This window comes from Denitrificimonas caeni (assembly GCF_905120345.1).
In the GTDB taxonomy this organism is placed as follows: Bacteria; Pseudomonadota; Gammaproteobacteria; order Pseudomonadales; family Pseudomonadaceae; genus Denitrificimonas; species Denitrificimonas caeni_A.
This window is the reverse complement of record NZ_CAJHOA010000001.1, coordinates 689,448-778,581: the sequence shown is the minus strand read 5'-3', so window position 1 is coordinate 778,581 and position 89,134 is coordinate 689,448. Positions and strand designations below refer to the sequence as shown.

84 protein-coding genes, 1 tRNA gene and 1 rRNA gene (1 of these 86 running past the window's edge) are annotated in these 89,134 nt (G+C 46.9%); 54 read left to right on the top strand and 32 right to left on the bottom strand.

The annotated features are described in order from the left end of the window. Window positions 1-177: 177 nt before the first annotated feature. From rrf to lipA, 20 genes are all read left to right on the top strand, one after another. Window positions 178-293, top strand: a 5S ribosomal RNA gene (gene rrf / locus JYJ62_RS03605). Between the two features lie 880 nt (window positions 294-1,173). Continuing rightward, window positions 1,174-3,537, top strand: a complete 2,364-nt coding sequence (locus JYJ62_RS03600; protein ID WP_205340797.1) for a BapA/Bap/LapF family prefix-like domain-containing protein — start codon at window positions 1,174-1,176, stop codon at window positions 3,535-3,537. Between the two features lie 162 nt (window positions 3,538-3,699). Then, window positions 3,700-5,103: a TolC family outer membrane protein gene (locus JYJ62_RS03595; RefSeq protein ID WP_205340796.1), complete on the top strand. Its 1,404-nt coding sequence runs from the start codon at window positions 3,700-3,702 to the stop codon at window positions 5,101-5,103. Between the two features lie 2 nt (window positions 5,104-5,105). Next, window positions 5,106-7,286, top strand: coding sequence for a type I secretion system permease/ATPase (locus JYJ62_RS03590; RefSeq protein WP_205340795.1), 2,181 nt, complete (start codon window positions 5,106-5,108; stop codon window positions 7,284-7,286). Between the two features lie 28 nt (window positions 7,287-7,314). Then, the gene (locus JYJ62_RS03585; protein WP_205340794.1) at window positions 7,315-8,535 is read left to right on the top strand and encodes an HlyD family type I secretion periplasmic adaptor subunit; all 1,221 of its coding nucleotides are present in this window, start codon (window positions 7,315-7,317) and stop codon (window positions 8,533-8,535) included. Window positions 8,536-8,550: 15 nt separating this feature from the next. Continuing rightward, complete coding sequence (locus JYJ62_RS03580; protein WP_205340793.1) at window positions 8,551-10,194, top strand: poly(glycerol-phosphate) alpha-glucosyltransferase; 1,644 nt, start codon at window positions 8,551-8,553, stop codon at window positions 10,192-10,194. A gap of 15 nt (window positions 10,195-10,209) precedes the next feature. Continuing rightward, a complete protein-coding gene (locus JYJ62_RS03575) occupies window positions 10,210-11,865 on the top strand; it encodes a poly(glycerol-phosphate) alpha-glucosyltransferase (RefSeq protein ID WP_205340792.1) in 1,656 nt (551 codons plus the stop codon). A 28-nt stretch (window positions 11,866-11,893) separates the two neighbouring features. Beyond that, window positions 11,894-13,288, top strand: a complete 1,395-nt coding sequence (locus tag JYJ62_RS03570) for a UDP-N-acetylmuramoyl-tripeptide--D-alanyl-D-alanine ligase (RefSeq protein ID WP_205340791.1) — start codon at window positions 11,894-11,896, stop codon at window positions 13,286-13,288. Between the two features lie 366 nt (window positions 13,289-13,654). Continuing rightward, window positions 13,655-14,920 (top strand): glutamate-5-semialdehyde dehydrogenase, encoded by a 1,266-nt coding sequence (locus tag JYJ62_RS03565; RefSeq protein ID WP_205340790.1) that lies wholly within the window; start codon window positions 13,655-13,657, stop codon window positions 14,918-14,920. Window positions 14,921-14,930: 10 nt separating this feature from the next. Next, window positions 14,931-15,551, top strand: a complete 621-nt coding sequence (gene nadD, locus JYJ62_RS03560; RefSeq protein WP_232365710.1) for a nicotinate-nucleotide adenylyltransferase — start codon at window positions 14,931-14,933, stop codon at window positions 15,549-15,551. A 25-nt stretch (window positions 15,552-15,576) separates the two neighbouring features. Further along, window positions 15,577-15,939 (top strand): ribosome silencing factor, encoded by a 363-nt coding sequence (gene rsfS, locus JYJ62_RS03555; RefSeq protein WP_205340788.1) that lies wholly within the window; start codon window positions 15,577-15,579, stop codon window positions 15,937-15,939. After that, window positions 15,940-16,407, top strand: coding sequence for a 23S rRNA (pseudouridine(1915)-N(3))-methyltransferase RlmH (gene rlmH, locus JYJ62_RS03550; RefSeq protein ID WP_205340787.1), 468 nt, complete (start codon window positions 15,940-15,942; stop codon window positions 16,405-16,407). 9 nt (window positions 16,408-16,416) lie between these two features. Continuing rightward, window positions 16,417-18,312 carry a penicillin-binding protein 2 gene (gene mrdA / locus JYJ62_RS03545; protein ID WP_205340786.1) on the top strand — a complete coding sequence of 632 codons (1,896 nt, stop codon included), beginning with the start codon at window positions 16,417-16,419 and terminating at the stop codon, window positions 18,310-18,312. Continuing rightward, window positions 18,309-19,454 carry a rod shape-determining protein RodA gene (gene rodA / locus JYJ62_RS03540; protein WP_232365703.1) on the top strand — a complete coding sequence of 382 codons (1,146 nt, stop codon included), beginning with the start codon at window positions 18,309-18,311 and terminating at the stop codon, window positions 19,452-19,454. The genes mrdA and rodA overlap by 4 nt, the downstream gene beginning before the upstream one ends. 9 nt (window positions 19,455-19,463) lie before the next feature. Further along, window positions 19,464-20,471 carry a lytic murein transglycosylase B gene (gene mltB, locus JYJ62_RS03535; protein ID WP_232365702.1) on the top strand — a complete coding sequence of 336 codons (1,008 nt, stop codon included), beginning with the start codon at window positions 19,464-19,466 and terminating at the stop codon, window positions 20,469-20,471. Window positions 20,472-20,473: 2 nt separating this feature from the next. After that, window positions 20,474-21,484, top strand: a complete 1,011-nt coding sequence (locus tag JYJ62_RS03530; RefSeq protein ID WP_232365701.1) for a septal ring lytic transglycosylase RlpA family protein — start codon at window positions 20,474-20,476, stop codon at window positions 21,482-21,484. A 95-nt stretch (window positions 21,485-21,579) separates the two neighbouring features. Further along, on the top strand, window positions 21,580-22,785 hold the full coding sequence (locus tag JYJ62_RS03525) for a D-alanyl-D-alanine carboxypeptidase family protein (protein ID WP_420042816.1): 1,206 nt from the start codon (window positions 21,580-21,582) through the stop codon (window positions 22,783-22,785). Window positions 22,786-22,918: 133 nt separating this feature from the next. After that, window positions 22,919-23,200 (top strand): DUF493 domain-containing protein, encoded by a 282-nt coding sequence (locus JYJ62_RS03520; protein WP_205340785.1) that lies wholly within the window; start codon window positions 22,919-22,921, stop codon window positions 23,198-23,200. Then, window positions 23,200-23,859 carry a lipoyl(octanoyl) transferase LipB gene (lipB, locus tag JYJ62_RS03515; protein WP_205340784.1) on the top strand — a complete coding sequence of 220 codons (660 nt, stop codon included), beginning with the start codon at window positions 23,200-23,202 and terminating at the stop codon, window positions 23,857-23,859. The genes JYJ62_RS03520 and lipB overlap by 1 nt, the downstream gene beginning before the upstream one ends. Then, window positions 23,852-24,829, top strand: coding sequence for a lipoyl synthase (gene lipA / locus JYJ62_RS03510; protein WP_205340783.1), 978 nt, complete (start codon window positions 23,852-23,854; stop codon window positions 24,827-24,829). The genes lipB and lipA overlap by 8 nt, the downstream gene beginning before the upstream one ends. Window positions 24,830-24,944: 115 nt before the next feature. On the opposite strand, the gene fdxA is transcribed toward lipA, so the two are convergent. Both fdxA and mutS read right to left on the bottom strand, forming a co-directional pair. Beyond that, on the bottom strand, window positions 24,945-25,268 hold the full coding sequence (gene fdxA / locus JYJ62_RS03505; RefSeq protein ID WP_205340782.1) for a ferredoxin FdxA: 324 nt from the start codon (window positions 25,266-25,268) through the stop codon (window positions 24,945-24,947). Window positions 25,269-25,404: 136 nt separating this feature from the next. Beyond that, complete coding sequence (gene mutS / locus JYJ62_RS03500; RefSeq protein WP_205340781.1) at window positions 25,405-27,978, bottom strand: DNA mismatch repair protein MutS; 2,574 nt, start codon at window positions 27,976-27,978, stop codon at window positions 25,405-25,407. 164 nt (window positions 27,979-28,142) lie between these two features. On the opposite strand from mutS, the gene JYJ62_RS03495 reads away from it, so the two are divergent. Further along, window positions 28,143-28,352 carry a hypothetical protein gene (locus JYJ62_RS03495; protein WP_205340780.1) on the top strand — a complete coding sequence of 70 codons (210 nt, stop codon included), beginning with the start codon at window positions 28,143-28,145 and terminating at the stop codon, window positions 28,350-28,352. A 187-nt stretch (window positions 28,353-28,539) separates the two neighbouring features. Here the strand turns inward: JYJ62_RS03495 and JYJ62_RS03490 are convergent, their stop codons facing one another. The 5 genes from JYJ62_RS03490 to JYJ62_RS03470 form a co-directional block, all read right to left on the bottom strand. Further along, window positions 28,540-28,770, bottom strand: coding sequence for a thioredoxin family protein (locus JYJ62_RS03490; RefSeq protein ID WP_205340779.1), 231 nt, complete (start codon window positions 28,768-28,770; stop codon window positions 28,540-28,542). 38 nt (window positions 28,771-28,808) lie between these two features. Further along, the gene (locus JYJ62_RS03485; RefSeq protein WP_205340778.1) at window positions 28,809-30,128 is read right to left on the bottom strand and encodes a permease; all 1,320 of its coding nucleotides are present in this window, start codon (window positions 30,126-30,128) and stop codon (window positions 28,809-28,811) included. Between the two features lie 86 nt (window positions 30,129-30,214). Beyond that, window positions 30,215-30,748 (bottom strand): sigma-70 family RNA polymerase sigma factor, encoded by a 534-nt coding sequence (locus JYJ62_RS03480; RefSeq protein ID WP_232365699.1) that lies wholly within the window; start codon window positions 30,746-30,748, stop codon window positions 30,215-30,217. An 85-nt stretch (window positions 30,749-30,833) separates the two neighbouring features. Further along, window positions 30,834-31,391 carry a ubiquitin family protein gene (locus tag JYJ62_RS03475; RefSeq protein WP_205340848.1) on the bottom strand — a complete coding sequence of 186 codons (558 nt, stop codon included), beginning with the start codon at window positions 31,389-31,391 and terminating at the stop codon, window positions 30,834-30,836. A gap of 239 nt (window positions 31,392-31,630) precedes the next feature. Continuing rightward, a tRNA-Leu gene (locus JYJ62_RS03470) sits at window positions 31,631-31,717 on the bottom strand. A gap of 108 nt (window positions 31,718-31,825) precedes the next feature. Here JYJ62_RS03470 and queA point away from each other — a divergent pair. The 6 genes from queA (at window position 31,826) to JYJ62_RS03440 (ending at window position 37,930) form a co-directional block, all read left to right on the top strand. Continuing rightward, window positions 31,826-32,872: a tRNA preQ1(34) S-adenosylmethionine ribosyltransferase-isomerase QueA gene (gene queA, locus JYJ62_RS03465; protein ID WP_205340777.1), complete on the top strand. Its 1,047-nt coding sequence runs from the start codon at window positions 31,826-31,828 to the stop codon at window positions 32,870-32,872. Between the two features lie 12 nt (window positions 32,873-32,884). Beyond that, window positions 32,885-34,000 (top strand): tRNA guanosine(34) transglycosylase Tgt, encoded by a 1,116-nt coding sequence (tgt, locus tag JYJ62_RS03460; RefSeq protein ID WP_205340847.1) that lies wholly within the window; start codon window positions 32,885-32,887, stop codon window positions 33,998-34,000. Window positions 34,001-34,038: 38 nt separating this feature from the next. Continuing rightward, window positions 34,039-34,371 (top strand): preprotein translocase subunit YajC, encoded by a 333-nt coding sequence (gene yajC / locus JYJ62_RS03455; RefSeq protein ID WP_205340776.1) that lies wholly within the window; start codon window positions 34,039-34,041, stop codon window positions 34,369-34,371. A gap of 130 nt (window positions 34,372-34,501) precedes the next feature. Then, on the top strand, window positions 34,502-36,364 hold the full coding sequence (gene secD / locus JYJ62_RS03450; RefSeq protein WP_205340775.1) for a protein translocase subunit SecD: 1,863 nt from the start codon (window positions 34,502-34,504) through the stop codon (window positions 36,362-36,364). A gap of 13 nt (window positions 36,365-36,377) precedes the next feature. Next, complete coding sequence (gene secF, locus JYJ62_RS03445) at window positions 36,378-37,286, top strand: protein translocase subunit SecF (RefSeq protein WP_205340774.1); 909 nt, start codon at window positions 36,378-36,380, stop codon at window positions 37,284-37,286. Between the two features lie 104 nt (window positions 37,287-37,390). Continuing rightward, a complete protein-coding gene (locus tag JYJ62_RS03440; RefSeq protein ID WP_205340773.1) occupies window positions 37,391-37,930 on the top strand; it encodes a glycine zipper 2TM domain-containing protein in 540 nt (179 codons plus the stop codon). 82 nt (window positions 37,931-38,012) lie between these two features. Here JYJ62_RS03440 and JYJ62_RS03435 read toward each other — a convergent pair whose 3' ends face one another. Further along, a complete protein-coding gene (locus JYJ62_RS03435; protein WP_205340772.1) occupies window positions 38,013-38,825 on the bottom strand; it encodes an inositol monophosphatase family protein in 813 nt (270 codons plus the stop codon). A 165-nt stretch (window positions 38,826-38,990) separates the two neighbouring features. On the opposite strand from JYJ62_RS03435, the gene trmJ reads away from it, so the two are divergent. The 24 genes from trmJ (at window position 38,991) to JYJ62_RS03315 (ending at window position 61,457) form a co-directional block, all read left to right on the top strand. Beyond that, window positions 38,991-39,776: a tRNA (cytosine(32)/uridine(32)-2'-O)-methyltransferase TrmJ gene (gene trmJ, locus JYJ62_RS03430; protein WP_205340771.1), complete on the top strand. Its 786-nt coding sequence runs from the start codon at window positions 38,991-38,993 to the stop codon at window positions 39,774-39,776. Then, window positions 39,769-40,569, top strand: coding sequence for a serine O-acetyltransferase (gene cysE / locus JYJ62_RS03425; protein WP_205340770.1), 801 nt, complete (start codon window positions 39,769-39,771; stop codon window positions 40,567-40,569). The genes trmJ and cysE overlap by 8 nt, the downstream gene beginning before the upstream one ends. A 147-nt stretch (window positions 40,570-40,716) precedes the next feature. Beyond that, complete coding sequence (iscR, locus tag JYJ62_RS03420; RefSeq protein WP_205340769.1) at window positions 40,717-41,193, top strand: Fe-S cluster assembly transcriptional regulator IscR; 477 nt, start codon at window positions 40,717-40,719, stop codon at window positions 41,191-41,193. Between the two features lie 29 nt (window positions 41,194-41,222). Then, window positions 41,223-42,437 carry an IscS subfamily cysteine desulfurase gene (locus tag JYJ62_RS03415; RefSeq protein ID WP_205340768.1) on the top strand — a complete coding sequence of 405 codons (1,215 nt, stop codon included), beginning with the start codon at window positions 41,223-41,225 and terminating at the stop codon, window positions 42,435-42,437. A 29-nt stretch (window positions 42,438-42,466) separates the two neighbouring features. After that, window positions 42,467-42,853 carry a Fe-S cluster assembly scaffold IscU gene (iscU, locus tag JYJ62_RS03410; protein WP_205340767.1) on the top strand — a complete coding sequence of 129 codons (387 nt, stop codon included), beginning with the start codon at window positions 42,467-42,469 and terminating at the stop codon, window positions 42,851-42,853. 10 nt (window positions 42,854-42,863) lie between these two features. Next, window positions 42,864-43,187, top strand: a complete 324-nt coding sequence (iscA, locus tag JYJ62_RS03405; RefSeq protein WP_205340766.1) for an iron-sulfur cluster assembly protein IscA — start codon at window positions 42,864-42,866, stop codon at window positions 43,185-43,187. Window position 43,188: 1 nt separating this feature from the next. Further along, window positions 43,189-43,716, top strand: a complete 528-nt coding sequence (gene hscB / locus JYJ62_RS03400; RefSeq protein WP_205340765.1) for a co-chaperone HscB — start codon at window positions 43,189-43,191, stop codon at window positions 43,714-43,716. 41 nt (window positions 43,717-43,757) lie between these two features. Continuing rightward, complete coding sequence (hscA, locus tag JYJ62_RS03395) at window positions 43,758-45,620, top strand: Fe-S protein assembly chaperone HscA (RefSeq protein ID WP_205340764.1); 1,863 nt, start codon at window positions 43,758-43,760, stop codon at window positions 45,618-45,620. Window positions 45,621-45,625: 5 nt separating this feature from the next. Continuing rightward, entirely contained in the window at window positions 45,626-45,964 is a 339-nt protein-coding gene (gene fdx / locus JYJ62_RS03390; protein WP_205340763.1) for an ISC system 2Fe-2S type ferredoxin, read from the top strand. 16 nt (window positions 45,965-45,980) lie between these two features. Further along, on the top strand, window positions 45,981-46,181 hold the full coding sequence (gene iscX / locus JYJ62_RS03385) for a Fe-S cluster assembly protein IscX (protein ID WP_205340762.1): 201 nt from the start codon (window positions 45,981-45,983) through the stop codon (window positions 46,179-46,181). A 143-nt stretch (window positions 46,182-46,324) separates the two neighbouring features. Next, complete coding sequence (gene ndk, locus JYJ62_RS03380) at window positions 46,325-46,756, top strand: nucleoside-diphosphate kinase (protein WP_205340761.1); 432 nt, start codon at window positions 46,325-46,327, stop codon at window positions 46,754-46,756. Between the two features lie 28 nt (window positions 46,757-46,784). Continuing rightward, window positions 46,785-47,897: a 23S rRNA (adenine(2503)-C(2))-methyltransferase RlmN gene (rlmN, locus tag JYJ62_RS03375; protein ID WP_205340760.1), complete on the top strand. Its 1,113-nt coding sequence runs from the start codon at window positions 46,785-46,787 to the stop codon at window positions 47,895-47,897. Between the two features lie 49 nt (window positions 47,898-47,946). Continuing rightward, complete coding sequence (pilW, locus tag JYJ62_RS03370; protein WP_205340846.1) at window positions 47,947-48,699, top strand: type IV pilus biogenesis/stability protein PilW; 753 nt, start codon at window positions 47,947-47,949, stop codon at window positions 48,697-48,699. Continuing rightward, window positions 48,699-49,679 (top strand): RodZ domain-containing protein, encoded by a 981-nt coding sequence (locus tag JYJ62_RS03365; RefSeq protein WP_205340759.1) that lies wholly within the window; start codon window positions 48,699-48,701, stop codon window positions 49,677-49,679. Before pilW ends, JYJ62_RS03365 begins: the two co-directional genes overlap by 1 nt. A 2-nt stretch (window positions 49,680-49,681) precedes the next feature. Then, window positions 49,682-50,791 carry a flavodoxin-dependent (E)-4-hydroxy-3-methylbut-2-enyl-diphosphate synthase gene (gene ispG / locus JYJ62_RS03360; RefSeq protein WP_232365698.1) on the top strand — a complete coding sequence of 370 codons (1,110 nt, stop codon included), beginning with the start codon at window positions 49,682-49,684 and terminating at the stop codon, window positions 50,789-50,791. A gap of 16 nt (window positions 50,792-50,807) precedes the next feature. Then, window positions 50,808-52,112: a histidine--tRNA ligase gene (gene hisS, locus JYJ62_RS03355; RefSeq protein ID WP_205340758.1), complete on the top strand. Its 1,305-nt coding sequence runs from the start codon at window positions 50,808-50,810 to the stop codon at window positions 52,110-52,112. A 10-nt stretch (window positions 52,113-52,122) separates the two neighbouring features. Continuing rightward, window positions 52,123-52,767, top strand: a complete 645-nt coding sequence (locus tag JYJ62_RS03350) for a YfgM family protein (protein WP_205340757.1) — start codon at window positions 52,123-52,125, stop codon at window positions 52,765-52,767. Beyond that, window positions 52,760-53,911 carry an outer membrane protein assembly factor BamB gene (bamB, locus tag JYJ62_RS03345; RefSeq protein WP_205340756.1) on the top strand — a complete coding sequence of 384 codons (1,152 nt, stop codon included), beginning with the start codon at window positions 52,760-52,762 and terminating at the stop codon, window positions 53,909-53,911. Before JYJ62_RS03350 ends, bamB begins: the two co-directional genes overlap by 8 nt. Window positions 53,912-54,009: 98 nt before the next feature. After that, the gene (der, locus tag JYJ62_RS03340) at window positions 54,010-55,473 is read left to right on the top strand and encodes a ribosome biogenesis GTPase Der (RefSeq protein WP_205340755.1); all 1,464 of its coding nucleotides are present in this window, start codon (window positions 54,010-54,012) and stop codon (window positions 55,471-55,473) included. 67 nt (window positions 55,474-55,540) lie between these two features. Further along, window positions 55,541-56,692: a pyridoxal phosphate-dependent aminotransferase gene (locus tag JYJ62_RS03335; protein WP_205340754.1), complete on the top strand. Its 1,152-nt coding sequence runs from the start codon at window positions 55,541-55,543 to the stop codon at window positions 56,690-56,692. Next, on the top strand, window positions 56,680-57,471 hold the full coding sequence (locus JYJ62_RS03330; RefSeq protein ID WP_205340753.1) for an amidohydrolase: 792 nt from the start codon (window positions 56,680-56,682) through the stop codon (window positions 57,469-57,471). The genes JYJ62_RS03335 and JYJ62_RS03330 overlap by 13 nt, the downstream gene beginning before the upstream one ends. 356 nt (window positions 57,472-57,827) lie before the next feature. Further along, on the top strand, window positions 57,828-58,622 hold the full coding sequence (gene zipA / locus JYJ62_RS03325; RefSeq protein ID WP_205340752.1) for a cell division protein ZipA: 795 nt from the start codon (window positions 57,828-57,830) through the stop codon (window positions 58,620-58,622). 66 nt (window positions 58,623-58,688) lie between these two features. Next, complete coding sequence (gene ligA, locus JYJ62_RS03320; RefSeq protein WP_205340751.1) at window positions 58,689-61,058, top strand: NAD-dependent DNA ligase LigA; 2,370 nt, start codon at window positions 58,689-58,691, stop codon at window positions 61,056-61,058. Window positions 61,059-61,190: 132 nt separating this feature from the next. Then, complete coding sequence (locus tag JYJ62_RS03315; protein WP_205340750.1) at window positions 61,191-61,457, top strand: GNAT family N-acetyltransferase; 267 nt, start codon at window positions 61,191-61,193, stop codon at window positions 61,455-61,457. A gap of 55 nt (window positions 61,458-61,512) precedes the next feature. Here JYJ62_RS03315 and JYJ62_RS03310 read toward each other — a convergent pair whose 3' ends face one another. The 11 genes from JYJ62_RS03310 to minC form a co-directional block, all read right to left on the bottom strand. Then, the gene (locus tag JYJ62_RS03310; protein ID WP_205340749.1) at window positions 61,513-62,589 is read right to left on the bottom strand and encodes a 3-deoxy-7-phosphoheptulonate synthase; all 1,077 of its coding nucleotides are present in this window, start codon (window positions 62,587-62,589) and stop codon (window positions 61,513-61,515) included. Between the two features lie 164 nt (window positions 62,590-62,753). Further along, window positions 62,754-64,403 carry a BatD family protein gene (locus tag JYJ62_RS03305; protein ID WP_232365697.1) on the bottom strand — a complete coding sequence of 550 codons (1,650 nt, stop codon included), beginning with the start codon at window positions 64,401-64,403 and terminating at the stop codon, window positions 62,754-62,756. After that, window positions 64,400-66,133 carry a VWA domain-containing protein gene (locus tag JYJ62_RS03300; RefSeq protein WP_205340748.1) on the bottom strand — a complete coding sequence of 578 codons (1,734 nt, stop codon included), beginning with the start codon at window positions 66,131-66,133 and terminating at the stop codon, window positions 64,400-64,402. Before JYJ62_RS03300 ends, JYJ62_RS03305 begins: the two co-directional genes overlap by 4 nt. Next, complete coding sequence (locus tag JYJ62_RS03295) at window positions 66,133-67,140, bottom strand: VWA domain-containing protein (protein ID WP_205340747.1); 1,008 nt, start codon at window positions 67,138-67,140, stop codon at window positions 66,133-66,135. Before JYJ62_RS03295 ends, JYJ62_RS03300 begins: the two co-directional genes overlap by 1 nt. Further along, the gene (locus JYJ62_RS03290) at window positions 67,133-67,615 is read right to left on the bottom strand and encodes a DUF4381 domain-containing protein (protein ID WP_205340746.1); all 483 of its coding nucleotides are present in this window, start codon (window positions 67,613-67,615) and stop codon (window positions 67,133-67,135) included. The genes JYJ62_RS03295 and JYJ62_RS03290 overlap by 8 nt, the downstream gene beginning before the upstream one ends. Next, a complete protein-coding gene (locus JYJ62_RS03285) occupies window positions 67,612-68,553 on the bottom strand; it encodes a DUF58 domain-containing protein (protein WP_205340745.1) in 942 nt (313 codons plus the stop codon). Before JYJ62_RS03285 ends, JYJ62_RS03290 begins: the two co-directional genes overlap by 4 nt. Next, the gene (locus JYJ62_RS03280) at window positions 68,553-69,512 is read right to left on the bottom strand and encodes an AAA family ATPase (RefSeq protein WP_205340744.1); all 960 of its coding nucleotides are present in this window, start codon (window positions 69,510-69,512) and stop codon (window positions 68,553-68,555) included. Before JYJ62_RS03280 ends, JYJ62_RS03285 begins: the two co-directional genes overlap by 1 nt. Window positions 69,513-69,595: 83 nt before the next feature. Beyond that, window positions 69,596-70,231: an RluA family pseudouridine synthase gene (locus JYJ62_RS03275; protein ID WP_205340743.1), complete on the bottom strand. Its 636-nt coding sequence runs from the start codon at window positions 70,229-70,231 to the stop codon at window positions 69,596-69,598. A 68-nt stretch (window positions 70,232-70,299) separates the two neighbouring features. Beyond that, a complete protein-coding gene (gene minE / locus JYJ62_RS03270) occupies window positions 70,300-70,554 on the bottom strand; it encodes a cell division topological specificity factor MinE (RefSeq protein ID WP_205340742.1) in 255 nt (84 codons plus the stop codon). Then, the gene (minD, locus tag JYJ62_RS03265; RefSeq protein ID WP_205340741.1) at window positions 70,551-71,366 is read right to left on the bottom strand and encodes a septum site-determining protein MinD; all 816 of its coding nucleotides are present in this window, start codon (window positions 71,364-71,366) and stop codon (window positions 70,551-70,553) included. The genes minE and minD overlap by 4 nt, the downstream gene beginning before the upstream one ends. 76 nt (window positions 71,367-71,442) lie before the next feature. Continuing rightward, window positions 71,443-72,165, bottom strand: coding sequence for a septum site-determining protein MinC (gene minC / locus JYJ62_RS03260; RefSeq protein WP_205340740.1), 723 nt, complete (start codon window positions 72,163-72,165; stop codon window positions 71,443-71,445). Between the two features lie 114 nt (window positions 72,166-72,279). Here minC and JYJ62_RS03255 point away from each other — a divergent pair, with 114 nt between their 5' ends. Together JYJ62_RS03255 and JYJ62_RS03250 are read left to right on the top strand one after the other, a co-directional pair. Further along, window positions 72,280-73,200: a lipid A biosynthesis lauroyl acyltransferase gene (locus tag JYJ62_RS03255; RefSeq protein WP_205340739.1), complete on the top strand. Its 921-nt coding sequence runs from the start codon at window positions 72,280-72,282 to the stop codon at window positions 73,198-73,200. Window positions 73,201-73,235: 35 nt separating this feature from the next. Further along, a complete protein-coding gene (locus tag JYJ62_RS03250) occupies window positions 73,236-74,387 on the top strand; it encodes a patatin-like phospholipase family protein (protein ID WP_205340843.1) in 1,152 nt (383 codons plus the stop codon). Window positions 74,388-74,394: 7 nt separating this feature from the next. Here JYJ62_RS03250 and JYJ62_RS03245 read toward each other — a convergent pair whose 3' ends face one another. Beyond that, window positions 74,395-75,114, bottom strand: a complete 720-nt coding sequence (locus JYJ62_RS03245) for a murein L,D-transpeptidase catalytic domain family protein (protein ID WP_205340738.1) — start codon at window positions 75,112-75,114, stop codon at window positions 74,395-74,397. Window positions 75,115-75,293: 179 nt separating this feature from the next. Between JYJ62_RS03245 and JYJ62_RS03240 the strand changes: the two genes are divergently transcribed. Beyond that, complete coding sequence (locus JYJ62_RS03240; RefSeq protein WP_205340737.1) at window positions 75,294-76,952, top strand: L,D-transpeptidase family protein; 1,659 nt, start codon at window positions 75,294-75,296, stop codon at window positions 76,950-76,952. A gap of 105 nt (window positions 76,953-77,057) precedes the next feature. Here JYJ62_RS03240 and cydX read toward each other — a convergent pair whose 3' ends face one another. The 12 genes from cydX to ccoP form a co-directional block, all read right to left on the bottom strand. Beyond that, complete coding sequence (gene cydX / locus JYJ62_RS03235; RefSeq protein ID WP_205340736.1) at window positions 77,058-77,177, bottom strand: cytochrome bd-I oxidase subunit CydX; 120 nt, start codon at window positions 77,175-77,177, stop codon at window positions 77,058-77,060. A 113-nt stretch (window positions 77,178-77,290) separates the two neighbouring features. Beyond that, on the bottom strand, window positions 77,291-78,430 hold the full coding sequence (cydB, locus tag JYJ62_RS03230) for a cytochrome d ubiquinol oxidase subunit II (protein ID WP_205340735.1): 1,140 nt from the start codon (window positions 78,428-78,430) through the stop codon (window positions 77,291-77,293). Window positions 78,431-78,441: 11 nt separating this feature from the next. Further along, window positions 78,442-80,007 (bottom strand): cytochrome ubiquinol oxidase subunit I, encoded by a 1,566-nt coding sequence (locus JYJ62_RS03225; RefSeq protein ID WP_205340734.1) that lies wholly within the window; start codon window positions 80,005-80,007, stop codon window positions 78,442-78,444. A 324-nt stretch (window positions 80,008-80,331) separates the two neighbouring features. Further along, complete coding sequence (locus JYJ62_RS03220; RefSeq protein ID WP_205340733.1) at window positions 80,332-80,880, bottom strand: adenine phosphoribosyltransferase; 549 nt, start codon at window positions 80,878-80,880, stop codon at window positions 80,332-80,334. A gap of 23 nt (window positions 80,881-80,903) precedes the next feature. Beyond that, complete coding sequence (gene fnr / locus JYJ62_RS03215) at window positions 80,904-81,638, bottom strand: fumarate/nitrate reduction transcriptional regulator Fnr (protein WP_205340732.1); 735 nt, start codon at window positions 81,636-81,638, stop codon at window positions 80,904-80,906. A 129-nt stretch (window positions 81,639-81,767) separates the two neighbouring features. Further along, entirely contained in the window at window positions 81,768-83,153 is a 1,386-nt protein-coding gene (gene hemN / locus JYJ62_RS03210; RefSeq protein WP_205340731.1) for an oxygen-independent coproporphyrinogen III oxidase, read from the bottom strand. A gap of 102 nt (window positions 83,154-83,255) precedes the next feature. After that, window positions 83,256-83,939 (bottom strand): sulfite exporter TauE/SafE family protein, encoded by a 684-nt coding sequence (locus JYJ62_RS03205; protein ID WP_205340730.1) that lies wholly within the window; start codon window positions 83,937-83,939, stop codon window positions 83,256-83,258. Continuing rightward, entirely contained in the window at window positions 83,932-84,144 is a 213-nt protein-coding gene (gene ccoS / locus JYJ62_RS03200) for a cbb3-type cytochrome oxidase assembly protein CcoS (protein ID WP_205340729.1), read from the bottom strand. The genes JYJ62_RS03205 and ccoS overlap by 8 nt, the downstream gene beginning before the upstream one ends. A gap of 28 nt (window positions 84,145-84,172) precedes the next feature. Continuing rightward, window positions 84,173-86,578 (bottom strand): heavy metal translocating P-type ATPase, encoded by a 2,406-nt coding sequence (locus tag JYJ62_RS03195; RefSeq protein ID WP_205340728.1) that lies wholly within the window; start codon window positions 86,576-86,578, stop codon window positions 84,173-84,175. A gap of 69 nt (window positions 86,579-86,647) precedes the next feature. Beyond that, the gene (locus JYJ62_RS03190; RefSeq protein ID WP_205340727.1) at window positions 86,648-87,148 is read right to left on the bottom strand and encodes a FixH family protein; all 501 of its coding nucleotides are present in this window, start codon (window positions 87,146-87,148) and stop codon (window positions 86,648-86,650) included. A gap of 14 nt (window positions 87,149-87,162) precedes the next feature. Continuing rightward, complete coding sequence (gene ccoG, locus JYJ62_RS03185) at window positions 87,163-88,566, bottom strand: cytochrome c oxidase accessory protein CcoG (protein ID WP_205340726.1); 1,404 nt, start codon at window positions 88,564-88,566, stop codon at window positions 87,163-87,165. Between the two features lie 129 nt (window positions 88,567-88,695). Next, on the bottom strand, window positions 88,696-89,134 hold the 3' portion of the coding sequence (gene ccoP, locus JYJ62_RS03180; protein WP_205340725.1) for a cytochrome-c oxidase, cbb3-type subunit III. It continues 476 nt past the right edge of the window; the window shows 439 of its 915 coding nt (coding positions 477-915); its start codon lies off the right edge, out of view; the stop codon is at window positions 88,696-88,698.

The following is an 89,134-nucleotide window of genomic DNA, read 5'->3' as shown; positions in this document are numbered from 1 at the left end:
CATTGAGCTAACCAATACTAATTGCCCGTGAGGCTTGACCATATAACACCCAAACAATTTGGGAAGACGAATTGTGAGCCGAAAGTTCGCGAAACGCACAAATTATGCGACTATCACAGACCTAATTAGAGAAGACGATGACTGCGCAAGCAGGAAACGGCTCCTCAAAAAGAATTGCTTGACGACCATAGAGCGTTGGAACCACCTGATCCCTTCCCGAACTCAGTAGTGAAACGATGCATCGCCGATGGTAGTGTGGGGTTTCCCCATGTGAGAGTAGGTCATCGTCAAGCGCCAAATAAGAAAGGCTACCCTAACGGGTAGCCTTTTTTTTGGCTTATCCAAAATGAACTTCAGTCACTGTATAACGGGCGCGAAGCCCCATGTGACAAGCGCGTCGGGAACGTGTTTGGACAGCCGTAGGCTGCCCGAAGGGTGAGTGCCTGGATGGCACGAATCCGAGTAGGTCATCGTCAAGTTTGAACAGTAAAACCCCAGATCAGCAATGATCTGGGGTTTTTTTATGCCTCGAAGAACATAAAACCCGCGCCCGTGCATGAGCAACAGTCTGTGTGTCGTGAGTTTAAATAGATGTCGTCATGCGTCTAGGTAGTTCCATTAGACACAATTAACTCTGGAAGAGATGCCTAGAAATTGATCGGGCTTTGATAGTTTTCGTTACGCAGGTGCTTGTAATCTGAGCTTTTATAAAACTATTAATTTTATAATTTGCTTGCCGTATGAGATTAATTAAATTTTATTAGTATTGCTTATTAATTATTGCTTATTAATTATTAATTAATGCTTTTTTATTAATGCTTATTAATTATTGTGATGGTTGTATTTGATAGGCCTAATAGGTCTCCATACCATATGTTTTATTTTTTGATAAGGTGTTTTTGTTTTAGTAGGCTACTCGATCACAGAAATAGTATTTTCCTTATTGGTAATCATATCTTGCGATAGAAAATAGTTTAAATTTGCTAAAATATCTATTACTTATAAAAGGTTCAGAAGTTACCAGTGAAAAGTAATGTGAGAGTTTTTACTTGTTTAATTTTAAAGGGAATTAAATATTAAATAAAATAGTTAAATTATAAGTGGATATAAGAATGTTTAGTTTTTCACAGGTTGTGAGAATTTTTTACTACGTCGCAGGGGAGTAAGAATACTATGAATGGCAAATCGATTGGAGTAGTAGAAAAAGAGAGTGGTCAAGCTACTACTTTAGAGTGGAGTAATATAGTTAATTTAGAATCAGTCAGTGTAGTAAAAATGCCATTTGGGCCTGAAGCCGTGGAGTCTTATCACGCTGATGGTGCGCATTTAATTATCAATCTTAAATCTGGTGATTTTGTTGTTATAAATGATTTTTTCACAAAGTTTATTGACGAAGAACAGAGCGAGCTTGTCCTTGAGGATGATGATGGTGGACTGTGGCTAGGTCAGTTTGATCCAGCACTATCGGAGTTTACTTTTACAGAAGTAGCAAGCCTTGATGTCGCCGCCGGTGCAGCTGTCGGTTCAGCAGATGCTATTCCTGATTGGGTTAAGTTTGGATTAGCACTATTAGCCGTTGGTGGAATAATTGCTCAGCAAGGACATGGCAAGCCTTCACACAGAAATAGCAAGCCTATAGACGATACTGACGCCGATGCTGACGCCGACGCCGACGCTGATGCCGATGCCGATGCCGATGCCGATGCTGATGCCGATGCTGACGCCGACGCCGACGCCGACGCTGATGCCGATGCCGATGCCGACGCTGATGCCGACGCTGATGCCGATGCCGACGCCGATGCTGATGCCGACGCTGATGCTGATGCTGATGCCGATGCCGATGCCGACGCCGACGCTGATGCCGACGCCGATGCCGATGCTGACGCCGATGCTGATGCTGACGCCGATGCTGACGCTGATGCCGATGCCGATGCCGATGCCGACGCCGATGCTGATGCCGACGCCGACGCCGATGCTGATGCTGATGCCGACGCTGATGCTGATGCCGACGCCGACGCCGACGCTGATGCTGATGCCGATGCCGATGCCGATGCCGATGCTGATGCCGATGCCGATGCCGATGCCGATGCTGACGCCGATGCCGATGCTGATGCTGACGCCGATGCTGATGCCGATGCCGATGCCGATGCCGATGCCGATGCCGATGCTGATGCTGACGCCGACGCTGATGCCGATGCCGATGCCGACGCTGATGCTGATGCCGATGCCGACGCTGATGCTGACGCCGATGCCGATGCCGATGCCGATGCTGACGCCGATGCTGATGCCGATGCTGACGCTGATGCTGATGCTGATGCTGATGCGGACGCCGATGCTGATGCTGACGCCGATGCGGATGCTGATGCTGACGCCGATGCGGATGCTGACGCCGATGCTGATGCTGATGCTGATGCTGATGCTGATGCTGACGCTGACGCTGACGCTGACGCTGATGCCGACGCCGATGCTGATGCTGATTTCCAGCTCGATGATGTTCAGGGCACTGCAGGGATAACTGTTACTACTGAAATTGAGAGTGCGGTGCTCGGGACTGACACGGGCATACTGCCGATTACTTTATTAGGTATCCCTATTTTGGGTGATCCTCCTGTTGTTGGATTCTCATTGACAGAGGACAACGCCGGGGCAACCTTTACATTCGCCTCTGATACCGTACTTGAGTTGGGTGTGCTGGGGAAACTGGCAGTTAAGCTTGAAGTCAAAGATGAGAGTGGTAACTGGCAGCCAGCAGGTCAAGCTGGCGGCGGTGGTTTACTAGACTTAACATTACTTGGCACTAGTACTAATACGGCGACGGCAAGTATTCCAGACGGGTTGCCTGCGGGTGAGTACCGAGCCACTGTGGTAAATACAGCACTTCTGAGTGTCAACTTGGGAACGGTCTCGTTAACTGTTGAGGGTCTGACAGCAGTTGAAGTAGTGACTAGCACGCAAGATGAAGGCAACTTCATTAACTTATCAGCAGTAGACGGAGATGATGTTGCTGGACGAGAAGTAACCTCAGTAAGCTTTGATGGAAACAACCAGGCTATTATTGGTGGTACTGCTAGTGTTATAGGGGATCATGGTACGTTGGATATTAACTCCGATGGTACTTATGTCTATATTCCAAATGCTGTGTCTGGCAACGTAGGTACTGATGCCTTTATTGTCACGGTAAAAGATGCCAGTGGTGAAGAGGAAAGTGCCAGCTTAAATATTAGCGTATTGCAGAATTCAGGCTTTGGCTTTATGAGTGCCTTTAGCTTTGATCAATCAGATGATGTTGATTTAGCTGGAGTTGAGGACTTGCAAGAAGTACCTGAGGAGGCAATGGTTGGTTTTAGTCTAAGTCTCGAAGATGTTCTTTCAGTTGAACACGGCGAAGAATCTGTTCCTTTACCTGCGGTAGAAGAAGAGTCTTCTTTCTTATCGGCTTTCCCAGAAAGCTTTGCCATTGATACGGCTGGGTTCGATGTACAGCCTGTTATTGATCCCTTAGATGATTTGCTGGATGACACTAGCTCATACATTTAAAATCTTGTTGATAAAGCACCGAGTCGAGAGGTTCGGTGCTTTATTTTTAACTAGCAACCGCTAGTTATAGATCTAGTTGTTTTAACAGCATAAGTTGCTAGATCTATAACTGACTTTTATAAAACATGCTTGTTAAAATATATTCGTTGAGGATACATTGCGATGAAATCCATAACATACTTGACTTACCCCTCTTTACCTTTCGTTAAGAGCAAGTTTTCTCTTTTTTTAGCTATTACTGTCTTGTTACCGTTATCGATAAGTGCTGCACCGAGTGATGCATTACTACCGGATATGAATGCAACTACCAGCTTGAAAGCACCGATGCAGCTGCGCAATTTAGATATGAACGCAGCTGTAAAGCGAGCAATTGAGTGGCATCCAATGGTTACAGGTGCGCGCGAACGAACGAATCAGCAGGGTGAAGAAGTTAACTTTGCTAAATCGGCCTATCTTCCGCAAATTCGCGCTGGTATTAGTACTAATTATCGAGACTCGACAGGTCGCAGTGAAGAAGCCTTTACTGTCTCAGGCTCTCAGTTGGTCTATGACTTTGGTAAAGTGGCGAGCAATGTGGAAGCCGAAGAATATGGTGTTGAGAGAAGTGAAGCAGATACGCTGCGTGTTATTGATCAGCTCATACGTGAAACTGCTTTTGCCGTTTTAGAAGTACAGCGCTATCAGTTTCTAGTGAGAATTGCAGGCGAGCAAGTTGTTGGTGTGAGCGATTTGCTGGATTTATCTAAAAAGCGTTCAGCAATGGGAGCCAGTACGCGAGCTGATGAAATGCAGGCGCAGTCTCGTCGTGAAGCGGCTTTGGCATATGAGCTACAGATGAGGGCACAGCTTGATAAGTGGAAGCATACACTGCAAAACTTAGTCGGTTCTACGGTGCCGCCAGCAGTATTATCTGGTGCTCCGGCAGCATTAGATTATGGATGCTTTGTAGACATTAATAGTTTAAGTCATGTACCTGATATTTTGATTGCTGAAGCACAGCGCTCGGAAGCTATGGCTAAAATCAAATCCAGTAAAGCAGATTTTTATCCGACTATTACCGCTGATGCTGAAGCAGAGCATTATTTAAAAGAACGTGACCGCGATTTAGAGTTTGGTAGACGCAGAGACCGCAATGATTACACTGTCGGCTTAAACTTGAATGTTGACTTGTACCAAGGTGGGGCGACTACAGCACGTAAACGAGGTGCCGAGTACGCCTTAGGTGCTGCAAATGCAGCTAAAGATGAAGCGTTATTAAATATTTCACGAAGTTTGCAAGAAGCTAAAGCCCAGGCTGGAACCTACCAGCAACGCTTGTCTATTCTAGATAGTCGAATCAATAGCATTGTTGAGACGCAAGATGTTTATCGGCAACAATATATTTCATTAGGCACGCGAACATTATTGGACTTGCTCAACACGGAGCAGGAAATTCATCAAGCGCGCATGGAAAAAAGTAATACGCAACAAGACTTACAACGTTTACAGATAGATTGTTTATATAGTGCGGCTAACTTACGTGGTGCTTTTGCTCTCAATAATGATGCACCGACGGATAGTTATTAAAAATGAATGACCAAGAACATTTAGGACAGTCTAGTCCTGAACCGCCTGTCATTGAGCCCCAGGCCGATTACTCGGCATGGATAGACGCTATTTTATCGGTGGCTAAACACTACCGTTTAGAGTGCTCTAAAGAAAACATCTCTTTAACCAGTCATTGGTTAAAGGGCAGTGCCATGAGTGATGTGTTACGCGGTATAGCACGTCAAGCAGGGCTAGCATTCAACGTGATCAAGCTTGATAAGAATGCGCTCACAGCTTGGCGCTTACCTTTGGTTGTGCAGTTTAAACAAGGGCAAATAGCTGTTCTTGATACCATGGATCAAAAGGGTCAAGTTGGCATTACTTACATTGGCGATGGGAGTGTTAAAAGCAGCATTACAGAGCAAGAGTTGCTGGATAATATTACCTTAGCCGTGGTGTTGCGTCCGACACATACGGTACCTGATGCACGTATTGACGACTATATAAAACCGCACGATAAACATTGGTTTAAAAAAATTGTACTGCGAGATTGGCGACCGTATAGCCATGTGTTTATAGCTTCTTTTGTAGCTAATGTGCTTGGTTTAGCTGGAATTCTATTTACTCGCCAAGTGTACGATAGAGTTATTCCTGCAGAGTCCTATTCCACACTTTATGTGCTATTTAGTGGCGTGATGCTCGCTATTGTTTTTGGTTACATCATGCGAAAAATGCGTTCACGAGTGATAGACCTCTTAGGCAAGCGTGCCGACCTGAGAATCTCTGACCGTGTATTTGGTCATGCGTTACGTATTAAAAATGCGTATCGCCCCCGCTCAACCGGTACCTTTATTTCACAAATCCGTGAGTTAGATAATGTCAGGGAATTACTCACCTCTACCACGGTAATTGCATTTGCAGATATGCCGTTTTTCTTATTATTTTGTGCTGTTTTTTGGTATTTAGCCGGATCGCTAGTATGGGTGCCAATTGTTGCTGTGATCCTGATGGTTTTACCGGGTTTACTGGTACAAGGAAAGTTACGCAGCTATGCCAATGAAGCGATGCGTGAGAGCTCATTACGCAATGCCATGCTGGTAGAGGCGGTACAAGGTAATGAAGATATTAAAACGTTACAAGCTGAACAGCGCTTCCAATCGCAGTGGAATAACTATAATGCTGTAGCAGCAGATGTGAATTTACGTCTACGCTCGTTAGTCAGTGGCTTGACGACTTGGACGCAAAGTCTCCAGACCTCCACTTTTGCGGTCATTGTTCTATTTGGGGCGCCAATGGTGATTGAAGGTGATCTCTCTACGGGATCGTTGATTGCTGCATCAATTTTAGGCTCGCGCATGATTGCGCCAATGGCAGGGCTTACTCAAGTATTGAGTCGCTGGCAACAAGCTAAGGTTGCTCTAAACAGTATTAATCAATTGATGGAACTGCCTGTCGATAATCCTGCGGGCGAGAAGAAAGTCCATAAAACAACAATTAATGGTAATTATACGATTAAGAACGCTAAGTTTTCCTATGGTGTTGATAGTCCCTTAGCTGCGCTTGAGGTTAAAAAGCTTGAGATCAAGCAAGGGGAAAGAATCGCTCTTTTAGGTCGAAATGGTGCTGGTAAATCAACTTTGTTACAGGTCCTGTCAGGCCTGCTTGAGGCGAAAGAAGGTGTTGTCACTGTCGATGGGGTGGGCATGGCACATATTGACCCCGCTGATGTACGTCGTGATATTGGTCTAATGAGTCAAAATGCAGCCTTATTCCATGGCACTATTCGAGAAAATCTAATGTTAGGTGCGCCGATGGCACGCGATGATGACATGCTCAGAGCATTAAGCATGACAGGAGCACTCGACTTTATTCATAAATTGCCCAATGGTTTAGATTATGTCATCGCTGAAGGTGGACGTGGCTTATCCGGTGGTCAGCGTCAGTCATTGCTGCTTTCGCGATTGCTAGTCCGTAACCCCCATGTAGTACTGCTAGATGAGCCAACAGCATCGCTTGATGACACCACAGAAAAGCAGTTTCTTGATCAACTGTCCTCATGGATAGGCGATAAAACTTTGATTGTTGCAACCCATAAAATGAGTTTGGTAAATATTGTTGACCGTATTGTGGTGGTTGATATAGGTCAAATTGTTCTCGATGGCCCTAAGGCAGTTGTCTTAGCTAAGTTATCTGCAAATACCAAATCTACAGTCACAGTTTAGGCCCTCATTTATAGCTAAAGGAACTCGTATGAGTAATGTGGCTCAAGAAGATAAAGTTCTTCTGCTTGATTATGATGAAGATAAACACCGTTACAATGACCAGGTTGATGAAGCAGAAATTGTTAAATCTTCACGTATTATTTGGGCTTTCGTATCGTTACTAATCAGCTTGATTGTTTGGTCTTATTTCGCAGAACTGGTTGAGGTGTCCACCGGCACGGGTAAAGTGGTGCCGACTTCAAGAGAGCAAGTGATTCAATCGCTTGAGGGTGGAATTGTATCTGAGTTGTTAGTTCGACAGGGTGACATCGTCGAGGTAGGCCAAGTGTTAGCGCAGTTAGATTTAACTAAAACTGAAGCAAACGTTGGCGAAAGTACTGCTCGTTATCGTGCTGCGCTTGCTAGTATTGCGCGCTTGGAGTCTGAGGTAAACCAAACCAAACTAAAATTCCCACAAGAATTAAAAGAATATCCGCATCTAGTACAAACTGAAACGCGCCTCTACCAAACTCGTAAACAAGGCTTAAACTCATCTATAGCAGGCTTGCGGCAAGCGCTCGGATTGGTACAAGAAGAGTTAAGCTTAACCCGTTCTTTAGCTCTGTCGGGAGCAGCAAGCAACGTAGAGGTATTAAAATTACAACGTCAAGTCTCCGAGCTACAGCTAAAAATTACAGATCGACGTTCCGAGTATATGGTGGGCGCTCGTGAAGAACTTGCTAGAGCTAAAGCCGAAGCGGATTCACTTGAGTCGGTTATTAAGGGGCGAACAGATTCTCTCTCGCGCTTAACCTTGCGTTCACCTGTTCGGGGTATTGTTAAAGATGTTGCAGTGACTACCCGTGGTGGCATTATTCCGCCGAACGGTCAGTTAATGGAGATTGTTCCATTAGACGATCAGCTGCTTATTGAAGCGCGAATCTCACCCCGAGATGTGGCATTTATTTATCCTGGGCAACCCGCCAAAGTTAAAATTACTGCGTATGACTACTCTATCTATGGTGGGCTTGATGGAGAGGTTACTTTGATTTCACCTGATACTATTCAGGACGAGGTCAAGCCAGATGTTTATTACTATCGTGTTTTTATCCGTACCGAAACAGATGCTTTGGTGAATGAAACAGGTACTTTGTTTCCGATTGTACCTGGCATGATTGCGACAGTGGATATTAAAACGGGTGAGAAAACTGTATTTGAATACTTAATGAAGCCTATTAATAAAGCCAAAGAAGCACTTAGAGAGCGTTAATACAGAAGGTGTACTATGGATGGTTTAATTAATCAATCACGTGCGGTTTTCGCTAGCCTTGTTTTGCCTGAGTTTAAAAAACATCCGCAGTACATTTTTTTTTATGCATTATCTGATGGAAAAAATAGGGCCGAGGTGTTCACCACGACAGGTGCTGATTTTAATGATGCTTGGCAAGAGTTAGTCAGTGAGGTTTTTTTAAAAAGCAAAAAAAAAGAAATACAGTTTATTGATATTACTATCGTTACAGGCATACGTAAGCTTTCAATAAAACAGTTGAAAGAGCTTGTTGCAACGACAAAGCGCAACTATTTCCGCTATGGCATAGCCTTAGATAGAGACGTTACATATGCTTTCACTGAGAAAGAGTTGAATGCTAATGCTATGCTTTATGGTGGTAATAAGATAGAGAGTGGCAGACTTAACGAGAGAAACTTTAATATTTACGCGAAAAGTAAATATTCAAATTATGCGTATAACTTTGATGATACTAAAAATATTTACCTGCTGACAAGTCAGGGTGTTTTTATAGACTTTAAGCAAAGAAAAATATTTCCTACTTATCCTACAGGCTTGCATTCAGGTCGTCGTATAGTCCGTCAGCTTGATGGCAGCCTACTCACAAAGTTAATAAAGACCTCCAGTGAGTTCTTAGCAGATCAAGTCGACCCGAAGACTGGACGTTTTTACTATGGTTGGCATCCGTGCTTTGATCGCTATATAGATCATTACAATACATTACGCCATGCGAGCTCAGTATACGCGATGCTTGAAGCGTGGGCCGTCACTCGATCTGAAAGACTTTTATTTTCTATTGAAAAAGCTATAGAGTATTTAATCAATACATTTGTTGAAACCTTAACTATAGAGGGGCAACAGAAATCTTTTCTAACTGATATTGATAATGAAATAAAATTAGGTGGAACGGCAGCTTGTGTGCTTATGCTCTGTAAGTATGCAGAGCTTATCGACACAGATAAATATCTAGAACTTCTAAAGCAACTTGCTTTAGGGATTATATCGATGCAGCAAACTGATGCCAGTTTTGCACATGTGTTAAATTATCCAGATTTGTCGATAAAAGAAAAATTTAGAATTGTTTATTATGACGGTGAGGCACTATTTGCCTTAATGCGATTGTATAAAATAACAAACAGTCAGCAGATATTAAATACTGTAGAAAAAGCTGTAGAGTATTTTATACAAGAAGAATATTGGAGATATAATGATCACTGGTTTGCTTATGCAGTAAATGAATTAGTAGATTATAATCCAGGTTTTAATTATTACAAATTTGCTATTGATAATGTTAAGGATCATTTAGGATTTGTACTTAACCGAGTCACGACCTTTCCTACGTTGCTTGAACTTATGATGGCTACTGAGAAAATTATCCAAAAACTACAAAAAGAAAAAACGCACTCAAGCCTTTTAGAGGGATTTGAAGTGGAGCGTTTTTATCGTGCATTGCATATACGAGCGGGGTATTTATTAAATGGCTATTTTTGGCCTGAATATGCCATGTACTATAAAAATCCTCAGCGTATTGTCGGTAGTTTTTTTATTAGGCATCATGCATTTAGAGTCAGAATTGATGATGTTGAGCACTATCTGTCCGGGCTTGTTGCGTATAAAAATTTTATAGATAGTAATCATTAATGTAGAGATATTAATATGTCATTGACGGGGTTGCTTCATAAAATCAAGCCTGTAGTACAAAAAAATGCAGTGAAGTTAGGTGAGGGTTGGCCAAAATTCACACTTTTTTTATCGGTTAGCGATGGAAAGACACGAGCGCAAGTTGTTCACTGCTCAGGCGAAGAGTTTGAAGAAACGTGGCAGCAGCTAGTTGAAAATGCAGCAGATATCGTACGTAATAAAGACATCTATTCTAAGTTTTTACGTATTGACTGGGTTGCTAATGTTCGAACAACTCATTTAGGCCAGCTTAAGAATTGGTTAAAGGATGTTAAACGTAACTACTTTCGTTATGGCTTAGCACTTGATACTGAGTTTAAAACCGCTTTTTTAGAACAAGAACTTAATAGTAATGCCATGCTGTATGGCGGTAATGCGCATGTACACGCTGTTGTTAATCGAAAGAATTTTGAGCTGTATGCAAAAAAACGATTCTTAGATTTTAACTTCGAATTTAAAAATAATGCAGCAATTTATATGCTAGATACGGAAGGTGCATTTTGCTCTACTGAAGAACCGAGTCAATTACTGTACGCAAAAGGAAGAGATGCAGGGCGTCGTGTTATCGAAAAAATGACCAAGCAGGATGTGTTTGGTTTAATTGAGCGCAGTGGCAATTATCTCGCCACTCAGGTGCAAGATACAGGGCGGTTCTATTACGGTTGGCACCCGTGTTTTGATCGTTATATCGATACGTACAATACGTTACGGCATGCCTCCACTACCTACTCAATGGTAGAGGCATGGGAGATTACTAAAAATCCTGAACTTGAAAAAGCGATTCTACGATCAATTAACTACATCGTGAACAGCTTGGTTCGACGTGTCACCTTAAAGGAGCAAGAGAGTACAATTGCATTTTTAGTTGAGCACACGGGGAAAGAGGTCAAGCTTGGTGCTAACGCTGTTTGTATTCTTGCTTTAAGCAAATACTCTGAGGTGACCGGGACACAAGAGTACTTAGAGTTATTAGAGCAGTTGGCTTTAGGTATTGAATACATGCAGAACAAAAAAACTGGAAAGTTTGTGCATGTGCTTAATTATCCTGATTTAACGATTAAAGACCAATTTAGAATTATCTATTATGACGGTGAAGCTGCGTTTGGCTTAATACGGCTCTATGGGCTGACTAAAGATGAGCGTTGGCTAGCGCTAGTAGAGAGAGCTTTTGATTACTTTATTAGTGCTGAGCACTGGAAAGCGCATGACCACTGGCTAAGTTACTGCGTAAATGAGCTAACTTTGTATCGCGATGATGAGCGTTATTATAGGTTTGGACTGCAAAACGTTATGGGTTACCTTGATTTTATTGCCAATCGAATAACCACGTTTCCTACTTTACTTGAATTGATGATGGCTGCTGAACGAATGATTACACGTTTACAATCATCAATAGAACATAAGCATCTTCTCCATAATATAGATTTAGACGTGTTTTACAGTGCATTAGAAAAACGTGCTCATTACCTGCTTAATGGCCACTTCTGGCCTGAGTATGCAATGTATTTTTCCCATCCCGATAAGTTTTTAGGAAGTTTTTTTATTCGACACCATTCCTTTAGGGTGAGAATTGATGATGTGGAACACTATCTATCAGGGTTTGTTGGTTATTATAAATATATAAACAAATAAGTAAGGTTTTTATTTTGAGAGACAAGGTATGAAAAATAAAAAATGGAATACTTCAGCTGTTGTTAAAGCATGTGGTGGTGAGTGGTTTTTAGAGCCAAAAGAACCCTTTTGTTTTGATAGGGTATGCGCCTATATAGGTGCTTTTAAAAGTGGCGATTTTATTTTGGTGAGAGGAGATAATCCGGACAGTAGAGGGATATCGTATAAGGCGCTTAAAAAGTTAGAAAATAATTTTTCTGGAGTAATATCTGATGATGAGGAGGTTTTAAAATCTTTAAAAGAAATCCCTTCTATTAAAGTGAGAGATAATAAAACGGCTCTACTTAATCTAGGATTTTATGCTAGAAAGCAGTTTGTCGGAAAAGTTATAGCGATAACAGGTAGTGCTGGAAAAACAACCACTACATCGATGCTTGAGTTAATCTTTGCGAGCTATGGTGAAGTGAATAGTTCTAAATTTAATGCTAACTTGCCTTATGGCGTAGCATGGAATTTATCTTCATTTAACTGGTGTGCAGATTATTATGTCTTAGAGTTGGCTATTGGTAACATGAAAACAAGCACTGCTCTTGCACATCCAGATATAGCTATTTTTACAAATATTTTACCTGCACACTTAGGTCGTTCACATACAGTTAAAGATATAGCTGCAGCTAAAAGTAATATTTTTACAGGTATGAGTACTGGTGCTATTGTGATTCTTAATAGGGATATGCAAGAGTTTGCTTTAGTCTATGAGAAGGCGATAGCATGTGATTTAAAGGTTTATACTTATGGCGCGGGACACTCTAATGATGCGACATTGATTGATTATGATCAAAATAGTGGGCGCACGACTGTACAGTTATTTGATCGAGAAGTTGAATATTTATTAAGTGCTTCCGGCTATCATATTGCATTAAATAGCGTTGCTGTTTTATTGGCGGTAGCAATACTAGGTCTTGATATTGATGGTTTTTTTGAGCATATCGTAAAATTTAAAGCTCTCGAAGGTCGCGGTGAAACGACTGTAGTACATTTAAATGATAAAAAAATTATTGTTGTTGATGATGCTTATAATGCAAACCCAGGCTCTATGGAAGCAGCTATTCAAAGCTTAGGTAACCTTAATCATCAAGGTAGAAAAGGGTTGGTGTTAGGTGAAATGGCAGAGCTCGGCGCAGCCTCTAAGCAATACCATCTTTCTTTAGCTCATTTTATAAATGCTTTTGAGTTTGATTTTATCTATAACGTTGGTGATATTTGGGCTGAGGTGAATAGCTCGATTGACTTTAGAGGTAAATGTAAAGTTGTGAACTACAACCATATTGACGACTGTGAAGTTGAATTGCGAGCATCGCTTTTAAATAATGATTGTGTGTTATTCAAAGGTTCGAACTCTTCAGATATTCATAAAATAGTTAAATCCTTAAAAAGCCAATGATGTTTTTCAAAAATCATATACTTCAGAGTGGGGTGCGTATTTTCTGCTTTATCTGTTGATTGAATTGAAAAACAGAAACAGAGTAAAAACACTCAAAGATCCTCGTATTCGAAAATTCTTGAACTGCTGTGTAGGGTTGTTGCGCTGACGCTGATCTGCTTTGAAAAGCTGTTTGGGCTCGACGCAGAATAGCTATGCTTGAATCGCGGTCATCCACTGTGTATGGATGCCATTTTTTCCTCTGTCAACGTCTTGCTCCCGCTACCTCAGGGTGGTGCTGACCCGTATCGCCAAACTAACTGTGCGTTTATGCCGCGACATCGCTATAATCGTTGCCTATTTAACTTTTGACTTTGGTTTGATGCTATGACCGAACTTGTTGTTGACTACATGCAGCGCCTTGGCGAGTCTGCGCGTGAGGCTTCGCGTGTGTTGGCAAAGGCCAGTACTGCGCAAAAAAATCAGGCTTTATTAGCGACTGCCGTTGCCCTCGATACATCTCGTGCCGCTTTGCTAGAAGCCAATGAGCTTGATATGCAGGCAGGACGTGCCAGCGGACTGGATGATGCGATGCTCGACCGTTTGGCACTCAGTTCAACGCGTATTGATGACATGATCGAAGGTTTAAAACAGGTTGCGGCATTACCTGATCCGATCGGTGAAATTAGCGATATGCATTTTGTGCCGTCTGGTATTCAGGTGGGTAAGATGCGTGTGCCATTGGGCGTAATTGGCATTATTTATGAATCACGGCCAAACGTGACCGTCGAAGCGGCCAGCTTATGTATTAAGTCAGGTAACGCGACGATTTTACGCGGTGGCTCAGAAGCCATTCATTCTAATCAAGCGATTGCGCAATGTTTGAATGAGGGTTTAGCTGTGGCGGGGTTTCCTGCGTCGGCAGTGCAGGTGGTGGAAACTACAGATCGTGCCGCCGTGGGTGCACTGATCACTATGCCTAAGTACGTCGATGTGATTGTGCCGCGCGGCGGCAAAGGGCTGATTGAGCGTATCACTCGTGACGCTAAAGTACCGATCATTAAGCATTTAGATGGCGTTTGCCATGTCTATGTGGACCAGGCTGCTGATGCAGACAAAGCGATTCGTATTGCTGATAACTCCAAGACACAACGTTATGCGCCGTGTAATGCGATGGAAACGTTGTTAGTGCATGACTCACAAGTTGATGCAGTATTGCGCCCGCTGTTCGATATTTATGAGGCTAAGCAGGTTGAGTTGCGCGGCTGTGAGAAGACCTGCGCTTTATTTGCGGGTCGCGTGATAGCTGTTACTGCGGATGATTGGGCTGCGGAGTACAATGCACCTATTCTGGCGATACGTATTGTCTCATCGCTTGACGAGGCGATTGAACATATCAATACCTATGGTTCACAGCATACCGATAGTATTGTGACTGAGAACTTTACCGATGCGCGACGTTTTTTAACCGAAGTGGATTCAAGTTCGGTGATGATCAATGCTTCAACCCGTTTTGCTGATGGTTTTGAGTATGGGCTAGGTGCGGAAATTGGTATATCTACCGATAAGTTGCATGCCCGTGGGCCTGTTGGTTTGCTGGGTTTGACTAGCGAAAAATATGTCGTATTCGGTGACGGACACGTGCGTGGCTAAGCGAATTGGGATGCTAGGTGGCACTTTCGATCCTGTGCATATCGGTCATTTGCGCAGTGCACTGGAAGTTGCCGAACACTATGTTCTAGATCAGCTGCTATTGATCCCTAACGCGCGACCGCCACATCGCGGTGCGCCGCAGGTCAGTGCACAGCAGCGTTTGGAAATGGTGCAGTTGGCGGTGGCTGAGGAGGACTTGCTCAGTGTCGATGATCGTGAATTACGTCGCGATAAACCGTCCTGGAGCATCGATACCTTGTTATCATTGCGTGCTGAGCTTGAAGAGCAGGATCAGTTGCTGCTTATCTTAGGTTGGGATGCGTTTTGTGGATTGCCCAGTTGGCATCGCTGGGATGAGTTATTAGAGCATTGTCATATTTTAGTGTTACAACGCCCTGATGCAGACATCGAAGCGCCACAAGTTTTACGTGATTTAGTGGCGGCAAAAAGCGTAAGTGGCCCGCAAACGCTGCATGGTCCTAGTGGTCAAATCGCTTTTGTATGGCAAACACCGTTGGCTATTTCAGCAACACAAATTAGACACTTATTAGCAACACAGCGTTGCGTTCGGTATTTGGTACCAGATGCCGTTTTTAAATATATTTACGCTCACCAACTCTATCAAGAGTGATGAGCTTTTTGAGGTTAGATACTCCATGCAAAATGAACAACTTGTTAAATTGATTATCGAGTCTTTAGAAGAAGTTAAAGCTAAAGACATTGTGACCATTGACGTACGCGGTAAAACCAGCATTACTGACTTTATGATTATCGCTTCAGGCGGCTCTGCACGTCAGGTTAAGGCGTTGGCAGAAAACGTTATCGATAAGGCTAAAGCGCAAGGCGTTAGACCCGTGGGTAGCGAAGGTTTGGACGGCGGCGAGTGGGCGTTGATCGACTTGAATGATGTGGTCGTCCACGTCATGCAGGTCGAAACTCGTGAGCATTATGACCTTGAGCGTTTGTGGCAGGGTGCTGAGCAAAGTCGCGCACAACACAATGAGCAAGGCGCTGAGTAAGTGCGTATTCGCTTGATTGCTGTTGGTAGTAAAATGCCGCGTTGGGTTGAGGATGGTTGGCATGAATATGCCAAACGTCTGCCCAGCGAATTGCCCTTAGATTTGGTTGAAATTCCGCTCAGTACACGTGGCAAAAACGCTGACGTACAAAGGCTGATTCGTCAAGAAGGTGATGCGATGCTAGCCAAGGTGCAGCCGGGTGAGCGCATTGTTACCTTAGAAGTGCATGGCAAACCTTGGAGCACTGAACAGTTAGCGCAAGAGCTTGAGCGCTGGCGTTTAGAAGCGCGCAATGTGAACTTGATGGTAGGTGGACCTGAAGGCCTCGCACCGCAGGTTTGTGAGCGTAGTGAGCAGCGCTGGTCGCTCTCGCCTTTAACACTGCCGCATCCGTTAGTGCGGATTCTTCTCGGTGAGCAGATTTACCGTGCATGGACTGTGCTGAACGGTCATCCATATCATAAATAGTGGACGGGTATGCCACCTCCTATTCGGTTAAAAGATCATGAGCGCGACACGCGGCTGATCCGTTCACGGATGCTGTTTGGCGGTGCTGCGCTGATTTTCTTAACGATGCTGCTGATGTTTAGGATGTATTACTTACAAGTTGTACAGTTTGAGCATCACTCAACCTTAGCTGAAAATAACCGTATCCATGTGCAGTCGTTACCGCCTACGCGTGGCATGATTTATGATCGCAATGGTGTATTGATCGCTGATAATAGAGCCAGCTTTAGTTTAACCCTGACCCGCGAGCGTGCCGGTGATTGGGAGCAGGTGCTGGATTCGATTATTGAAATTCTTGAGCTCGACACCGACAGTCGCGAGTTGTTTGAAAAGCGCATTCGCCAAGGCCGGCGTCCTTTCGAACCCGTTCCGGTGATGTTTGAGCTCAGCGAAGCGCAGATTGCTCGCGTGGCGGTGAATCAATTTCGTTTGCCAGGGGTCGAAGTGGCGGCCAGTTTGGTGCGTTATTACCCGCAAAAAGAACATTTTGCGCACTCTGTTGGTTATGTAGGACGGATCAACGAAACCGAACTAAAGAAGCTGGATCCGATCAATTACAGTGGTACTCACCATATTGGTAAAACGGGTATCGAGCGCTTCTACGAAGAGCAATTGCACGGTCAAGTCGGTTATGAAGAAGTTGAGACCAATGCGCGCGGTCGAGTCTTACGTGTTCTGAATCGTGTTGAGCCAATCTCTGGACAAGATATTTACTTAACATTAGATATTAAATTGCAAGAGGCTGCTGAGTTGGCGCTCGATGGGCGCCGCGGTGCGATAGTGGCACTTGATCCGAATAGTGGTGAAGTGCTGGCGATGGTCAGTCAACCCAGTTTTGATCCGAATCCTTTTGTCACCGGCATCAGTTTCAAAGCCTATGGTTTATTACGTGACTCGCTGGATCAACCGCTGTTTAATCGTGTATTAAGAGGCTTGTATCCGCCCGGTTCAACCATCAAACCGATGATGGCGATTGCTGGCTTAGATCTCGGAATTGTGACACCCAGTACTCGAGTATTTGATCCTGGTTTTTTTCAGCTACCTAACCATAAACATCGATACCGTAACTGGAATCGCTATGGTGATGGCTGGGTTAATCTTGATTTAGCGCTATCACGCTCGAACGACACTTATTTTTATGATTTGGCGCATAAAATGGGTGTCGATCGTATGCATGATTATATGACTCGATTTGGTTTTGGCCAACGTGTCGCGTTGGATATGTTTGAAGAGACAGCAGGACTTATGCCTTCCAAAGACTGGAAGCGTAGTCGCTATCGTCAACCATGGTATCCCGGTGAAACCTTAATTCTAGGAATTGGCCAAGGTTATATGCAAACAACCCCTTTGCAGCTTGCGCAAGCAACGGCACTGATGGCCTCTAAAGGTAAGTGGATACGGCCACATTTGGCCCGTAGTGTTGGCGGCTTGCAACCTATTATTGATGCAGATATGCCAGCGGATATTGTCTTGCGCGATGATAAAAACTGGGATGCAGTGGGTATGGGTATGGAAAATGTCCTGCACGGTACACGAGGTACTGCGCGTAAAGTGGGTGACTCCGCGTTGTACCGTATTGCTGGTAAAAGTGGTACGGCACAGGTTGTAGCGATTAAGCAAGGCGAACGCTATAACCGCGATAAGGTGCAAGAACGTCACCGTGATCATGCTTTATTTGTTGCTTATGCTCCGGCTGAAAACCCTGCTATTGCTGTGGCAGTAATGGTTGAGAATGGTGAGTCAGGTTCTGGTGTTGCAGCACCTGTCGCCAAGCAAGTGCTCGATGGTTGGTTATTGGATGATGAGGGCGAGCTAAAGGTGGAATATCAGACGACTGAGCGTTCGACAACAGAGGTCAGACGATGACTCGAGGCTTTAATCGTGTGTTATCAGAAGGTGATGTGCTGCGTCGTCGTGCATCTTTTTTGCAGCGAGTACACATTGATGGTTGGTTGCTATTTTTATTATTGATACTGGCAACCACTGGTTTGTTTGTTTTGTATTCAGCGGGTGGCAGGGATCAAGGGTTACTGATTAAACAGGCATCATCCTTTGGCTTGGGAATGCTGGTGATGATTGTGGTAGCGCAACTTGAGCCGCGATTTATGGCCCGGTGGTCAGCGTTGTTGTATGTGCTTGGTGTCGTGCTGTTAATTATTGTTGAAGTCGTTGGGCACAATGCTATGGGTGCCACGCGTTGGATTAATATTCCGGGGCTTGTGCGTTTTCAGCCGGCCGAACTGATGAAGCTTTTTGTGCCGATGACCTTAGCGTGGTACTTGGCGCGACATAATTTACCGCCATCATTTAAGCGTATCGTGATCAGTGCTGTTTTAATTGTTGTGCCCTTTGTCTTGATTGCTCGTCAGCCTGATTTAGGAACAGCGACGTTGATTATGGTGTCTGGGGTCTTTGTGCTGTTCTTAGGCGGATTACGCTGGCGCTGGATTCTTGGTGCTATCGCAGCTGTTGTGCCGATTGCGATTGCGATGTGGATGTTTGTTATGCATCAATATCAAAAGCAACGGGTATTGACCTTCTTAAACCCTGAAAGCGACCCACTGGGCAGTGGTTGGAATATTATTCAGTCGAAGGCCGCTATCGGTTCAGGCGGCGTCTTTGGCAAAGGCTGGTTGCTCGGCACGCAATCACATTTGGACTTTTTACCTGAAAGCCATACCGACTTTATTATTGCTGTTTTAGGCGAAGAATTTGGCTTGGTGGGTATTTGCTTGCTGCTGATGGTGTATTTGCTATTGATCGGACGAGCGATGGTGATTACTCTGCAAGCGCAAACGGTCTTCGGTAAATTGTTAGCAGGGTCTATTACGCTAACATTCTTTATTTACGTCTTTGTTAACGTAGGTATGGTCAGTGGCCTCCTGCCTATTGTCGGGGTGCCACTACCTTTTATAAGCTACGGCGGGACTTCATTGGTTACGCTCTTGTCTGGGTTTGGTATTTTAATGGCGATCCATACGCATCGTAAGTGGATCGCACACTCTTAAGGATTATACATGCAAACTGTGTTGTTTAAAATGAAAGGTTTAGTGGCTTGCTTAGGGTTAACGTTGGCGGCAACCTATGCCTCTGCTCAAGAAACCACTTATGCCGAGCATCCTTTATTAGCACCATTTATAGAGGAGGTGAGCGCAGAGTTTGGGTTTTTAGCTGAGCCACTGCACAGCGTTTTTGCTCAAGCAGAGCGTAAACAGGCGATTTTAGATGCTATTTCTCGACCCGCTGAACGCGTTAAACTGTGGAAAGAATACCGTCCAATTTTTATCACCCAAGCGCGTGTCGATAAAGGCATTGAGTTCTGGGCAAAGAACCAAGAAGCGTTGCAGCGAGCAGAAGATGAATATGGTGTGCCTGCGGAGTTTATCGTCGCCATTATTGGTGTGGAAACTATTTACGGTGGCAATACGGGCAGCTATCGAGTGATTGATGCACTATCCACTTTAGCTTTTGATTATCCGCCGCGAGAACCCTTTTTTCGTCAGCAGCTGAAAGAGTATTTGTTGCTGACTCGAGAAGAACAAGTGAACCCTTTGAGCCTCAAAGGATCTTATGCAGGTGCGATGGGTTTGCCACAGTTTATGCCGGGTAGTTTCCGTGCTTATGCTGTTGATTTTGATAATGATGGTCATATTGATATATGGCAGAACCCTACTGATGCCGTAGGCAGTGTTGCTAATTATTTTATTAAACATGGCTGGCAGCCAGGGCAAAAAGTAGTAGTGCGTGCTGATATTAAGAGCGCCACTAAAGCAGATAAGGGTTTATCTGAGAGTTTAGATCCTAAGATTACTGTGCAGCAACTGCAGAAACTCGGCTGGAAACCGCGCGAGTCTCTTGATAAAAAAACTAACGTCACAGCTTTCCGTTTGGATGCTGAACAAGGCCCTGAATATTGGATCGGTTTAGCGAATTTTCATGCAATAACGCGCTATAATCGTAGTGTGATGTATGCCATGGCCGTCAATGAATTGGCCGAACTATTAGCGGCTTCACGTAAGGACTAATAATGTTTAAGCACAGTATGCAGGTCCTAACTGCAGCTGCTTTAGGTATCGCGTTGATCAGTTGCTCATCCAGCAACACTAAAGGTCCGCCGCCGCCGCAGCCGGTTACTCGTGATGGCTCGATTAGCGGTCCGGTTAATTTTAAGCAGCCGGGCAGTGATGGTGCACCTTGGTGGACCGTTGATGTATCCGGCATTCCTGATGCTGTACCTATGCCGCATTTAGGTAATTATAAAGCGGCCCCTTATACCGTGATGGGCAGTCGTTATTTCCCTATCCAAGATGCTCGCGCTTACAAAGCGACAGGCACAGCATCTTGGTATGGTACGAAGTTTCATGGTCTGGATACCGCCAATGGTGAAACCTTTGACTTATATGGCATGACTGCTGCGCATAAAACTTTGCCATTACCCAGTTATGTCAAAGTTACGAATTTAGAGAATGGCCGTAGTGTCACACTGCGCGTCAATGATCGCGGTCCGTTTTATTCTGACCGAGTGATTGATTTGTCTTTTGCTGCGGCAAAAAAACTGGGTTATGCAGAAAAAGGCGTCGCTCGCGTCACGGTTGAAGGCATTGATCCACACGAGTGGTGGGCTGCACGTGGGAAAAGTGTACCTATGGCCAGCACGCCTTATATCGCCGCTCAAGCCAAACCTTTAAGTTTGCCGGCGTTGTCGCAAGAGTCTGAAGTGTATATGCCCCCCGTTGAGCAGCACGCCGGAGCGGTATTCCCTACACAAGTCGACTCAAAAAAAAACGATTCGTTATCAGTCGCTGGCCTCTATCTCCAAGTCGGAGCCTTCGCCAATCCCGACGCTGCGCAACTGCTGAGGGACAAGCTGAGTATGCTGACCAGTGCGCCGGTGTTTATCAGTTCAGTGGTACGCAACGAGCAGGTATTGCACCGCGTACGTATGGGGCCGGTACCCAATCAAAACGAGGCTGAACATTTACGTGATCGTGTTCGCTTAGCTAATCTGGGTCAACCTGCTTTGGTGTCTGCAGAGTAGTTGCTGTCTGTGTTGTGGGGCGCTTGTTGCGTACACTATTAGCATTAGCGCAGTAAATGGATCTTACCGTTTGTCTTTATAAAATTGAGAGTTGTATAAAAATGAGTCAGTTTTTACAAAAGCTTTGTTTCAGTGCCGTTGTTGTTTGCGCGGCAAGCTATGTTAGTGCTGCAGATGTACCTACACCCAATGCGGTACCGACAGCAGCAACAGCACCGATGGTTATTCCTGCCATGCCAGAGTTAGCTGCTAAATCCTATGTGCTGTTGGATGCTGCCAGCGGTAAGGTTTTAGTTGAACACAATGGTGATGAGCGTTTGCCGCCTGCGAGCTTAACCAAGCTGATGACTGCTTATATTGCTACCAAGGAAATTCAACGGGGACAGATATCTGAGCAGGATTTAGTCACAGTCAGTGAAAAAGCGTGGCGCACCGGCGGCTCACGGATGTTTATTGATGTGGGCAAGCAAGTGTCTGTTGATGATTTGCTGCATGGCATTATTATTCAATCAGGCAATGATGCCAGTGTTGCTTTGGCTGAACACATTGCTGGTAGCGAAGAAGCCTTTTCTAGCATGATGAATACGGCAGCAACACGTTTGTATTTAGACAATACGCAATTTATGAATGCGACTGGATTGCCCTCTGAAGAACATTACTCTTCAGCCCATGATATGGCTAAGCTGGCGCGTGCGATTATCTACGAAGATCCGCAGCATTACTCTATTTATGCACAGAAAGAGTTTCTCTGGAATGGTATTAAGCAGCCTAATCGTAACTTACTGCTATGGCGTGATAAAACCGTTGATGGTTTGAAAACAGGTCATACTGATGAAGCCGGTTATTGTCTAGTGGCGTCTGCCGTACGCGATGATATGCGCTTGATTTCTGTGGTCTTTGGTGCGTCTAGTGAAGCAGCTCGAGCGGCAGAAACGCAAAAATTACTGACCTATGGTTTCCGATTTTTTGAAACGAGAACCTTCTATAAAAAAGGCGTAGAGCTTGCTGATAGCAAGGTCTGGAAGGGTGAAAGTTCGCAAGTTAAAGTGGGCTTGGTCGAGGATTTAATCTTAACCCTGCCGCGTGGCCAAGTACAAAAAATGGCTGCAGCGATGATCTTGGATGAAAGTGTGGTCGCGCCGGTTAAGCGAGGCGATCGTCTTGGTAGGGTCGAGGTGCGTTTAGGTGATGAAATTGTGCATACTGCCGATTTAGTCGCGTTGCATGATGTGGAAGAGGGTGGTTTTTTCAGCCGTTTGCTTGATACCATTCGTATGTTTTTTTACAGCCTATTTAACTAAAGGTTGACTGTTCAGCGCATCACTTGCAGTGCACTATAGGGTGTCTGCAAGGCTGACCAAGAGTCGACTTAGGTATAATAAAGATGGTTTTACCCAAGCCGTCTACCGCAAGAGCCAAAAGCTCGGAGTTGAGATGACCGAAGAAACTGTGCAACAACCGCCCAAAATTGAATTTCCCTGCGCCAATTACCCTATTAAAATTATTGGTGACAGCTGCGATACCTTTATTGACATAATTATTGAAGTATTGCAGCGCCATGCGCCAGAGGTCGATGCAGAGTCTATTACGCGACGTGATAGCAGCAATGGTCGCTTTTTATCTGTACAAGTACATATTCATGCGCAGAGCATTGAGCAGTTGGAAAGTATTAATCGTGAGTTACGCGAAACAGGCGTTGTGCGCATGGTGCTTTAATGCCCAGATCCGTTGTGATTCGCCAGCTCGGTTGTGTGGCCTATGAGCCAACGTGGCATGCCATGCAACACTTTACCCAGACACGTGATGCCGACACTGTTGACGAGATATGGCTGCTTGAGCATCCACGTGTCTTTACTCAAGGGCAAGCCGGTAAGGCTGAGCATGTTTTAGCTGCTGGCGATATTCCGGTGGTTCAAGTCGATCGTGGTGGTCAAGTGACCTACCATGGTCCAGGACAGTTGGTTGCCTATATCTTAGTGGATGTGCGCCGTGCCGGGCAGGGTGTACGTGATTTAGTCACTAGCATCGAAAACAGTTTGATTGAGCTGTTAAGTCAATATGGTGTGAGTGCACAAGCTAAACCAGATGCGCCAGGTGTGTATGTGGCGGGTAAGAAAATTGCTTCTTTAGGCTTGCGTATTCGTCGAGGCTGTTCCTTTCATGGCTTGGCCTTAAATGTCGATATGGATTTACAGCCGTTCCAGCGGATTAATCCCTGCGGCTATGCCGGGCTGCAAATGACCCAATTGTGTGATGAGACGCGGCACTCTATAGACATATCGGACGTCAGGATCCGTTTGCGTGATGCCCTCGTCTCACATCTTAAATTCAGTGAATATATAACCCTTACCGATGGGATTGAATACCATGAGTAATCAAGAAGCTCCAGTCAGCGCTAAACCCGCTAAAGTTGAAGTAGGTGTGAAGTTACGCGGTGCAGAAAAGTTAGCGCGTATCCCAGTGAAAATTATTCCTACAACTGATGTGCTGCGCAAGCCTGATTGGATTCGTGTGCGCGTGCCGGTATCGCCGCGCGTGGAAGGTATTAAGCAAACTTTGCGTAAGCACAAGTTACACAGCGTCTGTGAAGAGGCCTCTTGTCCTAACTTGGGTGAGTGCTTCTCCAGTGGCACTGCGACCTTTATGATTATGGGTGATATTTGTACCCGTCGCTGTCCATTCTGTGATGTGGGTCATGGTCGTCCCAATCCTTTGGACGTGAATGAGCCACATAATTTAGCCGCTGCTATTGCCGACATGAAGCTAAAGTATGTGGTGATTACCTCGGTTGATCGTGATGATCTGCGTGATGGTGGTGCTCAGCACTTTGCTGATTGTTTGCGTGAAATACGTGCCTTGGCACCGGGTGTGCAATTAGAAACCTTGGTTCCAGACTACCGTGGCCGTATGGATATCGCGCTGGAAATTACTGCTACTGAGCCGCCCGATGTGTTTAATCATAACTTGGAAACTGTACCGCGCTTATACAAAGCGGCACGTCCGGGTTCTGATTTTGAATGGTCATTAGATTTGCTCGAGCGCTTTAAACAGCTGGTGCCGGGAGTGCCGACTAAATCAGGTTTGATGCTTGGTTTGGGCGAAACTGATGAAGAAGTTATCGAAGTGATGCAGCGCATGCGTGAGCATGATATCGATATGTTGACCTTAGGTCAGTATTTGCAGCCCTCGCGCGACCATATGGCAGTGCAACGTTTTGTACATCCTGATGTGTTTGCTTGGTTTGCCGAAGAAGGCCTTAAAATGGGCTTTAAGAATGTTGCATCAGGTCCTTTGGTGCGCTCATCGTATCATGCTGACCAACAGGCGCATGAGCAACTCAACTAAGATGCAAAAACCCCGCATCCGGTGCGTTATCGGATACGGGGTTTTAGGTCTAACGCTATAATCTATTTGTTCTAAACACGCCTACGTAAGTCAAATTCGCGCAGGCGTGTTTAGATTAACGCTCTAAATACTGTAACTTATTAGCAACGCCATCCCACTCTTCAGCATCCGGCAATGGATCTTTCTTTTCACTGATATTTGGCCAGATATCGGCTAAATCTTTATTGATTTCAGTGTATTCTTGCATATCTTCAGGCACTTCATCCTCTGCATAAATGGCAGCAGCAGGGCATTCTGGCTCGCACAGCGCGCAGTCAATGCACTCGTCTGGATGAATGACCAAAAAATTTGGGCCTTCATAGAAGCAATCCACAGGGCAGACTTCTACGCAGTCTGTGTATTTGCATTTAACGCAGTTATCAGTGACAACGAAGGTCATAACGAGCTATCTCCTAGGCGTATAACTTGAACTCTATCTGTGCAGAGTTTACAAGTAAAGTTGTGTGCGCTGTCATGATACAACGCAATAAATAAATAAAAGGTTAGCAATACTAACAGCTTGCGGCTAGGCAGGGTTAGATCTGCGACTTCCAAGCATATAACAGATCAAGCGCCTGCCGAGGCGATAGCTCGTCTGGATTGGTGTCTTGCAATTCTAGCAGCAGGTGATGCGGCTGCGTAGCGAATAAGTCACTTTGTATCGGACGCTGCGTATCGCTGCTCGCCGTATGCTGAGCTTGCATTAAACTGCTGTCTTCCAGATGTTTAAGATGCTCACGTGCACGTGCAATTACTGTCGTTGGTACACCCGCCAGTTGTGCTACGGCCAAGCCATAGCTTTGGTTGGCCGGTCCGTTGCGCACGTTATGCAAGAAGACAATACGATCCTGGTGTTCTGTGGCGCTAAGGTGCACGTTAGCCACACTGCTTAAACGCTCGGGTAATGAGGTTAGTTCAAAATAGTGGGTGGCAAACAAGGTCCACGCTTTAAGTTCGGCTAATTGCTCGGCGGCTGCCCAAGCTAAAGAGAGGCCATCAAAGGTACTGGTACCCCGTCCGACTTCGTCCATTAATACCAAGCTATCAGCTGTTGCATTGTGCAAGATGTTTGCGGTTTCACTCATTTCAACCATAAAGGTTGAACGACCGCCAGCCAGGTCATCACTGGAACCGATTCGGGTGAAAATACGGTCGACCAGTGACAATAAGCACTGCTGTGCGGGCACAAAGCTACCAATGTGTGCCAGTAGTACAATCAAAGCGGTTTGTCGCATGTAGGTGGATTTACCACCCATGTTTGGTCCGGTAATAATCAACATACGCGTGGCATCGTTCATGCTGACATCGTTGGCAACAAAAGGAGTGGTCAGTACATGCTCAACCACTAAGTGGCGACCTTGCTTGATATCGAGTAATGGCTGCTCAGTAAACTGTGGGCGACATAGATCAAGCGTCAGTGCACGCTCGGACAGGTTGCTGATTACATCAAGCTCGGCTAGAGCCGCAGCGCTTTCTTGCAGTGGCGCGATATGACTAATCAGGATATCTAGCAGTTCATCATAGAGCTGTTTTTCTCGCGCTAAAGCACGGCTTTTCGCCGACAGAGCTTTATCTTCAAAGGTTTTTAATTCTGGAGTGATAAAGCGTTCAGCACCTTTTAGTGTTTGTCGGCGCAAATAATCAGCGGGAGCTTGCTCTGCTTGTTTGGTGGGTATTTCAATAAAGTAACCATGTACTCGGTTATAGCCTACTTTGAGGTTGGCGAGACCGGTGCGTGCTTTTTCGCGGGTTTCTAAATCGATTAAATACTGACCTGCAGTTTCACTGATGGTCAGCAGTTCATCCAGTTCGGCGTCGTAACCGAGTTTCAATACGCCGCCTTCGCGAATTACCGCCGGAGGGTTATCGATAATGGCACGACTGAGCGTATCGGATAACTCAGGGTAGACGCCAATTGCTGTGGCCAGTTGCTGAATGCGGGCAATATCCAGATCAGCGAGTACTTCTTGTAAAACAGGTAAAGCATTCAACGCATCACGTAAGCGAGCTAAGTCACGAGGACGAGCACTGCGTAAACTGATGCGCGCTAAGATTCGCTCAATATCACCAATATCTTTTAATGCAGGTTGCACGTTCTCAAAATGGTAATCATTGAGTAGGTAGGCAATGGCATCTTGGCGTGCTTCGAGTACTGTCTGCTGGCGCAAAGGCCGATTGAGCCAGCGACTGAGCAAACGGCTACCCATGCTGGTCTGACAGCGATCAATCACTGATTGCAAGGTGTTATCACGGCCGCCAGAGAGATTTTTATCCAGCTCTAAGTTGCGACGGGTTGCGGCATCGAGTACTACGGTTTCGCTGATACGTTCATGAAAGAGACTGCGAATATGCGGTAGGGCGGTGCGCTGAGTTTCTTTCGCATAATTTAATAAGCAGCCGGCAGCACCAATCGCTAAAGACAGTTGTTCACAGCCAAAACCTTTTAGATCTTGTGTGGCAAATTGCTGACATAACGCTTTGAGTGCGCTGTCGTAATCAAAATCCCAAGGAGCGCGACGCTGATTGCCACGACGTCTTTCCAATGCCGTCGGCGCTGACCAGTCGTCTGGAATAAGAAGTTCTGCAGGGTTGATACGCTCCAGTTCGGCAAGAACATTCTCTTCATTGTGCAGTTCTTGCACGCTAAAACGGCCGCTACTGATATCTAAAACCGCTAAACCGAATAAATGATCGGTACCCAGTAAGGCGGCCACCAGATTGTCACGACGATCATCCATTAAGGCTTCATCGCTGACCGTTCCTGGGGTGAGAATACGCACCACTTGCCGATCGACAGGCCCTTTAAGGGTGGTGGCAGGGTCACCGGTTTGCTCGCAAATGACCACTGATTCGCCAAGGCTGACTAAGCGGGCGAGGTAACCTTCGGCGGCGTGAAATGGAATGCCGGCCATGGGGATCACGCTACCTGCCGACTGTCCTCGCGATGTCAGCGTTATATCCAGCAGTTGCGAGGCTTTTTTCGCATCGTCATAGAAAAGTTCATAAAAGTCACCCATGCGATAAAACATGATTTGATCAGGGTGTTGGTTTTTTAACCGCCAATACTGCTGCATCATCGGCGTATGCTTACTTAAATCTTTAGCACTCATAATGAACTGACTCAATAGCGTTGCAAAAGTACTAGTCTAGCGGATTGAGCAAAAAATTTATGCAGTGCCACGCCCAGTTGCCGTAAAAGTGCTGATTAGGCATGTTAAGTTAAGACAAATTTAGGTGTGCAGTAGTGATTTACAGCAAAATAGGGGCATGCAAGATGAGTGATGACATTGAACAGGCTAAAGAGCGCGCCGATGACAGTCTTGAATATGAAAAGGCGCAAGGAGGTTTGCAAGCTGATGATCCGTTGGCGGCGATCAAAGCTTTGCGCTTAGAGCAACTAGCCGTGTGCCGTTTAAAAACGACGCAAGAAATGCAACGTATGCGTGATAAAACGCAAAGCAATAAAGATGATGCAGCAGATTAATGGCTTTTTCGTTTGGGCTTGACTTTTTTAAGCCTGTTGCAATGTAGGCTGTAGCAAGCGCGAGGCCCAACTCGTTGTCATAAGCTGTGACTGCGACAACGAGTTGAGCCTTCTAAGTCATTGGGGCGGACAGAGCTTGCAGCAGTGCTGCTTGGCTATGTAGCATCCCGAACCACCAAGCTCTTTGCTAAGCCAATAGCTTTTGAATCTCTTCTACCTTGGCTACTTTCCCTTCAATAACGATTTCATCATCAATCGCCAGTGCCGGGGTGCGCATAATGCCCGCGTCAATAATGGCATTGGTGTCGGTTATTTTTTCAACGCGGTATTCAATACCTTTCGCGCTCGCAGCTTCTTCTACATTGGCTGTAAGTTGAGTGCATTTGGCGCAGCCGCTGCCATAAATAGTAAATTTCATTGTGTCTCCTCGTGTTGCTATCGATTGAACTGATGTAATCACCACCAGTTGCCATAAATAAAACCAGTAACCGTGGACATCACGACAACCAGTGAGCAATAAACCACGGTTTTTTGCGTGCCCAGTATGGTGCGAATCACTAGCATATTGGGTAAAGACAGTGCTGGGCCTGCTAAGAGCAAGGCCAATGCGGGTCCTTTACCCATGCCTGCACCCATAAGTGCCTCTACGATAGGCACTTCAGTGAGTGTAGAGAAGTACATCAGTGCGCCCAAGACCGATGCAAGAATTGTGGAATTCAGGCTGTTGTCACCCACGGCCATAGCAACCCACTCTGAAGGAATGATTCCTTCGTGGCCTGGACGACCCAAGGCAAAGCCAGCAATAAAGACTCCACCGAGCAGTAAGGGTAGAATTTGCTTGGCAAAATCCCAGCTCTGAAGCGACCATTCACGGTCTTGCTCGCGTGACGCTGAAATGAGCATCAAGCCGGCAATGCCGATAACAAAGGGCAACTCAGGTGCACTGGGTGCGATCATTGCGGTTAGTAGCACCACTGCAGCTAGAATCAATAACTGCAGCTTTGGCCACTGCCAGCGCCAAACCAATAGCCCAGCTAAAGCGGCGCTAAGCAACGCGGTAATCTGCCACTTCCATTGGTAAATTTGCATCCAGATTGCGCTATCTGCTGCCGCCCAGTTAGCGAATACCAGTATGCCAACCATCAGGGCGAAGAAAAGCACAATTGCGCTCATAGGTTTATCGAGTTCTTCACCACTAAAACCACGAGTGTTTTTAACCACTCGCTGCGCCTCTTCCTTACGGTAGATCAAGTGCATAATGGCGCCGATCACTACAGCAAACAGAATGGCGCCGAGCGCACGAGCAAAGCCCATTTCCGCGCCCAGCACTTTGGCGGTGATAACAATGGCCATAATATTAATCGCTGGCCCAGAATAAAGAAAAGCGATTGCTGCGCCTAAACCAGCACCACGCTTATAGATGCCACCGAACAGGGGCAGTACAGTGCACGAACAAACCGCCAGTAAGGTGCCTGATACCGAGGCAACGCTAAAGGCCACTACCTTGGGCGCATCCGGTCCAAGGTAGCGCATGACCGCACCTTGGCTGATATATGTCGACATTGCTCCAGCAATCAAAAATGCCGGCAGCAAACATAAAATAACGTGTTCTCTAGCGTACCAATGGGTTAAGCGCACAGCTTCCAGCACGGCATTATCGAAACGCGCAGTGCCGGCGGGAATGAAATAAATCAGTAGAAAGACAGCCAGCATAAGCAACAGCAGGTTGGTTTCACGAGCGTTGCTGCTATATAGCTCGCGCAATCGTGTGTTCATCTAAACGCTCCTTGAAAGAGGTAACAGTTAACGTACTTCTGTTATGCAGACGAACACAGGGCGAAAAGGATGCAGTAAATTATTATTTAGCGAGGTACGTGACAGCAAACGTTGCCGTTTTCATCAAACTGAACTTGGCAATTCACGATGATTTGTGCTTTTAAGCGTTTGCGAGCACGAAGTAGGCGGGATTTTACTGCGCTGAGGGATAGGCTATGTTGTTGTGCGTAATGCTTTTGGGTTTGACCCTGTAGATCGCATTGCTCGATAACGCTTTTATCCTCATCTGGGAGTTCTGTTAGATTGCGTAGCAAGCAGGCTTCTAATTTGATAATGGCAGATGGCTCGTCGTTATTGAGCGGTAGGGCTACATTAGGATCAAGCTCAACAAAGGTTTTTGCGGTGCGTAAGTGATCGATTAAAAAGTTACGCGTGACACGAAATAACCACGCTCTGGGGTTTTTCACCGCGCAGAACGCATCGCCTTGTCGCGTCAATTTCAAGAAGAGTTCTTGAAGTGCATCATCAACCTCATGTTGATTTCCGATGCGCACCAATAGAAAAGCGCGCAGTTCGTGTTCGTGCGTATGCCAAGCAGTCAAGATGCAATGAGGTGTCATATCAGAGCGCATTCCATTAAATAAAAGCGGCACATGAGTTTTTCTGAATGGTAGTTGAGAGTCCGTGGTTTCTCTATTAGTAGGCTCAATCGGCGACGCCATGTCTGTTGCGCAGCTGCAGTAGTGCCAAACCAGCCACCAGTAAACCGAGGATTGCCAGCCCCCATTGCGATAAGGTTGGAATGCCGACGGGTTTTGCTTTTAGTCTCAAGACAAGATGTAGGGTAGATTCCTTTTGGATGTTGTAATCTGCAAGTGTGCGACCATCTTCCAATTGTTTGCCAGCAAAAATTAAACGCTGCTGTGCGGGTGAAATACCCTCCTTGTCTTCTATTTTAGCTTTGACGTTGTCGATTGAGTCACTGGACTCAACTTCCAGCACGATAGTCTTTCCAGTCAGCGTTTTGATGAAAATTTGCATAGCAAATGCATTATTACCCGCTAAAGATAGCCCAATCAATATTGCTAGCTGGGGTATAAGTTGGCGGGCTCTGTAAGAATACCCGCCGGCCGTGCATCGCTTCTGTTTTGCTTTGGATCTACGTGAGTTTGTATCCGCTAGGAATCTCAAGCTTACTGTTGATTCCTTCGCTACTCTTAAGGTCGGTTCTACTAAAGCAAACAAAAAGTGCATAAAAGTCATGTGGCATGTTCCGGAGGGTGAGGTGGCAGTAAGTCTTTATTAATAAAGATTAAGCGTTAGGAGCGCGGGGAGTGTCAAATTTTTGCGTCAGTACAATCAAGGAAGGGCTGACTTGGCCGTACACATGTTTTGCGTGTGAGGCGTAAAGGGTTTTACTTTTTTATGATGAAATGATTATTAAGGCTAAATTATAGACATAAAAAAGCCCCTAAGTCCGAAGACTTAAGGGCTAAAGAAATTGGTGCCTCGGGGGAGAATCGAACTCCCACGTTGTTACCAACGGTGGATTTTGAATCCACTGCGTCTACCAATTCCGCCACCGAGGCATGGCGCGAGATTATAGAGAGGGTTTGCACATCGGTCAAATGATTTCGCATGGTCAGATGCAAATATTTCCGTTAAGCTTTGCATCCTCATTATTAACGACCACTATTATGCGCGTTGCACACTTCCAATTTGACTTACCTGATGAGCTGATTGCTCGATACCCACTGGCTGAACGCCGATCCAGTCGTTTGCTGGTGTTGGACGGACCGAGCGGTGCGATTGCCCATCAACACTTTACAGATCTGCTCAGCTATCTACGCCCTGGCGATTTAATGGTGTTTAACGATACCCGAGTGATACCGGCGCGCTTGTTTGCTAAAAAAGCCACCGGCGGCAAACTTGAGGTGTTAGTTGAACGTGTATTGGATAGCGATCGCGTGCTGGCACATGTCCGTGCTAGTAAAGCGCCGAAGGTCGGCAGCACCATTAAGCTGGACGATGGTGCGCAAGCAACTTTATTAGCGCGTCACGACAGTCTCTTTGAATGGCAATTTTCTGAGCCAGTATTGCCGCTGCTTGAGCGTATTGGTCATATGCCGTTGCCTCCTTATATGGAGCGCGCCGATGAGATAGATGATCGTGAGCGTTATCAAACTGTGTATGCCGAGCACGCTGGTGCTGTTGCGGCGCCAACTGCTGGACTGCATTTCGATGATCCGATGTTGGCCAGCATTCGTGAGCTCGGTGTAGAAACAGCCTTTGTGACCTTGCATGTGGGAGCAGGAACCTTCCAGCCGGTACGTGTTGAGCGTCTAGAAGATCATCAGATGCACCATGAGTGGCTGCAGGTCTCGCCGGACGTGGTTGATGCGGTTGCTGCCTGTAAAGCGCGTGGTGGGCGTGTCATTGCGGTGGGTACGACCAGTGTGCGTTCGTTAGAGAGCGCCGCGCAAGCAACAGGCGAAATTCAGGTCTTTGCTGGCGAAACCGATATCTTTTTATTCCCCGGGCGTCCATTTCATGTGGTTGATGCATTGGTCACTAATTTTCACTTATCCGAATCAACGTTGCTAATGCTGGTTGCGGCCTTTGCTGGCTATCCAGAGACCATGAATGCTTATCGCAGTGCCGTCGAGCAGCGTTATCGTTTCTTCAGTTATGGCGATGCCATGTTTATTACGCGCAATCCACAGCCGCGCAGCCCTAAGGAGTAATGCATGTCTTTTATGCAGTTTGATTTATTAGCGACCGATGGTCGTGCGCGCCGTGGGCGTTTAACGTTTCCGCGTGGCGTAGTGGAAACTCCTGCCTTTATGCCGGTGGGCACCTACGGTACTGTTAAAGGGATGTTGCCGCGTGATATCGAAGCGATTGGCGCGCAGATGATTTTAGGTAATACCTTTCATCTATGGTTACGCCCTGGTACTCAGGTGATTCAGGAGCACGGCGATTTACATAATTTTATGCAATGGAAAGGTCCTATTCTGACTGACTCCGGTGGTTTCCAAGTCTTTAGCTTGGGCGCGATGCGTAAGATTAAAGAAGAGGGCGTGTACTTCTCTTCGCCAGTGGATGGTGCCAAAGTTTTTATGGGGCCAGAAGAATCCATGCAAGTGCAGCGTGAGCTGGGCTCTGATGTGGTGATGATCTTTGATGAATGCACGCCGTATCCTGCCGATGTGGCAACGGCTGAAAAATCGATGGAGTTGTCATTGCGCTGGGCTAAACGTTCAAAAATTGCACACGGTGATAACCCCTCGGCTCTCTTTGGTATTGTTCAGGGGGGGATGCATGAAGACTTACGTTTACGTTCTTTAGAAGGGCTGTGCGAAATCGGCTTTGATGGCTTGGCCATTGGTGGTTTGTCGGTGGGCGAGCCAAAAGAAGATATGATTCGTATCTTGGACTTTTTACCGCAACATATGCCGCCGGAAAAGCCCCGCTATTTAATGGGTGTTGGTAAGCCTGAAGATCTCGTTGAAGGCGTACGCCGCGGTATTGATATGTTTGACTGCGTGATGCCAACGCGTAATGCGCGTAACGGTCACTTGTTCATCGATACTGGGGTGATTAAAATTCGTAACGCCACGCATCGACATGATGATTCACCTCTCGATGCGGCCTGTGATTGCTATACTTGCCAAAATTTTTCCCGCGCCTATTTGCACCATTTAGATAAGTGCGGAGAAATGCTGAGTAGCATGCTCAATACAATACATAATTTGCGACACTATCAGCGTCTAATGGCGGGTTTACGAGAGGCTATCCAACAAGGTACATTGGGCGACTTTGTTGATGGGTTTTACGCGCGACGTGGCTTGCCTACGCCGCCGCTTAATTAATAACGGACACTAATGTCTTTATGTAATGGGAGTTGTTCATGAGTTTCTTTATTTCTGCTGCTTATGCTGACACTGCTGCTGGCGCACCTCCAGGTGGCGAGTACATGCAGTTTATTTTGCTAGCTGGTTTTTTGGTGATTTTCTACCTGATGATCTGGCGTCCACAGGCTAAGCGTGCCAAAGAGCATCGCAACTTGGTCGGCGGTTTGCAAAAAGGTGATGAAGTTGTGACCAGTGGTGGCATTGCTGGAAAAGTGATTAAAGTAGCTGATGACTTTTTAGTGATTGAAGCTTCAGATACTGTTGAGTTAAAAATTCAAAAAAGTGCAGTGATCGCAGCATTGCCAAAAGGCACTTTAAAAGCTATTTAAACAGTTTTTTGTGACGGGCGGTTGCGCTCAAAGGTGACTCGTTATCAACCTTTGAGCTGCACTGCCCGATTTGCGTTATATTCAATTAGTTTTGGCCGTATTTATTGTGGCCATATAAGCGGGCGGTGTCATGCTCAACAAGTATCCTTTATGGAAGTATCTGCTGATTGTAGCGATTCTATCCATCAGTTTTATTTACTCTGCGCCTAACCTCTATCCAGATGATCCGGCGATTCAAGTGACCGGTGCTAGCAGTGCATTACAGATTGAACAAGCTGATCTGGATCGTGCTACCGCTGCGTTAACAGCGGCTGGGATTGACGTTAAGAGTGCAGCCTTAGAAACACGTGGCGGATTGGTGCGGTTATTGCGCCGTGATGATCAGTTGCCGGCTAAAGATGTCGTACGTAAAGCCTTGGGTGATGAGTATGTTGTTGCATTGAATCTTGCAGCAACGACGCCTCAATGGTTACGTAGCCTTGGGGCCAACCCGATGAAGCTCGGTCTCGACTTATCCGGTGGTGTGCACTTCTTACTTGAAGTGGATATGGAAAAAGCTATTTCTGCACGTATTAAAGTGCACGAAAGCGAAGTAAAGACTATTTTGCGTAAAGAGCGTGTCCGTTATCGCAGCTTGCCAAGTATTGAGAATGGTATTCAGCTTGGTTTTGACGATACCGCGACTTTAACTCAAGCACGAGCCTTGATTCGTAAAGATTTTGCTGATTTTGAAATGACTACTGCTGAGCGTAATGATAAGCCGGTACTGCGCTTAGTCTTGTTGCCAGCGAAAATTACCGAAATTCGAGAGTACTCAATTAAGCAAAACTTAACCACGGTGCGTAACCGCGTCAATGAGTTGGGTGTTGCTGAGCCGCTGGTACAGCGCCAAGGTGCTAACCGTATTGTCGTAGAGTTACCTGGTGTACAAGATACTGCAGAAGCTAAGCGTATTTTGGGTAAAACGGCCAACCTTGAGTTCCGTTTAGCTGCTGCGGCAGATGCGCCCCGTGCAACCACAGAGATGTATGAGTTCCGTGAGGAAGGTCGTGCGCCTGTAGCGCTTGAGCGTAGTGTGATTATCACTGGCGATCAGGTGACTGATGCACAGGCCAGCTACGATGAAAATGGTCGACCACAAGTGAATATCCGTTTGGATGGTCACGGTGGCGAACTGATGAATCGAGCTACGCGTAATGATATCGGCAGCAGTATGGCCGTTATCTTTATCGAACAACGACCCACCACGCGCTATGTGCGTGAGATGGTTGATGGTGTCGAAAAAGAAGTTGCAGTACAGACCTTTAAAGAAGAAAAACGCGTGATTAGCTTAGCGACGATTCAGTCGGCGCTCGGCAGCCAGTTTCGGATTACCGGTCTGGATGGTCAAGGCGAATCGTCTGAGCTGGCGCTGTTATTGCGTGCCGGTGGTTTAGCGGCACCGATGTACTTTGCTGAAGAACGCACCATTGGCCCAAGTCTCGGTGCTGAGAATATTCAGCTCGGTGTACAAGCGGCACTATGGGGCTTCTTGTTTGTCGCGATCTTTATTGTCTTGATCTACAAAGCCTTTGGCCTGCTGGCGACAGTGGCACTGAGTCTGAATATGGTCAACTTGTTGGCGATGATGTCACTGCTTGGTGCAACATTAACCTTGCCGGGTATCGCCGGTATCGTTTTGACCATGGGTATGGCGGTGGATGCGAACGTGCTGATTTTCTCGCGGATTCGTGAAGAAATTGCCAATGGCATGTCGGTACAGCGCGCTATTCATGAAGGTTTTGATAAAGCCTACTCAGCTATTATTGACGGTAACTTAACAACGCTTTTGGTCGGTGCGATCCTGTTTGCAATGGGGACCGGTCCAATTAAAGGCTTTGCTGTGACCTTATCGCTGGGCATTATTACTTCAATGTTCACTGCAATTATGGTGACACGTGCCATGGTTAACCTGATTTATGGTGGCCGTGACCTCAAGAAGTTGTGGATTTAAGGATGTGGCTAGCATGAAACGTGTAATTAACTTTATGGGCGCACGCTATATAGCGTTTGCCTTCAGCTTGATAATGGTTCTAGCCTCGTTTGGCAGCTTAGCTGTTAAAGGTCTTAACTTTGGCTTGGACTTCACTGGCGGTACGCTAATTGAACTCAATTATGAGCAAGCGGCCGACTTAAATAAAATTCGCAGTCAGTTACAAGGTGGTGGTTACCCTGACGCCGTCGTGCAGAGCTTTGGTGCGGTCAATGATGTGCTAGTACGTATGCCTGGTGATGATCCGGATTTGGGCAATCAAGTGGCGCAGGTATTACGTCAAGACGCGGCGAGTCAAGTAACCGTTAAGCGTGTTGAGTTCGTTGGTCCTGCGGTGGGAGAGGAGTTGCGTGACCAAGGTGGTTTAGGCATGTTGCTGGCCTTAGCTGGAATCATGCTGTATCTGGGTTTTCGTTTTCAGTGGAAATTTGGTGTCGGTGCGATTGTTGGCTTGTTCCATGATGTGATTATCACTTTGGGCGTGTTCTCATACTTTCAGTTTACGTTTGACCTGACTGTATTGGCTGCGATTTTGGCAATTATTGGCTACTCGCTTAACGACACAATTGTGGTGTTTGACCGTATTCGTGAGAACTTCCGTTTCTTACGTAATACGCCATTGATCGACAATATCAATATTTCTACCACGCAAACACTATTGCGTACCTTGGCAACGTCGATTTCCACATTATTGGCGGTGGGCGCATTGCTGGTGTTTGGTGGTGATAACCTATGGGGCTTCGCGTTTGCGTTGTTTATTGGGATTACCGCAGGTACCTATTCCTCTGTGTATATCGCCAGTATTTTCTTGATTTGGCTGAATCTGACGGTAGAAGATTTGATACCGCCAGTGAGTACTGAAGAGGTGGATGAAACGCCCTAATCGAATTACGTATTTATACGATTAAAAGCCGTGCAGGTATGAACTTGCACGGCTTTTTGCTTTCTAATACTTTGTGACTAACAGTTGCTTGAGAGAAGTATAGAATGAATAAGTCAATGTTGATTGGTAGTGTGTTGGGTGCAGTTGCTGTGACGGCCACGGGTGGTTATGCCACCTACAATATGATGAGTGGACCGAGCTACGCAGAAGTTGTAGCTGTTAAGCCAATTAAAGAAACCGTGAAAACACCACGTCAAGAATGTCGCGATGTGACGGTCACCAAGCGTAAACCGATTAAAGATAGTAATCGTGTTGTTGGTACCGCGGTGGGTGCAGTCGTCGGTGGTCTGCTAGGTAACCAAGTGGGTGGTGGTAATGGTAAAAAAGTAGCGACTGTTGCAGGCGCTGTGGGTGGTGGCTATGCGGGTAATAAAACCCAAGAGCATCTACAGCAGAACAATACCTACACAACCACTGAGCGCCGTTGCAATACGGAATACGACATCAGTGAAAAAGTTGCCGGTTATGATGTCAGTTATGAGTTAGATGGTAAAGTTCGTACCGTGCGCATGGATGATGATCCAGGGCGTCGCTTGGAGCTGGATGAGCAAGGCCGCGTTATTTTATCGCAGGTTGTGCGTTAATTGGTCTGACATCAAACGTTGAATTGAAATAAAAAAAGCGCCTAGAAGGGCGCTTTTTTGTGAGCAGCAAATAAGCGCTGGCTTACTTAAAACTTCTTGGTATAAAAGGTTGAATCGTAGTTAGAACCGCTTTAAAGCATTTTGGGCCGCCTGCAACAACGTGGCCGCCGTCTAAAAAGTCGTAACCGCCATTGAAGTCACTGATCAGGCCGCCGGCTTCTTGAATTAATAAAGCACCTGCGGCGATATCTGACTCGGATAAACCGTGTTGCCAGCACGCGTCATAACGGCCTGCTGCAACATAGGCTAAGTCTAAGCTTGCGGTGCCCGCGCTGCGAATGCCGGCCGACTGCACTGCGAGATCTTTGAACATAGATATATAGTTGTCCATGTGTTCAAGTTGGCCTTCATGAAATGGAAAGCCGGTCGCTAATAGTGCGTTATCAAGGGTTTTGCGTTTGCTGACGCGCATACGGCGACCGTTAAAGGCTGCGCCACGACCGCGGCTTGCAGTAAATTCTTCTTGACGAACAGGGTCAATGATTACTGCGTGCTCAACACGGCCGCGATATTTGCAGGCGATGCTTACAGCAAAATGGGGTACGCCGCGAGTGAAGTTTGTTGTGCCGTTGAGAGGGTCAATAATCCACTCATAATCAGCGCCTTCACCTTGACCGGCAATGCGACCACTTGCTTGAGCGTTAATGCCGTGATCAGGATGGGCTTTAAGAATTGCCGTAACAATGGCTTGTTCAGCTGCACGATCAATCTCGGTGACGAAATCTTTTGCGTCTTTCTCGCTAGCCGAGATCGTGTCTAAGCGTTCAATCGAACGTACAATTAATTCACCCGCGCTACGAGCAGCGCGCAGCGCGATATTCAGCATAGGCTGCATGAAAAGTCACCGGAGGTTGTTAAAGAAGAATATAAATTCTAACAGAAACTAAAGTATATGTGTTCGCCAGTAGGGTTCTTTTTCGTGGCGTGATTGCAGAGGCTTCGGTAAGCTTGTGTTCTTTGCTTTAATAACCTGTCTTTAGATAGAACCTTGGAGAGCCTTGTGCTGGAAAAAATTCGCGTGGTTTTAGTCAACACCAGTCACCCAGGCAATATTGGTGGTGCTGCCCGAGCGATGAAAAACATGGGGCTTAAGTCCTTAGTCTTAGTCGACCCTGAGAAATACCCACACCGTGATGCGAATTCTCGAGCGGCGGGTGCCGATGATATTTTAGACAATGCGCGAGTGGTTGCGACTCTAGAGGAAGCGCTTGAAGGCTGCAGTGTGGTCTTGGGGACCAGTGCTCGTGATCGACGTATTCCTTGGCCATTACTTGATCCGCGCGAAGCGGCGGCGACCTGTCTACACACCTGGCAGGCTGATCATCAGGCTGAAGTTGCTTTGGTCTTTGGTCGTGAGTATGCCGGTTTAACCAATACTGAGTTGCAGCGCTGTCAGTACCATATCCATATTCCGTCAGATCCAGAGTTTAGCTCTTTAAACCTTGCCACCGCTGTGCAAGTGTTGAGTTATGAGGTGCGTATGGCATGGCTGCAAGACACCAATCAGCCGACGCACATGCCTGAAGTTGAGGCGACCGGAATGCTCGGCACCGCGCCGGCGACCCATGACTCTTTAGAGATGTTTTATCAGCATTTGCAGCAAACGTTGATTGATATTGATTTTCTTGATCCGGCTAAACCGCGGCATTTAATGGCGCGGCTGCGGCGTATTTTTGCCCGCAGTCAGTTGAAGAAGTCTGAAGTAAATATTTTACGTGGTATTTTGACCGAGACGCAAAAAGCCGCACGTGGTGAGCATATCCAACGCCGAGGTGAGCATGTTTAAAGGTATTCGTGAAGATATTCAAAGTGTATTTCGACGGGATCCAGCGGCACGTAATGCCTTTGAGGTATTAACCTGCTACCCCGGTTTGCATGCGGTTTGGTTGCATCGTTTGGCGCATGGCTTGTGGGTACGTAATTGGAAGTGGCTGGCGCGAATGGTGTCCAACTTGGGGCGCTGGTTGACCGGTATTGAGATTCACCCTGGCGCGAAAATTGGTCGTCGTTTTTTTATTGACCATGGTATGGGTATTGTTATTGGTGAAACCGCAGAGGTCGGTGACGATGTGACGCTCTATCAGGGCGTTACCTTAGGCGGCACCAGCTGGAATAAAGGTAAGCGTCACCCAACTTTAGAGGATGGTGTGGTAGTCGGGGCAGGCGCTAAAGTGCTGGGGCCTTTTACTGTGGGTGCTGGTGCTAAAATTGGTTCGAATGCCGTGGTGACTAAAGCTGTGCCTGCCGGTGCGACTGCGGTGGGTATCCCAGGGCGTATTATTGTTAAGGCGACTGATGAGCAAGAAGCAAAGCGACAGGCGTTGGCTGAGCGTTTTGGCTTTGATGCTTATGGTATGAGTCAGGATATGCCTGACCCAGTTGCACGTTCAATTGGTCAAATTCTTGATCATTTAGAGGCAGTTGAAGAGCGTCTTGAAGATATGTGCGATGCCATGCATAGGCTTGGCAGTGATTATCAAGGTAAGAAACTGCCTGAGTTGCCTGATACAGCTTTTCCCTGCTCGGATGAAAGACCGCTAGTGGATGGTAACGATAGCGAATCGGTCGCGGATAAGTAATCCGTATGCGCGAGGGCACACTTGCTACGGACTGTTAGAATGTTTGCCTGTTTAATCCTGAGTAATTTAATCAGGATTAATACTTGACCTGTTTAGTGGGTTATAGCATAATTGTTGTTAATACTTACTTACAGCGGTATTTATTTTATGCGACTGACAACCAAGGGCCGCTATGCCGTGACAGCGATGCTTGACTTGGCATTGAATGCGCAAGACGGCCCTGTGCCTCTTGCCGATATTTCTGAGAGGCAAGGTATTTCGTTATCATACCTTGAGCAGTTATTTGCCAAGTTGCGCCGTGGCGCTCTGGTGAGTAGTGTCAGAGGTCCGGGTGGTGGTTATCAGTTGGCGCATGAGCCTGCTGATATTCAAATCGTTCAAGTTATAGATGCGGTGGATGAGTCAGTAGATGCGACGCGCTGTCAAGGTCAAGGTGACTGTCAGGGTGGCGATGAATGTTTAACCCACCGTTTGTGGTGTGATTTAAGTAAGCAGATACACGATTTTTTAAGTGGTATTAGCTTGGCGGATTTAGTTGCGCGCCAAGAAATTCAAAAAGTTGCATTGCGTCAGCATCAGAATCAGCGCGCAGCAAACAAAATTCAGGCGTCCACTCTTGAGTGAATAAGGCGCAGACCGTGAGGAGAGTTACAATGAAACTGCCGATCTATCTAGATTATTCAGCAACCACCCCAGTTGATCCACGAGTGGCGAAGAAAATGTGTGAGTGTCTCACGCTGGATGGTAACTTTGGTAATGCTGCGTCACGTTCGCACGTGTATGGCTGGCGTGCTGAAGAAGCCATTGAGCATGCGCGCCGCCAGGTTGCCGATTTAATTAAAGCCGATCCGCGCGAAATTGTTTGGACTTCGGGTGCGACAGAGTCAAATAACCTTGCTATTAAGGGCGCTGCACATTTTTATGTCAGCAAAGGCAAACATATTGTTACCTCTAAGCTTGAGCATAAAGCAGTGTTGGACACCACGCGTCAGTTAGAGCGTGAAGGTTACGAAGTGACCTACTTAGAGCCTTGCGAAGATGGTTTGATTACTGTCGATATGGTCGCTGCAGCATTGCGTGAAGATACAATTTTAGTGTCGATCATGCATGTCAATAACGAAATTGGTACGATCAATGATATCGCTGCAATTGGTGAACTAACTCGCTCGAAAGGTGTGTTATTTCATGTTGATGCGGCGCAGTCAGCGGGTAAAGTTGAAATTGATCTTGAGAAAATGAAAGTCGACTTAATGTCCTTTTCTGCTCACAAAGCCTACGGTCCTAAAGGCATGGGTGCGCTTTATGTGCGTCGTAAGCCGCGCGTGCGTTTAGAAGCACAAATGCACGGTGGTGGGCACGAGCGTGGTATGCGTTCAGGTACCTTAGCGACTCACCAAATCGTTGGTATGGGCGAAGCCTTTGAGTTGGCGCGTTTAGAAATGGCTGAAGAAAGCCAGCGTGTCGCTGTACTCAATAAGCGTTTTTATGACAAGGTCCGTGATATGGACGAACTGTACTTAAATGGCAGTGCGACCCAGCGTGTACCGCATAACTTGAACCTCAGCTTTAACTATGTTGAGGGCGAGTCGTTAATTATGGCTTTGAAAGACATGGCGGTGTCCTCAGGTTCAGCCTGTACTTCTGCTTCGTTAGAGCCTTCGTATGTGCTACGTGCGTTAGGCCGTAGTGATGAGTTGGCGCACAGTTCGATTCGCTTTACCTTCGGACGTTTTACTACGGAAGAAGAAGTGGATCATGCGGCCGGACAAATTCGTGAAGCAGTCCAGCGTCTACGTGATTTATCACCGCTGTGGGACATGCATAACGACGGCGTTGACCTCTCTAAAGTTGAGTGGCAAGCACATTAATACTTGCCCGTTAAATAAGGAATACCATCATGGCATATAGTGATAAGGTCTTAGACCACTACGAGAACCCTCGCAACGTTGGCAAAATGGACGCCGATGCTCCTGATGTGGGTACCGGCATGGTCGGTGCACCAGCCTGTGGCGATGTAATGCGCTTGCAGATTCAAGTCAGTGATGACGGTATCATTCAGGATGCGAAATTTAAAACATACGGCTGTGGCTCTGCCATTGCATCCAGCTCCTTAGCGACAGAATGGATGAAAGGTAAAACCATTGATGAAGCTGAGCTGATTAAAAACACCACTATTGCTGAAGAATTGGCGTTGCCACCAGTGAAGATTCACTGTTCAGTGTTAGCGGAAGATGCGATCAAAGCAGCAGTGCGAGATTACAAGCAGAAAAAAGGCTTAATCTAAGAGGTTTGATATGGCGATCAGCTTAACAGAAGCCGCAGCAAATCATGTGCGGCGCTCACTTGAAAACCGTGGTAGCGGCGCAGGCATTCGTCTTGGTGTGCGCACCACCGGTTGTTCGGGTATGGCGTATGTGCTTGAGTTTGTTGATGAGCTGCAGCCTGATGATCAGGTGTTTGAAAGCTTTGGCATGAAAGTTATTATTGATCCGAAAAGTCTAGCCTATATCGACGGTACCGAACTCGATTTTGTTCGCGAAGGTATTAACGAAGGCTTTAAATTCAATAATCCTAATGTGCGTGGCGAATGCGGTTGCGGCGAAAGCTTCAGTGTGTAGTATGACGAATACAGAATACGCTGATTATTTTGCCTTATTTGGTCTGCAGTCAGGCTTCTTTATTGATGATAAAGCGTTGGCTGCAACCTACCGCGAGTTGGCAAAAGATGCGCATCCTGACCGTTTTGTTAACGCCTCTGCAGCGCAGCAGCGCGAAGCCGTGGAGCGAGCGGCGCAGTTAAATGATGCCTTTCAAACCTTAAAGTCGCCAACGCAGCGAGCGTTGTATTTGTTACGCCAGCAGGCGGAGTTGCCAGAAGAAACCACTATTGAAGATGGTGAGTTTTTATTGCAACAAATGGAATGGCGCGAGCAGCTTGAAGATTTACAAGAGCAAGCTGATCTTGCTGCGTTAGCAGAGTTTGTACGTGAGCTTAAGCAGGCTCGCAGTGCGATTGATCATGCGTTTGCGATTTGCATCGAAGATTCGGAGCAGCGCATACAAGCCGAGCGCTTAGCACGACGTATGCAGTTTTTAGATAAGATGTTTTATGAAGTGCGTCAGTTAGAAGAGCGCTTAGACGATTAACCCAAAGCCTGCGCATGCAGGCTGTCAGATTAAAGATCCGTATGGCCTTACTACAGATTGCTGAACCTGGACAAAGCCCACAACCTCACCAGCAGCGGCTGGCAGTGGGGATTGACTTAGGCACTACCAACTCATTAGTAGCGACCGTGCGCAGCGGTATTGCTGAGGCTTTGCCTGATGTCGACGGTCGTGTTGCACTGGCTTCGGCAGTGCGTTATCACGCTGACCGCATTGAGGTGGGACGCAGCGCGCGCGAAGCCGCTTCCAAAGACCCCTATAACTGTATTTTATCTGTTAAACGTTTGATGGGTCGTGGACTGGCAGATGTTCAACAACTTGGCGAGCAGTTGCCGTATCACTTCCAAGCCGGTAAGTCACATATGCCGTTTATTGAAACGGTACAAGGACCGAAAAGTCCTGTGGAGGTGTCAGCACATATCTTGCAGGCTTTGCGCGAACGTGCTGAAGCGACACTAGGTGGTGAGTTGGTGGGCGTCGTGATAACTGTTCCTGCTTATTTTGATGATGCTCAGCGCCAAGCCACCAAAGATGCCGCGCGTCTCGCGGGTCTCAATGTTTTACGTTTGCTTAATGAGCCCACTGCAGCAGCCGTTGCTTACGGGCTGGACCAGCAAGCAGAAGGTGTGGTGGTTATTTATGATTTAGGTGGTGGCACTTTTGATGTGTCTATTTTGCGCTTAAGTCGTGGTGTTTTTGAAGTGTTAGCCACCGGTGGTGACAGTGCTTTAGGCGGTGATGATTTTGATCATGTGATTGCTAATTGGGTGATTGAGCAAGCAGATCTATCCAGTAATCTGTCGCCTAGCCAGCAACGTGATTTGTTGGGAATAGCGTGTGCTGCGAAAGAAGCGCTAACCAGCGAAGACGTTGTTGCAATTGAGTATGCTGAGTGGCAAGGGCAGTTAAATCGTGACACTTTTGATGCGCTGATTGAGCCCTTAGTGGCACGCAGCTTAAAAGCCTGTCGCCGAGCCTTGCGTGACTCCGAAGTTGAGTTAGATGAGATAGAGTCAGTCGTAATGGTTGGCGGTTCAACCCGCGTGCCATTAGTACGTACCCGCGTCGGCGAACTATTTAATTGCACGCCGATGACAGATATCGATCCTGATCAAGTGGTCGCTATAGGTGCGGCGATCCAAGCCGACACTTTAGTGGGTAATAAGCGTGCTGGCGAAGAGTTGCTGTTGCTGGATGTGACACCTTTATCACTCGGTTTAGAAACGATGGGTGATTTAGTCGAAAAGATTATTCCGCGCAATACCACTATTCCGGTCACTCGTGCGCAAGATTTCACCACTGCGCGAGACGGACAAACCGCGATGGTTGTACATGTCTTACAAGGCGAGCGTGAGTTGGTGAGTGATTGCCGTTCATTGGCACGCTTTGAATTGCGTGGTATTCCGCCGATGATTGCTGGCGCGGCAAAAATTCGTGTGACCTTTCAGGTTGATGCGGATGGTCTGCTGGGTGTCACGGCGCGTGAGTTAGGCAGTGGTGTAGAGGCCAGTATTCAAGTTAAACCGTCGTATGGACTGACCGATTCAGAAATTGGTGGAATGTTAAAAGATTCTTTTGATCATGCTGCGCAAGATAAACAAGCACGTGCTTTACAAGAGCAGCGTGTCGATGCTGAACGATTGTTAGAAACTGTACGTTCTGCGCTGCAGGCTGACGCTGAGGCGTTATTAACTGAGCAAGAGCGTGCAGTGATTGAAGAACGTATGAGTGCGCTAGAAACAGTACGCAAAGCTGAAGATATCAACGCGATTGCTCGCCATATCCAGCAACTTAACCATGCAACGAACGAGTTCGCTGCACGCCGTCTGGATGCCACAGTAAAAGCTGCGCTGGCTGGACGACAACTTAATGAAATGGAGGGTTAATCCCTGTGCCGCAAATTATTTTTTTGCCTCATGCCGAACATTGTCCAGAGGGTGCGGTGATTGAAGCCATCCCTGGTGAAACCATTATGGATGCCGCGCTGCGTAATGGCATTGAGATTGAACATGCTTGTGAGATGTCCTGCGCTTGCACCACCTGTCACGTGATTGTGCGTGAGGGTTTGGGATCGCTTGAAGAGTCGGATGACTTAGAAGACGATATGCTGGATAAGGCGTGGGGGCTCGAGCCTGATTCACGGTTATCATGCCAAGCTGTGGTCAAAGATACTGATCTGACCGTGGAGATTCCAAAATACACTATCAACCAAGTATCAGAACGCCAGTAATCGACAGGAGCTCAAGATGAAATTGAAATGGGTAGATGTGCTTGAGATTGCAATTTCTTTAAGTGAGGCGCATGAGGATCTTGATCCGCGTTACATTAACTTTGTCAATTTACGTCGCTTAGTCACCGAACTGCCTGAGTTTGATGATGATCCTGAGCGCAGTGGCGAGAAAATTCTTGAGGCCATTCAAGCCGCTTGGATTGAAGAAGCTGAATAACGAGCGACTGAGTTAATTTGGCTTCTTGCAGAAAAATACTGCGTCTTAACCAAGTACCTGTGCGAGTGGCTACGCATTTCAGACAAACCCGCGTATAATTCGCGGGTTTAATCCTTCTAAAACTTAATTCACTGGAGTTCTACATGACTGTTCAACGTACATTCTCAATCATCAAGCCTGACGCCGTTGCAAAAAACGTTGTTGGCGAAATCGTTTCACGTTTTGAAAAAGCTGGTTTACGTGTTGTTGCCTCAAAAATGGTACAACTGTCAGAGCGCGAAGCAGGCGGTTTTTACGCTGAGCACAAAGAGCGTCCTTTCTACAAAGACCTCGTTAGCTTTATGACTTCAGGTCCAGTTATCGTTCAGGTTCTTGAAGGCGAAAACGCTATCGCTGCAAACCGTGATCTAATGGGCGCAACTAACCCTAAAGACGCTGCTGCCGGTACTATCCGTGCCGATTTCGCAGTCTCTATCGATGAAAACGCTGTACACGGTTCTGACTCAGAAGCCGCTGCTGCACGTGAAATTTCATACTTCTTCGCGGCAACTGAAGTATGTGACCGCATCCGTTAATAACGGATAGGTAAATAAAGGTGAATCCATGACAGCTGTAACTGCAAAAGTTAATTTACTTGGTTTGACGCGCGAACAATTGATTGAGTTTTTCGCTTCTATTGGCGAGAAAAAGTTTCGTGCAGACCAGGTGATGAAGTGGATTCACCATTTTGGTATCGATGATTTTACCGCGATGACTAACGTCAGTAAGGTTTTGCAAGAAAAGCTTACTGCCTGTGCTGAAATTCGTGGACCTGAGATTGTCAGCCAAGACATCTCTAGCGATGGCACCCGTAAGTGGGTGGTGCGTGTCGCTTCAGGCAGTTGTGTTGAGACTGTCTACATACCGCAAGGTACGCGCGGTACATTATGTGTTTCGTCCCAAGCAGGTTGCGCGTTAGATTGCAGCTTTTGCTCGACAGGAAAACAAGGTTTTAACAGTGATCTGACCAGTGCTGAAATTATTGGCCAAGTCTGGATTGCTTCGAAATCATTTGGCTCCATCCCCGGCACTGTTGAACGCTCCATCACTAACGTAGTGATGATGGGTATGGGCGAGCCATTACTGAATTTTAATAATGTTGTTGATGCGATGACCATTATGCTGGATGACTTAGGTTATGGTATTTCCAAGCGTAAGGTAACTCTGTCAACGGCAGGTGTTGCGCCGATGATTGATAAGCTCGGTGAACATATTGATGTGTCGCTGGCCTTATCTCTGCACGCACCCAACGATGCATTACGTAATACCTTGGTGCCGGTTAATAAAAAGTACCCTCTGAATGTGGTGCTGGATGCCTGTAAACGCTATGTCGCTAAACTGGGTGAAAAGCGTTTCTTGACCGTCGAATATACCTTGCTTAAAGATATCAATGATCTTCCAGAGCATGCTGAAGAGCTGGTTGAGTTATTGAAAGATGTACCCTGCAAAGTTAACTTGATTCCATTTAACCCCTTTCCATATTCAGGTTATGAGCGCCCGAGCAACAATGCTATTCGCCGCTTTCAGGATACCTTACACCATGCGGGTTATAGCGTGACCGTACGCATGCCGCGCGGTGAAGATATTGATGCCGCTTGCGGGCAGTTGGTTGGACAGGTACAAGATCGTACCCGCCGTAGCGAGCGCTATATTGCGGTACGCCAAGTCAGTGAGTAAGTGAAATGGCGGGCCATGAAGCAGCATGTCGAACTTAACTGGAGTGGATATGATTGTTCGTGCAGGGTTTTTACTGTTTATTAGCATGCTTAGTGCATGCGTATCCAGCGGTGGCATAGCCCCCCTACGTACTGAAGAGGGGCGTAATCAGGCACGTGACGCTTATATCCAACTCGGTATTGGTTACTTACAGCAAGGCATTACTGAACAAGCCAAAATGCCATTAAAAAAAGCATTGGAGATTGATCCTGACAGTGCTGATGCGCATGCAGCCTTGGCGTTGGTGTTTCAGAGCGAGTTAGAGCCTGAGTTAGCAGATCAGCACTATCGCAAAGCCTTGGCTCAAGGAAAAAATACCCGTATCCAAAATAACTATGGTAGTTTTTTGTATGAGCAAGGCCAGTACAAGGCCGCTTATGAACAGTTCAGTAGTGCAGCCGAAGATACTTTGTATAGCGGACGTTCGGGTGTTTTTGAAAATATGGGGCTAACGGCCTTGCGTTTAGGTAATAAAACCCTTGCGCTTAAGTATTTTGAGCGCTCTTTACGCTTAAATTCGCAACAATCACGTCCACTTTTAGAAGCAGCGTTGCTATTATACGAGCGCAAAGATTATCTTTCCGCGCAGAAATATTATGAGTCTTTTACGCAACTCAGTAATCATAATGCGCGAAGCTTATTACTTGGATTGCGCTTAGCTAAAATATTCCAAGACCGTAATCAAGCAGCCAGTTTACAGCTGCAACTTAAGCGCCTGTATCCCGCTAGCGCTGAGTATAAACAGTATCAATCGGAGCAGTGATGAGTGATGCACCCTTAGCAACAGGCGCGCAAGGTATTGCCGTAGGGCATATTCTGCGTGATGCACGAGTAGCGGCGGGTTGGACTGTGTCTGAAGTCGCCAAAAAACTGAATCTCACCCCACAAGTGGTTGAGTTTATTGAGAGTAATCAGTTTGAACGCTTGCATGGCACAACCTTTGCGCGTGGCTATATCCGTAGTTATGCAAAAGTGTTGGGCTTAGATGCCAGTCTGTTGGCGAAGCAGTTTGACCAGCAGATGGGTAGCGCAGGTGACATGCTGAATGTGGTGCAGAGCATCGACCATGTTGGCGAGGCCCGTCGTATTTCTCGAGGAATGTTGCAGTTTAGTTTATTTGTAGCTTTTTTAATTGTTATTGCTGCTGCTTATTATATCTGGCAAACGTTTAATACAGTGGCGTCTGATACCAGCAGCCAGTCGGCAGTTTTTGACCGTGTCGAAGTTGAACGCGCTGATGGCTCTGTCCATGTACAAACCCTTGATGAGCCTGAAGAGCAAGCGTTGGCTTTTGTACTTGAGGAAAATACTAGCAAAGAAGGTGTTCCGCTTGATCCTGACGCTGCTGTGGCGCCGCTCGCCGTTGATGCTGAGGAAAAGGGCACACAACCGCAAACGTTATCTACTGCAACTGATCAGCTCGCCGAGCCGACGGCTCAGATCAGTCAGCCTGAGATTACCGCTGTTAAAAAACAGCAAGAGCCCACGCAATTGCTTGCTGGTGTTGGCTCTGCGCAACTGAGTTTTGTCAATGATTGCTGGTTAAGAATCGTTGATGCTGACGGTAAAGAGATCAGCAGTGGTTTGAAACGTGCGGGTGAACAGTTGTCTGTCACGGGGAAAGCTCCGTTGGACGTTCACCTCGGTTACGCCACTGGTGTGAGTATTATTTATAATGGTGAACCTGTCGATTTTAGTTCGGCGATTCGTGGTGCTACTGCCAGAATTAAACTGGGCCAATAATTATGCATAAGCAAACTTTAATTCAACGTCGTGTTTCACGGAAAATCTATGTTGGTTCCGTGGCGGTAGGTGGTGATGCGCCGATCAGTGTGCAGAGTATGACCAATACCGATACCTGTGATGTCGATGCTACCGTCGCACAAATTTTACGCTTGGAGCATGCCGGTGCAGATATCGTACGTGTTTCAGTACCGGATATGGACGCTGCTGAAGCGTTTGGTCGGATCAAAAAGCTCGTACATGCACCGTTAGTTGCGGATATTCATTTTGATTATCGCATCGCCCTACGCGTAGCTGAACTGGGTGTTGATTGTTTGCGTATTAATCCTGGCAATATTGGTAGTCAAGCTCGGGTTAAAGCAGTGGTTGATGCTGCGCGTGACCGTGGTATACCGATTCGTATTGGCGTCAATGCCGGCTCGTTAGAAAAAGATTTACAGAAAAAATATGGCGAGCCAACGGCTGAGGCTTTAGTGGAATCAGCGTTACGTCATGTTGAGCACCTTGATCGTTTAAACTACCCAGACTTTAAAGTCAGTGTGAAAGCGTCTGATGTGTTTATGGCAGTGGCGGCGTACCGTCAGCTGGCTAAAGTTATTGATCAACCGCTGCACTTAGGTATTACCGAGGCGGGTGGTTTACGTTCGGGCACGGTTAAGTCTGCAGTCGGTTTAGGGATGTTATTGGCAGACGGCATTGGTGATACCATTCGCGTGTCTTTAGCTGCTGATCCTGTTGAAGAAATTAAAGTCGGTTTTGATATTTTAAAATCACTGAAGCTGCGTTCACGCGGTATTAATTTTATTGCGTGTCCAAGCTGTTCTCGGCAAAACTTTGATGTGGTGAAAACCATGAATGAGTTAGAGATGCGCTTGGAGGATTTATTGGTGCCTTTGGATGTTGCGGTGATTGGCTGTGTAGTCAATGGACCCGGTGAGGCAAAAGAAGTCCATGTGGGTTTGACCGGTGGTTCGCCGAACTTGATTTATATCGATGGCAAGCCAGTGCAAAAACTTAATAATGAAAACTTGGTGGATGAGCTTGAAGCGCTGATCCGCAAGCGTGCCAGTGAAAAAGTCGCAGCTGATGCGGCGCTTATTGTGCGCAGTTAATCGTCAAGGAAATTTTGTGAGTAAACCACTACAAGCCATTCGCGGCATGAATGATATTTTGCCTGAACAAACACCGCTATGGCGCTACTTTGAAAAAACCGTTGCGGATCTGCTAGACAGCTACAGCTATCGACAAATTCGTATGCCGATTGTTGAGTTTACCGAGCTGTTTAAGCGATCTATTGGTGAAGTTACTGATATCGTTGAAAAAGAAATGTACACCTTTGCTGACCGCAATGGTGATTCACTGACCTTGCGTCCAGAAGGCACGGCAAGTTGTGTGCGTGCGGTGCTTGAGCACAGCTTGGCCGCTGGCGGTCAAGTACAAAAGCTTTGGTATCAAGGTCCGATGTTCCGTCATGAGCGCCCACAAAAAGGTCGCTATCGTCAGTTTCACCAAGTGGGTGTCGAAGCCTTTAACTTGCCGGGTCCTGACGTTGATGCTGAGTTGATTGTGTTGACGTGGCGCTTATGGAAAAAGTTGGGTATTAGCGAGCATGTTACTCTCGAGCTTAATAGCCTAGGTACAGCGGCTTCACGTGCTGTTTACCGTGAGGCTCTAGTTGAGTATTTGCATGCGCGCCATGAACAGTTGGATGAGGACAGCCAGCGCCGCGTATTGACCAACCCTTTACGAGTATTGGACAGTAAAAGCCCTAGCACTCAGGCTTTATTGAGCGATGCTCCGCAGCTGGCTGATTATTTAGATGATGCTTCGCGTGCCCACTTTGCCGGTCTGTGTGCACGTTTGGATGCCGCAGGTGTGCCCTATGTGATCAATCCGCGCTTAGTACGGGGTTTAGACTATTACAGTGAAACCGTGTTTGAGTGGGTTACCGACCAGCTCGGAGCGCAAGGTACTGTCTGTGCCGGTGGACGTTATGACGGTCTAGTTGAGCAAATGGGTGGTCGAGCCACGCCAGGCGTTGGTTTTGCAATGGGTATCGAACGCTTGATTCTGATGCTGGAGACTCTGGGGCAAATTCCCGACGAACTGTCACGTCAGGTTGATGTCTATTTTTGCGCATTTGGCGAAGCCAGTGAGTTGGCCGCTTTAGCTTTGGCGGAAAAATTACGTGATGCCCAACCAAGATTACGTTTGCAGGTCAATGCGGGTGCCGGTAGTTTTAAAAGTCAGTTTAAAAAAGCTGACAAAAGTGGCGCATTATATGCCTTAATATTGGGCGAAGATGAATTACAGTCGAATACTGTCGCGATTAAGCCTTTGCGTACCGATGCTGAGCAGCAGTCTGTTGCCTGGGATGCATTAAGCGAGCACTTACAGGTCTGCTTGAAAAACGACTCATCATTTATTAAATAGGAGTATCAGCGTGAGCGATTACACTGAAGAAGAACAAGTTGCGCTGATTAAAGAATGGTGGCAGCGTAACGGTAAGCCTCTGTTAGCTGGTGGTGCATTGGCGTTGGTTATTGTTTTTGGTTGGCAGGCGTGGCAAAAACACCAAGTTAACCAAGCACAAACATCCTCTGTACTCTATCAGCAGTTGCTGGAAGTGGCTTTAGTGCCGACTGAACAAGTGGATGCGCAACAGGTTGCGAAGTTATTAGCTGAACTTAAAAAAGTTAACGCAGACAGTGCTTATACACAGTATGCGAGTTTATTAGTTGCTAAAGTAGCCGTAGATAACAAGCAATTGGATGATGCCGCGCTTGAGCTTAACGCTGTTTTAGCCAAACCGGCTAATGACACTTTGGCTGAACTTGCTCGCCAGCGTTTAGCTCGAGTACTGTTAGCTCAAGAACAAGCAGAACAGGCTCTGAAGTTGCTCGATGGGAAAGTGTTACCGGCTTTTGCCGCGACACGTGATGAGTTACGTGGTGATGCTTTAGTGATTTTAGAGCGTCCTGCTGAAGCTAAGGCAGCGTATCAACAAGCCAAACAAGCCTTGCCGCCTGAAGCCGCGGCAGGTAGTTTATTGATGAAACTTGATAACTTAAGTGAAAAGGATGCCTAACTTGAAACGATACAAGTATATGGCTGTGCTTGCTTTAGCGCTGCTAGCCATCGGTTGCAGCAGCACCAGCAAAAAAGAATTAAAACCGCAACCATTGGAAAAAATCACCTCCGAAATTAAACTCAATAAAGAGTGGAGTAAATCAGTCGGTGACGGACAAGGTAAACTGTGGAATACCTTGACGCCAGCGATCGATGGTGGGCATTTATTTGTTACTGATGTTAAGGGTCGTGTCTCGGCGCTCGATCGTTATACGGGTAGTACTGTTTGGACGCGCAAACTGAAACTTAATGTTTCTGGTGGTGTGGGTGTAGGCCACGGGATGGTCTTGCTGGGTACTCTGAACGGTGATGTGATTGCGCTAAATGCTGATACTGGTGAAGATCTGTGGCGTAGTAAAGTGACCAGTGAAGTGTTAGCTGCACCTGCTACTAACGGTAATATTGTAGTTGTACAAACCCAAGATGACCGTTTGATTGCCTTGGAAGCCTCAACAGGTGAGCAGCGTTGGATTTATGAAAATACCCCTGCAGTGTTAACCCTGCGTGGTACAGGTGCACCCGTTGTTACCGAATATATTGCGTATGCGGGCCTATCCACTGGTAAAATTATTGCCATAGATACCGACCGTGGTTTGCCGATTTGGGAGCAGCGTATAGCTGTACCCAGCGGGCGTACTGAGCTTGAACGTATGGTGGATATCGATGGTGGCTTATTGCTGGCGAGTAACACCTTATATGTGGCTACTTATCAGGGACGCATAGCAGGGCTTGACTCGCAAACTGGGCAGATATTGTGGCAGCGTGAAGGGTCCAGTTATGTCGGTATGGCCGCAGGTTTCGGTAATGCCTATGCCAGCTTGGCAGATGGTACTGTTGAAGGTGTCGATCAGCGTTCATCTTCAGCAATGTGGAGTAATAAGTCTTTACTTCGTCGTCAGCTATCAGCCCCTGCTGTATTTTCAAGTTATATAGCAGTCGGTGATGTTGAAGGTTATCTGCATGTTCTAAGCCAAGTTGATGGGCGTTTTGTAGGACGTACTAAAATTGATGGTAAAGGAATACGTGTACAACCTCTAGAGGTTGGTGGCTGGCTGTATGTTTACGGTAATGGCGGCAAACTGGTTGCCTTAACCATTAAGTAAGCTGTTAGATAGGTTTAACCTGTCTAACCAATAGTTTAGCCGCTGTCGTTAGATCGACAGCGGCTTTTGTGTTTTTTGAATTATCGCTGGAGGAGCCAATGGTTCCCGTAATTGCTCTGGTGGGCCGACCGAATGTCGGCAAATCGACGTTGTTTAACCGCCTGACTAGATCCCGCGATGCGATTGTAGGCGACATTCCTGGACTGACGCGTGACCGCCAATACGGCGAAGCGAAGTGGCAGGAACGCAGTTATATTTTGATCGACACGGGTGGTATCACCGGTGACGAAGAAGGTATCGATGCAAAAATGGCCGAACAATCGCTGCTCGCGATTGAAGAAGCAGATGTGGTGTTATTTTTAGTTGATGCGCGTGATGGCATGTGTCCTGCGGATCAAATGATTGGCGAGCACCTGCGCAAACGTAATAAAACCACGCTAGTGGTGGTTAATAAAGTCGATCACATCGATGAAAATATCGCTTTAGCTGAGTTTAGTCCGCTGGGCTTAAGCAGTTATGTGGCGATTGCTGCGGCACATGGCCGTGGTATCACGCAGATGCTTGAGTTAAGTCTCGGTGACTTTCCGAAAGATGACGTTGAAGACGAAATCGATCTGGACAATATCGTTGAAGGCGTAGACCTTAAACGTATTCCCGGACCTGATGCTAAAGATGGCATTAAGATCGCTATTATCGGTCGTCCGAACGTGGGTAAATCCACGCTGGTCAACCGCATGCTGGGTGAGCAGCGTGTAGTGGTATTTGATCAGCCGGGTACGACGCGCGACAGTATCTATATTCCCTTCGAGCGTGATGATGAAAAATATACTCTGATCGATACTGCGGGTGTACGTCGTCGCGGTAAAATTTCGGAGGAAGTAGAAAAGTTCTCGGTGGTGAAAACCTTGCAAGCCATTAAAGACGCCAACGTGGTGATCTTTGTGATGGATGCTCGCGAAGGCGTGGTTGATCATGATCTGAACTTACTGGGCTTTGCTTTAGAGTCGGGTCGAGCCATTGTGATCGCGCTGAATAAGTGGGATGGCATGCAGCCAAGTGAACGCGAATATGCAAAGAAAGAGCTGGAACGTCGCTTGTACTTTGTTGATTTTGCCGACATTCACTTTATTTCTGCTTTGCACGGCACGGGTGTGGGTCATCTGTATAAATCAGTACAAGCGGCCTTTACTTCGGCGATTACCCGTTGGCCGACCAACCGCTTAACACAAATTCTTGAAGATGCAGTGCGTGAGCACCAACCGCCGATGGTCGCAGGGCATCGTATTAAGCTGCGTTATGCGCACTTAGGCGGTGCGAACCCTCCGTTGATTATTATTCACGGTAATCAAGTTGAAGCGGTACCTAAAAGCTATGTGCGTTACTTAGAAAACACCTACCGTCGCGTGTTGAAATTAGTCGGTACACCGATTCGTATTGAGTTTAAAGGCGGTTCCAACCCCTTTGAAGGCAAGAAAAACAAACTCAGTGATCGTCAGGTGAATAAAAAACGTCGCTTAATGGCCAATAAAAAAGAAAGAGATGAGCGTAAAAAGAAAAAGTAAGCGGTGTCGCCAGGTGCTTGCATAAGCATCTGGCTTTGGCGATGGCCTGAGCCTAGGAATTATAAAAATGCAGCTGCAGAGTAAATTACCTCACGTTGGATTAACCATCTTTACGCAGATGTCACAGTTGGCCAGTGCTCATGGTGCGTTAAATCTATCCCAGGGCTTTCCTGACTTTGATGCCCCAGACGCACTTAAAGACGCCGTGCAGCGGCATGTACAAGCGGGACATAATCAGTATGCCCCGATGACTGGTATTGCTGCCTTGCGTGAGCAAGTCGCCAGTAAAATTGCCCGTTTATATCGAAATCCTGTCTGCGCTGAGCAAGAAGTGACTATTACCCCCGGTGCGACTCAAGCATTGTTTTGTGCGATTCAAACCTTGGTGCGTGTTGGTGACGAGGTGATTGTCTTTGATCCCTGTTACGACAGCTATGAGCCCGCGGTGACTCTAGCTGGCGGACGCTGTGTGCATATTGCTCTTAATAGCCCGGATTTTTCAGTGGATTGGCAAATCTTTGCTGATGCATTAACTGAGCGCACCCGCTTAGTGATTATCAACAGTCCGCATAATCCAAGTGGTGCTTTGCTTCGTCAGGCTGATTTAAATCAGCTGGCCGATTTGATTCGTGAACGTGATATTTATCTGCTTAGTGATGAAGTGTACGAGCATTTGGTTTTTGATGGTCAGCTGCACTCAAGTGTTTTGGCGCATGAAGAGTTGTATCAGCGTGCCTGTGTAGTCAGTTCTTTTGGAAAAACTTACCATGTTACAGGCTGGAAAACGGGTTACATGGTCGCCCCTCCAGCATTAACGGAAGAGCTGCGCAAGGTGCACCAATATGTGAGCTTTTGTGCGGTGACGCCTCTGCAGTATGCACTAGCAGATTTTATGCAGGCGCAGCCAGAGCATGTGGATCAGCTCCCAGCTTTCTATCAGCATAAGCGCGATCAGCTTTGTCAGGCGTTACAATATTCTCGATTTACCTTTGTACCGACAGCCAGTACCTATTTTCAGTTGCTTGATTATCGCAATATCCGTGATGATCTCAATGATGTGCAAATGGCTCACTGGTTGACGACAGAGCACGGTGTTGCCAGCATACCTTTATCGGTTTTTTACCAACGGCCGCCAACAGAACAGTATTTGTTACGTGTATGTTTTGCTAAGCGGGCGCAGACGCTGGAGTTAGCAGGGGAGAAGTTATGCGCGATTTAACGGCATTGCCTGATTTGCAGTTAGCGCTGGTGCAAAGCCCATTGGTATGGCATGAAGTAACAGCAAATTTGCAGCATTTTAGCAAGATGCTGACAGACCTGCAGGCTGTTGATTTGGTGTTGCTCCCAGAAATGTTTAACACCGGCTTTACCATGGATTCAGCTGCGCAAGCTGAGCCTGAAATGGGGCCAACGACGCAATGGCTATTACAGCAAGCACAACGCTTAAACGCTGTGGTATGTGGCAGTTTAATCGTCCAAGTCGCCGACAATGATTACCGTAATCGTCTGATTTGGGCTCGCCCTGATGGCAGCTTAGCGCATTATGATAAGCGGCATTTGTTCCGTATGGCCGGAGAGCATCAATACTTTACCGCGGGTGAAGAACAGCTGCAGCTTGAGTTAAAAGGTTGGCGTATTCGGCCTCTAATCTGCTATGACCTGCGATTTCCTGTTTGGAGTCGCGATGCTCAAAATACTGATTTGCTGTTTTATTTAGCCAGCTGGCCGGCAACACGCAGTTCAGCTTGGAATCGTTTATTACCGGCCCGCGCGATAGAAAATATATGCTACGTTGCTGCGGTAAATCGTATCGGCGTTGACCAGAATGGCTACGGGTACCAAGGTGATAGCCAAGTGTTGGATTTTATGGGTGAACCTCTGTTGCATGCTGCTGATCAGCAGGGCGTGTTTTATGCCACATTGCCAGCACGGGCACTGGTTGAGTTTAAGCAGCGCTTTCCAGCCTATTTAGATGCTGATCAGTTTGCCTTTAGTTAAGTCAACTCAGTTCAGTTGGCATTGTCTTTAAGGCGTAATGGACTGTCTTTGTCTGTGGTAAGACGGTTGAGTTTTACTAAACCTTTATAATTAGAGGGCTATAGGGTAATTTGTTACCTATTTGCGCTGCTAATAATATAAGCTTTGCTTTAATCTTTGTTAATATAGATACAGATCATGGAACAGCTCGAGTTTTTACTGTTCCAAGTGCTATACATCAGTGCAGTCGATTAGCTGTGCTGATGTTAAGTTTAAATTGTGTGGTGTGATGCAAGGCAGTTATCTCTGTTAGGTATCACCCGTGTAGGGTTGTGAAGCCCTTTTTTATTGGATTGTTTTAGGAGTGCATATATCTCATGGATATCGGTTTACGTGAATGGCTATTTGTTATCGGTATTATTGTGATTTCTGCTGTTTTATTTGATGGCTGGCGTCGTATGAGCGGTAATAAGAACACGTTGAAGTTTCGTCTTGATCGTAATTTGACTGACTTACCTGATGAGGAAAGTACTGAGATTTTAGGTCCAGCACGCACAGTAAAAAAACGCGAGCCGTCTTTGCATGACGTTGAAAGCTTTGAGTTAGGTTTACATGCTGAGACTGAGATGCGCAACGCCCGTCAAACTGAAAATTTAGACGATGCAACGGCATATGATGAGACTGCCTTACTTAATCCTTTTGATGAAGAATTGGAGGAGGTTAGCAACACAGCAGATGACTATGAAGAGATTTTAATTATTCATGTGGTCGCTCGCAACGCAGAAGGTTTTAAAGGCCCAGCATTATTACAAAGCATCTTAGAGAGCGGCTTACGTTTTGGCTCAATGGATATTTTTCATCGCCACGAAAGCATGACCGGCAATGGTGATAAATTATTCTCTATGGCCAATGCGCTGAACCCCGGTACATTTGATTTAGATGATATGGATTTGTTTAGTACCCGTGCAGTGTGTTTCTTTATGGGACTACCCGGACCACGCAATAGCCGCCAAGCTTTTGATTTGATGATTGCTGCGGCGCGTAAATTAGCCAAAGAATTAGATGGTGATCTTAAAGATGATCACCGCAGCGTATTGACTGCACAGACTATTGAACATTACCGTCAGCGTATTGCTGATTTTGAACGTCAGCAGTTAACACAGAAACTATAATTTGTTGTCATTCTGACAGTTTGAAAAGGGCAGCTAAGGCTGCTCTTTTTGTTTGGGTATTAGGCTATGAATTCAAATCAGGGTATTGCTACACGTATTGTTCAGCTGCGTCAGGCTATTGAGCAGCATGACTATAATTACTATGTTTTAGACGATCCTACTGTGCCAGACAGTGAATATGACCGTTTATTTAGTGAGCTACGTGAGCTTGAGCAACAGCATCCTGAATTGATCAGTAGCGATTCGCCCACCCAGCGTGTTTCCGGACAACCCTCAGCTGCCTTTAAGCAAGTACAGCATCAGGTACCTATGCTCAGCTTAGGTAATGCTTTTGCTGAAGAGCAGGTGTTGGAGTTTGCCCAGCGTGCCGAACAGTCACTTGGAACTCAGCATGATCGTAATGATTTATTCGCTGTATCTGCCTCTGTCAATTATTGTTGCGAACCTAAGTTAGATGGCCTAGCAGTCAGTATCAGCTACGAGCAAGGTGTCTTGGTACGCGCGGCAACCCGTGGTGATGGGCAGACCGGTGAAGATATTACGGCTAATGTGCGCACCATTCGTAATGTTCCGCTTAAGTTACAGGGGCAAGGCTGGCCAGCATTTTTAGAAGTGCGCGGTGAGGTTTATATGCCTAAGGCCGGCTTTGCAGCATTGAATCAGCGCGTGCTCGAGGCAGGACAAAAACCTTTTGCTAACCCACGTAATGCCGCTGCTGGAAGTTTACGCCAGTTGGATTCAAAAATTACCGCCAGTCGTCCGTTGGAGTTTTGTTGTTATGGCACCAGCACCGAAGACTTGGCGGAGAGCCACAGCAGTACGCTGCAGCGTCTACGTGAATGGGGTATTAGTATTAGCCCGGAAATGCAGGTGGTTGAAAATATTCAAGGTTGCTTAGCTTATTATGCCGATATAGGTCAGCGTCGAGCGCAGTTGCCTTATGATATTGATGGTGTGGTTTTTAAAATTGATGCTTTACAGCAACAGCGCAGCTTAGGTTTTCGCGCTCGAGAGCCGCGCTGGGCATTGGCTTATAAATTTGCTGCGCAAGAAGAAATTACTGAATTATTAGATGTTGAATTCCAAGTCGGACGCACTGGCGCGGTCACTCCAGTGGCGCGCTTAAAACCGGTGCATGTCGGCGGTGTGATGGTCTCTAATGCTACCTTGCATAATATGGATGAAGTGGCGCGCTTAGGCGTGATGATTGGCGATAGCGTAATTGTGCGTCGCGCTGGTGATGTCATTCCGCAAATCACCCAAGTGGTGCTTGAACGTCGTCCGCATGACGCGCGATCGATAGAGACACCGACCCAGTGTCCGGTATGTGGCTCGCAGGTTGAACGCACTCAGCTGGTGCGTCGCAGCAAAAACAAGCACGTAGTCAGTGAGGGTGCGGTCTGGCGCTGTATGGGGCGCTTAAGCTGTCAAGCGCAACTGCAACAAGCGTTATTGCACTTTGTTTCGCGGCGCGCGCTGGACATCGATGGCTTAGGAGAGAAAATTATTGAGCAGTTGGTCGCGCGTAAGCTAGTCGCATCACCGGCCGATTTATACCGACTGAGCTATGAGCAAGTGATTGAGCTGGATGGTTTTGCTGATCTCTCGGCCAACAATTTGCTCAGCGCCATTGCTAGCAGTAAACAGCCACGTTTAGCGCGTTTGATTTTTGCCTTAGGTATTCCTGATGTCGGTGAAGAAACCGCTAAAGTCTTAGCGCGCGCTTTGGGTTCTGTGCAGCGTTTGCAGCAGGCCTTCCCGCAAACATTATTGTGGCTCCCTGAGATTGGTACAGAAGTGGCGTATGAAATCGCCAGTTTTTTTGCCGACAGCCACAACCTTGCTGTAATTGCCCAGCTGTCTGAATTGGGTGTGCATGCTAGCGATGAAGGTCAGCCCGATGCTGAATTTCAAGCGTGTACGACCTTCGCTGGCTTTATTGAGCAGTTTCAGATTGCTGGTGTGGCACGTACCAATGCGCAACGTCTCGCTGAGCATTTTAAAACGACTGCTGGGTTGTTTGCTGCTGATTGGTTGGATCTGTGTGGCGTTGAGCGACTCTCCAAAAATGCCGCTCAAGCGTTACAAGATTTTCTTCAGCAAGAAGGGCAGCGTCAACGAATACTGGAATTGGAGCAGCAACTCATTGTTTTTGGTATGCACTGGACCTGCCAGCGTGCGCAGGGACAAGCAGCGCCATTAGCAGGGCAGACTTGGGTGTTGACCGGTACCTTAGAGCTGTTAACCCGTGATCAAGCCAAGAGTCGTTTGGAGCAGCTTGGCGCTAAGGTGGCCGGTTCTGTTTCAGCAAAAACCAGTTGTGTGGTGGCTGGCAGTAGCGCAGGATCAAAACTTACTAAAGCGCAAGAGTTGGCTGTTCCTGTTTTAGATGAAGCGACTTTCTTGGAAAAGCTGATGCAGTTAGAAAAACAGTAATGATCAGTCATGAATGGACGGTACAGTAATTGCCAGCGTCATTAAAATTAGATCTGAACCCGATACACTGCAATACGATAGGTGTATGCTGAAGATCTAAGTTAACAATAAATAATGGTTTTGGAGGTACACATGAGTGAGCCGATCCAGGTCGAACATAATGTCCAAAAGCAGTGTTTTTCAGCTGTAGTTGATGGCTATCAAGGCTTATTAGAATACCGCACAGTGGATGAGCATACGCTCGATTTTTGTCACACCTTTGTGCCCAGTGAGTTACGCGGTAAAGGTGTCGCAGCAGTGCTTGCGAAAGCAGCCTTTGCTTACGCTAAAGAACATCAGTTTAAGGTTATTCCGAGTTGCTCGTATATCGCGACGTATGTACAGCGTCACCCACAATAAAACGAGTCTTAATAAAAAACGCCCAGTTCACATACTGGGCGTTTTTCTATGATACTTAACTGCGTTGACGTTTGGGTAAAACATCTTTCAGTTTTTCGTGCATGCTGCGGATGCTTTTTTCTGTCGTATCCCAGTCAATGCAGGCGTCGGTAATTGATACACCATATTTGAGCTGGCTAAGGTCTTCACAGATGGATTGGTTGCCCCAGCCAAGATGGCTTTCAATCATTAAGCTGCTAATAGACTGGTTGCCATCGGCAATTTGATTGGCAATATTGTCCAGTACCAACGGTTGCAGGGCTGGGTCTTTGTTGGAGTTGGCGTGACTGCAGTCAATCATAATATTGGCTTTAATTTTAGCTTTTTGCAGCTCTTGTTCGCAAACAGCAACACTGACTGAGTCATAGTTGGGCTTGCCGTTACCACCGCGTAAGACCACATGACCATAGGGATTACCTTTAGTGGTAACGATAGATACGCCACCTTGCTGGTTAATACCTAAAAAACGGTGTGGGCTGGAGACTGATTGCAGAGCATTGATAGCAACAGTTAAACCGCCATCTGTACCGTTTTTAAAGCCAACAGCCGAGGATAGTCCTGAGGCCATTTCACGGTGGGTCTGAGATTCAGTGGTGCGTGCACCAATGGCTGACCAGCTGATTAAGTCTTGCAAGTACTGTGGTGAGATTGGATCCAGCGCCTCAGTGGCCGTCGGCAAGCCTTTTTCAGCGAGATCCAACAGCAGCTTACGACCGATATGCAAACCATCTTCAATTTTAAAAGAATCATCAAGGTAGGGGTCGTTGATTAAGCCTTTCCAGCCCACTGTGGTACGAGGCTTCTCAAAGTACACGCGCATAATTAAAAATAGAGTGTCTGAGACTTCATCAGCTAAGGCTTTGAGTCGGTCGGCGTATTCATGTGCGGCTTTTAAATCATGAATAGAGCAGGGCCCAATAACAATAAATAAACGGTGATCAGTGCCATCCAGAATGTCGCGAACCACTTGTCGACCGTGAGAAACGGTACGCTCTGCTAGCTCACTGAGTGGTATTTTATTTTTTAGTCGCTCTGGAGTGATCAGCGTCACGTTCGAAGCAATATTTAAATCATCGATTGGTAAATCAGCCATCTTAGTCGTTATCTCACGGGCAGGTCATAAAAATAAATACGCTGAACAAGCTTGTGCAGCGCCATAGATCGGTCATAAATGCCTTAAACCATACCGCTTTATCAGCAGTAACGAAAGTCTCTCATTAGTCATAGTATACGCCACAGGCACTATCAATAGGCTATTTAGGGTGGATACAGTGGTGGCAGCTGATCTTCACTGCTCGTGCTAACCGGCACCTCAAACGATAGCTGACGAATAGCTTGCCACAGATCTTGACCTTGCCAGTCGCTGTAGTTTTCACTGTAGAGCGCACTATTTAAAGCATCTAGCGCCTCACTGAGAGTACTGTCGCGTGCGGCCATGTCCACCAAGGATTCAGGATGCTGGCGAGCCCAAGCATCCAGTGCTTGACGGGTGCTGTTGGGGTCATTGGATAAACACGCTCGTTTTAAATCATCTTGTAGATTACGCGGACTGGGTCCACTGCTGGAGACCAGCACCGCTGGCTGGTGACGCGCTCGCCACCATAAACTAAAGCCAATAAAGCTTAGAATGGCAAAAAAGACACTCAAGGCTTGCCAGAATCTAAGCGGGTAGATATCCAGCACAGGTGTCGTTAAGAGCGTGTCTGTTGGCTTTAGGATATCTGTGTTAGGGCCTAGTACTTGGGCGGTCACCAGCAGTGGTTGCTCGGCTAACTTGGCATACTCAAGCTGATCAGTATGGGTGTTCCACCACGGCAGTTGAATTTCTGCCAGGGTATGTTGACCAGTCGTTTCAAAAACAAAAGCTTGCCGTTCATCACGACTGCTGAATAATCCTTGCTCAGTATATTGATGACTGAATGAGGGTTTATCGACATAAACTTTATAAGCGTTAGAAGCGCTCAGTGGCAGTGTGGGCAACTGTGAACTCGGTAAACCTTCAACACGCAGTGTCAATAAACGGGTAATGGCGCTGCCTGCAGTAATAGGTGTGTCGAGGCTGTGTGTCCAGCTTTGTTCAAGATTAACGTGTTTGGCTGGCAGCCATACAGCATCGGCTGGGTAGCTGCTAGGGATGTTTTTCACCGGCAATGGAATACGAGCTGATTTGACCTGAATACGCTGTCCTGGGCTCGCTTTAAACGGCGTCAGGGAGTGTGGATCATGACCGGCCAAGGTGGCTGAGAATGTTTGTGCTGGAATTTCAAGCAGTCCACTTTGCTGTGGAAAAATTGCATAGTCGATCTCAATCACGCCGTGGCGTACACCATTGATATGCTGCTCAAACGTACGCGGCTTACCCAGCTGTTCCACTCGAGCATTATCTATCAGCAGTGGGGTGAGGTTGCTGTCCGCAAATAATGGAATCGCGTGGTAAATACGTAAAGTAAGTACGACTTGAGCTTGGACATAGACCCATTCTTGATCAAGCTGAGTGTCAATATACACCGGCTCAAGTTGTGCGATAGGTGGCTCTTTTAATTCTTTGATGTAGAGATTAATAGGTGTGCTTTGCAGTTTTCCTAAGGTTAGCGGCGGGATAATGACAAAGCCTGTTTGTTTCGGTAGGAGCATCAGTATCCACTGAGTGATAGGACGTTGAGCGCCGGCTACGGAGCTAAAACGGTTGATTTGTTTACTGGACAGTAGCTCAAAAAAAGGTGTTAAGGGCGCAAGATCTGGCGCGATAAATTGCGCTGTGTCATCAGACTCTAAAATCAGCTCGACACTTTCACCAGCATTGAGCTGAGTACGATCGACTGTTGCAGTAAAAGTTGCCGCCTGTATTGGGGTGATGCACAGCAGCAGGAGCCAGCTGATATAAAAAGCAATGTTACGAGTGTTCAAGGTGCTGACTCCTGCATGCTTTGCTCATACCAAAATTTACGCTTTAACAATTCGCTGGGGTTATCAGGAATTTGTTCAAGCCAGCTTTCTAAGTGCAGCGACGGTTCTGTTGGACGGGTTTCAGGCTGCTGCGCTGCTGTTGGGTTCTGGGGGCTTAACTGTGCTGAGGGTAGTGTGCTGTTGAGTCCTTGTGATGGTGTTATTTTTGGTTCGGTTGACGATATACCATTTTGCTGTGAAGACTCAGGCGTGGTCGTCGCTGCTGCTGAGGACGTTGTTGCGCTAAAGGATTCTGTTGCAGCTGATGCCGACTCAGCTTTAGGCGTGGACGTCTCTTTGTTATCAGTCTTGCTCTCTTGGACGGTCTTTAGCTGCTCTTTAACCACCGCTATGTTGTACTGTGCAGCCAACATATCTGGGGCTTGGCTGAGCGCGTACTGATAGGCCTCCAGTGCTTCTGGCAGTAAACCGGATAAAGCAAGGGCATTACCGCGATTATAGTGCGCCTCGGCCGTATCAAAGTCGGCAAACAGTGCGGCGGCAGCTTGGTAGTCCTCTGCTAAATATAAAGCTGTGGCGCGCCACAACGGATCAGTAAAGTGCTCTGCGGCGAGCTCAGGCTGCTGCTCTAGGAGTTTTGCACCTTGCTGATCAGGGCGAAGCCATAGATGCTCCAGCTCAAAGGCAAATGACGACATAGGCAGTAGACAAACCAGGATCAGTAGCAGGCTGCCACGTCGTGCAAAAGTAGCGGCAAGTAAGAGTATCGGTAAAATAAACCAATACCCTTGATCCTGCTGAGCTGCTGCGTGTCCGATAATACCGGTGCTGAAGCTGCTTTCTGTTTGAGTGAAAATATCCAATGCCGCAAGGTCGCTGTCATCCAAACGAAGCTGCACATAAGGGCTGTCTGTTTGTTTAGCCAGGAGCTGCAAAGAGGTCTCATTGAGTCGACTAATAACAATGGCACCTGATGTATCAGTCAAAAAATGACCGTCTACTGAATATGTCAGAGGGGCGCCGTCTGTGCTGCCAACCCCCATAATGTTCAGATGTATAGCGTGCGGCTTAAGTAATTTTTGGATCTTGGTTTGCTCGTGAACCGAAACACCAGTACTGATCAGTAGAATCTGACCTTCGCCTTGCGCACCTTGTTGTAATAATTTGATGGCGCGTTCTATCGCTAAATCTGCACGTAACCCAGGCGTTGGCATCAGATCCGGCTGCAGTGCTTGCAGAAGATTTTGACTGGTGAGTAAATCATTGCTGAGAGGTACCAGCGTATGTGCGCTGCCTGAGTAGACAACTAACGCGGTATAAGCAGCGTCGCGCTTTTCCAGCACCTTGAGTATTTTTTCGCGAATATGGTGTAAGCGACTGGGAGGTAAATCATTGGCCAAGACATCATGGGTCAGTTGGATCACAATCACCAAGGGGGCTAAATGTTGTTCGTGGTTGCTCTGTTCAGTGTTTTTTTCCCAGCTGGGACCCATGAGAGCTAATACTGCGGATAACCATGCGCAACCTAATAAAAAGTAGCGAGCGTTACGTTGGCGTGGTGCTCCAATGTTTAATAACACAGCGTGGAATGCTTGCGGTAATAATGATCGCCAATCGTATTGTGATTGATGCACTCGATAGAGCGCCCAGAGCAAGAAGGCGCTAACAGGTATGCAGAGCAGCCAGTAGGGTCGCGTCCATTCTGGCCAGTGAGTGATCAGCCATGACATTAATTGCACTCCTGAGTCGCTGGAACTTGGCGGTACGCACTATAGACACGCAAGACAACGAGCAGCATGCTCAGTAAAAATGCTGCAGCTAAAGGCCAGCTATACAGTTCTTGCGTCTTACGTTTAGGAATTTGATAGTCTGCGCTGGGTTCGAGTTGGTTGAGACTGCGATAAATGTCGGCTAAATCGTTGCTATTGTTGATGTGGAAGTATTGACCACCGGTGACCTGAGAAATATCTTTTAAGGTTTGCTCATCCAGTTCCAGGCTGCTGGTTTCAATCAACTGTTGTAAATTATCAGTTTGACTGCTGCCAATACCCACTGTGTAAATTTTAATCTGATAGCGCGCCGCCAGTTGCGCTGCGGCTACGGGTGACATTACACCGCTGGTGTTGGCACCGTCGGTGACTAAAATGAGCACACGGTGGTTCGCTGGGCGTGTGCGCAAACGTTTGATCGCTAGCCCTACTGCATCGCCAATTGACGTGTTATTACCGGCAATTCCAGACTGAGCTTCTTGCACCCAAGTACGTACGCTCTGATGGTCATAGGTTAGTGGCGCCTGCAGATACGCTTGACTGCCAAATAAGATCAAGCCCAAACGATCGCCATGGCGTTGGATAATAAAATTATCCAACCAGTGTTTGACGAACTCCATCCGCGAAACGTTGTTGTCGTCTAATTGCATATCGCTATAGAGCATGGAACTCGAGACATCCACCGCAATTAATAAATCGCGTCCTGTGATCGTTTGTTCCTCTAGGCTGCCTTGTAATTGTGGTCGCGCAGCGGCGCAGAGCAACAGTAGCCACAAGAAACTATACACAACAGTGTGGCTACGCCAACGTGGTAAAGCACTACGCTGAGCATGCTCTAGTTCGTCGATTTCGTTAGAGAAAGGTGTACGCAACTCTACATCTTGATGCTGTAAAGAGGGCACAAAAGTACGTACTAACCAAGGTAGAGGCGCTAATAGGAACAACCATGGCCAGGCAAATTCAAACATGTTTACGAATCCAAGTATCGATGGCCTGCTGCAATTGAGCAATGGATTTATCGTCTAGGCGGCAATCAGGCTGATAGGCGCCCTGTACTAAAATCATCCAGCGCGTAAGTCCAGCAGCTGGGCAGCGACTGTCTAAAAATGCTAACCATTCACGCCCGCTCAGGGTGTGACTGGCATGCTCAGGGTAGCGTGTCGCACAGATACGTTTTAACAATTGATTAAGCTGCTGCAACCAAGGGCCAACTTGTTCGCCGCCATGCGGTTTTGGCAACGTCTGCAACTGCTGTAAAGCGCTGTCACGTAACGGATCATGGTTGAGTGGTCGCTGCGGCTGTGTCTTTACGCTGCTCAGGTAACGCCACCCCGCCAACACGATAATCACCAATAGGGCCAGCAGCCACCAGCCAATAGCCGGTGGCCAGCCGCTAATAGGGGGCGGTAAAATAATGGGCTGTAGTTGCTCAATGCTAATCATGTTGTACCGTCTGTGCTGCGCGTCTGCTGCAAATTGAAGGTTTGTAATTGCTGCAGGATCGGCTGTTGCGTACTCAGTGGTAGCAGGGGTGCGCTGAGTTGCTGTGCGAGGTTTTGCCAGGCTAATTGATAAACTTCACCTTTTTCCTGCCATTGCTGGCGCACCGTGCTGTCATGGGTATTAAGTCCGACACTCCTATCGCCCCTATTAAATCGGGCATAGCCTATTTTAGGTAAGCAATGCTCCAGGGGATCAGAGAGGGGTAGTAACACCAGCTCAGAGTGTTGCGCTAAACGGCGTAATAACTGACTGGTTTCATCATTTAAGTGACGCTCGTTACAAATTAAAATAATTAAGCTGCCCGGACGCATCAGGCGCCGTGCTTGCTGCAGCGCCTCGGGTAAGGGGTTGCTGAGCCCGTCAGTCACCGGCTGTTGCAGGCGCTGGTTGGCATTTGCAATCGCATGTAAAAAATGCAGAACACTGTGTTTATTACGATGTGCTGGCGTATGCGTGACACCGTTATCATCGAAGACTAAACCGCCTATACGATCATTGTGTTGCAAACTTGCCCAAGCAAACAAGCTGGCAGCCTGCGCAGCCAGTACTGATTTAAAACAGCCTGTGGTGGCAAAAAATAGATGCAAACTTTGCTCAACGAGAATGAACGTTGGGCGTTCACGCTCTTCATGGAAAACTTTGGTATGGACTTCGCCGGTCCGCGCGGTGACACGCCAATCAATGCTACGCGCATCATCGCCAGTCTGATAAGCACGCACCTGATCAAAGTCCATACCGCGACCGCGTAAGCGCGAGCGGTGTAAGCCGAGTAAGGCACTGCGCTGCAGAGGTGTGCTAAATAACTGAATTTTGTGCAAGTAATGACGCATGTCTAATAAATCATGCAGCTCAATGTGCGTGCGTCCCTGCATATCCATTAGGCAACCGCCACCACATCAAGTAAATGTTGCAGTACGTGGTCTTGATCAATTCCAGCCGCCTCAGCCTCAAAGGTTAAAATAATACGGTGGCGTAAGGTATCAAATAACACGGCTTGGATATCTTCAGGGCTGACAAAATCGCGTCCCGCTAACCAAGCATGCGCACGCGCACAGCGATCGATAGCGATAGAGCCGCGCGGGCTGGCGCCAAAGCGAATCCACTTGGCCAGTTGCGAATCGTATTTGGCTGGGGTACGAGTGGCGATCACCAGTTGGATTAAGTATTCCTCCATGGCATCGGCCATATACAAGTTGAGGATTTCTTCACGCGCCGCGAAAATAGTATCTTGGCTCAATTGCTGCAATGGTTTTTGCTCACCATGCAAGGCAATACCACGAGCTTGCTGGAGGATTTTTCGTTCTATTTGTGCATCAGGGAAGCCAATTTTGACATGCATTAAAAAACGATCGAGCTGCGCCTCGGGCAGCGGGTAGGTGCCTTCTTGCTCAATCGGGTTTTGTGTGGCCATAACCAAAAACAAACTGGGTAGGGCATAGGTACTATTACCGATGCTGACCTGATGCTCGGCCATCGCTTCCAGTAGTGCTGACTGGACTTTAGCCGGAGCGCGGTTGATTTCATCGGCTAGAATTAAATTATGGAAAATAGGACCATGCTGAAACTCAAAAAGCGTACTTTCCGGACGATAAATATCGGTGCCGGTGATATCTGAAGGCAACAGATCAGGGGTGAACTGGATGCGTTGAAAACTCGCTTCTAAGCCTTCCGCAAGGTATTTAATTGCTTTAGTTTTAGCCAAGCCTGGGGCACCCTCAACCAGTAAGTGCCCATCAGCCAATAAGGCAATCAGTAAACGATCAATGAGCCGTTCTTGACCAAGAATTTGGCTGGTTAAATAGTGCCGTAAAGCAAGTAAGGCTTCATGGGGGGACATACTGTGCCTTTTTCAATACTGAGTTCTATACTGCAGTGTAATGCATGTGCTTAGTGTATGGATATGCAGTGCTGTATATCCTCTTAAAAGGGCGCTGGGCAGCTAAAGTCTAGACGCTGTTTAGACTGCGGATGGGTAAAGCTTAGCGCGCTGGCATGTAAGCACAGGCGTGGTGCCGCTTGTAGCGCTTGCGGGTGTGCGTAGAGACCATCGCCGAGTAATGGGTGGCCAATGGATAACATGTGCACTCTGAGTTGATGAGAGCGGCCGGTGTAAGGCGTGAGCTCTACGCGGCAATGATCTGTATTATGTTGCAGCACTTTCCAGAAGGTCAGAGCACTTTTGCCTTGCTCATGATCGACGACATGACGTGGTTTAGTGGGCGGATCGTAGCGTAGAGGTAGCTCGATTTTGCCTTCCTCTTGGAGCAGATCACCCCAGCATAATGCGGTGTAACATTTATCGACTTCACGATCGTGAAATTGACGTGATAACTCACGATGGCTGTCGGCATCTCTGGCGAGAATAATCAAACCGGAGGTTTCCCAATCTAAACGATGAACGATGCGCGCATCGGGATAGCCGTTTTCTTGCAGGCGTGTGACCAAGCAATCTTTATTGTCTTGCGCACGACCCGGTACAGATAATAATAAAGTGGGCTTGTTGACCACTAAGATATAGGAGTCTGCATAGATGATTTCAATGCTGGACAGCGGCATAACGTACCCCATAAATAGATTTGGCGGCCGATGGGCCGCCAAATAATGACTGCTTTGATAATCTAGATTTAGCGGTCTGGTAGCGTAATATTCAACTCAAGAATAGAGCAACTGCCTTGGTTTTCTAAAGCGACTTGCACTTGTTCATGATCAATGTTGACGTATTTACGAATCACTTCTACCAGCTCTTTTTGTAGCGCTGGTAGATAGTCCGGCTCATCACGCTGACCCCGTTCATGGGCAACAATGATTTGTAGGCGCTCTTTTGCAATAGATGCTGTTGGCGCTTTCTTTCGGGCTCTAAGAAAATCTAAAATACTCACTCTTTACCTCCGAACATACGCTGGAGGAAACCTTTTTTCTGGACTTCCAGAAAACGGTGCGGTACCTCTTTGCCTAATAAACGATCGACGGCATCACTGTAAGCTTGGCCGGCATCACTTTCCTCATCAAGAATAACAGGTACACCTTGGTTAGAGGCTTTGAGTACCGCTTGTGATTCAGGGATAACACCAATCATCTGGATTGACAGGATTTCTTCAACATCTTCGACACTCAGCATTTCGCCGCGCGCAACACGTTCTGGGCTGTAGCGAGTCAGTAACAGATGCTCTGTAATCGGCTCACGACCTTCTTCAGCGCGCTTAGATTTGCTCGAGAGTAGACCCAGCATACGATCAGAGTCACGCACTGAAGAAACTTCGGGGTTGGTTACGACAATGGCGGCATCCGCTAAGTACATGGCTAGATGCGCACCTTTTTCGATACCAGCTGGTGAATCGCAAATCACGTATTCAAATTGCTCAGCCAGCTCGGTAATGATTTTCTCAACGCCTTCGACAGTTAAAGCATCTTTATCACGGGTTTGACTGGCTGCTAGAATATATAAGTTCTCCAAGCGTTTATCTTTGATCAGCGCTTGGTTGAGTGTGGCATCACCATTAATAACGTTAACAAAGTCATATACCACGCGGCGCTCGCACCCCATGATTAAATCGAGGTTACGTAAGCCAACGTCAAAGTCGACAATGACTGTTTTATGCCCACGTAAGGCGAGGCCAGTGCCAATCGCTGCGCTGGTGGTGGTTTTGCCAACGCCGCCTTTACCTGATGTTACAACAATAATCTTAGACAAGCGGGTCACCTTATTAATAGAGTAAAGGGTGGTTGATGAATTAATTATAAAGTGTTCATTGACACAAAGGTATAGATCAGAGTGTAGAGATCTCTAAGTGTTCTGCATTTAAATAGGTTTGTGTCGCTTCTCCCCATAAAGGGTCGCGACGTAAATCTTCCGCAACTTTATATTGTCCAGCAATGGACAACATTTCAGCGCTCATTTGTTGGCAAAATATACGCGCTTCGAGATTGCCATTGATGCCGGCGAGTGCGCGGCCTCTTAAGGGGCCGTAAACATGGATGTTACCATCGGCTAAAAGTTCAGCCCCAGCGCTCACCGCGGCCATTACAATTAGGTCAGTATTTTTTGCGTAAACTTGTTGGCCGCTGCGCACCGGCTGGGTAATGATTCTGGCCGGGGTAAAGTTGTGCTCTGTCGCTGTTTCAGCTGTTGCTGCAATCGCTAAGGGCCGCTCGCGAGCACCACTTGGCGGAATGACGGCTAAATCTACAAGTTGCGCTGCAGCTAAGTGCTCAGGATGTTCCGCGCGTAGCGCTAGAGTATGTAAACCATGCTTACGACAGATACTCAATAAGCGCACTAAATCTAAGGGTTGCGCACTCTGTAAGCATTTGTCGAGGGCTAAAATAATGGGTGCATCTTGGAAAAATTGCGGTGCTTGCTCAACTTTTTCCGCCAGTTGGATATCTAGGCGGTCAAGCTCATTGGATGAAAGCTCTAAAATAGTTAAGGCGAGCATACTGCCTTTAAGTTGAAAGACAGGTGCTTTCTCAAGAAGATCTGCTTGATTCATCGATGGCTCTATGGATTGTAAAAATTAAAAGTTAGTTATAGCGTTAAGCATGGCAGGCTGCAAACGAATAAGCCATGTAGAATACGATCTTTTACGCTGTTTGGTATGTTGAGTATGAAGCATTCTGGATTTGATACCGCCTTTTTGCATCCGCGTTACTGGTTGTTGTGGTTTGGGTTGGCTGTTTTGTGGTTGCTAACGCAGTTACCTTATGTGATTTTATTACGTCTAGGCCGTGGCTTGGGTGTGCTAATGCGGCTTAGCGCTGCCAGTCGACGACATATTGTCAGCCGTAATATTGAGTTGTGTTTCCCTCACTTAAGCACGGCTGAGCGTGAGCAATTAGTACGAGAAAACTTTGCTTCTATGGGTATCGCTTTTTTTGAAATGGCGATGAGCTGGTGGTGGCCGAAAAAGCGTTTAGGCCGTTTGTTGCAAGTGCAAGGCTTAGAGCATCTGCAAGCAGCGCAAGCGCAGAACCAAGGGATTATTTTAATGGCCATCCACTTCACGACCTTAGAGATAGGCGCAGCTTTATTAGGACAGCGCCACACTATTGATGGCATGTATCGGGCGCATAAAAATCCAGTCTTTGATTATGTGCAGCGCCGTGGACGTGAGCGTCATAATGCTGATGCTAAAGCGATTGAGCGTGAAGATGTACGTGGCATGCTGAAAGTACTGCGTCAGGGACGGGCCATTTGGTATGCGCCTGACCAAGACTATGGTCCCAAACAGAGCCTTTTTGTACCACTTTTCGGCATACCAGCTGCTACAGTAACGGCAACCAGTAAATTTGCCAAACTGGGACGCGCGCTGGTTATACCGATGACGCAAACACGCTTGGCAAATGGTAAGGGCTACTTGATAAAAATTGAACCAGCACTGCAAAATTTTCCAGGTGACTCGGATGAACACGACTGTTTACGTATTAATCAATGGATTGAGCGAGCTATTTCAGAACAGCCAGAGCAGTATTTGTGGGCACATCGACGTTTTAAAACTCGACCTGAAGGTGAGGCGAAGCTGTATTGAATACACAGGAGCAAACGTCCACGCTTAAATTAGCGCTGGATGCTAAAAAAAACACAACAACAGCTCTGATCTTATCCGGTGGTGGTGCGCGGGCCGCCTATCAAGTGGGTGTGTTAGCGGCAATTGCGGATTTATTACCTGAGTCAGCTGATAATCCATTTGAAGTGATTGTCGGAACCTCAGCCGGTGCCATTAATGCGGTCAGCTTGGCCTGTGGCGCTTTAAATTTTCAGCAAGCCATCCGCAAACTCACTAGTATTTGGCAAGGTTTTCGTTCTGATTTAGTCTACCGAACGGATTGGTGGGGCGTACTCCGTCAAGCTGCACGTTTTGTTGGCCAACATTTGCTGGGGTTTGGGCGTGGATTAGAGCCTGTAGCTTTGTTGGATAACTCACCGCTACGGGAGTTATTACTTAAGGAACTGGATTTTTCTGGTATTAATCTTGCTGTGGCGCGACGTAAATTACGTGCAGTAGCGATTACAGCCTTTGCCTATCAGTCCGGGCAAGCCGTGACTTTTTATCAAGGACGCGGGAATATTGAACCTTGGGTACGTCATCGTCGCAATGGTGTACCAGCACGTTTGCGTATTGAACATTTGATGGCAAGTTCGGCGATTCCTTTACTCTTTCCCCCTGTGCGCTTAAATAATGAGTATTTTGGTGATGGTGCTGTGCGTCAAGCCGCGCCCATTAGTCCAGCATTACATCTTGGGGCTGATCGTGTTTTGGTGATTGGTGTGCGTAGTCAGACGCAAGAAGAACAAACCATTCCTATAACGGCTCGTCCGCCCAGCCTTGCGCAAATAGGCGGACATCTATTGAACAGTACCTTTATTGATAATTTAGAATCGGATATTGAATTGCTTGGGCGCTTAAATATGCTTGGCAAAATGCTACCTGAGACTGAGCGTAAGAGATATTTGGGATTGTCACCGGTCGATGTACTGGTTATTTCGCCGAGTAAAAAAATTGATGAGATTGCTGCTCGGCACCGTCATCAGTTACCCGCATCACTGCGTTTGTTTTTACGCGGCCCCGGTGCTACGCGCGCGAGTGGTGGTGGTGTGCTGAGTTATCTATTGTTTGAGCGCAGTTATTGCAATGAGCTGATTGAGTTGGGTTATCAAGATGCAATGAGCAAAAAAAATGAGCTGTTAGCCTTTTTAGATAACAGCCCAACTTAGCGATTAATTAACTACCATCGGTATTGTTTTTACTGGTGCGACTCGCAATTTGACCGGTTCGGCAGTTTAAGTAAATGGAGCTTTGTAGCCATTTTTGGTCGGGATACCAAGAAAACATAAATTGACCGCCTTTAAGTTTATCGATCACCGTGCGGGCAATTTCTGGGCGAACTGCGGGGCAGCCTTGGCTACGACCAATGCGACCTTGGCTTTTGATCCACGCTGGATTGACATAATCAGCAGGGTGGATAACGATGGCGCGTTCACGGGCACGATCATTAAATCCTGGCTCTAAACCATCCATCCGTAAAGAATAACCATGCTTACCTTGATAGCTTTCCGCCGTGCGAAACAAACCGATACTGGATTGGTGACTGCCATTGGTATTGGAAAAGCGAGTGGCAAAGTTATCGCCAGAGCGGTTTCCGTGGGCTACAAAATCATGCAAGACTAGTTTTTTGCTTTGCAGATCAAAAATCCATAAACGTTTGTCGCTGGACGGTAAAGAAAAATCAATGACGGCTAAGCGCTGTGCAGGTTCTGCTCCGTTGCTAAGTGCGCACTGCATGGCGCTTAACGCTGTTGAGAGAACGTTGTTGTTTAACGAGGGAGCGGCTTGTTTGAGTGCGCTAGTCAGTTGTTGCGGAAGCGTGGCAGCTGTGGCTGAAAGAGCACAGAGACTGGATACAGCAATAAAAAAAGATTGAATTAAGAAAGAACGACGCATATAGATACTCTCGTTACGGCACAATAGGTGCTCTGTAAAAACATCGGGCGGAAGCGCATGGCTGTTTATGTATCTGAGTTGTTTTTATAATTGTGATACAACTGATTCGGCAAGCGTCTTCTACTGTGCTGCGAATCTAAGTCGCACATCTTAACAGCTCACTGAATGGATCCAAACCCTTGCTTAAAAAATACACTTGGTTGGCTTTAGTTATTGGCATGACTCACGTTGCACCCAGTTGGGCGCAGCCTAGCAATAACGCGCAAATACTGGTTGATACACTTAATACATTGCCTCAAAGTTGCGCTGTATCAACATCAGACCGTTTGTCGGAACAGTCCCTGCAGCGACTACAAGCATTCTATCAGGCACTGAGTTATGTGCCGCTGTGGCAGGATGCCGCTCTGCGAGAGCAGTTAGCCGCTTTGTTATTGGATACGCGTTATGACGGTTTAGAGCCGACAATGTATCAATTACATCGTGTTGCAGCGCTTAAACAGCCTCGTTCAGCTGAGCAACAGGCTTGTAATGAGCTATTACTTAGTCATGGGTATTTGCAGGTATTACAACACTTACGTGATGGCGTACTTGATGCGAGTGTTGTTGAACCCTACTGGCATGAGGCGGCAGTTCAGCAACCTGTGCAAACTTCCATTGTCGATGTGGCTGTCGCCGGTGTGAGTAATTTGCCACAAGTGTTTGCTGATGTGCGGCCTCAACACAGTACCTATCAAAAGCTACGCGAAACGTTGAAAAATAGTTATTTTTTAACTCAGGCGGATTGGGGGCAAGTGCCCATAGAAGGCAAATCATTGCGAGTGGGTATGCTTGATGTGCGCGTACCGAGTTTGCAGCAGCGCTTACACTTAGCTGGATATATTGACCCTAGCAGTGATAATACCTCTGCGCTAGCAGAAGCGGTGGACGATGAAATTGATAGAATAAATGAGCCTGTCGACTCTTTGCTCTATACCGATGAATTGGCCGAGGCAGTGAAAACATTCCAACAGGATCACTATTTAGAAGACGATGGCGTGGTTGGGCCGGCTACATTACGTGAACTAAATATCAGTCCGGAGCAGCGCTTGTTGCAAGTGCGGGTTAATCTCGAACGCTTACGTTGGCTGGATAAACAACTTGAACCAACTATGTTAGTGGTTGATATCGCTGGCGCTCGCTTACTGTATTTTCGGGATGGTGATATTGTCTGGCGTACGCGTACTCAGGTTGGCACGGTAAAACGGCAAACACCTTTATTAAAGTCGCGCATTACCCATTTGACGATTAATCCGACGTGGACTGTACCGCCGACTATTTTGCGTGAAGATAAGTTACCCGCCATTCGCCGAGATATGAATTACTTATCGCGCAGTAATATGAGTGTGTTGGACTATCAGGGTAATGTGTTGGACCCAGCCAGTATTAACTGGAATGCGCCATCTGGAATTATGTTACGTCAGGGTCCTGGTCCGCAAAATGCGCTGGGCTTGGTGGCCATTCGTTTTGCTAATCCTTTTTCTGTGTATTTGCATGATACGCCCAGTCAACACTTATTTGGTCGCGCTACGCGGACAGTCAGTTCAGGTTGCGTACGAGTTGAGGATGCACAAAAACTGGTCGACTTTTTGTTGTTTGATGCCAGCGAAGAAGAACGCCAACGCATTGAACACATTAAGGCCAGTGGCAAAACTCGTAATGTGAATTTGCCACGTCCAGTTCCAGTGCTATTGGCGTATTGGACGGTGGAAGTGGACATGGATAACCGTTTACGTTTTCGCTCTGATAGCTATGGTCATGATGCCAAAATTGCCGCAGCATTGAAGGCTGCGTTACGTTAGAAAACATATCGTGTTGCTGAATAAAAAAACCGCGACCGGTGAACTGCCCCCAAAAAGTTAGTCCAACTTTTTGGGGGCAGTTCAGAGGAAGCGGCTTATTGTTGCTTATTGGCCCTTTGAATCAGTACCAGCATCCAGATCAAATGATCTTTCTAGCCATAAAGCATTAATGATTGCCATGCTACAGGCTAACAATACGCCTAGAATCCAAGTGAAATACCACATAAAAACCCCTTAAATCATAGTATAAAACTGTGTGTTGAGTGCCTCAATAAAACTGTTCTACTTTTCGACTCAGGGTGGTGTTGGTGTTACCAACACCACCGAGTAAACGTCTTTTAGTAGAGGTCGTGTTGGTTACCCTCAATATCGGCAACTTTAACGGTACCCCACATCTTTATGTAGCTCCATAAGGTGTAGATCAAAATAAGTGGTACAAAAATTGCGGCAGCAACAAACATAATACCTAAGGTCTTATGGCTGGATACCGCATCCCACATGGTTAAACTGGATGCTGGATCAATGCTTGAAGGCATTAAAAATGGGAATAACGCAAAACCTGCGGTGCATAATGCACCGACGATCATCAACGATGAGCCTAAGAAGGCTAAAGCTGAACGATTAATGGTTGCCGCCAATAGTGCCAACACACCACCAACGATACCCACAATCGGCGCGATGCGCATGATTGGGTATTGCGTGTAGTTGGCCATCCAGCCTGGGTTGTTCTGCTCTACAATTTTACTCAGTGGATCAATGGGGCCATTGAAATTAATCATTGATGTCACGCTGTAGCCTTGAATACCGAGCCATAACCATAGGCCCGCACCAATAAAGGTGATCAAGAAGACAATCGCAAAAAGCTGTACTGCACTGCGTGAGCGCTGAAAGATCTGCTGATCAGTACGCATCATCAGCCACGTTGCACCGTGGGTAGTGAGCATCGCTACACTGACCAAGCCAGCGAGGATGCCAAACGGATTTAGCAATCCCCAGAAGCCGCCGGTGTAGGTGATGCGCATGGTGTCATCCAGCATAAACGGCACGCCAAGGAACAAATTACCAAATGCAACACCAAACACCAGTGATGGTACAAAGCTACCGACGCACAGTGTCCAGTCCCAGCGCGAACGCCAGTTTGGATTATCTATTTTGCTGCGGTAATCAAAACCAAGAGGTCGGGTGAATAAGGCAAAAAGTACGATCAGCATTGCCCAGTAAAAGCCAGAGAAAGATGCAGCGTATACGATTGGCCAAGCAGCAAATAATGCACCTGCTGCAGTCACTAACCAAACTTGGTTACCTTCCCAGTGCGGGCCCATGGTATTGAGTACAACACGACGCTCGCTATCAGTTTTACCAACAAAGGGCAGTAGAATCACAGCGCCTAAGTCAAAACCATCGGTTAAGGCAAAACCAATTAGCAGAACACCAACCAGTACCCACCAAATGAGTTTTAGAGTTTCGTAATCAAACATTTCGTCACTCCTTATACGTTTTTAGTGGTGTTTTGTTCGAAATGGTAACGACCGGTATGCAAGCAACTTGGACCTTTGCGCGCAAAGCGAATCATCAAGAACATTTCAATAATAATTAACACCGTGTAGATCGCAGCAATCGTAATGATTGATCCCAGTACATCAGCGGTAGTGAGTGATGAAGCCGATAGATAGGTTGGTAATACTTCACCAATCGACCAGGGCTGACGACCCACTTCTGCAACATACCAGCCTGTTTGCACGCCAACCCAAGGCAGCGGTAAGCTAAACAAAGCAAATTTCAGCAGCCAAGGCTTGTGCTCTTGGTTGTGCTTGGTGGATGCCCAAAAGGCTAAAACAAATAGCAGCAACATTAAGAAGCCGGCACCAACCATAAAGCGGAACGCCCAGAATATGCTGGGTACGTGAGGGATGGTATCGGCTGTCGCTTGCTTGATCTGCTCTTCAGTCGCATCAGCGATATTCTCGGTGTATTTCTTCAGCAGTAAACCATAGCCAAGGTCCTGTTTAACTTCGTCAAACAACGCTACGTTTTCCGCCGAGCGATCACCTGCACGCAAAACAGCTAAGCGCTCATACGCCACCATACCGTTACGGATACGCACTTCATGCTGATCCATCAAGTCTTTGATACCTGTCACTTCAGTATCAAGTGAGCGGGTTGCAATAATACCCATGGCATACGGGATTTTAATCGCGTAGTCAGTGGTGTGAGTTTTCATATTAGGAAGACCAATCAGCGTAAAGGCCGCTGGCGCTTCTTCTGTGTGCCACTCTGCTTCAATTGCGGCGAGTTTGGTTTTCTGTACATCACCAATCTCATAGCCTGACTCATCGCCCAGCACAATCACTGAAAGAATAGAGGCCAAACCAAAGGCCGCAGCGATTGCAAACGAACGCCGCGCAAAGCCCATGTCACGTTTTTTGAGTAAGTACCAACTGGAGATCGCCAGAACAAAGATTGAGCCGGTCACATAACCTGCAGCAACAGTGTGGACGAATTTAACCTGAGCGACTGGGTTGAAAATCAATGCGGCGAAGTCAGTCACTTCCATACGCATGGTTTCGTAGTTGAATTCTGCGCCAATTGGGTTTTGCATCCAGCCGTTAGCAACTAGAATCCATAGTGCCGATAGGTTAGAACCAATGGCGACTAACCAAGTAACTGCCAAGTGCTGGCGCTTGCTGAGGCGATCCCAACCGAAAAAGAACAAACCAATAAAGGTTGATTCTAGGAAGAATGCCATCAAACCTTCAATTGCTAAGGGGGCACCAAAGACATCACCCACATAGTGGCTGTAGTACGACCAGTTGGTACCAAATTGGAATTCCATGGTCAAACCGGTAGCAACCCCAATGGCAAAGTTAATACCAAAGAGCTTGCCCCAGAAGAGCACCATGTCTTTGTACACTTCTTTGCCGGTTAAGACATAGACCGACTCCATAATCGCTAGCAAAAATGCTAGACCTATGGTCAGCGGTACAAAAATAAAGTGATACATTGCTGTCATCGCGAACTGAAAGCGTGACAGATCAATAAGGGTTTCCGAGATCATTGCGCATACTCCCCGGGAGTGAGTGATGTTGCATTTGTCAGTTGGGTACTGGAAAGACCAGTCGCATACTGCAAAGCACTTAGATAAGAAGAATTGCGAAACATATGAAGCACTCTTTTATATTTACGACATTTGTATTATGTCACTTATTTATTGATTAAAAACAAGTAAAGATCGTGACGGGTTGTCGCACTGTGCGTTATGGCACAGTATCAAAATTCTTTAATATAATAAATGTGTCAGAGTAGATGCTTTAATGTAGCGGATAGACAAAGAAGATGAGGCTGTAACCCGCCCATTTTTTGTGGGCGGGTTAAGAGAGGCTTAGTGTTCGTTGAGAGTAAAAGCAGTTAAGGTAAAAGTAGGTACACCAATATCTTGCATGAGCTGTGAGCCTTGCAGTTCAGGAAGATCAATGATTGCGGCTACTTCATAGACACTTGCGCCCATTCTGCGGATTAAGCGTGCTGCTGCGACAAAGGTGCCGCCGCTGGCAATGATGTCATCAATCAGCAAGACTTTATCGCCTTCATGCAGACTGTCTGCGTGCACTTCTAAAGTGGACTGTTCGTATTCTGTGTCATAAGGCTCGCTGAGTACATCCGCCGGCAGCTTGCCTTGTTTGCGAAATAACACCAAGGGTTTGTTAAGTTCGTAAGCAATTGTGGAGCCTAATAAAAAACCACGTGACTCAATCGCACCCACATGGGTGAAGTCACTTTCCACATAGCGTTGCACTAGACCATCAATCACCATACGTAAGGCGCGCGGCGATTGAAATAACGGAGTAATGTCACGAAAAATACTACCTTTCTTGGGGAAGTCAGGAATAGGTCGAATTAAAGACTTAATTGCAAATTCATCAAAAATCATACGTCTAGCCTCTATTAAACAGGTCAGTTGTCTAAGTTGCCGCCCGCTAAGGCGCAGATTTCAATCAGATTGATTATATTGATTTCTTTGCCTTCTGCGACGAGCACCTCATTTTGCTGGAAACGAGTAAACACCCTCGACACTGTTTCGACAGCTAGACCTAAGTAGTTGCCAATTTCGTTACGTGACATGGCTAAGCGAAACTGCTGAGGAGAGTAACCGCGCGCACGAAAACGTGCAGATAAGTTCACTAAAAAGGTAGCAATGCGTTCATCAGCAGTTTTTTTCGATAACAACATCATCATCTGCTGATCATCACGGATTTCGCGACTCATAATGCGCATCAACTGACGGCGTAATTGCGGCAGAACAGCGCTGAGCTCATCTAACCTGTCGAAAGGGATTTCACAAATTGAGGTGGTTTCTAAAGCGATTGCAGAAACAGGGTAAAGCTCTGTGTCCATACCGGATAAACCAACAAATTCACTGGGTAAATGAAATCCCGTAATTTGTTCGGCGCCGCAATCAGTAACGCTAAAAGTCTTCAGACTGCCAGAGCGTACTGCATAAACTGAGGCGAAAGTATCACCCTGACGAAAAAGAAACTCACCTTTTTTCAATGGGCGATTGCGCTTAACAATACTGTCAAGTGCATCAAGATCTTGCATCTCCAAAGATAAGGGTAAGCAAAGTGTGGCTAAGCTGCAATCTTTGCAATGAGCTTGATGCGGGCTACGCAAGCTAGTTATTTCGGCCATACCATGATTCCTAGGCGAGAAGCGATCCAATGTAATTGCCTTTAGACTACCTTAGCCTGCAACAAGCTGCTACTTTGTTTGTTGAACTGTGCCTCAACTAGGCACAGTTTAGTATGGGTCGTTAGCTCCTTACATCGCTTGCGTCCTAGCTGAGTTGATGGTTTCGTCGTAGCTAAAGTGCTGATCAAATAGTTGGCAAACCGCCAGCGTAAATAGACGGCCTTGCGCGGTCATGTGCAGTGCGTTATCAGTCAGTATTAACAGTCCATCATGTTGCATTTTCTCAAGCTGAGGCCATTGCTTACGAAAGTAGTCTTGAATGCTAATCTTATGCTGCTGCTCAATGCTGGCAAAGTTAACGCTAAATTGACAGGTTAAGGCTTGAATAATGCTGCGACGAATATGATCGTCATTCTTACAGAGTAAGCCCTGTGCCGCTGGAAGTTGCTGATTGTTGCAGGCCATTTGGTAGGCGCTTAACTCATGAGTGTTATGGTAGTGATAATTACCCAGTCGGCTGGTTGCAGAAACACCAAAACCGATAATGTCGCAACTGAGGAAAGCGCCATGGTCTTGTATTTCATCTTGTGAAAACTCATGCTCTTGGGCAAAGACAAGCTCATCATCGGCTAAGGCAAAGTGCCCCATGCCAACATACTGGTAGCCTGCATCAGTGAGCATTTGCTGCGCGAGATAAAGCATCTGCTCTATTTCTGTAGAGCAGGGTAAGTCTGTGGCGTTAATGCGATTTTGAATAGGATGTTTGCTGGGTTGGTGTTGAAAACCTTGTAAAGCAATCCGGTCAGCACCAAGTGTTAAAATGTCAGTTAACGTTTGAGTAAATGACTGTGGCGTTTGCTTGGGCAAACCATACATCAGACTGATATTGACCGTGCGAAATTGTAATGTGCGTGCAGCCTCTACAATGGTTTGTGTTTGCTCAATGCTTTGTAGGCGATTAATGGCGCGTTGTACTGACGGGTCAAGCCCTTGCACCTCAATATTGACACGGTTAAAACCAATATCACGCAATACACCCATCGTTGACCAGTCGGCTTCACGCGGATCAATATCAATGCTGTATTGGCTGAAGTTATCGCTGACTATATTAAAGTTGTCTTTTAGGCAGCTCATCAGCTGCCGTAGTTCGGCCGTGTTTAAAAATGTAGGCGTACCGCCACCAAAATGTAGCTGTTTAATCTGTTGATTGGTGTTGATATGTTGCGCGACTAAACGTATTTCTTGTTCAAGACTACGCAAGTAAGCAGCGCTGCGGCTGCGGTCTTTGGTGACTACGTTTTTTGCAGTGCAGTAGTAGCATGCATTCGCGCAAAAAGGAATATTAACGCTGAGCGCCAACGGTCTACGTGCTTTAGAACTGTCGCGTAAGGCGCTAAAACGTTCAAAAGCACTGATAGGCTGCTGAAAATTAAATGTAGGGTATGAGCTGTATGGTTTATCAAGGCGATGATAGGTGCTAAATAGTTTAGAGCTCCACCCTATACTTTTGTTCATGTCATCTTGCTCCCTGATTACTCGCGTTTTCAGCGAGTATAGGGCGTGTTGGAGATATGGCTCTTGATCTGCATCAAAGCTATTTATGTGAACTGGTTATTATTAATGTCCCATTAGCCAATGCTGGTGAGGACCAGGCAATGTCCATAAACCATAAAGAATAACCAGTGTCCCTGCGGCATATCGGACATTTTTTTTACGTAAAAATACCGTGACGCGCTCTGCTGCTAAGCCTGATGCAAGTAAAACCGGCCATGTGCCTAAACCAAAGGTAAACATCAGCAGGGCACTGGTCGTCGCGTCGCCTTGGCTCGCTGTCCAAAACAGCGTGCTATAGACCAGGCCGCACGGTAGCCAGCCCCAGAGCCCACCAAGTAGTAAAGCGTGTGTTGTGCTTTTAACCGGTAATAAACGCCCAGCGATCGGTTGAATATACTTCCATAGATGACGACCAAGATTTTCAATACGGGTTAAACCGTGCCACCAGCCGGCTAAGTATAAACCGAGGCTGATGAGGAGAAACGCTGCAATAACACGCAGAGCCGCTGCTGCCGGCGTTTGCTCGACGGCCCAGCCCAGTAAACCAAATAAGAAACCGGCGACTGCATAGCTACTGACGCGACCGAGGTTGTAAGCAATAATCATGCGCAAACGATGTTGCTGTTGTTGCTCAGGAATGCCTAAAGTCAGGGCGCCCATCAGTCCACCGCACATGCCTAAACAGTGACCTGCGCCGAGTAAACCGAGAATAAATGCTGAAGCGAGTAATGGAATTAAATCAGCCATTGTTGTGCTCATCTGTTGGGCTTGATTTGGGTGCTTTGTTGTTCATGTGAGCAGTATGCATTGGATCTTCATCATCAAATAAAATACTGTGTGCAGGGCTGTCTAAGTCTTCATATTGACCGTTATCAACAGCCCAGAAAAACAGCTTGATCGCGAGCGCTACAATAATCAATGCTACTGGGATCATTACATATAAAGCTGCCATGGTATGCCTCGCTAAAATAGGGTTAAGTTCAATCGCTAAAGCGGGTTAGGCGTAGTGCGTTTAAAACGACTAAAAGAGAGCTGACTGACATACCTAACGCTGCCCATCCTGGGGTCACCCAGCCAATTGCCGCGAAAGGGATGACCAAGCCATTGTACAGGGTTGCCCAGCCGAGGTTTTCTATAATCACTCGACGGGTTTTTTTAGCCACGGCCAAGGCGCTGACTAAACTGCTGAGGCTGTTAGACAGTAAAATTGCGTCAGCCGTCGTTTTGGCGAGGTCAGTCGCGCTACCCATAGCAATGCTGATATCTGCGGCTGCTAGTACCGGTACATCATTGACGCCGTCACCCAGCATCAGTACGTGACGACCTTGATGATGTAACTCTTTAAGCACCTGCAGCTTATCGTCTGGAGTCAGACCGCCGCGGGCATCATCAATGTGTAATTGCTCGGCAATTTGTTGCACCATCGGCGAGCTATCCCCAGAGAGCAGTAGGACTTGCCAACCGCGAGCGCGACAGGTCTCAAGTAAAGCGGGGGCGTCAGCACGTAACTGATCGTCTAGAGCGAACCATGCTAAAGCGTGCTGTGTATCGCCGAGTAGCAACCACTGACCTTGTGCACTGGGCATTGGCGGGGCAGGGTAAGCACCCAAGGTGCTGACATAATCAGGACGACCAATACGTAGGTGTTTGCCGTTGACGAAACCTTCTAGACCTAAACCAGGCGCACTGCTGACATCCTGTGCTGCGGTTGTCGTGCGGCCAAAGGCTCGCGCAATCGGGTGTTCGGAGTGGCCTTCTAAGGCCGCGGCTAACTCCAGGCAGTCGTGTTCGCTAAGCTGGGCTATAGGCAGGATCTGTTTTAACGTTAGCTTTCCTTCGGTTAGCGTCCCCGTTTTATCGAAAATGACGGTGTCGACTTTTTGAAAGCTTTCCAGTACATGCCCTTTAGTGATCAGCAGGCCTAGCTTGTGTAATGAGCCGGTGGCTGCAGTGAGGGCTGTTGGCGTCGCTAACGATAATGCGCAAGGGCAGGTGGCCACCAGCAGCGATAAAACAATCCAAAATGCGCGTGAAGAATCAACTTGCCACCAAATTAAGCCCACCACAGCAGCAATGATTAAAACACTGATTAAGAACCATTGGGCAACGGTATCGGCCAGTTCAGCGAGGCGGGGTTTAAGTGATTGTGCTCGCTCTAAAAGACGTACGATTGCCGATAATTGAGTCTCTTCACCCAGTGCTAATACTGCTATTGTCAATGGGCCTTCGATGTTCAAAGTGCCTGCCACAACCGTATCGCCAGGTTTTTTGGCTAACGGTAGGTACTCGCCGGTCAGTAGTGATTCGTCAATGCTGGAGCGCCCAGTTAGAATACGACCGTCAGCAGGGATCAGATGCCCAGGCGGGACTAAAAGCTGATCATCTTGCTGTAATTCACTGAGTAAAATACGTTCGCTACTGCCGTCTGTATTTAAGCGTAAACAGGAGGCAGGTAATAAGTTGACCAGTTGCGTGGTTGCGGCTGAGGTACGCTCACGTGCACGGCGTTCAAGATAACGTCCGGACAGTAAAAAGAGAGCAAACATGCCGGCGGCATCAAAATATAAGTCACCTTGGCCGGTTAACGTTGACCAAATTCCAGCGCCATAGGCACCTGCGATGGCTAAAGAAACGGAGACGTCCATCGTTAAGTGTCGTGTACGTAAATCACGTAGAGCGCCGTGGAAAAACTCACTGCTGCAATAAAATACAATCGGAGTGGTGAGAATTAAGCTTATCCAGCGCAGGAGGCGGTCCATGCCGTCGGATAAATCTAAATTGAACTCCGGCCAAGTGGCCATCGAGGCCATCATCACTTGCATCCATAAGATACCTGCCACGCCGAGTTTACGGAGGGCGCGACGGTTATCTGCTTGCATTTTTTCACTGACAGTATCGGGCTGCCAAGGATGCGCAGCATAGCCGATATTGCGGATGGTTTTTAGCAGTTCAGACAGCATGATTTGCTCACTATCCCAGCGAATGCTCAGACGGTGATTGCTAAGGTTGAGCGATGTTTCCAGTACGCCCGGCAGTTTTCTAAGATGTTTTTCAATCAGCCAGCCACAAGCAGCGCAGGTGATACCTTCGATCAGTAGCTTGGTTTCGCTGATATTGCCAGAGGTGCTAACGAAAGGTTTTTGAATATCTTTACGGTCGAGTAGCAGTAACTCATCCGGTAACACGCCCGGCAGAGCTTCAGGATTAGCGGAGGGTTCACTGCGATGCTGATAATAACTTTCTAGACCGCCAGCGATAATGGTTTGTGCGACTGCCTGACAACCAGGACAGCAAAAAACACGCGACTCCTGGAGGACAACAGCAGTAAAAGCATCACCAGTAAAAACAGGTAAACCGCAGTGGAAACAGGATAAAGGCGCAGCCATAATAGTCCGCTATCTATAAGTGAAACAGTGTCCACTGAAGTCTGTGTTAACAGGCCAGTGGCGTTAGGCTCAGTCACCTAACTTGATGGATTCACCGATTACTAAGGTCTGTTCTTCAAATAAACGCCATTCAGCATCATCTTCCGAGCCAAGAACCTCAACAAAACGGCGACCCTGAATATCTTCCTGCAGCAAGCCACGGTAAGTGTCGCTACTGACCGGCTGCAGAACGATACGGCGATCGCGCTCTGGTTGAGTGGGGGAGATCAGATTGAGCACCAAATGTTGCGGTCTGCTTTTGCCTGTCAGAGTGAGTTCAGCTTGGCCAAGAGTACTGTCGAGGTTCAAAGTGCCGCCAATTTTTAGCTGCTCAGCAAGTCTTTCGCGCTCCAATGAGGTGTTAATTCCTTTGCCGGCATCGTAGTAGTTATCAACCACTAAGCTGTCGGCATTACGGATGGATATTGTCAATAATGACAGCCCGAGCACCACAGAAAAACTGAGCATACCAATGATGAACCAAGGCCAAAACTCTTTATACCAGGGTAAAACATTGTCTTCGGGCTGCATACAATATCCTTTAATTAACGAATTGTTGGGCCGAGGAATCGGCTTTCTGCTGTTCTGTGAATGCTATTGTCATCCTCAGAAAGAATTTTAAACTCAATCGTGTTGGTGCTTGAAGGAATATCTTCAGGGTCAACAGAGATCGATACTGGGATAGATAAGATTTCTCCCGCAGCAGCTGGAATCAAATGTTTTCCTTCCAGTTGTAAACCTTTAAGGCCACTTGCTTCAATGATGTAGACATGATCTGTCTGATCTTTGTTCATGATTTTTAGCGTGTAGACGTTTTCGATACGGCCTTCTTGGTTTTCACGGTACGGCGTACGGTCTTTAAGAACATTGAGTTCAACCAGTGTACGGTTGAATACAGTGTAAGCAAAGAGGCTGCTCATAATCGTCAGTGCAACAGCATAACCAATCAAGCGTGGACGGATCAGCTTGGTTTTTTGTCCAGACAAGTTGTGTTCAGTGGTGTAACTGATCAAGCCTTTAGGGTAGCCGACTTTTAGCATCACATCATCACAGGCATCAATACAGGCCGCGCAACCGATACAGGCGATTTGTAAACCATCACGAATATCAATGCCCGTCGGACATACGTGCACACAGAGCTTACAGTCAATACAGTCGCCTAGACCTTGAGCTTTGTAGTCACTGCCTTTTTTACGAGGACCGCGTTTCTCTCCGCGCTCTGGATCGTAAGAGACGATCAGCGTGTCTTTATCAAACATCACACTTTGAAAACGTGAGTAAGGGCACATGTGAATACAGACTTGTTCACGTAACCAGCCGGCGTTTAGGTAGGTCAATAAAGTGAAAAAACCAACCCAAAAATACGCCCAGCCATCCGCTGAGCCCGAAATCAGATCCATCGCCAGTTCGCGGATGGGAGAGAAGTAACCAACAAAGGTAAAACCAGTGATAAAGCCAATGCTAATCCAAAGGATGTGTTTGGCTGTTTTACGCATAAATTTGTTTGCAGACATCGGCGCTTTATCGAGCTTCATGCGTGCATTACGGTCACCTTCAGTGACTTTTTCGCACCACATAAAGACCCACGTCCAGACGCTTTGTGGGCAGGTATAGCCACACCAAACACGCCCAGCAAATACGGTAATGAAGAATAAACCGAAGGCGCAGATAATCAACAGCCAAGACAGTAACATAAAGTCTTGTGGCCAGAAGGTTGCGCCAAAGACATAGAATTTTCGTTCTGGCAGGTTCCACCAAACTGCTTGGCGGTCACCCCATGGCAGCCAGACAGTGCCTAAGAATAGAGTAAATAAGAACAGCCCTGAAGCAATACGAATATTCCGGAAGATTCCAGTAAACGCGCGTGTATAGATCGTCTCGCGTTTTGCGTAGAGGTCAACACTAGGGGCTTTGGGTGTAACGTTTTTTACAGGTATTTGCTCAGTCATCAGGTTGTACCACTGCGGTTTTTAAAATATCCGGCCAGCGTAGAGCTGGCCGGAATAAGCTTATAACTGCTTCGTATGGTACGCCTGCTGACGTTCCAGCGCAGAGTGACAACATGTCGCAGGTGTTATTTACTGATCCTTTGCACCGTGCGAAAGGCTGTACACATAAGCAGCTAATAAGTGAACTTTATCATTCCCCAAGAAATCTTCTTGAGCTGGCATTTGACCGTTACGTCCATGGCGAATTGTTTGTTGGACTTGAGCAAAGCTTGAGCCATACAACCAGATTCTATCGGTCAGATTAGGTGCACCCAGTAGGTTATTACCTTTGCCATCCGGACCATGACAGGCTACGCACATTGTGTTAAACGACTGTTGACCTGCCTCAAGGTTAATGTCTTCAGGGTTTTTTAAACCAGACAAGCTGCGCACATAACCGGTAACGTTTTTGACGCCGTCATTACCTAAAGCAGCTTCCCAACCTGGCATCGCTGCTATACGACCTTTTAGAATCGTGGTTTTAATAGTTTCAGCGTCACCACCCCAGATCCAATCATTGTCGGTCAGG

What these genes read in the sequence shown, in the direction of transcription:
- rlmN (WP_205340760.1), top strand. Translation starts at nt 46,785, where the DNA reads ATGACAGCTGTAACTGCAAAAGTTAATTTACTTGGTTTGACGCGCGAA.
- ndk (WP_205340761.1), top strand. Translation starts at nt 46,325, where the DNA reads ATGACTGTTCAACGTACATTCTCAATCATCAAGCCTGACGCCGTTGCA.
- JYJ62_RS03585 (WP_205340794.1), top strand. Translation starts at nt 7,315, where the DNA reads ATGAGTAATGTGGCTCAAGAAGATAAAGTTCTTCTGCTTGATTATGAT.
- mrdA (WP_205340786.1), top strand. Translation starts at nt 16,417, where the DNA reads ATGCCACCTCCTATTCGGTTAAAAGATCATGAGCGCGACACGCGGCTG.
- rsfS (WP_205340788.1), top strand. Translation starts at nt 15,577, where the DNA reads ATGCAAAATGAACAACTTGTTAAATTGATTATCGAGTCTTTAGAAGAA.
- ispG (WP_232365698.1), top strand. Translation starts at nt 49,682, where the DNA reads ATGCATAAGCAAACTTTAATTCAACGTCGTGTTTCACGGAAAATCTAT.
- tgt (WP_205340847.1), top strand. Translation starts at nt 32,885, where the DNA reads ATGCAGTTTGATTTATTAGCGACCGATGGTCGTGCGCGCCGTGGGCGT.
- JYJ62_RS03335 (WP_205340754.1), top strand. Translation starts at nt 55,541, where the DNA reads ATGCAGCTGCAGAGTAAATTACCTCACGTTGGATTAACCATCTTTACG.
- rodA (WP_232365703.1), top strand. Translation starts at nt 18,309, where the DNA reads ATGACTCGAGGCTTTAATCGTGTGTTATCAGAAGGTGATGTGCTGCGT.
- JYJ62_RS03195 (WP_205340728.1), bottom strand. Translation starts at nt 86,578, where the DNA reads ATGGCTGCGCCTTTATCCTGTTTCCACTGCGGTTTACCTGTTTTTACT.
- lipB (WP_205340784.1), top strand. Translation starts at nt 23,200, where the DNA reads ATGCCCAGATCCGTTGTGATTCGCCAGCTCGGTTGTGTGGCCTATGAG.
- JYJ62_RS03290 (WP_205340746.1), bottom strand. Translation starts at nt 67,615, where the DNA reads ATGATTAGCATTGAGCAACTACAGCCCATTATTTTACCGCCCCCTATT.
- cydX (WP_205340736.1), bottom strand. Translation starts at nt 77,177, where the DNA reads ATGTGGTATTTCACTTGGATTCTAGGCGTATTGTTAGCCTGTAGCATG.
- pilW (WP_205340846.1), top strand. Translation starts at nt 47,947, where the DNA reads ATGATTGTTCGTGCAGGGTTTTTACTGTTTATTAGCATGCTTAGTGCA.
- hscA (WP_205340764.1), top strand. Translation starts at nt 43,758, where the DNA reads ATGGCCTTACTACAGATTGCTGAACCTGGACAAAGCCCACAACCTCAC.
- minC (WP_205340740.1), bottom strand. Translation starts at nt 72,165, where the DNA reads ATGAATCAAGCAGATCTTCTTGAGAAAGCACCTGTCTTTCAACTTAAA.
- cysE (WP_205340770.1), top strand. Translation starts at nt 39,769, where the DNA reads ATGTTTAAAGGTATTCGTGAAGATATTCAAAGTGTATTTCGACGGGAT.
- JYJ62_RS03570 (WP_205340791.1), top strand. Translation starts at nt 11,894, where the DNA reads ATGAAAAATAAAAAATGGAATACTTCAGCTGTTGTTAAAGCATGTGGT.
- ccoS (WP_205340729.1), bottom strand. Translation starts at nt 84,144, where the DNA reads ATGGCAGCTTTATATGTAATGATCCCAGTAGCATTGATTATTGTAGCG.
- hemN (WP_205340731.1), bottom strand. Translation starts at nt 83,153, where the DNA reads ATGAACAAAAGTATAGGGTGGAGCTCTAAACTATTTAGCACCTATCAT.
- JYJ62_RS03310 (WP_205340749.1), bottom strand. Translation starts at nt 62,589, where the DNA reads ATGGCTGATTTACCAATCGATGATTTAAATATTGCTTCGAACGTGACG.
- hscB (WP_205340765.1), top strand. Translation starts at nt 43,189, where the DNA reads ATGACGAATACAGAATACGCTGATTATTTTGCCTTATTTGGTCTGCAG.
- JYJ62_RS03490 (WP_205340779.1), bottom strand. Translation starts at nt 28,770, where the DNA reads ATGAAATTTACTATTTATGGCAGCGGCTGCGCCAAATGCACTCAACTT.
- mltB (WP_232365702.1), top strand. Translation starts at nt 19,464, where the DNA reads ATGCAAACTGTGTTGTTTAAAATGAAAGGTTTAGTGGCTTGCTTAGGG.
- JYJ62_RS03300 (WP_205340748.1), bottom strand. Translation starts at nt 66,133, where the DNA reads ATGTCATGGCTGATCACTCACTGGCCAGAATGGACGCGACCCTACTGG.
- JYJ62_RS03365 (WP_205340759.1), top strand. Translation starts at nt 48,699, where the DNA reads ATGAGTGATGCACCCTTAGCAACAGGCGCGCAAGGTATTGCCGTAGGG.
- iscU (WP_205340767.1), top strand. Translation starts at nt 42,467, where the DNA reads ATGGCATATAGTGATAAGGTCTTAGACCACTACGAGAACCCTCGCAAC.
- JYJ62_RS03330 (WP_205340753.1), top strand. Translation starts at nt 56,680, where the DNA reads ATGCGCGATTTAACGGCATTGCCTGATTTGCAGTTAGCGCTGGTGCAA.
- fdxA (WP_205340782.1), bottom strand. Translation starts at nt 25,268, where the DNA reads ATGACCTTCGTTGTCACTGATAACTGCGTTAAATGCAAATACACAGAC.
- JYJ62_RS03495 (WP_205340780.1), top strand. Translation starts at nt 28,143, where the DNA reads ATGAGTGATGACATTGAACAGGCTAAAGAGCGCGCCGATGACAGTCTT.
- lipA (WP_205340783.1), top strand. Translation starts at nt 23,852, where the DNA reads ATGAGTAATCAAGAAGCTCCAGTCAGCGCTAAACCCGCTAAAGTTGAA.
- JYJ62_RS03295 (WP_205340747.1), bottom strand. Translation starts at nt 67,140, where the DNA reads ATGTTTGAATTTGCCTGGCCATGGTTGTTCCTATTAGCGCCTCTACCT.
- JYJ62_RS03225 (WP_205340734.1), bottom strand. Translation starts at nt 80,007, where the DNA reads ATGATCTCGGAAACCCTTATTGATCTGTCACGCTTTCAGTTCGCGATG.
- JYJ62_RS03245 (WP_205340738.1), bottom strand. Translation starts at nt 75,114, where the DNA reads ATGCGTCGTTCTTTCTTAATTCAATCTTTTTTTATTGCTGTATCCAGT.
- ligA (WP_205340751.1), top strand. Translation starts at nt 58,689, where the DNA reads ATGAATTCAAATCAGGGTATTGCTACACGTATTGTTCAGCTGCGTCAG.
- JYJ62_RS03600 (WP_205340797.1), top strand. Translation starts at nt 1,174, where the DNA reads ATGAATGGCAAATCGATTGGAGTAGTAGAAAAAGAGAGTGGTCAAGCT.
- iscA (WP_205340766.1), top strand. Translation starts at nt 42,864, where the DNA reads ATGGCGATCAGCTTAACAGAAGCCGCAGCAAATCATGTGCGGCGCTCA.
- JYJ62_RS03220 (WP_205340733.1), bottom strand. Translation starts at nt 80,880, where the DNA reads ATGATTTTTGATGAATTTGCAATTAAGTCTTTAATTCGACCTATTCCT.
- ccoG (WP_205340726.1), bottom strand. Translation starts at nt 88,566, where the DNA reads ATGACTGAGCAAATACCTGTAAAAAACGTTACACCCAAAGCCCCTAGT.
- JYJ62_RS03285 (WP_205340745.1), bottom strand. Translation starts at nt 68,553, where the DNA reads ATGGATATGCAGGGACGCACGCACATTGAGCTGCATGATTTATTAGAC.
- JYJ62_RS03520 (WP_205340785.1), top strand. Translation starts at nt 22,919, where the DNA reads ATGACCGAAGAAACTGTGCAACAACCGCCCAAAATTGAATTTCCCTGC.
- JYJ62_RS03315 (WP_205340750.1), top strand. Translation starts at nt 61,191, where the DNA reads ATGAGTGAGCCGATCCAGGTCGAACATAATGTCCAAAAGCAGTGTTTT.
- nadD (WP_232365710.1), top strand. Translation starts at nt 14,931, where the DNA reads ATGCTAGGTGGCACTTTCGATCCTGTGCATATCGGTCATTTGCGCAGT.
- JYJ62_RS03440 (WP_205340773.1), top strand. Translation starts at nt 37,391, where the DNA reads ATGAATAAGTCAATGTTGATTGGTAGTGTGTTGGGTGCAGTTGCTGTG.
- JYJ62_RS03595 (WP_205340796.1), top strand. Translation starts at nt 3,700, where the DNA reads ATGAAATCCATAACATACTTGACTTACCCCTCTTTACCTTTCGTTAAG.
- JYJ62_RS03255 (WP_205340739.1), top strand. Translation starts at nt 72,280, where the DNA reads ATGAAGCATTCTGGATTTGATACCGCCTTTTTGCATCCGCGTTACTGG.
- der (WP_205340755.1), top strand. Translation starts at nt 54,010, where the DNA reads ATGGTTCCCGTAATTGCTCTGGTGGGCCGACCGAATGTCGGCAAATCG.
- JYJ62_RS03530 (WP_232365701.1), top strand. Translation starts at nt 20,474, where the DNA reads ATGTTTAAGCACAGTATGCAGGTCCTAACTGCAGCTGCTTTAGGTATC.
- JYJ62_RS03575 (WP_205340792.1), top strand. Translation starts at nt 10,210, where the DNA reads ATGTCATTGACGGGGTTGCTTCATAAAATCAAGCCTGTAGTACAAAAA.
- secF (WP_205340774.1), top strand. Translation starts at nt 36,378, where the DNA reads ATGAAACGTGTAATTAACTTTATGGGCGCACGCTATATAGCGTTTGCC.
- JYJ62_RS03480 (WP_232365699.1), bottom strand. Translation starts at nt 30,748, where the DNA reads ATGACACCTCATTGCATCTTGACTGCTTGGCATACGCACGAACACGAA.
- secD (WP_205340775.1), top strand. Translation starts at nt 34,502, where the DNA reads ATGCTCAACAAGTATCCTTTATGGAAGTATCTGCTGATTGTAGCGATT.
- JYJ62_RS03475 (WP_205340848.1), bottom strand. Translation starts at nt 31,391, where the DNA reads ATGACTTTTATGCACTTTTTGTTTGCTTTAGTAGAACCGACCTTAAGA.
- yajC (WP_205340776.1), top strand. Translation starts at nt 34,039, where the DNA reads ATGAGTTTCTTTATTTCTGCTGCTTATGCTGACACTGCTGCTGGCGCA.
- queA (WP_205340777.1), top strand. Translation starts at nt 31,826, where the DNA reads ATGCGCGTTGCACACTTCCAATTTGACTTACCTGATGAGCTGATTGCT.
- JYJ62_RS03565 (WP_205340790.1), top strand. Translation starts at nt 13,655, where the DNA reads ATGACCGAACTTGTTGTTGACTACATGCAGCGCCTTGGCGAGTCTGCG.
- JYJ62_RS03280 (WP_205340744.1), bottom strand. Translation starts at nt 69,512, where the DNA reads ATGTCCCCCCATGAAGCCTTACTTGCTTTACGGCACTATTTAACCAGC.
- JYJ62_RS03485 (WP_205340778.1), bottom strand. Translation starts at nt 30,128, where the DNA reads ATGAACACACGATTGCGCGAGCTATATAGCAGCAACGCTCGTGAAACC.
- JYJ62_RS03275 (WP_205340743.1), bottom strand. Translation starts at nt 70,231, where the DNA reads ATGCCGCTGTCCAGCATTGAAATCATCTATGCAGACTCCTATATCTTA.
- cydB (WP_205340735.1), bottom strand. Translation starts at nt 78,430, where the DNA reads ATGTTTGATTACGAAACTCTAAAACTCATTTGGTGGGTACTGGTTGGT.
- JYJ62_RS03415 (WP_205340768.1), top strand. Translation starts at nt 41,223, where the DNA reads ATGAAACTGCCGATCTATCTAGATTATTCAGCAACCACCCCAGTTGAT.
- mutS (WP_205340781.1), bottom strand. Translation starts at nt 27,978, where the DNA reads ATGAGTGCTAAAGATTTAAGTAAGCATACGCCGATGATGCAGCAGTAT.
- fnr (WP_205340732.1), bottom strand. Translation starts at nt 81,638, where the DNA reads ATGGCCGAAATAACTAGCTTGCGTAGCCCGCATCAAGCTCATTGCAAA.
- JYJ62_RS03205 (WP_205340730.1), bottom strand. Translation starts at nt 83,939, where the DNA reads ATGGCTGATTTAATTCCATTACTCGCTTCAGCATTTATTCTCGGTTTA.
- JYJ62_RS03590 (WP_205340795.1), top strand. Translation starts at nt 5,106, where the DNA reads ATGAATGACCAAGAACATTTAGGACAGTCTAGTCCTGAACCGCCTGTC.
- JYJ62_RS03435 (WP_205340772.1), bottom strand. Translation starts at nt 38,825, where the DNA reads ATGCAGCCTATGCTGAATATCGCGCTGCGCGCTGCTCGTAGCGCGGGT.
- zipA (WP_205340752.1), top strand. Translation starts at nt 57,828, where the DNA reads ATGGATATCGGTTTACGTGAATGGCTATTTGTTATCGGTATTATTGTG.
- bamB (WP_205340756.1), top strand. Translation starts at nt 52,760, where the DNA reads ATGCCTAACTTGAAACGATACAAGTATATGGCTGTGCTTGCTTTAGCG.
- iscR (WP_205340769.1), top strand. Translation starts at nt 40,717, where the DNA reads ATGCGACTGACAACCAAGGGCCGCTATGCCGTGACAGCGATGCTTGAC.
- iscX (WP_205340762.1), top strand. Translation starts at nt 45,981, where the DNA reads ATGAAATTGAAATGGGTAGATGTGCTTGAGATTGCAATTTCTTTAAGT.
- JYJ62_RS03580 (WP_205340793.1), top strand. Translation starts at nt 8,551, where the DNA reads ATGGATGGTTTAATTAATCAATCACGTGCGGTTTTCGCTAGCCTTGTT.
- JYJ62_RS03190 (WP_205340727.1), bottom strand. Translation starts at nt 87,148, where the DNA reads ATGCAGCCCGAAGACAATGTTTTACCCTGGTATAAAGAGTTTTGGCCT.